This window comes from Chitinibacter tainanensis DSM 15459, from assembly GCF_000429785.1.
Taxonomy (GTDB): domain Bacteria; phylum Pseudomonadota; class Gammaproteobacteria; order Burkholderiales; family Chitinibacteraceae; genus Chitinibacter; species Chitinibacter tainanensis.
This window is the reverse complement of sequence record NZ_AUCN01000009.1, coordinates 169,309-284,651: the sequence shown is the minus strand read 5'-3', so window position 1 is coordinate 284,651 and position 115,343 is coordinate 169,309. Positions and strand designations below refer to the sequence as shown.

The following is a 115,343-nucleotide window of genomic DNA, read 5'->3' as shown; positions in this document are numbered from 1 at the left end:
CGTCGTAAAGAATAAACTCATCCACAGCTGCGATTAAATCGAAGTAGCCTTTCCAAGGAATATAGTTTGATTGAAGAATTGCAATCTTTTTGTGCAAGGAAATTTTTCCTCAATTTAAACGCTATGTGGATGAATATTGATATTACTTTTTAACAACTAGACAACCTGCTTCCAAACTGTACGTTTAACATAGTCCGTGTAACTGTGAATGATACGAACTACTTTATCTGACACATTGGGCATCGAGTAATCCGCAACTTGACGCAATAAACGCGCATCTGACCGCGACTGATCAGCTAAGATTTCTAATGCCTGCAGCACACGCTCAATATCCAACCCTGTCATCATCACGGAAGCCTCTTCCATTGCTTCAGGGCGCTCGTGGGCTTCGCGAATATTAACGGCAGGGAAATTTAAAATTGATGATTCTTCAGAAATTGTTCCGCTATCAGATAAAACTGCTCTAGCATCTCGCTGCAAACGAACATAATCTTTAAAACCAAGCGGCTTTAACAAATTCACCAACGGATGAAACTTGATTCCTTTCGCATCAATTCTTTTTTGCGTACGCGGATGAGTCGATACAATAACAGGTTCGCCGTATTTCTCTGCAACACCATTTAATGTTTCAGCTAACTTGGCTAAATTAATATCAGAGTCGATATTTTCTTCACGATGTGCGCTAACCACAAAATATTTTCTAACCGCTAAGTTCAAGCGATTTAACACATCGGAATCATCAATGCCATCTTGATAATGCATCAGTACTTCATACATTGGACTGCCAGTTTTAATAATACGATCTGCAGGTAAACCTTCACGCAAGAGATATTCGCGCGCTATGTCACTATAGGTTAAATTAATATCGGCAGTATGATCGACAATTTTCCGGTTTGTTTCTTCAGGTACTCGCTGATCAAAACAACGATTACCAGCTTCCATATGGAAAATTGGAATTTTGCGGCGTTTGGCTGGGATTGCCGCTAAACAGCTGTTTGTATCGCCTAAAACCAGTAGCGCATCTGGTTTGATTTCATCCAGCGCACCATCAACAGCAATGATAACCTGCCCAATTGTCTCGGCAGCATTTTTACCTGCTGCATTCAGGAAAAAATCTGGCTTACGAACACATAAATCATCAAAAAAAATTTGATTCAACTCATAATCATAATTTTGCCCCGTGTGAATTAAGGTGTGCTCACAATATTGATCCAGTTTAGCTAAAACACGCGACAAACGGATAATCTCTGGACGTGTGCCAACTACGGTCGCTACTTTTAATTTTTTCATCTTCTTTAATCTCTTTAGACCTCATGCGAAATAGTGTCTGGCCGCTGGCGGTCGAAAACTTCATTTGCCCAGAGCATCACAACCATTTCATCTTGCCCAATATTAGTAATATCATGTGCCCAGCCTGGAATTGTTTCTACAATTCTCGGCTCAGCACCTTTGGTAATAAGCTCAATTCGTTCACTTGTTAAGATATGGCGAAAGCAAAACTTAGCCTCCCCCTTAATCACCAAAAATTTTTCTGTTTTAGTATGGTGATAATGCCCACCACGTGTAATGCCAGGATGCGCTGTGAAGAAAGAAAATTGACCACAATCTGGGGTCTTAAGCATTTCGACAAACACACCTCGTGCATCACCATAACTGGGCACTTGATAGGAAAAATCATCCGTTGCCAAATAGCTGACGTAGGTTGAATACAAAGCACGCACTAAACCTGTACCAACAGCCTCAGTAATGAGGGTATCTCTACTTGACTTAAATTTAGCAATGATTTCAGCAACAAACCCTACAGTGGTATTGTAAACCGATGGTATATCTATCTGGCCCGCGGATGGTTGCAGAGTCAGCAACGAGATAAAACTATCACAAACATCATCAATATAGACTAGCTGCAATGGTGCATTTGCATCGTTAATCGTAATCGGTAAATCATGCGCTGTATTATGACAAAATGTTGCGACTGCAGAATTATAATTAGGTCGACACCATTTACCAAATACATTTGGGAGTCGATATATATATACTGGTGCACCAACTTTAACTTGGTACTCACGTAATATTGCTTCCGCGGCAGATTTGCTATTACCGTAAGGATTATCAATTCCAGCCTGAATTGATGAAGTATAGGCAATCGGAACAGACCGACCCAAGTCATTTAAAGCTGCAATAACTTCTCCAGTTAGTCCAACATTGCCACTGTGAAATTCACTTACATCTTTTGGCCTATTTACTCCCGCAAGGTGGAAAACGAAATCTGCAATTTTTAACCCTTCGTACAAATCAGCAGAAGTGGAGTCGCGATCAATACAAATAATATCTTGATAGCCAGCTTCTTTTAAGTGTATTCGCAAATTTTTGCCAATGAAACCATTGGCGCCAGTGATTAAAATCTTCATTTCTTAATCCTCGGCCTGCACATCTTCACCAGCATGAATCGCACGAATAAAATCTAATTTAAATAGTAATTTTTTCATACCTTCTACATCAAGACGACCTGTATTGTGGGAATTGTAATCTTCAACCTCAGAAATACGGGCATCGCCCTGCTCAACAAACTTGCCATAATTCAAGTCGCGCAAATCAGGGGGCACGCGGTAATAGCCACCGAGATCTTCTGCCGCTACCATCTCTTCACGGCTCAATAATGCTTCGTAAAGTTTTTCACCATGGCGGGTCCCGATCACATTCACTTGATGATCTGGTTTTCCTACAATATCTAGCAAAGCACGAGTTAATACTTCAACAGTCGCTGCGGGCGCTTTTTGTACAAAAATGTCACCATTTTTGCCATGCTCGAATGCGTATAGAACAAGTTCTACAGCATCATCCAAAGTCATCATAAACCGAGTCATTGAGGGATCTGTGATTGTGATGGGTTTACCCGCACGAATTTGATCAATAAACAACGGAATTACAGACCCACGCGAAGCCATCACATTGCCGTAGCGTGTACCACAAATCACCGTCTTACTATCATCCACATTACGTGATTTAGCCACCATGACTTTTTCCATCATGGCTTTTGAAATACCCATTGCATTAATTGGGTAAACGGCCTTGTCTGTACTTAGACAAACAACTCGCTTAACACCATTTACAATTGCAGCTTCCAATACATTTTCGGTACCCATGACATTTGTTTTTACTGCTTCCATGGGGTGAAACTCACAAGATGGAACTTGCTTTAATGCAGCAGCATGATAGATAAAATCTACTCCACGCGTTGCATTTAATACAGATTGATAATCCCGAACATCACCGATATAGAATTTCAACTTTGGATTATTATATTTTTTACGCATATCATCCTGCTTCTTCTCATCTCGAGAAAAAATTCGGATTTCTGCTATATCCGAATTCAAAAAGCGACGTAAAACAGCATTCCCAAATGAACCTGTACCACCAGTAATAAGTAATGTTTTTCGCTCAAACATTATTTTGCCCTTAATATTTTTTTCAAGTTAGAAGAGAACAGCCAGCATATAATCCAAAACCAAAAAGCACAATAAGTATCAGCGGTTTGAGCCAATTGATTATTGGCTGGCATATACATGAAAAGTATAAACAAAAAAACAAAGACAATAGCAGCACTATCATCTTTACTGAAAACTGCAGAACACCAAGATCTTGCTAATAAGTAAGCGAAAATCATCATTACAGCAGGAACAAAAGCATATCCAACATCATTGGCAATCCAAGGGAAAATAGTTGACCAAACAGCCTTATCATCCCACCCCTTGGCTATAGATTTGTATAAATAACTTCTTTTGTAAAACTCATCATCACCAGTTATCAACGAATAAGCATTTGACAATATTATGGAATGGCCAAAACCATACATCGAGTCCAAATCATCGTGTAGCGTTAGCGAAAGACCATAGTAGCCTTGGGCCACATATGCCGTAAACATTGCAGAGCCAAATTTTAAGTTGTCAGCGAGCAGTGACATCAGTGGGCCGTCATAGTTAGCGCATACAGCAGTTTCCATAATGCAAAATTCCGTAGTACCTCCCATTCTGGATAGCTTTCTATCTAAAAAAAGTGAAAATGCCAAACACAAAACTATGACACATAATGAAAACAACTTTAGCAGAGCTTGCCAATTGATACGCAAAATGCCTGATACTTTTTTTCTATATGTTACGATGAGAAGCGAAGCAAACGCCACAATCAGAAAATCCGCAACTTCTTTATCAGTACCTCTCATTAAAGAAAAAATTAATTGCGACGAACAAAAAAAATAAAACAGCACCCTCTCAAACTTCGTAAGCTTACACCAATTTAAAATTGCAAGCGAAACAACCGAAAGTATAAAAGGAGAAAATATCAGCCTAATTAAAGCAACGACCTTCCGCCCCAGAGATTCTTCCACCAAAGCTTCCAACATATTTTTATATACATCACCTTGATTCCCGACTGCCTCAAAAACCTGCCACGGATACTTATTTGTATAAAAATAAATTGATGGAAAAAAAAGAATCAGAGCTGCAAAAGCACCCACCCTAAAGTAAAAACGCCAATTCAACTCATTCTCGATACCGGCCTTCGAAAACACACCAATTAAATACCCTAAAAACACCATAAAAAACACTAGAAACAAGAATAAGAGAAGGTCAAATGAGTTCACAACCTCAAACGAGACAGCTCCCCAAAAAAACAAGGCCACTGTAAATAAGAAATAAATTAACACAAAAAAAATCGGAATGAAGCGCTCAAGAAAAAATCTCACCCCCTCCTCCCGGACATAATGTCTGCAAAAATTTTATTTGCAACAATACCGACCTTCATGTTCTCGCAAAAATAAAGATAACCATTCTCTGCCCAAGTTTGCCTTAGTTCCGCATTATTCATAGCTAATTTTAAATTTTGATAAAAATCATCGTCATTGCCTACAATAGAAGAAAGGCCAATTTTATTATTAAAAATAAAAGAACCATAATCAGTTGTACTTTCAACTGACGCAACAATAGGCAACTTCAATCGAAAATAGTCGATTGTTTTAGATGGAAATGTTGGCACATCAACACCTGTAGCGGTACATACGATCGCTACATCAAAACCAGAAACAAAACTTAAATACTCATCCCTTACAATACGATTAATTAAAATCACATTATTCAAGCCATCACTAATTGCATCTCTAACCAAATATTCAAGTTCACCGCTACCAATAAAGACTATATAAAAATCATCACCATTTCTATGGGCGATTTTCGCCACTGAAAGAATTTGCTCAATACCTCGGCCATGTGTAATTTGCCCTCCAAATACTGCTAATTTGGCATCCGGAAACAAACCTAATTGACGTCGAACTTCATCTCGCGACTTCAACTTAATGGGTTGATCACTTCCCCACACAGGAAGTAGATGCACCTTCTGTTCCGGTTTTAAATCATAATGAGACTTTAGATAGTCCACATTCATTAGTGTCATGCAGCCAATGTGGTTAAACAACCTCATTAATTTATTTTCAATAAACTTCGCGATTTTAAATATTAAACGAGACTTTATTAACCCAATCTGCTGATGATGAAATGGAAAGAAATCCCACTGAATCAAGTACATTTTTGATTTCGTCAACTTACTCATCACTAGCAATGGCAATGCCATCGTAACAGCCGGAGAATATCCAACCGTTAGATCGAATTTTTGTATTCTTTGTAAATTTCTTACCACTCGAACGGCTCTCATTGAGGAGACAATCCACTTTGAAGCTTTCTCTACGAACGAACCGAAACCTTGAATGGCAACAGGTGATAAAACTACAGCTTTTACACCTGAAGGGAATGTTTTTTCGTCATCTATAGCGCCGTAGGGCCTAGCCCAGTCAATGGTAACAACATGCACTTGGGCTTTTTGATTAGCAAACGCATCTGCCAGTTCATTTGAAAGCCATGGGTCATTTTCATTTAATGAGAATTTAGTGCATAACATCAAAATATTCATGCCACATCCTAGTTATTTTTTCGACTTTACAAAAAAACAAAACAAGGCAATCAAAAGCAGTCCGTACGTTACCACATTGGCATATACAGGCGAATGGTGATGAAACACTGAAGATAAAGAATATGAGAAAAATACAATTCCTAGTCCTTGAAATATTTCAGCACCAATGGGAAGAATTTTCTCTCCCTTTGCCAAAGCAATATAAACAAAACACGAAGTTGCCACCCTAAAAAAGTCACCCAACATCTGCGGAAAAAAATAATCACGCATTGGCAGAAAATCTGTAGAAAATAGTAAGATTATCAATTCATCCCGAATCAAATAGACTGACAAGAATGCAAGGAAGAAGAAACCCCAAAGTGGAAACAAAAACTTCTTCAACTCTTTAACAACACCCATGTAGTGAATATCAGCAGAAACTCTTGGCAGAAAATAGTTCGCGAGTAAAACGCCTAGAAACTGCATGTAAACATCTGATATTTTTAATATTCCTTGCCAATAACCTACTGTTGCCCAACCATATTCTGTGCCCATATTATCTCGCACTACCATCTGCGACAATGGTACTGCAACTACAGCAACTAACATCACAAACGAATATGAAAGTAGTTGGTTTATATCTTCCCACGACCCTTGCCATGCAATTTTATCGAAACCAGATGGCGCACGATATTTCCATACAAAAAAAGCAACAAGCCCAGATATTGCAGGCAAACACACTGCACCAGTAAGAGCGCCAACAAATTCAAACTTTAGCAGCAAAATCGAAAAAAGTAATAGCCCAGCTAAGGCTCCAACGATATTGGTAGCAACTAAAGAGTTTACGTCATGAAAACTACTAAACAAGGCCTGAGATAGATTATTAAAACCAACAAACCAATGAGAAACTGCTAGCAATAAAAAAGCCCAATACAAATCAGGTCGCTGAAGAATTTCTGTTGCCAGATACTTACTAGAGAAGATTAGAAAGAAAGAGACCACACCAGATACCGCCACACTTATTCTTACAGCCGCGCCTATTTTTCTTTTCCGAGTTTCAATATCTAAATTGGCTGACAATTCACGGATCAACCCATTCGTTACCCCCCCCCCCGAAAACATACTAACAATTGCAACAAATGCAAACATTTGACCAAGCAAGCCAAACTGCTCAGGCCCTAAATTCAAGGCGAGCAGCTTAATTATCACCAAGCCACTGGCCGCTTTAATTAATGTCGAGGCTCCAAAGTAGAGATAAACTTTAAAAGGATTCAATATAATTATCCACCAATAAATCACTATGGAATTTACAAAACCACAATTCAGACAAAAAATCCGAATAATGCATCAATAAAAACAGATCATAAAGACAAGTCTCTGCTTGAACGCACAATATCACTCTTCGACATAAAACGTATAGCAACTAACAGTAAAACTTCTCAGCCAATTCTAAACTAAGTCCAGTAGCGTCTTTCGCCGAAACAATAGGTGGCATACTTAATGGCCACTGAATATTTAAATCAACATCATTCCACAACAGGGTCCTCTCTCCTTCTGGATACCAGTAGTCCGTTGCTTTGTAATGCAAATCAGCGGTTGCTGATAGCACATAAAAGCCATGAGCAAATCCTTCAGGAATCCATAATTGCTCATGATTTTCTGAAGACAATATCCGGCCTGTCCAGCAGCCAAATGTTTTTGATTCTTGACGCAGATCAACTGCAACATCGAACACTTCACCCTTTGTTACTCGAACTAGCTTGCCTTGTGGCTTTCCAATTTGGTAATGCAAGCCTCGCAAAACCCGATGAACGGAGTGCGAATGATTGTCCTGTACAAAATTAATGGTTCGACCCAAATGATCCTCAAATCGTTGCTGATTAAAACTTTCCAAGAAATAGCCCCGACTATCATGAAAAACACCAGGGGTAATTACCTTAACATCTTCGATAGTCGTATTTATCACTTTCATATAGTGCTCCAATTATTCTTAATCCCATATTTTATATAGAGTGATATGTAACGAACTATTTGCTCTCAACGTCCAGCAATGCCAAAAGGTATTGGCCATACGCATTTTTACTTAGACTTTTTGCCTGTAGGCCTAATTGAACTTTATTGATCCAGCCCTTTCGAAATGCAATTTCTTCTGGGCAACTGATCTTTAATCCTTGACGAGCTTCTATGGTTTGAATAAATTGGCTGGCTTCCAACATTGATTCGTGTGTCCCAGTATCTAACCACGCATATCCACGGTGCATTATCTTTACACTCAGATTACCTTGCCGAAGATAGGTTTCATTAACATCTGTAATTTCTAACTCACCACGCTTTGACGGGATTATTCTCTTTGCAATATCCACTACTTCATTATCATAAAAATAAAGCCCTGTAACGGCATAATTCGATTTCGGTTTTAGTGGTTTTTCTTCAATTGAAACCACTGTCCCCTGAACATCAAACTCAACAACACCATAACGTTCTGGATCATTCACGTGATATGCAAATACACTTGCGCCACTTTCTTGGGAATTAGCAGCCTGTAGCAAGCTGACCAACTCATGTCCGTAAAAAATATTGTCACCCAATATCAGCGCAACATCATCTTGGCCAATAAACTCTTCACCGATGATAAATGCTTGCGCCAGTCCATCTGGGCTTGGTTGCACGGCGTATTGCAGCTTGATGCCCCATTGGCTGCCATCACCGAGCAATTGCTCAAAGCGTGGCGTGTCTTGTGGGGTGGAGATAATCAAAATCTCGCGAATACCTGCCAGCATTAAGGTGCTGAGCGGGTAGTAGATCATCGGTTTGTCGTAGATCGGGAGCAATTGTTTTGAGACTGCGATAGTGGCTGGGTACAGACGCGTACCTGAACCACCTGCGAGGATAATGCCTTTGCGATTAGCCATGTTTGTTAGATCCTAATTTCAGTATTCTTGTCTTTTGCCTTAGCCTGCTTGAGCAGCGTCATCACTTGCCCTACGCCTTGTTGCCAGCTCGGTAACGTCAAACCAAAGGTGGTTTGCAGTTTTTGCGTATTCAGGCGTGAGTTGGCCGGCCGTGGCGCGGGTACACGGTAGTCACCGGCTGGAATAGCTTTGATCTCTTGACTAGCGACTTTTAGGGTATAGCCCTGCTGAACAGCAAGATCATTGACTAGCGACGCATACCCATGCCAGCTAGTTTCACCGGCGGCAACTAAATGGTAAGTGCCATAGGCGAACTTGCTCTTATCACTGCTGCGCAGATACTGAGCGATGATTTGTGAGGTCACATCGGCGAGTAGGCTGGCCGCAGTGGGCGCGCCAAACTGATCGGCCACCACGCTGAGCGCATCGCGGGTTTGCATCAGCTTAAGCATGGTTTTCAGGAAGTTACCGCCGTGGGCACCAAACACCCAGCTGGTGCGGAAGATCAAATGGCGCGGATTAGCAGCCGCTACGGCCAGCTCCCCCGCCAGTTTGGTTTTTCCATACACCGATTGCGGATTGGGTGTGTCGGTCTCAACGTACCAACCGTCTTTATTGCCATCAAACACGTAATCGGTCGAATAGTGAATCAACAAAGCGCCCAGCTTGGCGGCTTCTTCGGCGCAGATTTGCGGCGCAGTGGCGTTCAATGCGGCAGCCAGATCGACTTCGGATTCAGCTTTATCCACTGCTGTATACGCGGCGGGATTGACGATGATGTCGGGGCGAATGCGTTGTACAAGCTCACGAATCGCAACGGGGTTGGATAGATCGCACTCTTCACGGTCAACCGCAATTACCTCGCCCAGTACGGCAAGGCTACGTTGCAATTCAAACCCGACTTGGCCATTTTTGCCGGTAACCAGTATCTTGGGTATTGCTTGAGCGGCCATGTTTAGGCTCCGTATTGGGTTGATACCCACTCACGGTATGCACCGCTGGTCACATTGCTTACCCACGCTTGATTAGCCAGATACCATTCCACCGTTTTTCGAATGCCCGATTCAAACGTCTCGGCTGGTTTCCAGCCCAGTTCGCGTTCAAGTTTGCGCGCATCAATCGCGTAGCGGCGGTCGTGTCCCGGGCGATCGGTCACGTATGTAATTTGCGCCGCGTAGCCTTGGCCATCGGCGCGGGGCTGCAATTCATCGAGTAAGCTGCAAATCGTCTTCACCACATCCAGATTGGCTTTTTCGTTCCAACCACCGACGTTATATGTTTCACCCACTTTACCGGCTTCGAGTACGCGACGAATCGCCGAGCAATGGTCTTTCACATACAACCAATCACGAATCTGCTGGCCATCACCATAAATCGGTAACGGTTTGCCATTCAGCGCGTTCAAAATCACTAGCGGAATCAATTTCTCTGGGAAATGGTAGGGGCCGTAGTTATTCGAGCAATTAGTGGTCAACACAGGCAGACCGTAGGTATGGTGCCATGCACGCACCAAATGATCGGAAGCCGCTTTCGATGCCGAATAGGGGCTATTTGGCTCGAAGGTATTGGTTTCAGAAAACGGTGGATCGTTGGCCTCTAGCGTACCGTACACTTCATCGGTCGACACATGCAGAAAGCGGAAAGCGCCCTTTTCATCTGCAGGCAGCTCATTCCAATAAGCGCGCACGGTTTCGAGCAGATTGAAAGTGCCCACCACATTGGTCTGAATAAAATCACCCGGGCCGTGAATTGAGCGATCGACATGCGACTCAGCCGCGAAGTTAATCACTGCGCGTGGTTCGTGTTCCATCAGCAAACGGCAAATCGCCTCGCGATCACCAATATCTGCGCGGACAAAAATATGCCGCACATCACCTTCTAGCAATTTGAGGGTATCTAGATTACCCGCATAGGTGAGCTTATCGACATTGATAACAGCCTCATCAGACCCAGCTAGCCAATCTAGGACAAAATTACCACCAATAAAACCTGCACCGCCGGACACTAAAATTGTCATTACAATTTTCCAAGCTAATTTTTATTACAAAGCGTAATTTAAAAGTTAACCAGGTCTTATTTTGCTCGCCATGCGGCAACGATTTTAGCTATCAACGCATTGTTGTTTTCATTCTTACGCGACGGATTAAAGGCTTCACTGATAAAAGACCATAGTATGGCGCCAAATGAGGCAGCAAAAGCCGACAGCAGTATGATCAACGCACGCTTTGGCCCTGATTTTTCATCAGGCACCTCAGCAACAGTCATTTTCAGTTCATCACGCTCTTGTTTTTTTATCAAATCAATTCGGTGATCAAGGCGTTCAATCAATGCATCCCAGTAAGCTTGTTGCTGCAAAGCATCTACGGATGCAATCCATAAGCCTGTATTAGTTGCAGACGATTGCTTTTTCATACCATCTACAACCAGGCGCTGCAGACTAGCCAATTGATCTTGCATACGAACCAGCTCATTTTGCATGAGGTCTGATACCCCCCCCTGCAGCGTAGACTCGGCCTGAATCGCAGCAAGGCTGGTGATGCCATAACGATCTGCAGGCGATAGTAGCTCAATAGTTCTTGCCATTTCTGGCTGGGTGATTAGCGTATCAAATTTGGCTTTATTCTTTGCGGCAATATCACGACGCAACTCTAGATCGTAACGGCCTTTCGAAATATCAAGTAAGCGCATCGTATACAGATTGCTCTGCAAAGCACCTCCCATACGATTAGCAAGCTTTGCAGCAAATTCAGGCGATTCATCACTCACATTCACATCTAAAAAACCATCCTTAGCGTTCAATGCAACCTTGACCTGTTTTGCCATTTCTTTGCGTGTAGCTTTGCGGCCTTTAGTGCCATAGTGTTCTGCAAGCTTGAATTCTTTTGATATCTCTTCCAACACCTGGTCGTTAGTTAGCACCCAGTTATATACTGCCGCATTTTTGGAAGGGGCAATCTTGAGTGTTGCCGTGTACTCATTCGGCAACGTAAAACTCACTGCAGCCGCAACTAATGCAGCAATAATCGGCAAACCTATGATCATTTTCTTGTGCTTAGCTAAGACCAACACTAGGTCCAACAGCGAAATTTCGTCATCTTGCACGTTTACAGTTGTAGTTTCAGCAGTCATGCCTTTGCTCAGTTAATTAATTGGGGAGACCAGTTTTACTAAATTCCGACAATGGGTACGACAAAGTAGAGCCTTTATGCATGAATTTTACCTCAAAGCATATGACTGTCGGCAAGCTGTAAGCAAAAAACCCGCCGTTTTGGCGGGTTTCCAACGCTGCTTGCAAGCACTGCGCTTGCCGAAGAAAATCAGATGCGCGGCAAATTGTAATCAAACACCTCACGCACCACTTGCTCAGCACCGGTCTTATTCACAAGCACTGCATGCATAATCGGCAATTCACCAACCACTGTAATCAGTCGTCCCGCTTCTTTCAGCTGGGCGAGTAGTTCGCCGGGAACTTGGGTAAATGATGCAGCAGCAATAATCGCATCAAACGATGCTTGCTGGCTAGTCAGGGATGACGACACTTCTACACTCACATTCTTAATATTGGCTGCCTTCAGCGCCGCGGTTAGCTTAGCGGCTTGGTCAGCACAAGCTTCGAGTACAAACACTTGCGCACAGAGGCCGGCTGCCAGCGCAGCGATGTAGGCGGTACCGGGGCCGACGATCAGCAGTTTATCGGTGGCTTTGAGTTGAATTTCCTGCAGCAGACGGGCTTCTACTTTCGGGGCCAGCATCAGTTGGCCATTGCCCAGCGGCAGCTCAACATCGACGAAGGCCAGTTCTTTTTTATCGGCGGGTACGAAGTCTTCCCGACGGGTATTGAGGACACGATCAAGCACGGCGGAGTCCAGAACGTTCCAAGGGCGAATTTGTTGTTCAACCAGAAAGTAGCGTGCTTTTTCCCAATCCATGTTTGTGTAACCTCAAAGCGGGGCCAGATTCGGCCCGTGTTAGTCGAATAGATCTTGCAATTATCCCACAAGTCTTTTAGTTTCACATTCATTGAATCGCTAGGGGTTCTGGACTGCGGTCACAATGTTGCAAGAACTTGCCATTGCCCGCCCTCCGGATGAGATACACCCTTGGAACCTGACCCGGCTAATACCGGCGTAGGGAAGCGAGTTCGCCATTCGTGCGCCCTCCTTGCTCCAAATCCCCAGCGTCTCATGCTTTTGATACAGCCGGCTTTTCGTCCGGCACAAAGACAGGAGATACCCCATGAACGCCAAGATCGATTTCGTTGCCACCGAAGCGGTGGTGGATTCGGCCGCTATTCAGCCGCTGCCCAACTCGCGCAAAGTGTATGTCACCGGCTCGCGCCCCGATATTCAAGTACCAATGCGTGAAATCAGCCAGGACGACACCCCCACCATGTTTGGCGGCGAGCAAAACCCGCCGATTTATGTGTATGACTGTTCTGGCCCCTATACCGACCCACAAGCTACCATCGATGTACGCAAAGGTCTGGCGCCGATTCGTGCGGCCTGGATCGCTGAGCGCGATGACACTGAACAACTGGATGGCCTGACCAGTGACTATGGCCGCATGCGTGAGGCCGATAGCAGCCTCGATCATTTGCGCTTTGAGCTGCAACGCAAACCCCGCCGCGCCAAAGCCGGCCAGAACGTCACCCAAATGCATTACGCCCGCCGCGGCATCGTTACCCCTGAGATGGAATACGTGGCAATTCGCGAAAATTTGCAGCGCGAAAAATACATCGAAAGCCTGCAAGCACTGGGTGCTAAGGGCGAAAAAATGGCCAAGATGATGTTGCGCCAGCACGCGGGCCAGAATTTCGGCGCCAATATCCCAGAAAAAATCACCCCCGAATTCGTGCGCGATGAAATCGCCGCCGGTCGCGCGATTATTCCGAACAATATTAATCACCCTGAATCCGAGCCGATGATTATTGGCCGCAATTTCCTGGTGAAAATCAACGGCAATATCGGTAATTCGGCCGTCACTTCATCGATTAACGAAGAAGTCGACAAAATGACCTGGGGGATTCGCTGGGGCGCCGATACCATCATGGATCTCTCCACCGGCAAAAACATCCACGAAACCCGCGAGTGGATTTTGCGTAATTCGCCCGTGCCGATTGGCACCGTGCCAATTTATCAGGCGCTGGAAAAAGTGAACGGCAAGGCCGAAGACCTGACCTGGGAATTATTCCGCGATACGCTGATCGAGCAAGCTGAGCAAGGCGTGGATTACTTCACTATTCATGCCGGCGTGCTGCTGCGCTATGTGCCGCTCACTGCCAATCGCATGACCGGTATTGTGTCACGCGGCGGCTCGATCATGGCCAAATGGTGTCTGGCGCATCACAAAGAAAACTTCTTGTACACGCATTTCGCGGAAATCTGCGAAATCATGAAGCAATACGATGTGGCCTTCTCGCTGGGCGACGGCCTGCGCCCTGGCTCGGTGTGGGATGCCAATGATGAAGCACAGCTGGGTGAGCTCAAAACCCTGGGTGAGCTGACACAAATCGCGTGGGAACACGATGTACAGGTCATGATCGAAGGCCCGGGCCACGTGCCGATGCAGTTGATCAAAGAAAACATGGATAAAGAGCTGGAATGGTGCCACGAAGCGCCGTTCTACACCCTTGGCCCGCTCACCACCGACATCGCACCTGGCTACGATCACATCACTTCCGCCATTGGCGCGGCGCAAATTGGCTGGTATGGCTGCGCGATGCTGTGTTATGTCACCCCGAAAGAACACTTGGGCTTGCCGAATAAAGATGATGTGAAAGAAGGCATCATTACCTACAAGCTGGCCGCCCACGCCGCCGACTTGGCCAAGGGTCATCCGGGCGCGCAGATTCGGGATAATGCACTCTCGAAAGCCCGCTTTGAATTTCGCTGGGAAGATCAATTCAATCTGGGGCTGGATCCGGATCGGGCGCGGAGCTTCCACGATGAAACGCTGCCGAAAGAAAGCGCCAAAGTCGCGCATTTCTGCTCAATGTGCGGCCCGCACTTCTGCTCGATGAAAATCACGCAAGACGTGCGTGAATTTGCCGAGCAGCAAGGCCTGCAAGCCAACGAAGAAGCCCTGCACAAAGGCATGGAAGCCAAAGCCATCGAATTTGTGAAAGGCGGCGCCAAACTGTACGACAAAGCCTAATGGGTATAGCCAGCAAGGCATTTATTAATAATGCTTAGCTGGCAATACATCACCTAGGTATTAAAAAGCGCAGCTTCGGCTGCGCTTTTTTCTTGCCCCGACCTCACGGCTGTTGCAGCGCGCAAAACGCCACGCACTCAGCTATAAAGAGCACAGCAGCCACCGACTGGCGGCCCATGCTTACAATCTCGCTATCCCCTTGTATATTCAAAATTGCTAATATACGCCACTCATTCACTGGGAGGCTCCCATGTTCGAGCACGATGACTGGCTGCAAGACGACGATGAGGCGAGCGCCAATGCGCCGCACGCCGCGCCGCCATGGAAAATCGCCATCATTGATGACGAACCCGATATCCACCTGATGACCCAGCTATCGCTGAAAAAGGCCAACTATCGGGAGCGCCCACTGCAATTGATTTCGGCCTTTAGCGCGCGCGAAGGCTTCGAGCTGCTGCACGCCCAACCCGATATCGCCATGATCTTGCTCGATGTCGTCATGGAAACCGAAGACGCCGGCCTGCGGCTGGTGGAGCGTATTCGACACGAGCTGGGCAATCAGCGCGTGCGGATTGTGCTGCGCACGGGCCAGCCCGGCCAGGCGCCCGAGCGGGCGGTGATTAGCCGCTATGATATTAATGATTACAAATGCAAAACCGAGCTCTCGGCCGATCGCCTGTATTCCAGCGTGATTTCCTCGCTGCGCAGCTATGAATTACTGAGCGAGCTGGAAGCTCAATCGGCGCAGCTTTCGTCGATTATTCAGCTTAGCGCCAATGCCGTCGCCTATTTTGGCCCGGATGGGCTGCTGGCCTACGCCAATCAGGGGCTCAGTGAATTGCTACTACAGCCGCTCGAGCAACTGCTAGGCCAACCCCTAGCCAGCACCAGCGCGGCGTTGCAGGCGCAAGAAGTCTGCCATGTGCATACCTTTCGCCCCTTGGCGCTTGAGCAATTGCCGGCGCTGCTGGCCGCCGAGCCCAGCGGTTTGAATCTATTATTGCGCCGCCCTAGCCTGCGCTACATCCACCTCAAAGGCCAGCATACTCCCGATGGCGGTTTGGTCTTGTATCTGCGCGACATCACCCGCGAAACCGAGCTGGAGCGGATGAAAAGTGAGTTTCTCAGCCATGCCGCACACGAATTGCGCACCCCCATTGTCAGCATCCGCGGTTTTACCGAGCTGATGCTGCATCGCCAGCTCTCTGCCGAGCAAAGCCGCGATATGCTGGAAACCATTCACCGACAAAGCCTGCGCTTAAGTGATCTGGTCAGTGATTTACTGGATCTGGCCAAGCTGGAAGCCGATGGCGCTACGAGCTTGCAACTGAGCCAATGCAGCTTACCGCAGTGTCTAGAAGGCGCCGTACAAAGCATCTTGTGCAGCGAGCGCGGCCGGCTTAGCCTGCAATTGGCCAGCGATTTAGCGCCACTTGAGGCCGATGCGGCAAAACTGCAGCAAGCCTTGCGGCAAATTTTAAGCAACGCCCTGCTCTATTCCGCGCCTGATAGCCCGATTGTGATTACCGCCGTCGCACAAGCGCGGCATGCGCAAGCTGGCTTGCAGCTGGAAATTCGCGATCAGGGCATCGGCATGAGCCCGGAGCAACTCAACCACGCCTTCGAGCGTTTTTATCGCGCCGATACCTCCGGCCACCTGCCCGGCACCGGCCTCGGTCTGGCGCTGGTCAAGGAAATCATTGGGCTGTTGGGTGGTGAAGTCTGGCTCACGAGCCAGCTGGGAATGGGCACCAGCGTGTTTGTGTGGCTGCCTACTGCCGCATCTCAACCCGTCAGCAGTACACCCAACAGTATACCCACCACGGTATAGCTAGCTAACCCAAATCTAATATAGCATTTAAGGCCATACCCATTAATGCAAGCCAAAGCGGGCTTTCGCCTGCAGCAGGGTGGGCCCGGCCATTACTTTGGCCACTGCTGTCGCCAGCCGCTGCTGCAAGGCCGAGTTCACTTTAGGGTTGGCCATCAGAACCACCGGTGTGGTGGTGAGCGGTAGCGGAGTGAGAGTGGCCAGCCCTGGCAAACCGCTGCGCCAGATCGCATACAAAATCACATCGCGACTGCCGCACAGCGCATCCAGCCGCCCGACATCGAGCATGCGCACGCCCTGATCAAAGTTATTCACTTCATTAAATTTGGGCTGGGTTTTCTGCAGCAACGGCTGACAGCCGCCGCGTAAACGGCCGACGTCTTTACCGGCCAGCTCGCTCAGACTCTGCCAACGCGCCCCGCGCGCGGGCCACAGCACCAGATCCAGCTGATAAATCGCCCCCAATGCACTGGCCTGCGCCGGATTCACCGCATCACGATTTACCAGCGCCAGATCAGTCTCACCATCATTGAGCATGCGCACCACCCGCGCAAAGGGCACGATCTGATAGCGCAAGGCAATGCCGGATTCTTTGGCCACGGCATTGAGCACATCCAGATAAATGCCCATCTGCCGCCCATCTGGTGCCAAAAAGGCATGTGGAATTACCTCGGGTAACACCACCGTGAGCGGCGCGGCCCGCACCGGCGCTGCGAACGCGACGTAGAACCACAACATGGCGCACAGCAGGGCAAAGCGCTTCATCGCACTCACATTTAAAGTTCACCTGCCTACACTCTAGCGATTCGCCTGCCCGCCGCCTAGCCAGAAAAAGAAAAAACCGCCATGCAACACATGGCGGGTGGGGTATTGCCTTGCAGGTCTTTGCTAACGGTACCTAGCAGCAGATACACCGCGATGTATCTGCTACCAAGTGCGGCTTAGAAACTACCGGCGGCTTTTTGCGGGAATTCCTGCTTGGTGGCAAAGGTTTTCCCATTCACAGTCAACACATAGTTGCTTGGCCCCGCAATCGGCAGATTGTAGGTCAGCCCGATGGTTTTGGTGGCGCCAATGGCCAGCGCTGGCAGGCTCACTTCCACGGTATGGAAATCACCTTTATAGCCACCGATATTGCTACCGGTGTGCTCGCTGGCCACCACGGTAACGCCGCTGCCTTGCATGGTATTCGGTGCTGACACCGGATACTGGAAGGTCAGCTTGCTACCGGCCGGAATCGCCTTGCCCGTGTTGTTGATCAATTGCAGCTTCGGCTCGATCGGATAGTTTTTCTCGCCCAGTGCGTAGTTCACCAGATCAATTTTCACATCCAAGACTTGCGCTGGCATGGCCGTTTTCGCGCGGGTATTGCCATACGGCGCCGCGGTGCGGAATTTATTCGCCAGCAAGGTCGAAAGCGTAGAACCGGGCACATACTGCCCTTTGCTGCCGTTCAGGTTGGTGCGATTGGCATCCCAATCGTAGTCGCCTGCCAGCTCCCAGTTCATGGCGCCGCCAATGCCGTTTTTGATAATCCAGTCGGCCTTGATCGCCATCGATTCTTCATCTTCGGTCGACAGGAAGACTTTCTTCTGCTCATTCCACAGCCATGGTGCCACCAGCGTTGGATCAAAGTAGCGATCGTATTTGCCCACGATGTCGGCAGCAGTGAAGCCCCAGTCTTTCAAGTAATCACCGGCAATGCCTTTTTCGAGGTTTTTCGCGTGCCACATCGGATTCGAGCCCGCGTCTTCCACGCTGCCTTTTTCATCGACATCAAACCAGATATTGTCGATGCCTTTGGCGCCGATACCGCATGGCGCTTCCACGCCCGGTGGGCAGGTATTGGTCGAAGCAGTGCCCCACAGACCATGATTGCCACCGGTCACATTCGACCAGCCGCGGGTGTAGTACGGCACGCCCACGTTGATCCGGCCGGCCGGTACAGCACCACGGTAGTAGTGATAGGCCCAGTCGGTATTCAGGTAGCCGATGTTTTGGTATTGCGGATCGGTATACACCTGCCAGAAGGCCAGCTCGCCATCTTTGCCATCGTCATACAGTGCGGCATTGGGGCCCACAAACTGATTCCAAGTACCGTGCAGGTCGTAACTCATGACGTTCACGAAATCGAGATACTTGATGGCCTGGAAGGCTTCCATCCCACGCAGCAGATAGCCCGAAGCCGGTACGGCGGCGGTGAGCTGATAGTATTTGCCATCGGCTACGGCGGCGGTATCCAGTTTCTCGCGCAGGGCGCGCATCAGCTCACGATACGCGGCTTGCAGGCCTTTTTGCCGTGGCGTAGCAAAGGACCAATCCAGCGGATTACCCGAGTTTTCCATGGTGGTTGGATATTCATAATCAATATCCACCCCGTCAAAACCATACTGACGGATAAAGGCCACAGCCGAATCGGCAAAGGCATTGATGCCCGCGGTATTCACCGTGCCATCGGCGTTGGTGGTCATGCTATAGAAGCCACCTGAGGCCACGCGTTTGCCATCGCCACCAAAGTAGCCGCCGGTTTCCGCCCAGCCACCAATCGACACCAACGTGCGCACGCCGGGGTGCTGTTTCTTGTATTTATTCAGCTGGTTGAAATGGCCTTGATAGCTATAGCTGGCATCCATGGCCGCTTCGGGGATATTCGGCCAGGTCATTTGGGTGGATTCATTCCCGGCAACATCGGCATTCACCGACACTTTATTGCTGCCATCCACATGGGCAAACGCATAGTTAATATGCGTCAGTTGATTCCACGGAATATTGTGCGCGAGGAAAGTGCCCTGTTTCGGGTCTTTACCGGTACGCCAGTTGGCAAAGTAACCAATATTGCGGCGCTGCAAACCGTTGGCCAGCTTTTCGCGGCCAGCGGTGTCATAAGCCAGACAATACGGCACATTGGCCACGCTGCTCACCAGACCATCTGGGCGACATTGCTCGTTATCGCCCACGGCTGGGGTAGTGGTTGGGGCTGGCGTCACGACGGGCGTGGCAGTTGGCGTGGCGCTCGGTGTAGCAGTGGGGGATGCACTTGGCTTGGGCGTAGAGCTTGGGGTCGATGTCGGGGTCGCGGTCGGCGTTGCCGTTGGTGTGAGGGTTGGCTTCGCCGTTGGGGTTGCCGTTGGTGTGCTAGTTGGAACTGGGCTGGCGGTTACTACTGGCGTCGGCTGCGCGCTGCAGCTACCGCCGGCTTTCCACAAGGTTGGCGTCGTCGCTGGCGTCCAGCCCGCCCCAACAAACGCGGTGTGCGCGCTAGTGGCGGTGTAAGTCACGCCGTTGTAGCTCACTACATCGCCCACTTTATAGCTGGCGCCTTCGGCCCACACGCTACAGCTGCCGCTCGGGGGTTGGCTTGGGGTGCTGGTGGGCGCCGCAGTGGGTGCGGTACTTGGGGCGGCGGTCGGTTTCGGAGTGGCGGTCACAACGGGTGTGCTAGTCGGCGCTACGGTGGGCGCTGGAGTGGCATTGCCTGACTCACATACGCCGAGGTCATTCCATACCCCCCAGGTGCCAGCCTTGCTCGGGTCCTCGTTTAAGGTCCACCATTTATTGCTGTAATTGTGGCCGTTCTGGCTCACGGTGGTGCCTGCCGTGCCATAGGTCACGGTGGCCGACCAAGCCGGTGCACAGCTAGCGGCAAAACTGCTGCCCGAGGCTAAAAAAAGGCCGAGCGCAATGCTGCTCAGCGCGAAACGCGTATGCATAATTTCTCTCTCCATCCTGTTTTGGGATTTTGTTGTGGTATTGGTATTAATTTGTAGCAATAGTAAATACCACTACAGCGCCGATACTAGGCTTTCCCCTTCGCTGCTTCAATAGCTGCCATTACAGTTGAAGATTAAATTTTATTAATAATCAGCACTCAAATCGGCATGCCGACTCAGCCCCTGATCCTCAGCCACACCAGCCCCGCGCGGGCAAAAAAAAGACCAGCACACAGCTGGTCTTTGGAGATGTGAAGCGCGAACTTCGTCGCATTTACGCAGCAGCGCGCCGCTCATACCAGCCACGACTGCGGTTCACCACCGCCACCACGGCCAGCATAATCGGCACTTCTACCAATACGCCCACCACAGTGGCTAAAGCCGCGCCGGAGTGAAAGCCAAACAGGCTAATTGCAGCGGCTACCGCCAGCTCGAAGAAGTTGGACGCCCCAATCAGGGCCGATGGGCCGGCCACGCAATGTGCTTCACCCAGCTGCCGATTCAGCCAATATGCCAGTGATGAGGTAAACACCACTTGAATCAAAATCGGCACGGCCAGCAAGGCGATCACCAGCGGTTGGGCCAGGATCTGTTGCCCCTGAAAAGCAAACAGCAATACCAGCGTTGCCAGCAGCGCCAATAGCGAAAAAGGCCCGATTTGCTGCAATACCAGTTCCAGCCGGCCAGTAGCCAGCAAATATCTGCGCGCCAGCTGGGCGATGGTGAGCGGCACAATGATATACAGCCCCACCGACACCAACAGCGTATCCCACGGCACACTAATCGCCGACACCCCCAGCAAAAAGGCCACGATGGGGGCAAACGCCACGATCATGATCGCGTCATTTAGCGCCACCTGGCTTAAGGTAAAGTGCGGTTCGCCCCGCACCAGCGCGCTCCAGACAAACACCATTGCCGTACACGGCGCCGCCGCCAGCAAAATCAGGCCAGCGATATAACTATCGAGCTGCTCAGCCGGTAGATACGGGGCAAACCAATGACGAATAAACAGCCAGCCCAACACCGCCATCGAGAAGGGCTTGACCAACCAGTTGATGGTCAGCGTTACGCCAATCCCGCGCCAATGCTGGCTCACCGTTTTCAGCGCGGCAAAGTCGATTTTCATCAGCATCGGGATGATCATCACCCAGATCAGCACCCCGACGGGTAGATTGACCCTGGCCACTTCCAGCTCGCCCAGGGCCTGAAACACACCCGGCACGAACTGCCCCAGCACAATCCCCACCACGATACACAGCGCAACCCATAAGGTCAGGTAGCGCTCAAAAAAGCCCAAGCGGGCTGGTGCCTCGCTCATTGCCCTGCTCCCCGCAATACCTCAGGCTCGCCAATTGCCCGCACATTAGCCAGATTCGCTAAGCTTTCATCGGACAGGCTCAGCAACAGCTCAATGCGGTGTTTGATCTGGGCAAAAATCTGCGCAAAGGAATGCCGTTTTTCTTCATCGGTATCGCCATGCGGGTCGTCATAGCCCCAGTGCGCGGTGATCGGATGGCCAGGCCAGATTGGGCATGGTTCGCTGGCGGCATTGCCACACACGGTAATGATGATGTCCATTTTGGGTGCGTCTTCACCTTCAAATACATCCCAGCTTTTGGAGTACATATAACTGGTGTCGTGGCCGATTTTTTGCAGCAATTCCAGTGCGAAAGGGTTGGGCTGCGTGCCGGGCTTGCTACCGGCGCTAAAGGCTTTAAAGCGGCCGTCATTCAGATGATTGAGCAGGCCCTCAGACATAATCGAACGCGCCGAATTGGCGGTACACAAAAACAGCACGTTATACACTTTGTGACTCATGATCTTCCCCTGTGGTGGTCTTAGTAAAAATACGCCCGGCTGGGCAATGTCTTGTAATGCAAGCCAGCCCCGTCGCGGCAGCCGACACTTGATGCGATATACCCTACGAGGTATATCGCGCTAAATTAGCAGCAACGTGATCCAGGCTTGCATACCCCTAGATCACTTAGTTTCACTCGTGGCTTTTCTGCCTTGGGCGCGCAACAGGCATTTTGCCCGCCCTCTGCGGCACCACGATTAAAGGTCGGAATCGCGCCCAGCGTGTGATAGCACTCCCAGGCAATCCCATTCGGGTCGGTCACCCAATGTTTATTGGATTCGGCATAGCAACAGGCTGTGCCCGGCTCGCTCACCATGCTCATATCCGCCGCGGCCAACTGAGCCTGCAGCGCATCCAGCTCGGGCTCGCTATCCACCTGAAAACCCAGATGATCGAGCCCTGGCGCCGCGCCGCGCGCCGAGATGGCGAAATTCACCCGTGGGTCTTCCAGCATCCACTTGGCGTAATCGGCATGCTGCACAGTAGGCGCGGCCTGAAACAGCTGCTGGTAAAAGGCAATGCTAGTGGCTAGGTCATCTACAGCGAGATGGACGTGAAAGCGTTTCATCGGCGTCTCCGGTTAACAACAGGCAGTGGGGCTGCAGCTAGTTCCGCCGCAGCAGTTTTCAGTCAGAAAACCCAGTAATTCATTCATGGCGGCAAAATGCGCCACATAAAACACATAGCGGCCTTCCTGGCGCGCGCTAATCAGCCCAGCATGGCTGAGCTCTTTAAGGTGAAAGGACAAAGTGGCCGGCGCCACGCTAAGCGCTTCACCAATCTTGCCCACCGGCAGGCCCTGCGGGCCAGCCACCACCAGGGCGCGAAAAATCGCCAAGCGCGATTCCTGCGCCAAGGCGGCTAAACGTTGCACAGCAAGTTTGTTTTCCATATTTCTATATATATCGAATAGTCGAATCAATCATAAGCCAAAGCCAGCAGCATGACAAGCGCAAAGTAATGCGCGGCCAAGGCCACAACAAGCTCACGCCACCACGTCAATAAACTTTTACTAACAATTCAATAAAAACATTCAATTTTTACTATGATCACTTTGGGCTTAAGCTACGCCCTGTCTTCAACGCAAACGACGTTAACCACTAAGGAGCAATACTCATGGCACTGATCAACAGCACCATCAAACCATTCAAAGCCACTGCTTATCACAACGGTAACTTCATCCCCGTGAGCGATGAAACCCTGAAAGGCAAATGGTCTGTGGTGTTCTTCTACCCAGCCGACTTTACTTTTGTTTGCCCAACCGAACTGGGCGATCTGGCTGATCTGTACGCTGAATTCCAAAAACTGGGCGTAGAAGTGTATTCAGTTTCAACCGATACTCACTTCACGCACAAAGCCTGGGCCGACGCCTCAGAAACCATCGGCAAGATCAAATACCCAATGATCGGCGACCCAACCGGCATCATCAGCCGCAACTTCGATGTGATGATCGAAGAAGAAGGCCTGGCGCTGCGTGGCACTTTCGTGATCAGCCCTGAAGGCGAGATCAAAGTGGCTGAAATCCACGATCTGGGCATTGGCCGCGATGCCAAAGAGCTACTGCGCAAAGTACAAGCCGCGCAATACGTAGCGAGCCACCCAGGTGAAGTGTGCCCAGCCAAATGGACCCCAGGTGAAGCCACTCTGAAACCATCACTGGATCTGGTCGGCAAGATCTAATCCCCGCGCCGTGCCACCGCCGGGTGGCACGGCCTTCAGCGACCAGCCTGCTGCAAATACCCCAATAGGTATACCCACATAAGCCTTATCAGACATAACACTGATAAGGATACCCAGCAGTTTGCTCAGTGAAACTCAAACCGGAGAACCGCCATGCTCGATGCCCAAATTCAAAGCCAGTTGCAGGCTTATCTGGAAAAACTGCAATACCCAATCGAATTAGTTGCCAGCCTCGATGACAGCGCTGCAGCGGCAGAAATTCGCCAGCTGCTGGACGAAATCGCCGCGCTCAACCCCAAAATCAGCGTACGCCACGATGGCAACGCCGCGCGCCGCCCGTCTTTTGCTATCGCCCGTCCGGGCGAGGCGCCGCGGGTGAGCTTTGCCGGCATTCCGCTCGGCCATGAATTCACTTCGCTGGTCTTGGCCCTGCTGCAAACTGGCGGCCACCCACCCCGCGTGGATGAGGCCACCATCGCGGCGATTCGCGGCCTAACTGGCCCGCTGGAATTCACCACTTTTGTTTCGCTGTCCTGCCACAACTGCCCGGATGTGGTGCAGGCGCTGAATTTGCTTGCGGTACTCAACCCCGCCATCCGCCACGAAATGGTGGACGGTGCGCTGTTTCAGGCTGAAGTCACCGAACGGCAAATCATGGCCGTCCCGACCGTGCTGCTCAATGGCCAGCCTTTCGGCCAAGGCCGCATGACGATTGAAGAAATCGTGGCCAAACTTGATACCGCCAGCGTGGCGCGGCAGGCCGAAGCCTTGCAGCAAAAACCCGTCTTTGATGTGCTAGTGGTGGGCGGTGGCCCAGCCGGCGCCGCGGCCGCAATTTACGCCGCCCGCAAAGGCATCCGCACCGGCATCGTGGCCGAGCGCTTTGGCGGCCAGGTGATGGATACCATGGGCATCGAGAACTTTATTTCGGTTAAAGAAACCGAAGGGCCGAAGCTGGCGATGGCGCTGGAAAACCATGTGAAGGAATATCCGGTTGATCTGATGAACCTGCAGCGCGCACGCAAACTCAGCGCAGGCGAGCTGATCGAGATCCAGCTGGAAAGTGGTGCGACGCTAAAAAGCCGCAGCGTCATTCTGGCCACCGGTGCGCGCTGGCGCGAGCTGAATGTACCCGGCGAGCAGCAATACCGCGGCCGAGGCGTGGCCTACTGCCCGCATTGCGATGGTCCGCTATTTAAGGGTAAACGCGTTGCCGTGGTCGGTGGTGGTAATTCGGGCGTAGAAGCTGCGATTGATCTGGCCGGTATTGTGGAGCACGTGACGCTACTGGAATTTGGCCGCGAGCTGCGCGCTGATGCGGTGCTGCAAAACAAACTACGCAGCCTGCCGAATGTAGAGATCATTACCGAAGCCCAAACGACCGAAGTAGTGGGCGACGGGCAAAAGGTCACCGGCTTGCAATACACCGACCGCGCCACAGGCTCCAGCCAAGTACTGAATCTGGCAGGGATTTTTGTGCAGATTGGTTTGCTGCCCAATACCGATTGGCTGCAAGGCACAGTGGCACTCAGCAAACACGGCGAAATCGAAGTAGATGCGCGCGGCCAGACTTCGCTACCCGGGGTGTTTGCTGCAGGCGACGTGACCACAGTGCCGTTTAAGCAGATCATTATCGCCATGGGCGAAGGGGCCAAAGCATCGCTCGGCGCCTTTGATCACCTGATTCGTAGCGGCCAATAAAACGTCGCCACCACCTACAACCCACTGCGTGCCCGCGGGCGCCAGTGGGTTTTTTGTTGTTGACTGAAACAGCGCTACATTTCAGTAAAGATAAGCTGCGCCGGCGCGAATGAGCGCGCTATACTTGCTTTTTTTTGTGCTTGCCTGCAGGAATATCATGTTTGTTCGTGTTGCTACGCTGAGTCTGACTGCTACCCTGTTCACCCTCTTGGTGGGTTGCCCTGCCAATGCCGAAAAAACTCCGCCCGCCAAAACGGCGAGCAAAGTCGCCAAAGCCCCGGCCGCCGCAGCCACTAAAGCCGTGCTGTGGAAAATCGAAAGCAAAAATGTTGGCCCATCCTGGGTACTGGCCACAGTAGCCACCCCTGCCGGCCACGAAGCCGAATTCAAGCCTGAAGTCGAACCGGCCCTGCTCAGCGCCAAATACATTGGTACCGAGTTTTATAGCGATATGAATTCATCGGTCGAGCTGGCGCAGCTGATTCTGACCAAGGAAGCGACGCTGGCCAAGATCCTGGGCGAAGAGCGCTTTAAGCAAGTGGTGCCGATGCTGGAAGCGCGCGGCTATCCACGCGCGGTGGCCGATAAACTGCAGCCATGGGCTGTGGTTATGCTGCTGATGACGCCGAAAGCCGGTAAAGAAATCCCGCCGATGGATGAATATCTGTACCAATACTCGGCTGAAATGCAAAAACCGTATTTCGCCATTGAAAGCGTAGGCGAGCAGCTCAAACCCTATCAAAGTCTGGCGGCCGATAAACAAATCGTGCTGATCGATACCTTGATCAAAAAAGCGCCGGAGCTAGATCAAGCCAATAGCCGGAATATGACGGCCTATATCGGCTATGAAGTCGAGCAAATCCAACCGCTGGCGCAACTGGAAGCAGCGTTGCCGAGCACCGAACAAGCCTGGTTTAAAGCCTGGCATCATGAAGTCAAAGCCAAACGCAGCCAGAGCATGCTCGAGCGCCTGAAACCGGCGCTGGCCAAAGGCGATATCTTCTTTACCATGCACGCAAGTCAGCTCACTGGTGAAGATGGCCTGCTGAAAACCCTGCAAAAAGCCGGCTATACCGTCTCGCCAGTGCCTGCCGTGGCGGCCAGCAAATGATCCGCCGCGTTCAACTGGGCAGCAGTGCACTGCAGGTATCCAGCCTGTGCCTGGGTACGATGACGTTTGGCGAGCAAAATACCGAAGCCGAGTCGCATAGCCAGCTAGATTATGCGCTGGCGAACGGGATTAATTTTATTGATACCGCCGAGATGTACCCGGTGCCGGCCAAGGCGGCGACGCAAGGGCTAACCGAACAATACGTGGGGAGCTGGCTTAAACGCCAAGCCCGCGCCGAGATTGTGCTGGCGACCAAAGTGGCCGGGCCTAATCGCGGCATGGAATGGCTACGTGGCGGGCCGCAATTTACCCGCGCGCAAATTATCGCCGCCTGCGATGACAGCCTGCGCCGGCTGCAAACTGACTATATCGATTTGTATCAGCTACACTGGCCAGCCCGGCATGTGCCCATGTTTGGCCAAAGCTATTACGAGCCAAGCCAGGAATACACCGACACGCCCAGCGTTTACGAGCAGCTCGCTGCACTTGATACCCTAGTATCGGCTGGAAAGGTGCGCTACATCGGCCTTTCCAATGAGACCCCCTGGGGGGTATCTGAGTTTCTACGCATTGCCCGCAGTGAAAATCTGCCCATCGCGCATAGCCTGCAGAATGTCTACAACCTGATTAATCGCACTTACGATTACGGCCTGTGCGAAACCTGCCATCGCGAGCAAGTGAGCCTGCTGGCCTACAGCCCGCTGGCGTTTGGGCTACTCAGCGGCAAATATGTGAGTGATCCACAGGCCACCGGCCGGATGACGCAATTTGCCAATTTTGGTGTGCGTTATCTCAAGCCAGCTGTCCCGGCTGCGGTGGCCGCCTATCGTGATTTGGCGCTCGCTCATGGCTTAACACCAAGTCAGTTAGCACTGGCCTGGCTGCATTCGCGCTGGTATGTCGCCAGCACCATCATCGGTGCCACCAGCATGGCGCAGCTGAGCGAGAATATTGGGGCAAGTGCGCTCACACTTAGTGAAGAGCTTATCGCCGCGATCGAGGTGATTCATCGGCAATCCCCTAGCCCAGCGCAGTAATAGCAGTAATCGGTCAGCATAGGGCTGACCGCCCTACTCTTTTGTTGCTAGCTGCAGCACTGCAGTAAATCCAGCCAGACAACCGCAATAAAAAACCCGCCTTTCGGCGGGTTTTTTATTGCAAGGCGAGTTGCTTATTTTTTCAGGCGTTTGAATGCCAGACCTTCTGCATCGAACAGCATGCATTGAGATTCTGGGAATTTAACGCGGATTGCATCGCCGTATTTCAGGCCGGTCATGTTCGCTGGCAACTTCATGCAGATGATTTCGTTGATACCTGGGATTTCGATGTAGGCCAGTACGATATCACCCAAGTGCTCGGTCAGATCAACGCGGGCTGGAATACCTTCCGCATCGCCTTCCGCGCACAGCTCGATGTGCTCTGGACGGATACCGATGGTCACTTTGTCGCCAACTTTGGCGCGGCCAGCGTCCACAGAAGCACGCACGGTAATGCCTTTAGGCAGACGAACAACCGCAGAGCCTTGCTCCAGACCCACCAGTTGTGATTCAAACAGATTCATTTTTGGTGAACCGAGGAACGAAGCCACGAACAGATTCGATGGGTTTTCGTACATTTCCAGCGGGCTACCAACCTGCTGCACGATACCGGCATTGAAGACCACGATACGGTCAGCCAGCGTCATCGCCTCAACCTGATCATGCGTTACATACAGCATGGTGGTTTTCAGTTCTTGGTGCAGCTTAGACAGCTCAACGCGCATGTTCAGACGCAGTGCAGCATCCAAGTTAGACAGTGGCTCGTCGAACAGGAAGACTTTCGGATTACGTACGATCGCACGGCCGATCGCCACACGCTGACGCTGACCACCTGACAGAGCCTTAGGCTTACGCTCCAGCAAGTGAGTCATTTGCAGAATTTCAGCGGCTTTTTTCACGCGCTGGTCGATTTCCGCTTTCGGAGTACCGGCCAGTTTCAGCGCAAACGCCATATTGTCATATACCGACATGTGTGGATACAGCGCGTATGACTGGAACACCATCGCGATACCGCGTTTTGAAGCGTGGATGTCATTTGACAGGGTGTCGCCGATGTACAGCTCGCCTGAGGTGATTTCTTCCAGACCGGCGATCATCCGCATCATGGTTGATTTACCGCAGCCAGATGGGCCTACGAATACCACGAATTCACCGTCTTTAATTTCCAGATCTACGCCTTTGATCACACAAACGTCTTTGGTGTAGTTCTTTTTGATGTTTTTAAGGGTCAAGCCAGCCATGATTAGTTTTCCTTAATTCTGAATTGGGTCGATTTCTGCGTGTCAAAACACGATCAAATTATTTAACTGCGCCGTCCATGCCGGAGATGAAGTAGCGCTGAGTGAAGGCAAAGAACACCAGTACTGGAATAACCGTCAGTACGATGGCTGCCATCAATGTGTTTTGTGAACCAGACAGTGGACCAGTCAGGTCATTAAATACCCCAACGGCCAATGGCTGCATTTCTTTGGCACGCAGTACAACCGATGGCCACAGGAAGTCATTCCAAGTGTTCACCAGTGTAAAGATACCCAGTGCCGCGATTGATGGTGCAGTTACTGGCAACATCACACGCCACAGAATTTGCATCTCGGTTGCGCCATCAACACGGGCCGCGTCGATCAGATCTTGCGGTACCGCTTCGAAGGCTTGTTTCATCAAGAAGATACCAAACGCACCGGCCACTGATGGCGCTACAGCTGAGAAGTAGCTATTCAGACCGATGAATTTACGCCAGGTGCCTTCATCACTGCCGGTCAGCACCAGTTGCAACCAGTTCGCGAAATCACCGAAGTTTTTAATGGTGATGTAGTTCGGCACGATACTGGCTTCAGCTGGCAGCATCATGGTGACGATGATGGCCACGAAGATGAAGTTACGGCCGAAGAATTTCATCCGCGCCAGTGGGTAAGCCGCCAACACCGAAATCACCACGGTACCGATCACCGCCATAGTGGTGATGATCACCGAGTTGATGAAGTACTGGGTGAATGGAATTTCAACGAATACACGATGAATCCACGAGAAAGTCACCCCAATGCTATATACGCCGTTTTCATCTGCCACATGAGGCACAAAGCCTTGTGGGAAACGGTAAGCCACTGAGCCATCTGTCGACAGACCGAAAGCGGCCGCCCATAACAGCGGGAAAGTGGTGAACAAACCGAATGCCAGCAAACTTGCGTATTGTGCAGACAATACCAACGCTCGATTCAATACCTTTTTATTCAACATGATTCTCTATCTCCTCGAGGTATTACTTGTCGCCAAAGAAGCGGAACTGAATGGCAGCCAAGACCATGCAGAAGAAGGTCACCACCAGACCAGCCGCGGCAGACACACCAAAGTCGTAATTGCGGAAGGCTTGGTCGTACACGTAGAAGAGTGCGGTGTAAGTTTCAGCTTTACCATCAGTCAGTACTACCACCTCTTGGAACACCTTCAGCGCACCAATGGTCGAGAGCATGGTACACAGCAGAATGGTGGGTTTAACCATCGGTACGGTGATACGCCAGAAACGATCCCACGCATTCGCCCCATCCAGAATGGCAGCCTCTTCCACTTCGGTTGGAATGGCTTGCAAACCAGCAAGATACAGCACCATGTAGTAACCGATACCTTTCCAGAAGGTAAAGATCATGATCGAGTACATGGCAATGCTAGGTTCTTGCAGCCACTGAATCTCAACCAGTTTGTCTTGAGGATACAGGTGGAAGAAATGCAGGATGGTGCTTAAGAATTCATTCAAGAGACCGTCGTATTTGAAAACGAATGTCCATACCACACCGGCGATAGAGATCGCAGTAATTACAGGAATGTAATAAACAGCGCGGAAAAAAGTCATGCCTGGCAACTTATTGTTAACCAGTTTCGCAATCAGCAAGGAAGCCAATTGAATAACTGGCACAACAATCAGGAACAACAAAGAGTTCTTGACAGCTTGGTGAAAGAGAGGCTCTTCCCAAATACGAACAAAGTTCGCAAAGTTATTCCACTCGGTCGCACCCCCGGCAATTTCATAATTATGAAACGCCAAGAAGGTGTTGAACCCAACCGGCCAGAATACAAAGATACCCATAAAGATCAAGGCTGGCGCCAAGAAGAAATAGGCTAAAAAGTTGGAGTTTTTCACGTTTCGACTCTTTGGTGTGTTGCAGACAAGGTTGATAATACCGAGCAGGCCATAAAAGCGACTTGATATTAACCAAACCCAAGCGAAATTACAGCCCTCGCATTATAACTTAGACAACCTGATTTTTCACAGTCCTATAGGTAGTTTTTCGTATTGTCTATTAGTCTCAACTAGGAAACCAACAAAGCCTTACATTCAAAAAAAGCTTGCACAGCAACAACTTGGCGCATGACTGAATATAAAGCCAACTCCAAACACCCTATACCCATATTATTAAAATGGGTATAACCATCAATATTAAGATTCAATAATATAAAACTGCAAAAACAAAACGGCGAATGCTCGCGCATTCGCCGTTTATTATCGATCTACGCTAAATTATTTAGCAGCAGACAGACGTTTGTTTGAATCAGCAACTGCTTGGTCCAGCGCGTCTTTCACAGAAATACGGCCTTGCAGAGCAGCTTCGATTTTCTCGTCCATGGCTTTAGACAGAGCGCCTTCATCCACGTTGCCTGGCAGATCTTTCAGGAACAGGTGACGAGTTTTGTCGATAACCAGACCACCCATTTTGAATGCTTTCTTGCCTGGGTCAGTCATGTCGTTCAGAGATGGGTCTTTAGCTGCTGCAGCATTAGCGTTCTTAGTAGAAGCGAATGTGTAAGAAGCTTTAGCGAATTGCTCTTGAGCCCACTCACCAGTGATGAAGTTACCAACCACACCTACTGATTTCAGGTCTTTCTGGCCTTTTGGCACTACGTACATAGTAGTCCAGCCGCCGAATGCCAGTTTGCCGTTGTCACCCAATGGGAAAGTGGTAACGTCAGCTGCTTTGTAAGCGGCTGGGTTAGCATCTTTAATTTTCTTAACAGCGTGACCGCCTTCAGCAAACATACCAACGCCACCGTTCGCGAACATAGCGATTTGTTCGTCGAAAGTCAGGTTAGTATCTTTAACGATGGTGCCTTCTTTGTAAGCATCAGCGAATTTCTGAACCAGAGCTACGTGAGCTGGGCTGTTGTAAACAGCTTTGCCGTTTTGGATAACTGGCAGACCTTCAAACATGAACCAGCCAGTGAAACCGTCTTGCAGTTTTGGCGCCCAGCCTGGTTTGCCAGTTGCAGCTTTGATTTTCTTAGCAGCGGCAAATACGTCGTCCAGAGTTTTGAATTCTGGTTTAACGCCAGCTTTAGCCAGGATGTCTTTGTTGTAAACCATTACGGCAGTCACTTGGTATGAAGGGAAGCCGTAGATTTTGCCGTCAGTAGTCGCGTTAGCCAGAGCAGCAGCGGTGTACTGTGATTTGTTGATGATGCTGTCAACTGGAGTCAACAGCTTAGGAGCCATTTCAACCATCCAGTTAGTTGGAACCAGAGCCAGACCTGGAACGTTACCTTCAGCAACCGCAGCTACGATTGCAGGCTTCATTGCGCCCCAGCCAAGGTCTTTCTGAACAACTTGGATGTCTTTGTTGGTAGAGTTGAATTTTTCAACCACTTGTTTGTGGTATGCATCGTAAGTTGGTGCCAGAGAGTGAGACCAGAACTCAACTTTAGTTGCAGCTTGAGCAGAAACGATTGATGCAGCAAACAGGGTAGCACCAACGATAACAGAACGCTTAAAGTTCATAACAACTCCTAACATGGACATGAGTACGTGCAACACTGGGGTCGCAACTGTTTAACAACTGCGAAACTACTTTAAAGCAGAATAAATTTCAGAGTCAACACGATTATTGAAAGGTTGAAACCTGTTTGATACAGGGCAAAACCTACAAAAAACCGTCATATCGAGTCAGCATGAATGAACCTTATTCTGCTTGGTTCTCACTGATCCGGACACCGTTTTTGATGCCTGCTCTAAAACTTCAGGAGCAAGATTACCCCAATTCATCTGGCCGGTGTACCAGCGTAATGACGCAAAAAACGCTTTCTTGGGTGCGGCAAACGACATTTCGGGGTGATCTTCTAGCGGCTAATCCATCGGCATAAGTAAATCGATGTAGGAAAAAACCCCTACAAAGATGCACGACTACATTCCAAAAAGACCAGTCACACAGTTTTCCCCAGTAAATCATCACTCTAAGCCGCAAGTAGCAGCACAACTTTGGTGCAACAACTGAAAAATTACACACCAAAAAGCAAGTGAATTACATCAAAAACGCCGACAGTCGAACTAGACCACCCGAAAAAATATGACAAGCACAAGCGCAAACCGGCTTCCTGAAGGTCGAAAATCACGTGTTTTTTTGTATCATCAATGCAACAAAGTGAAAAAAAACGCACAAGCAAGGCTTGTGCGTTTGGTTTTGGGCCGACAAACGTGACTAACGATACAGCTCGACTACAAAGTCATAGTAGTCACTACGGAACCAAGAGTGAGTCAACTCCACGGCCGAGCCATCTTCCAAATAGCCGACCCGAGTTAAATGCAGCATCGCAGCGCCCGGCTCTACCCCGGTTAACTTGGCCATTTCATCACTAGCATTGACGGCACCAATGTTTTGAATAGCACGCACCACGCTGATATTGGCTTCGCGCAGGAAGTCATACAGTGATTCGCCGATTTTTTCTGGCTCTGGCACATAATGGTACGGCAAGGCTGTGCGCTCGACTGCCATGACCACATCATTTGCCAGCCGCAAGCGCTCCAAATAGGCGATCCGACTATTGGGACTCAGATTCAAGCGCAATAGCTCTTCGGAACCGGCCAACATGATTTCGCGCTTCAGCCACTTCGATGAAGGCCGAAAACCGCGTTGCTTGAGCATTTCGGATAGATTGGTAAGTCGCGTTAAGGGCTGCTCGAGCTTGGGAGTAATATAAGTACCCGAGCCTTGTCGCCGTAAAATCAAGCCTTGCTCGAACAATAGGTCGAGCGCCTTACGGGCGGTAACCCTTGAAATACCCAGCACATCGCAAAAAGTCCGCTCGGAAGGAAGCGGATCATCCGCCTTCCAAAAGCCCGCATGAATGGCGGCCGCCAGTTTATGGCCGAATTGAAGATAGAGCGGTGTCGCGCTGTCGTTGTCCGGCTTGAGTACCAGCAGCTTATTCAGATTCTGCATCCTGCTTCCTTCACTGACCTACAAATTAGCGATATTCACGAGCGATCAAGATTAAAGCACCCGCACATGAATCTTTTTGTGGGCGCGAAGTGGTGGCCAAGAAGTCCGCCGGAATATACGGGCGCAATGCTTCTGAAAGACCACCGCCACAGATAGCAATGGGTAGCTCTGGGGCACTAGCGCGCAGTGCACTGGCGATATTGACAATCTCTTGCCCCGCATCCAGGAGGAAAGACTTGGCGACCTCATCACTTTGCCCAAATTCCACCACCACCGGTGAGAGCGACGCGCATTCGCCCTGCTTCATCTTGCCCATCCAGGCAAAAACCTGCTCACGCGTATCGCCAGTAATGCTCAGCAGCTTGCGGCCAAAATCAGTCAATGGACGACGACCATCCATAATGCGCTGCACATGATTAATGGCTTTCAGACCCAAATAAGCGCCCGAGCCTTCATCGGAAGTGGGAAAACCCCAACCACCGACTTCCAAGCGCTCGCCACTGGGCAGCCAGGCCTCACCAATCGAGCCGGTCCCAATTGCGATGATCGCGCCGTAGTCACCATTGTGAGCACCGAGCAAGGTTGAATAGCCATCGGTCTCCACAATGATGCGGCCAAAGCCAGGGTTTTTAGCGATGAATTCATCCGCCCAAGCTTTAACCGTAACGCCTGACAAACCAAAACCAACCGCACAGCGGGCAAAGTCAACCTCGCCCAGACCCAGCTTATGAAAACCATCTTTAATCGCTGCCGTAATATTGGCCCAGGCTTTATCAATCCCTTGCCCGAGTGCAGAAGCCCCCGCTTCCGCGCGCACAAGTTCAACGCCGTCCAGCTTAGCGATCGTGATCCGGGTTCCCGTACCGCCCCCATCTACCCCGATCAGATATTCGATTTGACTCATTCACATTCCCCTTGTGCGATTTGAATTGCCCCTGTCGCTACGCTCAAACTCGGTTACGCCACTTGCAGACCAGTTTGCTGTAGTTAATCAGGGGCTTCTGTGTTTATGCATGGAAATTAAGGCTCTACGCATCGCTCATCACATGCGTTAGCGCAGGCACATGCATACCAATTTAGAGATGTGCTGACTTGGTGTCAATTACTGCACCAAATAAAATGCCTCGCGATTGCGAGGCATTTTGCGCTGAGCCAAAAGGGCTTCAGATTTTTTTTACGTGCAGACCACATTCTTTTGAATCTGGATTTTCCCACCACCAGCGGCCTGCGCGCACATCTTCGCCCATGGCAATCGGCCGCGTACAGGGCGCACAGCCAATTGATGGTACGTGTTGATCATGTAGTTTATTGTAGGGAATATTCTGCGCGCGGATATAGGCCCAAACTTCTTTCTCGGTCCACTCGATCAGTGGGTTGAATTTCTCCAGCCCATTGCCGCTATCGTATTCCTGATAGCCCAGATCAGTGCGGGTGGGCGACTGCTGGCGACGCAAACCCGTTACCCACGCTGTCTGCCCTTTCAGCGCCCGTTGCAATGGCTCGATTTTACGAATATGGCAGCAGCTTTTGCGCAGCTCTACCGATTCATAAAACGCATTAATACCGTGCTGATTCACATATTGCTCAACCGCAGCCGTTGCAGGGAAATACACTTTAATCGGGTGGGTTGGATAGTGCTGCGCCACTTCCTGCATCAGCGTGTAGGTTTCAGCTGGCAAACGCCCAGTATCCAAACTAAAAATCTGGATCGGCAAATTAAGCTTGGCGATCAGATGCGTAATCACCATGTCTTCGGCGCCGAATGAGTTGGCAAAGACCGCCGGCGCGAAATCGCTGGCGATTTTTTGCAGCAAGGCGGAGGTTTCTTGCAGTTTCTGTTCAAAATCCATCTTTATTCTTCCCTATGCAAAGTGTGCAGCTTGGCTTAAAACACCAGCTTCCAGCCAATAAAGGCCAGCATAACGGCCAGACAGGGGCGCAGGATACCATCAGACACCCGCCCCGTGATGTGGCTCCCCAGATAAATGCCCGGCAACGAGCCCATCAGCAAAAAGCCCAGCAAGCTCCAATCCATATTCCCCATCCCGGCGTGCCCCAACCCTGCCACGAGTGTCAACGGCACCGCATGGGCGATTTCGGTACCAACCAGCCGTTTGGTCGGCAGCAAAGGATAAAGAATAAACAGCGCCACCGTGCCCAGTGCGCCGGCGCCAATTGAAGTCAGCGTCACAATCGCCCCCAGCAGTACCCCCACTAGCACAGTCAGGAGATTGAGCCGTGGGCCGCTGGCATGAAAAGCATCCCCGGCATGGCGTTGCGCAAAGGCCACCAACTGCTGTTTGAATACAATCGCCACCGCGGTAAAGAGCAAGGCGATCCCCAGGCCATGCTTAATCGCAGCGTTCACGGCTTTGGTATCCGCATGCAGCTGGTGCAGCACCAGCAAGGTCAGCGCAGCCGCCGGCACACTCCCTAAAGCTAGCCAGCCGGTGATTTTCCAGTCGATGTTTTTGTTTTTCTGATGCACATAAATACCGCCTGATTTAGTAATCGCGGCATACAGCAGATCAGTCCCCACCGCCGTGGCAGGGTTAATGCCGAAAAACAGCAAAATCGGGGTCATCAGCGAGCCGCCGCCTACGCCAGTCATGCCGACAATAAAGCCCACCACCAAGCCGGCGATCACAAAACCATACCAAGCGACTTCCATCTCGCAACCCTGTTGAATACTTATTTTTTGAAGAGCATCATCATAACCGCGACATTTAGATCGCCTTAGATTATTCTGTTAGTATGTTATAAGCGATTGTTCTTAGCGGAGAGATGGGATGAAATTGCAGCAGTTGCGCTACCTGGTCGAAGTGGCCAAACAGGGGCTTAATGTCTCGGAGGCCGCCGAGAAGTTGCATACGTCCCAGCCGGGGATCTCCAAGCAAATCCGTTTGCTGGAAGATGAACTGGGCGTACAAATCTTTATCCGTAATGGCAAGCGCGTGGTCGATATCACCCCGCCTGGCCGCGAAATTTTGCGCATTGCCGAGCGGATTTTGATGCAATCGCAAAATCTGAAACGCATCGGTGAAGAATTTGTGCAGGTGGAAAACGGCAGCCTTACCATTGCCACCACCCACACGCAGGCGCGCTATGCGCTGCCTAAAGTGATTCAGGCCTTTTTGCAGCGCTATCCGAAAGTACGGCTTTCGATTAAGCAGGGCAGCCCGACGCAAATTTCCGAGATGGTCGTCGATGGCAGTGCCGATCTAGCCATCGCCACCGAGGGGATCGACCATTATCCCGAGCTGGCGATGCTTGATTGCTATGACTGGAACCGCTGCATCATCGTGCCAAAAGGCCACCCACTTACCCAGCTAAACCGCCCGCTGAGCATGCATGACATCGCCGCCTGGCCGCTGATTACCTACGATTTTGCCTTCACTGGCCGCTCGAAAATCAATCGCGCCTTCGCGGCTCTGCAGCTGGAGCCCAATGTCGTCCTCACCGCGATTGACTCGGACATTATTAAAACTTATGTCGAGCTGGGCTTGGGGGTTGGGATTCTGGCCAGCCAGGCTTTCGAGCCGGAACGCGATCTAAATCTGGTAGCGATCGACGCCTCGCATTTGTTTGAAAAATCCACCACCCACATCGGGGTGCGCAAAGATGCCTATTTGCGCGGCTACGCCTTTGATTTCATCGCCCTCTTCGCGCCGCACCTCACGCGCGAAGTGGTGCAAGACGCGCTGCTGTGCGAAGTGGCCGAGGAATAAACTAAGGGTATATTGCTGCAGGCCTTATTTAAAAAGGCCTATGTACATATACCCTTAACAATCAAATACGACAACGTTCAAGCGAGCCAGAGCTCTGACATCCCGAATTGCTAGCCGCGTAGGATTAAGATCTTGGGAAAATTGATCATGCTAGCGCGGCGCATAATCAGCTTTTCTAAGCCGAGCGGATCAAGCCCGTGGCAGCCCTGACAGCCACGCGGCTTTGCCAGCCAAGGCCTGCTTAACGCAGGCCTTTTTGTTGCGCCCAGAAAATGCCGCTAACGGTTTTGGCATCGGTGATAGTGCTATCAAGCACACCGGCCACCAGCTCATCCATACTCACCGCCACACACTCAACAAACTCACCTTCGTCCAGTTGCGCTTCTCCGGCGGTCAGGCCTTTGGCGAGGAAAAGGCGAATTTCTTCGTCGGTGTAGCTGATGATTGGATGCAAGACGCCTAGAAATTCCCACTCGCTGGCGGTGTAGCCCGTTTCTTCCAGCAATTCGCGCTGGGCACACAGTAGCGCATCTTCGCCCGCTTCAAGCTTGCCGGCCGGAAATTCCAGAAACACCCGATGCAGCGGGTAACGATACTGGCGCTCCAACAGCAAGCGGCCATCGGGCAGTACCGGAATAATCATCACCGCGCCAGGGTGCAAGATGTATTCGCGCGTGGCGGTGCTGCCATCGGGCAAACCGACGGTATCGCGGTTGACGTGCAATAGATTGCCATCGAATACCCGTTGGGTTTCGAGCGTGGCTTCCAGTAGCTTGGGGTCTTGCAGGTCTTCAATTAAAGGCATTAGCGAGTTAGTCCACAGAGATCATCAAATGCTACGCGGCGGGGTCAATAAGCCAACGGCAACCGCGAAGGGTTGCCGTTGAGTTTACCGCGAAATACCTGCTTAAAGTTTGACCGGGGTCGTATGCCAGATTTGCGCAGCGTATTCGCTGATGGTGCGATCGGACGAGAAACGCCCCATTCCGGCCACATTCAGAATGGCTTTTTTCGCCCATTCATCCGGTTTGGCATACAGCGCATCCACTTTTTCCTGGGTGGCAATATACGACTCATAATCGGCCAGCAGCTGATAATGATCGCCCCAGTTCACCAACACATCAAAAATCACGCGATAGCGCTCTGGCTCTTGCGGGCTAAAGAAACCATTGGCGAGCTGATTCAGGACTTCGCGCAACTCGGCGTTATGCTCGTAAATCGCGCGTGGCTGATAGCCATTTTTGCGCAGGGCATTCACTTGCTCGGTGGTATTGCCAAAAATAAAGATATTTTCTTCGCCCACCGCCGCCTGCATTTCCACATTGGCCCCATCCAGCGTGCCGATGGTCAGCGCGCCATTGAGGGCAAATTTCATATTGCCGGTACCCGAGGCTTCGGTGCCGGCGGTGGAAATCTGCTCGGACAGATCAGCGGCAGGGATAATCACTTCGGCTAGGCTCACCGAATAATTTGGAATAAACACCACTTTGAGCTTATCGCCCACTCGTGGGTCATTATTGATCTTGATGCCCACATCGTTAATCAGCTGAATCACCAGCTTGGCCATTTTGTAGGCCGAAGCAGCTTTACCGGCAAACACCACCACCCGTGGCTGGATCGGGGCGTCGGGGTTGGCCAGAATGCGGTTGTAGCGGGTAATCACATGCAGCACATTCAGCAATTGCCGTTTGTATTCGTGAATGCGCTTCACCTGCACATCAAAGAGCGCATCGGGGTTAATCACCCCGCCCAGGCGGCGCGCCACAAAGCGGGCCAGCCGCTCTTTATTAGCATGCTTGGCCGCGCGAAAATCGGCCACAAACTGCGGAAAATCAGCATGGGCTTTCAGCTCGCTGAGCTCATCCAGCCGCACGCGCCAAGTGTGGCCAATTTCGCGGTCGATCAAGGTCGACAGCGACGGATTGGCCAGCGCCAGCCAGCGGCGTGGCGTCACACCATTGGTGACATTGGTAAACCGCGCCGGGTATACCTTGGCCAGATCGGCAAAAATCGATTCCACCATCAGATCGGAATGCAGGGCCGATACCCCGTTGATGGTATGGCTGGCCACTACCGCCAGATACGCCATACGCACCTTACGCTCGCCATGCTCCTCGATCAATGACACGCGACGCAGCAAATCAAAATCGCCGGGGAAGCGGGTGCTGACGTCTTTGAGGAATTTATCGTTGATATCAAAAATGATCTTCAGATGGCGTGGCAGCAGATGGCCGAGCATATCCACCGGCCAGGTTTCCAGCGCCTCAGACATCAAAGTGTGATTGGTGTAGCTAAATACCTGGCTGGTAATCGCCCACGCTTCATCCCAGCTGTAATTGGCTTCATCCAGCAACACGCGCATTAATTCGGGGATGGCCAGTACGGGATGGGTGTCGTTCAGGTGAATCGCGACTTTCTCGCCCAGATTATCCAGCGTTTCGTGGTTCATCCGGTGGCGGTGAATAATGTCCTGAATACTGGCCGCGCAGAAGAAATATTCTTGGCGTAAGCGCAGCTCTTTCCCGCTGTAGGTAGAGTCATCGGGATACAGCACGCGCGAGACGTTTTCCGAGACGTTTTTCTCCGCCACAGCCGAGAAATAATCGCCCTCATTGAATTTCGACAGATTGATTTCGCGCGTCGAGCGTGCGGTCCACAGGCGCAAGGTATTGGTGGCCATGGTGTCATAGCCGGGAATAATGATGTCGTGCGCAACCGCCAGCACATCATTATGGGTATCAATCCAGCGCACTTTGCTGCCATCGCTTTCTAGCCGGCCACCAAAGCGCACCCGGTAGCAGACTTCGTCGCGCGGGAAATCGAGGATATTCACCGAGCCCAGCCAGGTATCGGGCACTTCCACCTGCCGGCCTTCGATAATCCGCTGCTTGAACATCCCGAACTGATAGCGAATACCGTAACCCATGCCAGGGATACCCAGCGTGGCCATTGAATCGAGAAAACACGCGGCCAGACGCCCCAAACCACCATTACCCAGGGCGGCATCAGGCTCCAGATGCACCAGATCGTCGTAATCCACGCCCATGTCATCCAGCGCACTGCGCACGGTATCTTCCATATCCAGCGCCAGCAAAGCATTAGAGAGCGCTCGCCCGATCAGAAATTCCATCGAGAGGTAATACACCCGCTTCACATCTTGCGAATATTGCGCGCGGGTGGTTTGCATCCAGCGCTCGACCATCTGGTCACGCACGGTAAGAAAGGTCGCATCCAGCCAGTCTTTGGGCTGGGCCACGATCGGATCTTTCCCGATGGTGTACATCAGTTTATTGGCAATGGCTTTCTTGATCGCGGCCACATCGTGGCGATCGGTAACATCGTATTGAAACGGCATACTCATGCGTGACACTCCGTGTTGCGGGTTTGGCGATGATTCGCCCGGTTCAGGCACTAACTTGCTGATACAACGCTTGATACTGAGCAGCGGCCGCTGACCAGCCAAAATTTTGCTGCATGGCGGTTTTGCGAACTTGCTTCCATTCTTTACTGCGCGCCCACAGGGCGAAGGCGCGCTTGATACCCCGGGTGAGTTCCTGGCTGGAGAACCCATCAAAGCTAAAGCCGGTGGCAATACCCTCGGCTAAATTCTCTAAGCTGCAATCGGCCACCGTATCGGCCAGGCCGCCCACCCGCCGCACCAGCGGCAAGGTGCCGTATTGCAGGCCATACAATTGCGTGAGGCCACACGGCTCGAATCGGCTTGGCACCATGATCACATCACCGCCGGCGATCAATTGATGCGAAAACGTTTCATCGTAGCCAATTTTTACGGCCACTTGCGCCGGATTCGCTTGTGCCGCTGCAACAAAGGCTTCTTCCAGCGAAGTATCGCCACTGCCCAGCACAGCGAGCTGGCCACCGCGCAAGGTGATTTCCGGCAGCGCCGCCAGCACCAGCTGCAGCCCTTTTTGCTCGGTCAGGCGACTCACCACCACAAACAGCGGGGCGTCATCCTGCACATTCAGCCCCAGCTGGGCTTGCAGGGCGGCTTTGCATTTGGCTTTGCCGGCGGGTTTATCAGCGCTGTAATTGGCCACCAGTGCGATATCGGTGGCGGGATGCCAAACGGCCGGATCCACGCCATTGAGCACCCCCGCCAATACCGCGGCTCGACTGCGCAACAAGCCATCCAGCCCGCAGCCTTGCTCGGCGGTGGTGATTTCTTGCGCGTAACTTGGCGACACCGTTGTTACGCGGTCGGCATACACAATGCCCGCCTTCATAAACGACAGCTGGCCATAGTATTCCAGCCCATCCACCGCAAAAAATTCGGCAGGTAATTGCAGGCGGGCAAACGTTTCGGCTGCAAATACGCCCTGATAGGCCAGATTATGAATCGTGTAGATGCACGGCACTGGCCGGCCCGCGGCGGCCAGATAGGCCGGCGTGAGGGCAGCATGCCAGTCATGGGCATGCACCAACTGCGGCTGCCAGAGCGGATCGACGCCTTGCGCCAACTGGGCTGCGGCCCAGCTTAGCAGCGCAAAGCGCTCGGCATTGTCGGCATAGGCCTCGCCATTGGCCGCTTGGTATGGATTACCAGGGCGATCGTAATAATGCGGCGCATCGAGTAAATACACCGCCAGCCCCGCTGCCGTTTCCCCAAAGAGTAGTCGGCACGGCGTGCCCAAGCCATCTAGCTGGGTCACTTCGCCTCGAATCTCCACCGCGGCGAGCAGCGCGGGGAAAGCCGGCAACAAAGTCCGGACTTCTTCCCCCACCTGCCCCAAAGCCGCCGGCAGTGCACCGGTGACATCAGCGAGGCCGCCAGTTTTCAGCAGCGGGAACATTTCGGCACACACTTGCAGAATTCGCATTCTCGATCCTTTGCAGAAGTTAGCTCGGGCCAAGGCCCATCCGCAGCATTATCTGCGCGCTAAATGAAACCGCTGTGGCATTTAGGCCGGCAGTTTGGCCAGCATGTCTTTGGTGATCAGGGTAACCCCGGTTTCGGTACGGTAGAAACGGCGCGCATCTTCCTCTACGTTCTCACCCACAATTGTGCCTTCCGGAATCTGGCAGCCGCGATCAATCACGCAGCGGCGCAACCGCGAACCGCGCCCCACTACCACTTCCGGCAAAATCACCGCCGAATCAATCGTGCAGAACGAATGCACCCGCACCTGCGAAAACAGCACCGAATTAATCACCAGTGAGCCGGACACAATACAACCGCCAGACACCAGCGAATTGAGCGTCATACCGTGGCTACCGTTGCGATCCTGCACAAACTTGGCCGGTGGTTGCTGCTCTTGCAATGTCCAGATCGGCCAGCTTTGATCGTAGACATCCAGCTCAGGGGTGACTGAGGCCAGATCAAGATTGGCAGCCCAGTAGGCATCCACCGTCCCCACATCACGCCAGTAGGGGTTGCCGCCGGATTCGGTTTGCACGCATGAAAGGCTAAACGGATGGGCAAAGGCTTTGCCTTCGCTCACGGCTTTCGGGATCAGGTCTTTACCAAAATCGTGGCTCGAGCCCTCAACCTGGATGTCTTCTTCCAGCAGGCGCTCGAGGTAGGCCGTGTTAAAAATATAAATCCCCATCGAGGCGAGCGAGACCGCCTCATTGCCGGGCATGGCCGGCGGGTTGGCCGGTTTTTCCACAAAATCGGTGATCTTGCGCGTTTCATCCACCGCCATGACCCCGAAGGCCGAAGCTTCTTCGCGCGGCACTTCGATACACGCCACACTCACCTCGGCCCCGAGCAACACGTGATCGACCAGCATGCGCGAGTAATCCATTTTGTAGATGTGATCCCCCGCTAGAATCACCACATAATCTGAGCGGTAATTGCGCAAGATATCCAGGTTTTGGTAAATCGCATCGGCCGTACCGCGATACCAATGCTCTTCATTCACCCGCTGCTGCGCCGGCAAAACATCAACAAACTCATTCATTTCATTGCGCAGGAAAGACCAGCCGCGCTGCAGGTGGCGCATCAGCGAATGCGATTTGTACTGGGTAATCACCCCAATGCGGCGAATGCCCGAGTTAATGCAGTTGGATAATGCAAAATCGATAATGCGGAATTTGCCACCAAAATACACCCCCGGTTTGGCGCGGTGATCGGTCAAGGCTTTTAAGCGTGAACCACGACCACCTGCCAGTACCAGCGCCACGGCGCGGCCTGGCAATTGCCGGGCTAGCGTGGCTTTATCGATTAATTGCACTTCCATTCTTGCCTCTCCTGTCGCGGCCCGCCGGCATTGGCGGGCCCACTGCGCTATGAATTGAAAGCCGGGTGTTTAGGTCACCACGGTAGGTTGTTCGCGGCCGGTACGCTGACGGATTTGTGCCACGGCATCAGCCAGCGCGATCAGCCCCGCCAGTGCGGTCTGGGTGGCGACGCCATGCTGGCTGGCATCAGCCTCGTATTTCTCCAGATACACACGCAACGTGGCGCCTTCAGTGCCGGTGCCCGAGAGGCGGAACACCACCCGGCTACCATCGGCCAGCAAAATGCGGATACCTTGTTTTTCGCTGCGCGAGCCATCCACCGGATCGTCGTAGGCAAAATCATCGGCGCTGGCAATGGCTTGCCCAGCGATGGTTTGGCCAGCCAGCTGCGCCAATTGGCCGCGCAAATGCGCCATCAGGCCATTGGCGGCTTCGGTATCCAGCGCTTCGTAATCATGGCGGGAATAAAAATGCCGGCCATAGGTTTGCCAGTGCTCGCTCACCAGCTCGGCCACCGATTTGCCAGTAACCGCCAAAAGATTGAGCCAGAACAGCACCGCCCACACGCCATCTTTCTCGCGCACATGACCCGAACCCGTGCCGTAACTTTCTTCACCGCACAGCGTTACTTTGCCGGCATCGAGCAGATTGCCAAAGAATTTCCAACCGGTTGGCGTTTCAAAGCACGGCAAGCCCAGGCGTTTGGCCACGGCATCAACAGCACACGAAGTGGGCATTGAGCGCGCCACCCCAGCGATCCCACCGGCATAGCCTTTCACCTGCGTGGCATTGGCGGCCATGACGGCCAGACTGTCGGATGGGGTCACAATAAATTGCCGGCCCACAATCATATTGCGGTCGGCATCGCCATCGCTGGCGGCGCCAAAATCGGGCGCATCCGCGGCGAACATTTGCTGCACCAGTGCTTCGGCATACACCGGATTCGGATCCGGATGCAGACCGCCAAAATCCTCCAGCGGGGTGCCATTCACCACGGTGCCGGCCGGCGCACCGAGCAGGCCTTCGAGAATGCGCGTGGCGTAAGGGCCAGAAGCAGCGCACATCGCATCAAAACGCATCCGGTGGCCGGCGGCAAACCAGTTGCGAATCGCGGCAAAATCAAACAGGCTTTCCATCAGCTCGGCATAATCGGCCACCGAATCAATCACCTGCACCTGCATCTCGCCGATGGTATAGCTCGCAATGTTTTCAATATCAACGTCTGTAGCTTGATACACCCGGTAGGTATCAATAGACGTGGTGCGCTGGTAAATGGCTTCGGTGATTTTCTCGGGGGCGGGGCCACCGTTGGTCACATTATATTTAATGCCGAAATCACCCTCGGGGCCGCCCGGATTATGCGAGGCCGACAGCACAATCCCGCCCACCGCACCATGCTTGCGAATCACGCAACTCACCGCCGGGGTCGACAGCAAACCGCCCTGCCCCACCAACACCCGCGCCACCCCATTGGCCGCCGCCATCCGCAAAATGGTCTGGATCGCCGCGCGATTGTGATAACGGCCATCGCCGCCCAGCACCAGCGTGCCGCCTTGCAGCTCGGGCACCACATCAAAAATCGCCTGCACAAAGTTTTCTAAATAATGCGGCTGCTGAAACACCGTTACCTTTTTGCGCAGGCCGGACGTCCCCGGGCGCTGGCCACTAAAGGCTTGTGTCGCGATGGTTTGAATTGTCATTGTGATTTGTTCCCTGATTGATTCATTTCTTAATTTCATTACTTAATCTTGCCGGGGTGGCCCGGTCTATAATCGGCCTGCCGGTAAATCCGCACGCTGCCCGCAGCCACTTCGATCGCCGCATCATCCGCAGCACAAGCCACGAGCTCCCAGCGCCCAGCCGGTAGCGTAAAAGCCTGCGGCTGGTTGGCGGCATTCAGTTGCAGCAGAAATTGGCCACTGAGCACGATTTGCAGTGCGCGGCCAGCCGGGTCATCCCAGTCGGCGGCAGCGAACTCACCCCCAGCCGGCAGCAGCCAGCTGACATCGGGCCAACCTTGATCTTGCACCACCCCTTGCCACCAGCGATTATCGCGCAAAGCGGCGCACTGCTGGCGCACTTGCAGCATTTTGCTGATCCAGTCGCACAAAGCGGCCTGCTCGGGCTGCTGCCAATTAAGCCAGGTCAGCTCATTATTCTGGCAATAGGCGTTGTTATTGCCTTGCTGCGTGTGCCACAGCTCATCACCGGCCAGCAGCATCGGCGTGCCCTGGCTGAGTAGCAGGCAAGCCAAAAGGGCTTTGGCCATCCGCAGCCGGCGGGCCTGCACTACAGAATCAGCGCTAGCGCCTTCGTGGCCAAAATTGCAGCTCAGATTGTGGTTATGCCCATCGCGATTGTCTTCACCATTAGCGGCATTGTGTTTGTGCGCATACGAGAGTAAATCGCGCAGATTAAAGCCATCGTGCGCGGTTAGAAAATTCACGCTGGCCTGTGGCGCACGGCCACTGTGGGCAAAATAATCGCTACTAGCGGCAAAGCGGCGGGCCAGGAGCGCCCGGCTGACGCCACCGTGCAGCCAGAACTGCCGCAGCACATCGCGGTATTGATCATTCCATTCGCTCCAGCCAGCCGGAAACTGCCCTAGCCGGTAGCCATTGGGGCCAATATCCCACGGCTCGGCAATCAGTTTGCAAGGCGCCAGAATCGGGTCTTGGCCAATCGCCGTCAGCAAGGGCGCCCAGGCGCTAAACTGCCCATCCACCCGACCCAGTATCGGCGCCAGATCAAAGCGAAAGCCATCCACGTGGCATTCACTTACCCAATAGCGCAGGCTATCGAGCACCAGCTGTACCACCCGGGGGTGGCTTAAATCCAGCACATTGCCGCAGCCACTCCAGTTGGTGTATTCCCCCTGGCCATGCAGGTGGTAATAGCTCTGATTATCCAGCCCGCGAAAAGCCAGCGTCGGCCCCAGTGCATCACCTTCGGCGGTGTGGTTGTAGACCACATCCAGAATCACTTCCAAGCCCGCCGCATGCAGGTCGCGCACCATTTGCCGGAATTCGCTCAGCGGCGTTGTGCCGGCGCGACCCGACCAATAACTGGGCTCAGGGGCAAAAAAGCCCAGCGTGTTGTAGGCCCAGTAGTTCACCAAGCCCAGCGCCTGCAAGCGGGGCTCATCCAGGTGTAATTGCACCGGCAACAGCTCAATCGCAGTGACGCCCAGCGCACGGTAATGCGCTAGCATCGCCGGATGCGCCACCGCCGCATAGCTGCCACGTAGCGCGGGCTCGATCTGTGGCTGCAATTGCGTCAGGCCGCGCACATGCGCTTCATACAATACGGTGTGCGCCCACGGCGTTCGCGGCGGCGTATCATCGCCCCAGGCAAAAGGCTCGTCACATACCACGGCCTTGATTGCTGTTAGGGTATTGTCTTGTAGATCAGCTTGATTATGATCTGCAGCCAGATACCCAAACGAGGTATCTAGCTGATCACCCTGCCCCACCACCGCGCGCGCATAGGGGTCGAGCAAAACCTTGGCCGGATTAAACCGCGCGCCCTGTGCGGGCTGATACGGCCCATCGGCGCGAAAACCATACACCAGCCCCGCCATCGCCCCCGGCAACAAGCCATGCCACACGCCATTGGTGCACCCGGGTAAAGGCCAACTGGCAATTTGCTGCTGGCCATCGGCGCTAAACAGGCACAGCGCAATGCGCTCGGCATGCTGGCTAAACACCGCAAAATTCACCCCGGCCGCCGTGATGGAGGCGCCCAGCGGATACGCCGCCCCGGTAGCAAGTTGCGCTGGCCAGCTGTCACGCATCAGTGCGCACTCCAGCGTAGATACACGGTGGCCAGCGGCGGAATCGTCATCCGCAGCGAATCAGCCCGACCATGTGCCGGGTGCGGCTCGCTGGCGATGGCCAGATTGCCCTGATTGCTGCCGCCATAATATTGCGAATCGGTATTCAAGATTTCGTGATAAACGCCCGCGCGCGGCACACCCAAGCGGTAATGATGGCGGGTAACCGGGGTGAAATTACTCACAATTAGCAGAAAATCGCCGTTTTCCGCTTTGCGCAGAAAGCTAAATACCGAATGCTCGGCATCTTCATGGCTGATCCACTCAAAGCCACGATGATCAAAATCGATTTCATACAAAGCCGGATGGGCGCGATAGGTATGGTTCAGATCGCGCACCAATTGCTGCACGCCGCGGTGCCAGCCATTGGCCGGATCATCCAGCAAATGCCAATCCAGGCTCTGGTCATGATCCCATTCGCGGCCCTGGGCAAATTCGCAGCCCATAAACAGCAGCTTTTTACCCGGGTGCGCCCACATAAAGGCATAGTAAGCGCGCAGATTGGCAAATTGCTGCCAGCAATCGCCCGGCATTTTGGCGAGCATCGAGCCTTTGCCGTGCACCACTTCATCATGCGAAATCGGCAGCACGAAATTCTCGCTAAACGCATACACCAGCCCGAAAGTCATATGGTGATGATGGTATTTGCGATGCACCGGGTCTTGCCGCATATAGGCCAGCGTGTCATTCATCCAGCCCATATTCCATTTGTAATGAAAGCCCAGCCCGCCCATCGCCGGTGGGCGCGAAACAGCCGGAAAGGCAGTGGATTCTTCGGCCAAGGTCATGGCCGCCGGGCGCTCAACGCCCACCACTTCGTTCATGCGCCGCATAAAATCGATGGCTTCGAGGTTTTCGCGACCGCCAAATTGGTTGGGAATCCATTCACCCTCTTTGCGCGAATAATCGCGATACAGCATCGAGGCCACTGCATCCACCCTAAGGCCATCAATACCGAAGCGCTCCAACCAGTACAGCGCGTTGCCGATCAGGTAATTGCGTACTTCATTGCGGCCAAAGTTGTAGATCAGCGTGTTCCAATCCTGATGAAAGCCCTCGCGCGGGTCGCTGTGCTCGTATAGATGCGAGCCATCAAATTGCGCCAGGCCGTGCGTATCGGTGGGAAAATGCCCCGGCACCCAATCCAGGATCACCCCCAGCCCTTTGGCGTGGGCGGCTTCGATCAGAGCGCGAAACTCCTCCGGGGTACCAAAGCGGGAAGTAGGTGCATAAAGCCCTAGCGGCTGATACCCCCAAGAGCCATCAAAAGGATGCTCATTGATTGGCAGTAATTCCAGATGGGTAAAACCCATCTCGGCCACGTAATCCACAAGCTCGACCGCCAACTCGCGGTAGCTCAGCCAGCGATTACCCTCTTGCGGGCGGCGGCGCCACGAGCCCAAGTGCACTTCATAAATCGAGATCGGCGCATTCAGCGCATTCGCGGCTTGCCGCGTGGCACTGTGCTCAATCCAGGCCGGCAGCCGCGCTACGCGCGAGGCGGTAGCGGGGCGCATTTCGGCGGCAAAGCCATAGGGGTCGGCCTTGAGCTGCAGCTGGCCATGTTGATCGATGATTTCATATTTATACGCTTGGCCTTCCTCCACCTGCGGCAGAAACAGCTCCCACACGCCGCATTCGCGCCGCAGCCGCATCACATGGCGACGGCCATCCCAGCCATTAAAGTCCCCCACCACTGACACCCGGCGCGCATTGGGCGCCCATACGGCAAAGCTAAAACCTGCCACGCCCTCGCGTTCGGCCCAATGTGTACCCAAACGCTCAAACGGGCGGCGCTGGCTACCTTCGGCCAGAAACCATACATCCTGCTCGCCCAGCACCGGGCCGAAGCGATACGGGTCTTCCAGCCGCAGAGTCTGCTCGCCCCATTGCACATCCAGCTGGTAGGCAAAGGTATTTTTACGCCGCGGGATCAGGCCGGCAAAAAACCCGCGCGCATCGAGCTGCGCTAGCTGCACAAGGCTGCGGCCAGTTTTGGCCTCGACCACCGCACACGCGGTGGCATCCGGCAGCCAGGCCCGTACCCACACGCCCTCAGCATCGGTATGCATGCCCAACAGCGCAAACGGATCGGCATGCAAGCCCTGGCACAGGGCATCGATATCGGCAGGGGAAACAGACATGCAAACAACCTCTCAGGCGGGGCAAAGCGGGCTGGCTGCAGCGCGGCAAAGCCGCGGGCACTGCGCCAGCATGTTGGAAAAGCACGACGTACTGACAGAAAAATGCCACATTCACGCAGCACAATGCTAGCTTTCCCGTACGCAGCAGGCGGAAATTGCAACAGCCAGACTCAAGCTTGACCGTCATTTTACCGCCATAAAATTTACGCATAAATTACAAATTACCGCAAAGAGGCAGAAAATGTCTTTGACCCGCGCCGCAGGTATTCTGGTCCACCTCACCTCCCTGCCCTCTCCTTACGGGATTGGCGATTTAGGGCCGGGCGCCTACCGGCTGGTGGATTTTCTGGCCAGTGCCGGCCAGCGCGTGTGGCAGGTGCTACCGCTTGGGCCCACCAGCTATGGCGATTCACCTTATCAGTCGTTTTCCACCTTTGCGGGCAACCCCTTGCTGATTAGCCCCGAGCTATTAATCGCCGATGGCTTACTCAGCGCCGAACAGATTCCGCCGCATGAATTCGACCCGCGCCGGGTGGATTATGGCCGCCTGCTGCCATGGAAAACAGCCGTGCTGCGTGCAGCGTGGCAAGGCCTGCGAGCACTGGCACCAACCCATCCTTTAGCACTCGAGCTGAGCGAGTTTTGCGCGCGCGAAGCGGCCTGGCTGGATGACTACACGCTATTTATTGCCTGCAAGCAACACTTTATTGCGGCACGACAGAATGAATACGAAAGCACTGAATACCAGGCCTACTATCAGCGACTGGCCGATAAACAGACCGTCAATCAGATCAAAGATTGCTATTACGGCGCGGTGTGGAATTCCTGGCCAGCAGCGCTGGCGCAGCGCGAAGCCAAGGCGCTGAAACAGTATCGGCAAACATTGGCCGCCGAGATTGCTTTCGCGCAATTCTGCCAATTTATCTTTGCCCGGCAGTGGCAGGCGCTTAAAAGCTACGCCAACCAGCAGCAGATTCAGCTGTTGGGTGATTTGCCGATTTTTGTCTCGCAAGACAGCGCCGATGTCTGGGCCAATCGCAGCTTATTTCAGCTCGATGCCGCCGGCGATCCGCTAGCAGTCGCCGGGGTGCCGCCCGATTATTTCAGCGCCACAGGTCAGCTGTGGGGCAACCCACTGTATGCCTGGCCCGCACACAAAAAAACCAAATATCGCTGGTGGGTAGCCCGGGTGGCCGCCGCACTGGCGCGTACTGATCTGGTACGAATCGATCATTTCCGCGCCTTTGCCGCGCATTGGTCGGTGCCATTTGGCGAGCCCACGGCCGAACATGGCCAATGGTGCGCCAGCCCCGGGGCAGAGCTATTTGCCGCCATCCGCGCCGAGCTTGGCGATAAGCTGGGCATCGTCGCCGAAGACCTTGGGGTCATCACCCCCGATGTCACCGCCCTGCGCGAAAGCTTGGGCCTGCCGGGCATGAAAGTGCTGCAATTTGCTTTTGATGGCAGCGCCAGTAGCGATCATCTGCCGCACAACTACCCCGACGCCCACACCGTGGTTTACACCGGCACCCACGACAACGACACCACGCTGGGCTGGTACGCCAGCAGCCCCGAAATCAGCCGCGACCACTTGCGCCGCTATCTGAATGTCTCGGGCGAAGCGCCGCACTGGGATCTAATCCGCCTCGCATGGAGCACCCCCGCCACCCTGTCGATTGCCCCGATTCAAGATCTCTTCGGTGCACCGGGCAGCGAGCGAATGAATACTCCGGGCGTAGCCAGCGGCAACTGGCAATATCGCTTTCTTGCCGACGAGCTCACACCCGAATTGGCGGCACGGCTACGTTATTTGGGCGAGCTATTTGGCCGCGCCCCAAGCTAAGCCGAAAATACAAATACCCCAAAGGGTATTGCCTGTCAGGCTCTATTCAATAAGGCCCAGCAGGCAATACCCAGCAGCAGCTTACAGCTCTTGCGCAAAAGCCATCCCTCAGCCCTCCCCTTCGCCGGAAAAACCGAGTAAAATGCTCAGTCTTTCTGAGATTCTCTGGCGACTGCCATGTTCGACCGCTTGCGTGAAAATATCCGCGTGGTTTTCGACCGCGATCCTGCTGCCCGCTCTACGCTGGAGGTCATTACCTGTTACCCGGGTTTTCATGCGCTGACGCTGCATCTGCTGGCGCACGGGTTGTGGCGGCGCAACTGGAAATTGCTGGCCCGCATGGTGTCACATGGCGCGCGCTTTCTTACCGGCATCGAGATCCACCCCGGCGCGACCATTGGCCGGCGGGTGTTTATTGATCACGGCATGGGCATTGTGATTGGTGAAACCGCCGAAATCGGTGACGATTGCACGCTTTATCATGGCGTAACGCTGGGCGGCACGTCGTGGAACCAAGGCAAGCGCCACCCCACGCTGGGCAAGGGCGTAATTATTGGGGCTGGTGCTAAAATCTTGGGCCCAATTACCTTGGCCGATGGCGCCAAAGTCGGCTCAAATGCCGTGGTGGTCAAAAACGTACCGGCCGGCGCGACCGCCGTCGGGATTCCGGCCCGTATTCTCGACCCGCAAACTGATCAGCAGCGCGAGCAAAAAGCCGAGCAGCTCGGCTTTTCTGCCTACGGCGTGGGCGCGGACATGAACGACCCGATGGTGAAAGCCATTCACGGCCTGCTTGATCACTCGGTCACGACGGACCAGCGCCTGGAAATGATCTTGCGCCGGCTCGAACAGCTGGGCGTTGATTGCGCCGAAGAGCGCGCAACCGCCGATAAATTCGATCCAAGCTACCTCAATCGCATCGTCGATTAAGCACACAATACCCCACTAAAATAGTCAACTTTTTAGTTGACCAAAATAGTGGGGTATTGGTATCATAGCCCTGCATTCTGATCATCAAGGATACGCCATGCGACTGACCACCAAAGGCCGTTTTGCCGTTACCGCCATGCTGGATTTGGCTTTGCGCCAGGCCAATGGGCCGGTGACCTTGGCCGGCATTAGCGAACGTCAGCATATTTCGCTGTCGTATCTGGAACAGCTATTTGGCAAATTGCGTCGCCGCGAGCTGGTGGAAAGCGTGCGCGGCCCGGGCGGTGGTTATTGCCTCGCACGCTCGGCCTGTACGATCACCATCGCCGAAATCATTCAGGCGGTGGACGAGCCCATCGATGCCACCCAATGTGGCGGCCGCGAAAATTGTCGCGATGAATCGCGCTGCATGACCCACGATTTGTGGACCGATCTGAATGCCACCATTCACGGCTTTTTGTCTGATGTCACCTTGGGTAGCCTGATTGAAAAACAGCAGGAAAAAGCCCGCCGCTGCACCAGCGACAACCCCAGCGTGATGAAAGACCAGCGCCATCTGCTTGGCGCCCATTAAACCGAGCTTATCTGAATTTGAATTTTCGTCCTGCACGAACCAACGCAGCGGAGCACACAGCATGACCCAGCAAAAACCGATCTATCTTGATTACTCTGCCACCACCCCGGTTGATCCGCGCGTGGCCGCCAAGATGATTCCGTACCTGACTGAAATGTTTGGCAACCCAGCCAGCCGCTCGCATCCGTTCGGCTGGGAATCGGAAGCCGCAGTCGAAGACGCGCGCGAGCAAGTGGCGCAGCTGGTCAATTGCGACGCGAAAGAAATCGTGTGGACTTCCGGCGCGACCGAATCGATCAATCTGGCGATCAAAGGTGCGGCGCATTTTTACCAAACCCGCGGCAAACACATCATCACCGTGAAAACCGAGCACAAAGCCACGCTCGATACCGTGCGCGAGCTGGAACGTGAAGGCTTTGAAGCCACCTATATGGATGTGCAAGAAAACGGCCTGCTGGATCTGGAAGCCCTCAAAGCCGCCATCCGCCCAGACACCATCGTGATTTCGGTGATGTTTGTAAACAATGAAATCGGCGTGATTCAAGACATCGCCGCCATTGGCGAAATCTGCCGCGAGCGCGGGATTATTTTCCACGTCGATAGCGCGCAAGCCACCGGCAAAGTCGCGATTGATCTGGCCACCCTGAAAGTAGACCTGATGAGTTTCTCGGCGCACAAAACCTACGGCCCGAAAGGCGTGGGCGCACTGTATGTACGCCGCAAACCGCGCGTCCGTCTGGAAGCGCAAATGCACGGTGGCGGCCATGAGCGTGGTTTCCGCTCTGGTACTTTGGCCACGCACCAAATCGTGGGCATGGGTGAAGCTTTCCGCATCGCCCGCGAAGATATGGCCAGCGAAAACGCCCGTATCGGCGCGCTGCGCGATCGCCTGTGGAACGGCTTGAAAGAAATCGAAGAAGTTCACCTCAATGGCGATATGCAACAACGCGTGCCGCACAATCTGAACGTGAGCTTCAACTATGTTGAAGGCGAATCGCTGATTATGGCGCTGAAAGACCTGGCGGTATCGTCAGGCTCGGCCTGTACCTCTGCGTCGCTGGAGCCCTCTTACGTCTTGCGCGCCCTGGGCCGCTCGGATGAATTGGCGCATAGCTCAATCCGCTTCACCATCGGCCGCTTTACCACCGAAGCCGAAGTGGATTTCGCCATCAATCTGATCAAAGGCAAGATCGACAAGCTGCGGGCCTTGTCACCGCTGTGGGAAATGTACAAAGACGGCGTTGACCTCTCAACCATCGAGTGGGCTGCGCACTAAGTTGGGCCAGCGGGCGGCGCCACACCAGGCCCGCCCCACCCCAAGTGCTAGATGAAAAACTGAGCGAATCTGGAGAAACACAAAATGGCATACAGCGATAAGGTACTGGATCACTACGAAAATCCACGCAATGTGGGTTCGTTTGAAAAAGGCGATGACAGCGTGGGCACCGGCATGGTTGGCGCACCGGCCTGTGGTGACGTGATGAAACTGCAGATCAAAGTAGGCGCTGATGGCGTGATTGAAGACGCCAAATTCAAAACCTACGGCTGTGGCTCGGCGATTGCCTCGTCGTCACTGGTCACGGAATGGGTGAAAGGCAAGACGCTGGATGAAGCGCTGTCGATCAAAAACACCCAAATCGCCGAAGAACTGGCGCTGCCACCGGTGAAAATTCACTGCTCAATCCTGGCCGAAGATGCCATCAAAGCAGCGGTGGATGACTACAAGAAAAAGCACGGTTAATCGTTTCACGCATACACAGGGTATCGGCCCGCAGGCCAATTGATTCATAACCTGCCAGCCTATACCCCAAAGGGTAAGATCATGGCTTTAACATTGAGCGAGCGCGCGGCCAACCACGTGGCCAATTTCCTGCAAAAACGCGGCAAAGGGCTGGGTATTCGGCTGGCAGTGAAAACCTCAGGCTGTTCCGGCATGGCCTACAAGCTGGAATTTGTTGATGTGGAAAGCGATACTGATCTGCAATTTGAAAGCTATGGCGTAAAAATCTATACCGACGCCAAATCGCTGGCCTATCTGGATGGCACCGAGCTCGATTACACCAAAGAAGGCTTGAACGAAGGCTTTAAATTCAACAACCCGAACGTGAAAAACGAATGCGGGTGTGGCGAGAGCTTCAACGTTTAAGCCCAACACGCCAGCTTCGCCGCTGGCGTTTTACTGTTCCCTACCCGGTTTGCCATGATCGACTTCAGCCAAAGCCATTTCAGCCTGTTTGCCCTGCCCGAGCAATTTGCCCTTGATGGCAAAGCGCTGGATAGCCAGTATCGCGCCCGAGTGGCCGAATATCACCCCGATAAATTCGCCACCGCCGCCGATGCCGAGCGCCGCCTGTCTTTGCAAGCGGCCACGCATATCAATGAAGCCTACCAAACCCTGAAAGCGCCGCTCAGCCGCGCCCGCTATCTGCTGCTGCGCCATGGCGTCGATACGCAGGAAGAAACCAACACGGCCATGCCGATGGATTTTCTGATGGCGCAAATGGAATGGCGGGAAGGCATTGCCGAGGCCAAGGCCAGCCAGAATGTCGATGCGCTCGAAAGCCTCGCCCGTGAAATGCGCGCCGAAATTACCGCGCTGGAAGACACGCTGGCGCTGCAACTGGATCAGCTGCAGGATTTTGCCGCCGCCGCGCTCAGCGTGCGAAAATTACGTTTTATGGAAAAGCTGGATCAGGAAATCGGCGACGCCATCGAAGCCGTACTGTACTAAGCCAACCACCAAGGGTATATCCCTGAAGCCTTTATCTATGAATAGCTTCAGGCATATACCCTGATTATTTAGTTTGAATTACTAGGAAGCAGGCCAATGGCTTTGTTGCAAATCGCCGAACCCGGCATGAGCGCCGCCCCTCACCAGCATCGTCTGGCGGTCGGCATTGATCTGGGCACCACCAATTCACTCGTGGCCACCGTTAAAAGCGGCAGTGCGGTCTGCCTGCCCGATCAGGACGGCCGCACCTTGCTGCCTTCGGTGGTGCATTACGGCGTGGATGGCGATTTGCTGGTGGGCCACAGCGCCCAAGCGCGCCAAAACGAAGACCCGGCCAATACGCTGGTGTCGGTGAAGCGCTTTATGGGCCGCGGCATCAATGACATTGCCGATTTGGCCACGCCGTACCGCTTTGTTGACGAGCCGGGCATGCTCAAATTGGTGACCCGCGCCGGGGTGAAAAGCCCGGTTGAGGTCTCCAGCGAAATTTTGCGCGCCCTGAAACACCGCGCCGAAGACAGCCTCGGCGGCGAGCTGGTGGGCGCGGTGATCACCGTGCCGGCCTATTTTGATGATGCGCAGCGCCAAGCCACCAAAGATGCGGCCAAACTGGCTGGCTTGAATGTACTGCGCCTGTTGAACGAGCCAACCGCGGCAGCGATTGCCTATGGGCTGGATAATGCCGCCGAAGGCATTTATGTGATTTACGATCTGGGCGGCGGCACCTTTGATGTGTCGATTCTGGAGCTGACGCGCGGCGTGTTTGAAGTACGCGCAACCTCTGGTGATTCACAACTGGGCGGTGATGATTTTGACCACCGCATTTATTGCTGGATTCTGGAACAAGCCGATCTACATGGCCCAAATGCGCAAGATCAGCGGCTGTTGCTCACCCGTGCGCGCGAAGCCAAAGAAGCGCTGACCGATCACGCGCAAACGCAGATTACCGCCGTGCTCTCGGATGGCGCAATTATTGATCTAACCCTCAGCGCCGAGCAGTTTCACAGCATGACCGCGCATCAGGTGAACAAAACCCTGTTGCCGGTGAAAAAAGCCCTGCGCGATGCCAAATTGCGCATCGAAGACATCAAGGGCGTGGTATTGGTGGGCGGCGCGACGCGTATGCCGCATGTGCGCAAAGCGGTGCGCGAATTGTTCGGCCAAGAGCCGCTGACTAACCTCGACCCAGATAAAGTCGTGGCGATTGGCGCGGCGATTCAGGCCAATGTGCTGGCTGGCAATAAGGGCGACGATGAATGGCTGCTGCTGGATGTGATTCCACTCTCGCTCGGCCTGGAAACCATGGGCGGCCTGGTGGAGAAAGTCATCCCACGCAATAGCACCATCCCAACCGCGCGCGCGCAGGAATTTACGACGTTTAAAGATGGCCAAACCGCGATGGCGATTCATGTATTGCAAGGCGAGCGCGAGCTGGTAAGCGATTGCCGCAGCTTGGCTCGCTTTGAGCTGCGCGGCATTCCACCAATGGTGGCGGGCGCAGCGCGCATTCGCGTCACTTTCCAAGTGGACGCCGATGGCCTGCTATCCGTGTCAGCACGCGAGCAATCCACCGGCATTGAAGCCAGCATTGCCGTGAAACCATCTTATGGCCTCTCCGACGATGAAATCAGCCGCATGCTGACCGAATCGATGACGCACGCCAAAGACGACATCCAAGCGCGCAAACTGGCTGAAGCCCGCGTGGAAGCCGATAGCATTATTCAAGCAGTTGAGATTGCGCTGGCGAGCGATTGCGCGCTGCTCAATGCCAGCGAAACGGCCGAAATTAGCGCAGCCATTGCCGCCCTGCGCAGCGCCATCGCCGGCGAAAGCGCCGAGGCAATTACCGCCGCCACCGAACAACTGAACCAAACCACTGGTGAATTTGCCAGCCGCCGGATGGATGCCGCCATCAAGCGCGGGCTGGCCGGCCAGCGAATTTCCGATATTTGATTGCCTCGCGCAAGGAAACCACCATGACCCAGATCGTGATTTTGCCCCACGCCGTACTCTGCCCTGAAGGCGCGGTACTGGACGTTGAACCCGGCACCACCATTTGCGATGCGCTCTTGGCCAACGACATTGAAATCGAACACGCCTGCGAGAAATCCTGCGCCTGTACCACCTGCCATGTGCTGGTGCGCGAAGGCTTTGATAGCCTGAACGAAGCTGACGAGCTGGAAGAAGATCAGCTCGATAAAGCCTGGGGGCTGGAATCATGCTCGCGGCTCTCGTGCCAGGCCGTCGTGGCCGACACCGAGCTGGTGGTGGAGCTGCCGAAGTACACCATCAATCACGCCCGCGAACATCACTAAGCCGAATCGATGTATCGCCCGCCAAGCTATTATATACAAAGCATAGCAGGCATTACCCCCAAGGAGTATCAGCATGAAATGGACCGACAGCCGTGACATCGCCATCGAACTGGTCGAAAAATACCCCGATATCGACCCGAAAACCGTGCGCTTCACCGATCTGATGCAATGGGTACTGGAGCTGGAAGGCTTTGATGATGATCCCAAGCATTGCGGTGAAAAAATCCTCGAAGCGATCCAGCTGATGTGGATGGACGAGGCCGAATAAGCGCCAACCAGCGAGCACGATACCAAGCTCTATACGGGTATTTATGGGCAGACAAGCCCAGCGACAGTCCCTACACTCAAGCGCGTAAACTAGGGTTTGGCGCCGCATCTTTGTCACAGCGTGAGGCTAAACTCACGCTGTTTTTATTCGTATGCGCTAATATACTTTATCCGCCTGGCATGTAACTCCAAATGGCTTCCGTACCTCTTTCATCCCTGCAATTAATCCGCCAGGCGCGTAGCGACCTCGCCCCCCTGCTGGCCGACCCGCTCGCGGCCGAGAATTTTGGCGCTGGCGTGGCCGGCATTGTGCAGCTGATTCAGCGCGCCTGCCAGCAATCAGCCGAAGTTTCGCTCGCTACCATGCTGCTGGAGCTCGATACCCCCTACCCAATTCGTCATGCGGTGGACGTGGCCATTGTGGCGGAGCTGTCGCTAAATAATCTTGGGCAAGATGCCATGGCGCGCAGCTCGGTGTTGGCCGCGGCACTAACCATGAATCTGGGGATGCACGCGCTCGAATCGATGCTGGCCGAGCAAACCGGGCCACTCACGCCCGAGCAGCGCGCCCAAATGCAGGCCCACCCACAAATCGGCCGCGATCAGCTGCGGATGCTGGGCGTCTCGGATTTACAGTGGCTCACCTGCGTGGAGCAACATCACGAAGCGCCCGATGGCACCGGCTATCCACGCAAGCTCAAAGGCAGTGAAATCACCTTTGAAGCCCGCCTGCTGGGGCTGGCTGATCGCTATTGCGCGATGCTGGCCAATCGCAGCTATCGCCGCCGCCAGCTGGCCGATTCGGCGATGTTCACCACCCTCAATAGCGGCGCGGGCAGCTTGGATCAAAAACTGGCGCAACTGTTTTTATCGACTCTGGGCCTGTATCCACCGGGCAGTATCGTGCATTTAATCAATGGCGAAACCGGCGTGGTAGTTCGGCGCGGCAAACTCGATAGCACCCCGCTGGTGTTGGCGCTGTTTGATACACATGATCAGCTCCTGCCCACTCCGGTGCTGCGCAATACCGCCGATTTTGACTTTACCGTGGTGAACGTACTCGATAGCCGGATTATCGCCGGACAAATGCCGCTTGATAGCATTTGGGGCGTGGCAGGCAAAGCCTGAAATTAATCAGCCCCCTCAAAACACAAAAGCGGCCACTAGCCGCTTTTGTTTTGCCCGACTTTGGGTCGCTGGCGATTATTTCGCCATCGGCTGGCTGGCCATCCGCTCTTTGCGGCGCTGTTCGCGCTCGGAACGCATTTTTTCATGCGCGGCTTTGCGTTCGGCTTCAGACAGAACGCCATCTTTATTGGTGTCCATTTTATCGAAGCGCTCTTCCATTTTTTTCAGAAAGTCGGCCTTGGTGATATCGCCTTTGAAATGGTCATGTTTGCCGGCTGGTGGCTCGGCCATAGCCAGCGGAGATAAAACCAGACCACTCGCGAGGGCGGCGATAGCTACGATTTGACGCATTGGATTCTCCTTAAGCAGCGCACCATGCGCTTGTGTGATATAACGCTGCACGCCTCTGATCCGTTGACAAGGAAGACCACAATGAATTTTGCCGAACAACTGGCCCAATTGCCGACCGTAGACCACCTCGCCGCGCTGGAATTACTGCATGGCGAAGAAGTGGTGGCGCGGATTGAAAACAAACCCGGTCAGGCCGGCAGCCTGCGGGTGTATCACGCGCTGTTTCAAGAGTTTGGCGCCATCAGCGATATCGCTGCGCAAAAAGCGCTGCGTATTTATGCCGAGCACACCACCGATGCCGAAGCCAATCCGGGTAAGCACCCGAATATTGATCGACTGTTCCCGCTCGCGGCCGGGGCTACACCGCTGGCCGTACGCCTGATCGCGGCTTAAGAACTACCCAATGCGCAATAAAAAAGACCGCCATGGCGGTCTTTTTTATTGCTGCCCACGCTGGTCGGCGACAGCTTATTCCACACTGCTCGGCGCGGCCTTTTTCGGCAGGAATAAGGCGGCGATTTGTGGGCCGCGTTTAGGCAGCTTGGGCAAATCGCTTGGGAAGGCCGGAATATCCTGCGCATCGCGGCTCGCCCGCGATGGCATGCGCTCACCGCCTCGGTCTGCACCGGCAGAGCGTTCTGGACGCTCGCTGCGCTCACCGCGTTCGCCCCGTTCACGGCGCTCGCTACGGTTACCACGTTCCGCCCGCTCATCAATCAGCTGCACCGTGCCCGGCGAAAAGCCTGGTACCGGCACCAATTGCAGCTCTTTTTTCAGCAGGGCCTTAATACCGGCAAACGATTTTTCTTCTTCCGGCGCAACCAATGAAATCGCCACCCCGGTCGCCCCAGCCCGGCCGGTACGGCCGATGCGATGCACGTAATCTTCCGGATTGGTCGGCAATTCAAAATTCACCACAAACGGCAGGTCGGTCACATCCAGCCCACGCGCGGCCACATCGGTGGCCACCAAGACCTGCAATTCACCAGCTTTAAATTTATTCAGCGCTTCGGTACGGGCTTTTTGATCGCGATCGCCGTGAATGGCCTCGCAGACAAAGCCCGTGCGGCGCAACTCGCGGGAAACCTGCTCAGCGCCAATTTTGGTGCGGCAGAAGACAATCACCTGACTCATCTGATGAATACGGATCAGATGTGCCAGCAGCGCGCGTTTGCGGCCGGTTTCGACCGGATGCAATTCTTGCTTCACGGATTCGTTGGCCGAATTCTGGCGCGCGACTTCAATCTTCACCGGATTGCGCATGAAATCGTTGGACAATTTAACGATCTCAGGGGCGAAAGTCGCCGAGAACAGCAGCGTTTGTTTGCGGCTGGTACATAGCTTGAAGATTTCGCGGATATCGGGAATAAAGCCCATATCCAGCATGCGATCGGCTTCATCCAGCACAATGATCTCCACTTGCGAGAGATTGATGTTTTTTTGCTGGATATGATCGAGCAGCCGGCCCGGTGTCGCCACCAAGATTTCGACCCCGGCACGCAAGGCAGGTATCTGCGCTTTAATATCGACCCCACCATACACCACATGGCTACGCAAGCCGGTGTGTTTGCTGTACAGCGCCACATTGTCGTAAACCTGATCGGCCAGCTCACGCGTCGGTGTCAGCATCAGTACCCGCATGGGGTGGCGGGCGGGCGATACGCTGGTATTGGCATGGCGCATCATGCGGGTCAGAATCGGCAGCGTGAAGGCGGCGGTTTTACCGGTACCGGTTTGCGCGGCACCCAGCACATCCTGCCCGGTGATCACCACCGGGATCGCCTGCTGCTGAATCGGGGTTGGGTTTTCGTAGCCCTGCTCGGCAACTGCCTTCAGTACTTCAGGCGCAAGGCCAAGCGTTGCAAATGTCATACCCACACTACTCCGACTAATCAAACAATAAAGGCGGAACTTTACACGATGATGGCCCCCCTGAACACCGTTTACTGCTGTTAGATCAACGAAATAAGCCGATTTTCTACCCTACACGGCTGCCGTGCCGGCCTCTTGCCAGCCCCAGCCACCGGCGAGCTTGGCTTGCCGTAGCGCAATTAAATCGGCCCCCGCTGCCCACAGCAGCAGAAAACCTCGTACACTCACGGCATTCAGTTTGAAGGAGCCCAACCATGTATGACACTGCCCGCGAATATCTGACTACCATCCGCGATCTGCATCGGTTTGCGGTCAGCCGGTTTAATGCCGCCGAGCTGTTTTATGGCCACGGCACCAGCGAAGCCTGGGATGAAGCGGCCTATCTGATCCTCGCCACCTTAAAACTGCCGATCGATCGGCTGGAGCCCGTGTTTGATGCCCGGCTGCTGCCCGAAGAAGTCGAACTGGTGCTCAATGTACTGCAAGAGCGCGTCGTTACTCGCAAACCAGCGGCCTATCTGACCAAAGAAGCCTATCTGGGCGACTTTAAATTTTATGTGGATGAGCGGGTGATTGTGCCGCGCTCGTTTATTGCCGAAATCTTGCTCAATGGCGGGCTGGAGCCATGGATTGAATACCCAGAGCTCGTGCACAACGCGCTGGATCTGTGTACTGGCTCCGGTTGTCTGGCCATTCTGATGGCGCATGCCTTCCCGGATGCAGCCATCGATGCGGTAGATCTGTCGGCCGATGCGCTGGATGTGGCGGAAATCAATGTGCTGGATTATGGCCTGGGTGATCGCGTTGATCTGCTGGATTCAGATCTCTTTGATGCGGTGCAGGACATGAGCTATGACCTGATCATCTCCAACCCGCCATATGTGGATGCGCATAGCGTGGAAGAGCTGCCACCGGAATACCTGCACGAGCCGGAAATGGCCTTGGGCAGTGGTGAAGATGGGCTGGATATCACCCGCCGTATTCTGGCCGAAGCCAGCGCCCGCCTGAATCCGCAAGGCGTACTGGTGGTAGAAATTGGCCACAATCGCGAAGTGCTGGAAGAGCAATTCCCAACTCTGCCGTTTGTCTGGCTACCCACCGAATCGGGCGATGGCTTTGTCTTCCTACTTACTCGCGAAATGCTGGTTGAAGCAGGCCTTTAAGCCCAAATCGCGCAGTGACCAGCCAGCCTACGGGCTGGCTTTTTTGTGCGCCACGCCATTGACCTGTCATATTCTTTCTGAAACTGCATTTATTTTTAACATATCATGCAAGCTTTGATTGCGATGCACCAAAGCTGGGCATATACTTGGCGGTACTTATATTGCGTCGAGCTGACCCATGCTGGAATTTCTGGTTATCACCTTAATCGTGCTTGCCTGTTTGCCCTTTATTCCGTGGTCGCGCTTTGGTAAAAGGAAATCCTTGCTGGATCAAAGCCTCAGTGCCTATACCACCCAGTCTGGCCCGATTGATGGCAACGATTAATTAATACCCTCCCTCCGTATTACCTTCAAAGCTATACATCAAGATCTCTACAGCCCAATACCCTTTAAAACAATAAGTTCAGCTGTAGCTTGGGCAGGAAGCGGCGTAAAATACCGCCGCTTATGAGCCTCACTTCCCCTCACCACCTTTTGCAGCACGTCTTTGGCTACCGCGCCTTTCGCGGTATGCAGGAAGACATCGTCCAGACCCTGTGCCGGGGCGAGGATGCGCTGGTCCTCATGCCCACTGGCGGCGGCAAATCGCTGTGCTATCAAATCCCCGCGCTCGCCCGGGCTGGCTGCGCGGTGGTGATTTCACCGCTGATCGCCTTAATGCAGGATCAGGTGCAAGCGCTGCAAGAGCTGGGGGTAGCCGCGGCTTATCTCAATTCAACACTGGATGCCGCCGGCAGCCGTGAAGTAGAGCGCCAGTTTCTGGCCGGCGAGCTCAAGCTGCTGTACGTGGCGCCCGAGCGCCTGCTCACACCGCGCTTTTTAGCCCTGCTGCGTGAAGCGCAGCTGGCGCTGTTTGCGATTGATGAGGCCCATTGCGTCTCACAATGGGGGCATGATTTCCGCCCCGAATACCTCGGGCTGTCGCTACTGGCAGATGAATTTCCGCACATTCCGCGCATAGCCCTCACCGCGACCGCCGATCACAGCACCCGGCTGGAAATGCAGCAGCGGCTGCGGCTGGAAAACGCGCGCGAGTTTGTCGATAGCTTTGATCGGCCCAATCTGCGCTACACCATGGTCGAGAAAAAAACCTCGCGCGATCAGCTGCTCACCTTTCTGCGCCGCGAGCATGAAGGTGATTCGGGGATTGTGTACTGCCTTTCACGCAAACGGGTGGAAGACACCGCAGCGTGGCTGCGCAGCAAGGAAATTCGCGCCCTGCCCTATCATGCCGGGCTTGATGCCAGCACCCGCGCCAAACATCAGCAGATTTTCCTGCGTGAAGAAGGCGTGGTGATGGTCGCCACCATTGCGTTTGGCATGGGCATCAATAAGCCGGATGTGCGCTTTGTCGCGCATCTGGATTTACCCAAATCAATCGAAAACTACTATCAGGAAACCGGCCGCGCGGGCCGTGATGGCTTGCCGGCCAATGCGTGGCTCGCCTATGGGCTGAATGATGTCATGCTGCTGGCCGAGATGATTATGCAAGGCGGCAGCAGCGAAGAGCAAAAGCAAGTCGAGCGACGCAAACTCGATGCCATGCTAGGGCTGGTGGAAACCACCGAATGCCGTCGGCAAGTGCTGCTGGCCTATTTTGGCGAGCAAACAGCCCCCTGCGGCAATTGCGATAATTGCCTGAATCCGCCCCAGCTGGTGGAAATGACCGAAGCCGCACGCAAGGCGCTCTCTTGCGTCTATCGCACCGGTAATAAATTTGGCGTGGGGCATTTGGTGGATGTTTTGCGCGGCAAACACAGCAGCAAAGTTGCCGAATACCTGCACGACCGGACCAGCACCTTTGGCATTGGCAAAGACATCGACGAAGCAAGCTGGCGCGCCGTGTTTCGGCAGCTACTGGCCAAAGGCGCACTGCAGCTTTGCCCAGCCGGCCACGGTGGACTCGAGCTCACTGACAGCGCCCGCCCCTATCTCAAAGGCGAAATCCCGCTGTATTTGCGCGCGCGCAGCGAGAAATTTAGCTACCGCGACAAAGACAGCGAATTTGCCAGCTCCGCCGATCAGGCCTTGTGGCAAGCGCTACGCAAATTGCGCAAACAGCTGGCGGACGAACAAAACGCACCGGCGTACCATATTTTTGGCGACGCCACGCTCAAGGAAATGGTGCGCTTGCGCCCGCAGGATCACTACGAGCTCTCGCGCATCAGCGGCGTGGGTGACCGCAAACTGGATAAATACGGCGATGCGTTTTTACGCGCCTTGCGCGAGCACTAGGCCCGCGCGGCGCATTTGATATTGGCTAACGATTGAGCGGTTTAAGCCGTAATGGCCGCGCGTTGCTGCGCCTGATAGCGCTGAATAGCGTGCAGTAAAGCCGGCTCATCCGCCACCCCGGTTTGCGCCACCTGGCTCACCAGATAGAAGATCGCAAAATACGCCAGACGCAACCGTACCGCACGATCCAAGCCGGCTTTTTGCAGATAATTGCTCAAGAGCTTCATATCTGGCCGCACCAGATCCAGCTGCACCAAATCCAGCTCGCAATGGCTAAAGCGGACCAAGCCCGGATCGATCACCCCGCACAGGCGGTGGGTTTCGGCGTCCACCAAGAAATTGGCCGCATGCGCATCGCCATGAATCACGCTGCTGAGGGCGTGGTTCGATAAGGGCAGGCTGGCAAAATCGCCAATCAGCGCCAGCAAATGCTCGCGCAGCGGCTGGCTTAGGCATTCGCTGGCCGCGGCGCTGTGCAACCAGGTCTGCCGCAAACCCAAATCAACCTGATAAGCGCTGGCAAAATCGGCATGCCAGTGGCCGGTTTCATCCTGAAAACCGCGCTCGCAGCTAATCGCGTGCAAGCGGCGCAGCCAATCGACAAATTCATCCGCAAAACGGTCGATTTCCACTGGCGATTCCAGCTCATGGCTGGCCGGCATGCCGGCAATCTGGGTCAGAATCAGCGCTTCGCCGCGCTCGCCGGGCTGATGCAAGGCAATCACCTCGGGCAGTGGCTGATCAACCAGATAGCGGCGCAGTGTAGTCAGCGCCTCGGCTTCGCGGGCAGCCTGACCGGGTTGGCGATAGCATTTCAGCACCGCGCGTAAACGGCCCACCTGCACCAGATACACATCGGCCTGAAAACCGGTAATTTTTTCCACCCGGCTGGCCACGCCACCCAGATAGCGCTGGCACAGGCTTTCCACCTGGCCTGGTTCGACGATGAACATGGCAACCCCCGCGACAATCATTCAGGGTGAGAATGCGCCCAGCCTGTGACAGGCGTTTTGCGCTGGCACAAACTTTTTGCACAAAACCCCCACCGCTAAAGCCGCGAGGCTGGCGAAACAGCCCGCTTATTCGCGCAGCATGAGTACCGGCGAAGTGCGCGCCAGTGCCCATAGCCGCCGCCAAACCGTGAGGCCACTCAAGGCCATACCAGCCACAATCGAGGCCAGTGGCAGCCAAACATTGAATACCCATGGCAGTTTCAGCACCGCCGTGGCCACATACCAAGCGCCCAGCGCAGCTAAAGTACCCGCCAGCAAACCAGCCAACGCCCCCAGCAGCAGGCTTTCTAGCCACCAGATCCGGGCAATACGGGCAGTGCTGGCGCCCAGCGCGCGCATCAGCGCCGCCTCGCGCCGCCGCTCGCTATCGTTGGTTTCCAGCGCGGCCAGCAATACCGTCAGCCCCGCCAGCACACACATCACAAACACCAGCCGCAATGCGCTCGACGCTAGCGTAATTACTGTTTCAACCTGCGCCAGTACCTGCCCGACATCAATGATGGTGAGATTGGGCATACCGCGCACCAATTGTGGCACCAGTGTGCGCTGCGCGGGCGGCAAATAGAAACTACTAATCCGGCTACTAGGCAGATCGCGTAACAGCTGCTCGGAGCCCACTACAAAGAAATTGGCACGGAACGAGCCCCAATTTACCGCGCGCAGATTAATCACCGGCGCAGTCACCGCAGTGCCGGCAATATCAAAGGTGAGCTGATCGCCAATTTTAATGCCCAGCAGCACCGCCAGCTCCTGCTCGACCGACCAGCCCGGCACAGCGGCATTCAGTGGTGGACCTTGCACCCGCTGATTATCGGCGCGCTCGTCTTCGCCCCAGGAGAGATTAAACTCGCGCTCGGACAAGCGCTGCGCGCGGGGCTCGCTATACTGCTGCGGCTGTACCGGCTGCTGATTGTGCAAAGTCCAGCGCCCGCGGATCATCGGCTGCACTTTGGGCGCGGGCAAACCCGCCGCAGCAAATTGGGCATTAAAGGTGGCGATCTGCTCAGGCTGCAGATTAATCACAAAATGATTGGGCGCTTCGGGTGGCACTTGTGCGCGCCAGGCCTGCAATAAATCGCTCTGCACCACGGTGAGTAGCCACAAGCCGCACAGCCCCAACGTTAGGGCTGCGAGCTGGGCCAGCAGTAAGCCGGGTTGGCGCAGCATCTGCCGCAGCGCCAAACGCGCACTGCCTTGCCAGCGCCAGCGCTGCAGGGCTTGGAGCAGCAACCAGCCCAAGGCGGCCAAGAGCAGCAGTGCGCCCAACATACCCCCACCCACTATCACCGCCAGCTTTATATCCTTAGCGATCTGCAGCAAGATACCCATCATTGCGAGTAGCGTCAGCGCGTATTGCCAGAACCAATGCACATCGACGGTCAATTCACGGCGCAACACACGCAGCGGTGGCGTACGGGCTAGGCTCAGCAATACCGGCCCCGCTGCGCCCAGCAGCAACACCAAGCCCAGCGCACTGGCCCAAAGCCAGGGCCACAGGCTGGCAGGCGGCAAAGGCGCGGGCAACTGCGCCGCAATCAGCCACAGCAAGCCCGCTTGCGCCAGCCAGGCCAGTGCGCCGCCGGCCAGTGCCGCCACGCCCGCCAGCAACAGCATTTGCGCCAACATCAGCGCGCGCACGCGCCGCTGGCTGGCACCCAGCGTACGCAGCAAGGCCACGGTATCAAAATGCCGCAGCGCAAATCGCCGAGCGGCCAGCACAATCGCCACCGCCGCCAATACACCGGCTAGCAAAGATGCTAGCCGCAAAAAGCGTTCGGCGCGCTCGATGGCTTCTTTGAGCTCCGGCCGGCTTTCGCGGGCATTTTCAATCGCCTCGCCGCGCCCCAGCTGCGGCTGCGCCGCCGCCAACCAGGCATTCACCGCCGCCGGCTCCCCAGCCAGCAGCAAGCGATATTTCACCCGGCTGCCAAAGCCCAGCAAACCACTGGCCGGCAAATCGGCAGCATTGATCATCAGCCGCGCCTGCAGGCTGGAAAAATCAAAGGCCGCATCCGGCTCGCGCGTGATGATGTCACGCACAGTGAGCTGCAATTGCCCGACTTTGAGCTGCTGCCCCACCTGGATTTGCAATACATCGCGCAAGCGCGCATCAATCAGCGCTTCGCCCGGCTGCGGGGCTTGCGTAGCTCCACTTTGCAGGCTCAGTTGCCCCCGTAAAGGGTAAGCCGCCCCCACGGCTTTCACCGAGGCCAGACTCGCCTCTTGGCCAAAGCTCACCATCGAGGGGAAGATCGCCATCTCGGCACTGGCCAGCCGCTGCTGGGCGGCCAGGCTGGCAAACTTGGGCGGGATCGGATGATCGCTACTGAGCACGGCATCGGCCGCTTGCAGCTCGCTGGCTTGCCCGAGTAATTGCCGCTCCACCCGTTCGGTGAGCATGCCCACCGCGGTTAAGGCGGCAATGGCAATGATCAGCGCCAGCAGCAAGGTTTTGTATTCGCCAGCGGCAAGGCTGCGGCGAAATAGCCGCGCGGTGAGCCGCAGCTGACTCAATATGCCGGCGCTCATGCCGCCTGCTCCAATGCCGCGGTTTGCGCCGGCACCTGCCAGTCGATCATCTGCCCGGCTTGCAGGCGCAATTGATGGCTGCAGCGCTGCGCCAGCGTGTCGTCATGCGTCACCAGCACCAGCGTGGTGCCCATTTCGCGATTCAGGGCAAACAGCAAATCAGCCACCACCGCCCCGGTGGCCGAATCCAGACTGCCGGTCGGCTCATCGGCAAACAAAATCTGTGGCCCGGGCGCAAACGCCCGCGCCAGTGCCACCCGCTGTTGCTCGCCGCCGGACAGCTGCCGCGGTAAGTGATGCAAGCGATGCCCCAGCTCCACTCGCTCTAGCCACTGCAAGGCCTGCGCCTCGGCCCCGCGCACGCCGGCCAGCTCCAGCGGCAGCATCACGTTTTCCAGCGCGGTGAGCTCGGGCAATAATTGAAATGACTGAAACACAAAACCAGCGCAGCGCCCGCGCACCGCGGCGCGGCCATCTTCATCCAGTGTTTGCAGCGCAGCCCCAGCGAGGATGACTTCGCCAACGCTGGGCGTATCCAGCCCGGCCAGCAAGGCCAGTAAGCTCGATTTACCGGAGCCCGAGCGCCCCACCACCGCTAAACTGGCCCCGGTGGGGACACTAAAGCTGATCTCGTGCAAAATAGTGAGCTTCTCGCCTTCACTGCTGACGGTTTTACCGAGCTGGCGGGCCTGCAAAATATCTGGAGTTGCACTCATGCTGATTCAGTTCCTATCGGTGTTGCGTCGTTGGGGCCTGCTGGCCTGCACCTTGGCGCTGCTGGCGCCTGGCGCTATGGCCAAAAGCACCGAGGTGATTCTGGTGTTTGGCGACAGCCTTTCGGCCGGTTATGGCATTGCCCAGCAGCAGGCATGGCCTGCCTTGCTGGAGCAAAAACTACAACAACAAGGCCGGCCCATGCGGGTGGTGAATGCCAGTGTCTCTGGTGAAACGACTGCTGGCGGGCTCACAAGGTTCCCGGCGGCTTTAAAACAGCATCGCCCGCGCTGGGTGATTCTGGCGCTGGGCGCCAATGATGGCCTGCGCGGTCTGCCAGTGAGCGCCATGCAAAACAATCTAAGCCAGATGATTCAGGCCGCGCGCCAAGCCGGGGCCAAAGTGCACCTGGTGGGCATGCAAATGCCGCCCAATTACGGCGCCGACTATACCCGCCAGTTTGCCGCGGTGTTTCCGGCGCTGGCCAAGCAATATCAGCTGAGCCTGAGCCCGTTTTTACTGGCGCCTGTGATCCAAACCCCTAGCTATTTTCAGGCCGATCAACTCCACCCCACGGCGGCGGCCCAGCCTTTGCTGCTCAATTACGTGCTGCAAAACTTCAAACCCTAAGCGGCGCTATTTAGCCATGGGTATTGATCTGCAAGCATTATCAAGCAAAGCTTGTAGCTCAATACCCCTAAGATCCTACCGATAAAAAACGCCATCTGGCTCAGGGCAAGATGGCGTTGTGTGTTGGGGCGGGCTGTCGCTTACTGCGGCAGCGGTGCCAGTGGCTGCACCAACTTCACCACCCGCTCAACGCCGGACACCGAAGCGGCGATTTGCGCGGCACGATCGGCCAGCTGTGGGCTACTCATGCCCAGCAAATACACCACTTTGCGGTCGGTAATCACCTGAATATGCACGGCCTGCGCATCACCGCCATTCGTCAACATGGCAGTTTTAACGCGAGTACTGAGTTGGCTGTCATTCAGTCGATCAGCCATGCTCGATGGCGGGGCTTGCACCACATCATTAAACACCCGCGTAGTTTGGCTAAAGCTGCGGGCCAGTTGTTCGACGCGCGCTTTGGCGGCCGCATCAGGCACTTCACCGGTCAGCAAGACCTGACCGTTGAAGGTGTTCACATTCACATGCGCCCGCTCTTTGAATTCATCAATGATTTTGGCGCTGATATTGGCGCCGAGCGAGGTATCTTCGGTAATGGTTTTGGTTGGGCGCGGATCAGAACCGATCCAGGCCCCCATGGCCACGCCACCAACCACCACCAATGGCACGCACGCACTCAGGCCCAAACTCGCGGCCAGAATGCTGATACTGAGCGCCCGTTTCAGTTGCACCGCCATTAATCGCCTCCCAGCAAGGTAAAGTCGACCGCATCGCACAAAGCGTGAATCGCGGTAATGTGCACTTCCTGAATCCGCGCGGTGCGCTGATGAGGTACACACAAATGCACATCATCACCCACCAGCAGGTCGGCAATTTGCCCACCGTCGCGGCCGGTAAAGGCAATCACGCTCATGCCCCGATCATGCGCAGCATGAATCGCCGAGATGACATTGGCTGAATTACCGGAGGTAGAAATCGCCACCAGAATATCGCCAGCGCGACCCAAAGCATGCACTTGCTTAGAAAAGACCATATCAAAGTCGTAGTCATTGGCAATTGCGGTGAGCGCTGAAGAATCAGTCGTCAGGGCAATCGCCGGCAAACCCGGGCGCTCGCGTTCGAAGCGGCCGACCATTTCAGCCGCAAAATGCTGGGCATCCGCCGCCGAGCCACCATTGCCACAAGCCAGGATCTTGCCATCGGCAATCAGCGCCTGCACCACTTTCTCGGCCGCCAGCGCAATGGCGGGGCTGAGGACCTCCAACGCGGCCTGTTTGGCGGCGATGCTTTCTTCGAAATGCTGCTGAACGCGTTGAATCAGATCCATAGGGTTTCCTTTCGTGTATCTGCCCGCTCGCCGGCGGGCGCGGTGTGGTTTAACCACTTATACAGTTTTTAATCCAGTGCAAGGCCTCGCCTTCGATACAGATCGCATCAAAACGGCAGGGCGGCACTTGCGGTAATTGTTGCAAATACTGCTGGGCACTGGCCCACCAGCGGGCTTGCTTGGCCGGGGTAATACTGGCGGCAGCCCCACCAAAACGGGTAGAGCGCCGCATGCGCACTTCGATAAATACCAGCATTGGCCCATCAAAGGCAATCAGGTCGATCTCGCCCTGCCGGCATTGCCAATTGCGGGCCACGATGCGCAGACCTTGGGCCTGCAGAAATTCAGCCGCCTGTGTTTCAAAGGCCTGGCCTTTATTGTTCATTCACCACCGCGGGGGCCGCCGCTTCTGGCGCGACTTCGGCAGTGCCACTGGCGCTGGCGGGTTTACGCCCCATCACGCGCACCACTGATTCGCGGTTTACCACATTATCAGGGCTTAAAGTCAGCACGCCGGTCAGGCCTTCCAGCCGTTCAAAACGCTGCCCTGTACTTAAGATGGCGGCGATTCGCCAAGCATCAACCCCCAAGGCGAACAATCGTTCCAAATCATTAGCGCTTGAGCGGGTGCGATTATACAGTGCATAGCCCTCGCTATCGGGCGCCGCGAGCCAAGGCATATCCAGATATTTCACGCCAGCCAGATCAACCAGCGTAGTGGCGGGTAAACGGCCCGGGTTGATTTGATTGCTGGCATACACGGCGCGCTCATTGCCCACAAAGGGCCGCACTACGCGGGCCGATTTGGCATCCATAGCCAAAAACACCGCATCTGGCAGCGCGTCATTGAGCTGCTGACGAATTTCGGGGGCATCACGGCGCGGATTAGCCACCCGGATCACCAGCGGCTCGCTACCATGAATTTCCCGCCAGGCATTACTAAAACCTTGCGCCAGGCGTTGGCCGATACTGTCATTGGTTTGCAAAATCACCGGCTGGCGGCCACCCTCTTGCCGCACCAGCATGGCCATTGCGGCCGCATCGCTCTCCACCCCCAGGCCAAAGCTGTAGAGCTGGCTTTGCGGCAACGTGGTCGGATCAAACCCATTCAGGGCCACGGTGGGGACTTTCAGCTCGCTGCTGTCGGCCAGATAATTAATCGCCGACTTGGTCAGCGGGCCAATCACCGCGATGGCGCCGCCATCTACCGCGCGCTGGTATTGGGCTTTGATGTCTTCTTCTTTATCGGTGGTATCAATCACGCGTACCAAGGGCACTTCGGCGCCACCATGCACGCGCTCGGCGGCCAACACACCGGCCCGAATGCTATCAACCGCCGGCTTAAAGGCCTTGGCCTGCCCCGGCAACAGCAAGGCGATATAACCGTTGACCGGTCGGCTGGCACTCTCACTCTCGGTTGCCGCAGTGGCCGAGCCGGCCAGCGCCCCGTATAGTAGAGCCCCGGCAGCCAGTGTTCGGCCTGCTGTAGCCCAAAATGCGTGGCGCCATTGCAATCGGCCGCCAAGGAGAGTTGTGAAGTGCATAAGCCTGAGTATCCTGTCAGCAAGTCTGCATTATATGTGGTCGCTACCCCGATCGGTAATCTTGGTGATATTACCGAGCGTGCGTTGGCGGTTTTGCGTCAGGCCGATGTGATCGCCGCCGAAGATACCCGCGTAACCGGCCAGCTGCTTAAGCAATTTGGCATCAATACCCCCCTGATGTCGGTACGCGAGCATAACGAACGAGCGATGGCTGAACGGATTATCGAGCGCCTTGCCGCCGGCGACACCATTGCCCAGGTTTCCGATGCCGGCACCCCGGCGGTTTCCGACCCCGGCGCGGTCCTCGCGGCCGCGGTGCATGCGGCCGGCTTTAGCGTGATTCCGATTCCTGGCGCCTCTGCTCTTACGACCGCCCTATCGGCCAGTGGTTTCACCGCGCCACACAGTCTGTTTTATGGTTTTTTGCCGCCGAAAAGCAAGCAGCGCCGTGATGCGCTCGCGCCTTTGGTTGGCCACCCCTATCTCACCGTGTTTTATGAGGCACCGCATCGCATTGCCGAATGTGTAGCCGACCTCGCCGCGATGTTTGGCCCCGAGCGTGAAGCCGTGTTGGCACGGGAGCTGACCAAAACCTTTGAAACCATCCGCCGCATGCCACTGGGCGAGCTGGCCACCTGGATTGCCAGCGACAGCAATCAGCAACGCGGCGAAGCCGTCATCGTGGTCGATGCCGCGCCGCCCGCGCCCGCCGTCGAAGGCGAAGCCTTTGATTACCTGCTGCAGCCCCTGCTGGCCGAATTACCACTGAAGCAGGCGGTAGCACTGGCACAAAGCATCAGCGGTGCACCGCGCAATACGCTGTACGAACGCGCTTTGCTGCTTAAAAAAGCCGCCGAATAAACGCACGGCAAAAATATTTGGCACAAACCCTTGCCAAGCGCGGTTTAAGTAGCTAATATCCCGCTTCTACGTTGCACCTGCCCAGGTGGCGAAATGGTAGACGCAGGGGACTCAAAATCCCCCGCCGCAAGGTGTGTCGGTTCGAGTCCGACCCTGGGCACCAAAACAATTAGGCCTCACGCTACTGCGTCAGGCCTTTTTTGTTGGCTATTGCTCGCATACCGATACAGGTATTGCCGCACAAGCATTAAATTACTTAAATCCGGCAAAGATACCCCCCTAAGCCCCACTCATTTTGTTCTAGCCAGCTGCCGGCCACTGCTGCATACGTGCTACGCCACATCCGTCAGGCCTGTCATCTGCCCCATGCCACGCTGATTACTCGGCTCTTCGGCGCAACAAAAAAGCCAGCCGCAACACTGCAGACTGGCTTTCGCGCACTGCGACTTCATCACGCCTCTTACTCGATTGGCGCATCTTTGAGCCAGGTGACTTTCGGCATACCCGATTGCAATACCGCTTGCCGCAACGCTTCGATCGCCGCCATACGCGGGAAATTGCGCCGCCAAGCCATGACCACCCGGCGGGTAGGCGCGGGCTCGGCAAATGGGCGAATACTCAGCAATGCATCATCGGCGGCACTTACCGACGTCACCGGCAACACGGTTACCCCGATCCCGCCAGCCACCATGTGGCGAATGGTCGTGAGCGAAGAGCCCTGCAAAGTGCGCTGCAGGCCACCGGTGCCGCCCATGCTTTCGCGATTCAGATCCGGACAGGTTTGCAGCACTTGATCGCGGAAGCAATTCCCCGGCGAGAGTAAGAGCACGTTTTCTTCGGCCAACTGTTCGGACGAAATCTCCGGCATAGCCTCCCAAGCATGCCCCCTAGGGGTAGCCACCACAAAGCCTTCTTCATACAAGGCTTGCGTAGCAATACCCCCCTCATGGAAAGGTTCGGCTACAATCGCCACATCAATTTCACCCTGCTTAAGCATCTCGGCCAGCCGGGCGGTGTAGTTTTCTTCCAGCAGCAATTGCATTTGCGGTGCCAGCTGCCGCAGCTCAGGGATCAGGTGGGGCAATAAATACGGACTGATGGTGTAAATTACCCCCAGGCGCAAACTGCCGGCCAAGGGGTCTTTACCCTGCTCGGCCAGCTGCTTCACCACAGTTACTTCTTCCAGCACCCGCTGCGCCTGCTCAACGATGCGGCCACCAATGGCGGTGAGCGAAACATCGCCCGATGAGCGCTCAAATAGCGTCACCCCGAGCTCATCTTCGAGTTTTTTTACCGCCACCGACAAAGTCGGCTGCGACACAAAACAGCTATTGGCGGCGCGGCCAAAGTGGCGCTCGCGCGCCACGGCCACGATATAGCGCAATTCGGTAAGCGTCATCGCCACTGATTCCGTCGAATTTCATTCAGTTGATGCCGGCACAAAGACCAGCTCCACACCACGATAGCAACCCCGGCCACCGCCACCCAAGCCGGCATGGTGATGCCAAACAAGGTGAAATCGATATTGCCGCAATCGCCCACCGGCCGGATCACACTCGCGAGCCAACCTGGCAAGGCATTCAGATCAATAGGAAACGGCAAGCTCGATGGGCACAGCGCGCTTGGGTCACGCGGAGTGTATTGATACCAGGTATGGCGAATACCTACCGCGGCCGTCACCCCAGCCGCCAATGTCAGCAAGCCGGTTTGGGCATAGACCCCAGCGCGGGTTCTGGGCGGAAAAATCGCCGCCACCAGCGCCAGCAGGCCCGTCACAATAATGCCGATGCGCTCATATACGCAGTACAGGCAAGGCATCAGCCATTGATAAAATTGATGGTAGAGCGCAAAGCCGATCATGCCGGCGCAAGCCAGAAAAACCAAGACAAAACCAAATCGCCAGCGGAACAAATTCATGCTGTTCTCCGCCCAGTCAGAATAGAAAACGGCTATTCTAGCGCCGAATCCGTTTCCTTGGCAGCCAGAAAATCGCGCAATTGGGCTTCTTTAGCCAGCGCATCCTGATAGCCCAGCCCAATCAGCCGCCGCGCATACGCGCCACTAAATAATAAATAGCTGGCCACCACCGAGCCCTGCCGGCGAAACGCCCCCAAACCGCCGAGAAAAAAGCGCATCCCCAGCGAAAATTCGCGCTTGAAAGGCAAGGTGAGTTTTTCCAGCGGCTGCGAGGGCGCGATGGTTAACACCTCCACCGGGCGTAAATTCAGCCCGCTGCTGGCCCGCACCTCAGCAGGGATCAGCGAAATCGTGCGGTTGATGCGGGTAATGCGCTCCAGATCAACCTCGAGCGAATCCAGAAAAATACTATTCATCAGCTGCCCGCTCACCTGCGCCAGCGTCGGGTAATCACTCACCTGCTGCCGCGCCGGCGCGTCATCGCCATGCGGCGCCACCCCGATTACCAGCAAGCGCTTGGCACCCAGATGAATAGCGGGGCTGAGCGGCGCCAATTGGCGCACCGAGCCATCGCCAAAAAACTCGCGATGAATACGCTCAGCTGGAAACACCAGGGGTATTGCGCTGGACGCCATTAAATGCGAGACATTCAGCTGGGTACGTACCCCAATCCGTGAAGCGCGCTGCCAGCCCTCCAACTCAGGGTGCCCTTGAAAAAACGCCACCGATTGCCCGCTGCTGTAGCCCAAGGTCGAGATCGCCACCGCGCGCAGCGCGCCTTGCTCGATATTGCGCTGAATCTGGCTGAAATCCACCCGCTGCTCCAGAAAATCACGCAGCGGCGCATTATCGAGAAAAGCCCGCGGGTTGTAGCGCCCCAACCCGCCCAGCATCAGCGAGCCCATCCAGTGGGCACCAGTGGCCAGCAAGGCACCGAGCGAGCCACGGTAAATCAGCTCGGGATAGAGGTTTTGCCACATCCGTGCCAGCGAAAAAACCCCATGGCGAAACTGCTGGGCACTCACTGCCAGACCCGCGGCATTGATCGCCCCGGCCGAGGTGCCGCAAATAATCGGAAAAGGATTGGCCGCATGCTGGGGCAAGAGCTTGGCAATCGCCAACAGCACGCCCACCTGATAGGCCGCCCGCGCCCCGCCCCCCGAGAGGATAAGCGCCGTATCGGGCGCTGCTTGCCATTCGCGATTCATGCTCGCCTCCTCGCCTAGCTGACGGCTGGGCTGTCAGTTTTACCCTAGCTGCTGGGCTGGCGAACAGCAATCATGCGCCGCAACAAGTCAAGCTGACAGCACGAAGAACTGCAATATTACAAGGCCATAGTCGAAAATGAGACATTTCGGTATAATGCTTTTTTGGCGAAAAGGATCTAGCTCATGCGCATTGTGCAAAAAGCCCTCACGTTCGACGACGTTCTGCTCGTCCCTGCCCACTCCAATATTCTGCCTCGCGACGTTTCGCTCGCCACCCAGTTCACTCGCGGTATCCGCCTGAATCTGCCGCTGGTTTCCGCTGCGATGGACACCGTGACCGAAGCACGCTTGGCCATTGCCATGGCCCAAGAAGGCGGCATTGGTATTATCCATAAGAACATGACGCCGGAACGCCAGGCGCAAGAAGTAGCCAAAGTGAAACGCTACGAATCTGGCATTGTGAAAGATCCGGTCACCATCGCACCAACCATGCTGGTGCGCGATGTAATTGCGCTGACTCGCCAGCACAAAATTTCTGGCCTGCCCGTGGTTGAAAACGGTCAGGTGGTCGGGATTGTCACGAACCGCGATCTGCGTTTCGAAACTCGCCTCGACGTTCCTGTGTCATCCATCATGACACCGAAAGACAAACTGGTTACCGTGAAAGAAGGCACCAGCATTGAAGACGCACGCACCCTGATGCACGATCACCGCCTCGAGCGCGTGCTGGTGGTCGACGACGCCTTCAAACTCAAAGGCCTGATCACCGTTAAAGACATCGTTAAAACCAGCGAACACCCACTGGCCGCCAAAGACGAGCAAGGCCGTCTGCGCGTAGGCGCGGCTGTAGGCGTCGGCGCAGGCACTGACGAGCGCGTGAAATTGCTAGTGGAAGCTGGCGTTGACGTGATTGTGGTGGACACCGCCCACGGCCACAGCCAAGGCGTACTGGATCGCGTGAAGTGGGTGAAAACCAACTTCCCACAAGTACAAGTCATCGGCGGCAATATCGCCACTGGCGCAGCGGCGCTGGCGCTGGTTGAAGCCGGCGCGGATGCGGTGAAAGTCGGCATCGGCCCTGGCTCAATCTGCACAACGCGTATTGTTGCTGGCGTAGGCGTACCACAAATTTCTGCTGTAGCGAATGTCGCTGAAGCACTGGCTGGCACGGGCGTGCCGCTGATCGCCGATGGCGGTATCCGCTTCTCGGGCGACATCGCCAAAGCCATCGCCGCTGGCGCGCACATGGTGATGTTGGGTGGTCTGTTTGGTGGTACCGAAGAAGCCCCAGGTGAAGTTGAGCTGTACCAAGGTCGCTCGTACAAGAGCTACCGCGGCATGGGCTCGCTGGGTGCGATGTCGGGCGCAAATGGTTCATCAGACCGTTACTTCCAGGACAAAACCGCCGACGCGGACAAACTGGTACCGGAAGGCATTGAAGGTCGCGTACCGTACAAAGGCCCGCTGACTGCCGTGATCCACCAACTGGTGGGCGGCCTGCGCTCATCAATGGGTTACCTCGGTTGCGCCACAATTGATGATGTGCATGCCAAAGCTGAATTCGTACAGATCACCGCTGCCGGTATCCGCGAATCACACGTGCACGACGTGCAAATCACCAAAGAAGCGCCGAACTACCATCAAGACTAAACGCTTGATCGCTTCGCCAAAAAGCCGCCCTACGGGGCGGTTTTTTTTCGGCCAGCGCTTTGGGCTAGCGTCTGCGTAAGCAGAACTGGCTACGAAAAGCACATGGGTATAGCCTCATAATCCTAATTAATTATGGCTTGTAGCCATATACCCTACCCATCAATTAATAAACTCACCCCATATTTTCAATCCCCTCGATTCGCCACTCCCCGCCTCGATCAAGCCCGGTTGCAGCAAGCCTACTGCGGCGCCCCAAGGTCGCACCTGTCGCCACCGACACCACAATTTGCCGACTACGCTTGACGGCATGAGCACTAGCTCGGCAAGATGCGCGCTCTTGGTGGTCGGGCTTGGCCCGACCAATGTGCAACGTCGCGTGCAGCTCAATAGCGCACCATCTACAGAGGAGTATTTGCCGTGACCCAGTTGGTGATGAACACCCACTAAACCAGCACCCGAATCCCCCGGAATTCGGCGTGACTGGCACGCCGGGTTCCTGCCGCAGCGCTCACGCTGCGCCGCCCCGGTTTTCGATCAAAGCCCCCATCCGCCCAGCGTTGATGCTCAACGCCACTTGGCCAAGGATGGGGCGGCAACTGATCTTCCGGGGTTTTTTACGTCTACAGGATTTATGTATGCCAGTCGTACAACAACTCAATAAAGGGCGGGTGCCGGTCAAGATCTGGACCGACGACATCGCGCCCGCAGCGCTCAATCAACTTTTGAATACCGCGCAACTACCAATCGTGCATGGCCATATCGCGGCGATGCCGGATGTGCATCTGGGCATTGGCGCCACCGTGGGCTCGGTGATTCCAACCCGCGAAGCGATTATCCCGGCCGCAGTGGGCGTGGATATTGGCTGCGGCATGAATGCGGTGCGCACTTCGCTCACCGCCAGCGATTTGCCCGATAATCTGGCGCGCATTCGCTCGGCCATCGAGGCCGAAGTGCCGGTTGGCTTTCATCAGCATGAATGGAGCAAAGTGCGCGGTGGCGCCATGCAGCGCGTGGCACGGCCGCTGAATGACCGGCTGGATGCGCTGGTGGGCCAGCACCCGGGCTTGCTAAAAATGCAGCGGCAATTTGCGCAAACCTGGATCTGCCAGATCGGCACCTTGGGCGGGGGTAATCATTTTATCGAGCTGTGCCTGGATGAAGCCGACCGCGTATGGCTGATGCTGCACTCGGGCAGTCGCGGCACCGGTAATGTGATCGGGCGCTATTTCATCGCGGCGGCACAAAAAGACATGCAGCGCCATCAGCAACATTTGCCAGATAAAGATCTGGCCTATTTTGCGGCGGGCTCAACGCTGTTTGATGATTATGTGGCCGCGGTGGAATGGGCGCAGGATTATGCGCTGGTCAACCGGCGCGAAATGATGCGCCGTGTTGTGGAGGCGATTCGCCCGCATTTGCCTGCTTTTACGCTGACTGATGAAGCGATCAATTGCCACCATAATTACGTGGCGCGCGAACGCCATCAGGAGACGGATTTGTTCATTACCCGCAAAGGCGCCATCGCGGCGCATGCCGGGCAATTGGGCATTATTCCGGGCAGCATGGGCGCCAAAAGCTATATCGTGCGTGGCTTGGGCAATGCCGAATCGTTTTGCTCTTGCAGTCACGGTGCGGGGCGCACCCTTAGCCGCACCGAGGCTAAACAGCGCTACAACCGCTTTGACCTCGCGGCACAAACGGCCGGTGTTGAATGCCGTAAAGATGGCGGCGTGGTGGATGAAATTCCGGCCGCGTACAAAGACATCGACACGGTGATGGCGCATCAGCGCGATCTGGTGGAAGTGGTGCACACGCTCAAGCAAGTGGTGTGCATCAAGGGTTAAAGGAGAACGTAATGCAATTCAAACCCCGTAATCCCTTCGCCCTCGCTGCCCGCCAGCGCCAAGCCGGAGCGCACGAGCAAAGCGAACGTGCCCGCCGTCGCAGCGAGCGCCAAGCGCTGCAACAACAACTGCAGCAAGACTGGGTCAGCGGCGCCGATGACGCCAGCGATCTGGATGCCGACTCCGCCCTCGCCGGCGGCCGGCAAAGCACTCGTGCCCGCTTGCGGCAACGTTGAGCAAGCCTCATCGACGCAAAGCTTGGCCTCCAGCAGGCCCCGCTTTAATTGAATAGCAATGGGTATAGCCTGACAAGGCTTTCACCATATAGCTTAGCAGGCTATACCCTAGCTAAATCTACGGCGGGTTTTCTTTAACTGAACTGCCGCCGCGCCAGCAGCTCTTGCAGCGCGGCGGGCAAATACTGGCGCAGGCGCGCCGTAATGCGCGCCTCATACCGCTGCCAAACAATGCCCAGATACACCACCGCAGCCCCCAGCACCGTCAGCGCCAGCGGAAACAGCAGGCTATCGCGAAACACCGAATACGCCAGATGCCCCACATAGGCCGCCACCCCCAGCCCGCCAAACACGGCAAACACGCGCCGGCTCAGCACCGCCCCGATCAGCAGCAAACCGAGATTCAGCAGGCAATACGCCAAACGCTTAAGTTCGCTATCCGAATCCATACTGGTCAGCGCCACCCAGAAGGCCAGCAAGCCAAACAGATACAGCCAGAAGGCAAAATCCTCGCGCGAGCGCGTGCGCAGCTCAATCCAGAACGCCAGCCCCAGCATCAATAGGCCCACATACACCGACACCCATTTGCGCAGCTGCCATTGCAGATCGCTATCGTGAAATAAGATCGGCGTGAGATCCATACTCAGATACCACAGCGTGACGGCCACCGGCAGCATCAAAAATGGCAAGCGATAGCGCCAGAGCATAATCGCCCCGACCACCAGCGTGGCCAGCTCCATCCATAGCCAGCGCCAATCAATCCGCACATGGTAATCACGGTATTCCTCGCTCATCTCCCAATAGCCCAAGCCCGCCTGCAGGCCATAAATCGCCAGCGGAGTCAGCACCACCACAAAGGCTGCCGCAATCCCGGCCGGAATCCGCAGCCCCGGCCGGCGCAGGCAATATTCGGTCAGCCCCAACCCCAGTAGCGCATAGGCCAGCGCGATCAGCAACAGACCCCAGCCACCCCACAGATCCCAGCCCAAAGTCATAAATAGGCTCATCGCCCCAATCGCCAACAGCCCGCCGAGGTAATACAAAATATGCGTCGCGCGAAAACTGGGCGTTTGTGCCGATTGCGTCGCCAGAAAATCCCACAATGGCCCCACTTGCGCCGGCGCTAATAACCCAGCCGCGGCGGCATCATCTAATTGTTGGCGCTGAATTTGCATCACCTGCTCCTACTTAAACGTCCACACCAGCCCATCCTTATACCCACCCATAGTATTCATCACTAGGCATTAACTAATAATGAACTGGGGGCGATACCCCTTGTATGTTTGCAGAGCCTGTTTCAGCACGGGTTACCGTGAGCATAACTAGCACTCGCACATAGCGCCCAGCATTTACCCAGCAACCTGCGTTCAGGCATAGTAACGACAAAGCTGACGCCCAGCCAACTCAAAACTCGCATTCAGCGGAATACTACCGAGCTCAATGCGCTATGCTAATAGCCCATCACTCAACCCGCCGCGCGGACTATTTCGGAGCCCCACTATGCGCCACATGCTGATCACCACCCTGCTCACTCTTGCCGGCACCAGCGCCGTAGCGGCCGTGCCCAGCCATTGCCAAGCCGATGAAGTCGCGATTGTGGATGCCTGGATGGGCCCCACCAAAGCCACCGATGCCGGCTGGAAAAACACCCAAACCGGCAAAGTGGTGTCGCTGTGCGTTGATCGCGCCAAAGAGCCGTTTGGCCGGGTGAGCTACCGCTATGGTCTGCCGGGCAAGGTGGAAATGAATGTCGATGCCACGCCGCAAGCGCCCTTCACCATCGCCAACCTCAGCACCGGCCCGCATACCGGGCTGGATGTCGTGAGCTTTAGCCGCGGTGAATTTAGCTATTACCTCGGCATCAACGCCGGTCAGGCCAGCGGGGTTGAGCTAACGGTATTTAAAGGCGCCAAGAAAATCGTGGCGCATTTTTCCGGCAATCAAGATGGCGAAGATTTTCAGCTAGGCGCCGCCGAAATTGACCTCAGCGGCCAGCAAGCCCGCTCACCGGTGCTGAAAATGGGCAAACTCAAGCATTCGCTGTTTTAAGGGCTAGACCAGCGGGCCACGGTCTACACCCGCGCCGTGGCCGCGCAGTCAATCTGTCGTGCCGGCATTGCCGCAGCTTCACATTCAGTGGACTCACCCCATGAAAACCGTCATCTGCTTGAGCTTGCTCTTGGCCCCACCCTGTTTCGCGATCGATCTCAACAAACTATTTAGCGAGCCGGGCAAACTTGAGCAAGCGATCGGCCTGATGAAGCAACAAGCACAGCTTGATCGTAGCTGCCCTGTACTCCGCGATCAGCGCGCTCGCACACAGCGATGGCTGTCGGATCTGCAGTTGCAGAATGGCCTGATGCAAATCGTGCCAACGCAAGCCAGCACCCTCGATGCCAATGCGGAGGCTGTGCGTAAGCTAAAAATCCAGCTCATGCAGCAAATCTCCAGCCTGAAATTGATTGTGCAGCAAAGCCAAGCCTGCTTGGTGCAGTCCATCGATTGGGTAAGCTTTTGTCGCGACGCCCATCCATCGCTGGCCGGCCAATGCTCAGGGCAAATACCGTTTGCCCTCTGGCTGGAGCAAGACTGGCTATGCGCCGAAGCAAGCCCGCAGTGCCTGGATAAACTCGCCACCGTGCAAACCATCCAACACGCCAGTCGCGAATTAGGCCAATGGGCCCTCGACAGCGCGCAAGCCAATAACCCCATAGTTGATCGCGCCAGCTGGCAGCAACTGCTGGGCTGGAGCGCGGTGAATTTGCAGTGAATCACTGCGCGGCCACAACGTTTGCTCACCGCCACGGCATAGTGAGCAGGCGACAAATCCGTGCCATCATCATGGGTATGCCCTGCTAACTATTTTATGTATTAAGCCACATAGCAATACGCCTACCCCGTATTAATTCAGAAGCTGAAACACCCTTCGAGCCCGGCGCGCGATACAAGCTCAATGCTGCTGGCCCTTGCGCGCCTGCTGATGCTGCACTCGGATAGCAATCACCGCCGCGTTGGCTCGCATAGATGCTAGATCACCACTGGCTCGCGCTGCAAATCGCGCAACTCAACCGCTTCAAGCACATGATTATGGCCATCCGCAAAGCTAGCTTGGCCTGCCTATTCTCGATAAAGAAACCAAAAGATAAATTTATCTACCATGCAGTAGCATTTTTTAACTAATGGGTATAGTATGCATCTGCACGGACAAATTCGGCATTGTAGTGAGGTGTGATGAGGCACTTTTCCAGTGCGCGTCAGCCCCTGTGGCGCCGGGTTTGTGCCAGCGCAGTGAAATGAAGATTCTTAACCCCATCACAACGCACGTGTGCGGGTTAATTTTTAGACGGTAAATTTGACTAAAAATGAAGAGGTTTTTCATGAAACGCTATATTCTCACCACCCTTTTGGCCGCTGTTGTTTCCGTATCCGCCCATGCGAAAGACATCGTGGATACCGCAGTTTCGGCGGGTAATTTTTCGACACTAGCCACCGCCCTCAAGGCGGCTGATCTGGTCGACACCCTTAAAGGCAAAGGCCCATTCACGGTCTTTGCCCCCACCGACGCGGCCTTTGCCAAAATCCCCAAAGCCGATCTGGAAGCGCTGCTAAAAGACAAAGCCAAGCTCACCGCCGTACTGACCTACCATGTGGTGCCGGGTAAAGTGATGGCGGCGGATGTGAAAGCCGGCAAAGTCAAAACCGTACAAGGCTCACCCATCACCATCACCACCAATGACGGGGTGAAAGTGAACAACGCCAAAGTCACCGCCACCGACATCGTGGCCGACAATGGGGTGATTCATGTGATTGATACGGTGATCCTGCCAAAATAATTGGCCATGTACTCATGCGGCATTGCGCCGCTTGAAAACAAAACGGCAGCTTGGATGGGCTGCCGTTTTAATTTTTGCTACATCTGAGCGTACTGGGTACTGCCCCTAAATTGCCGTAAATCGTGTCGGTAGATTTATTCAGATAGGCAAGGCCTGCTGCGCAGGCGGTTTGTTTATTGGCGGTTTCGCCCGCCGGACGAGCAAGGGGCAGTCTTGCCTTGCCCCTTGCAACCCTAACGCGCCCGATCACCGCGAAACCCCGTCCGTCCGGCGCTTGGCAAGGCGATGCGGAAACTCGCGTTGCGCTAGCGTCGCAACGCTCAAACAGCCGCATCTTAAAACCTTGCCAAGTGCCTCCCGAACGGCGCGGCTCCACGGGCGATCCGTGCTAACCACGGCATGGGTATATTCATCAAACCAAAGAACAGTAATGCCTTCAGCACAATACTGCCGCTAGTATTTACCGCGCTCGTGAAGTTGGGGCTTGGTTTCCCGTGTAGCGAAAACCGCAGCAAGGAGAGAGACAAACAGCATCATCGTTTGGCTCACGACGCAGCAAGGGCAGCGCGGAGCGCTTTTCGCCCGGGTCGCCTTTGGGGTGAAGGGGTATTTGGCGAAGCAAATACCCCTTCCCGTTAGCGCGGCGGAACGCGCATCGAAACTTCGCGCCAGCGGCGCATAAAACCAGCTGACTCTAAAGACTCACGATTGCATGGCCTGCTAACGCAGGCGATAAACCGGCGGTTTCGCCCGCCGAACGAGCAAGGGACAGTCTTGCCTTGCCCCTTGCAACCCTAACGCGCCCGATCACCGCGAAACCCCGTCCGTCCAGCGCTTGGCAAGGCGCCGCAAAACTCGCTGCGCGCTAGCGTCGCGCAGCTCAAACAGGTTGCGGCTTAAAACCTTGCCAACCGCCTCCCGAACGGCGCGGCTCCACGGGCGAACTGAACTAACCACGGCAGTGGGTATATTCATCAAACCAAAGCCCAGCAATGCCTTCAGCACAATACTGCCGGCAGCATTTACCACACAGGTGAAGTTGGGGCTTGGTTTCCCGTGTAGCGAAAACCACGGCAAGGAGGGAGACGAACAGATTTATCGTTTGGCTCACGACGCAGCAAGGGCAGCGCAGAGCGCTTTTCGCCCGGGTCGCCTTCTCTTGCTTACTTCTCTTGGAGAAGCAAGAGAAGTAAGTGCCGCGGCGCACAGCCGTCAACCCAAGCCAAAAGATTATGTAACACGCAATTAAAAGGATTAAGGCGCTCGAACATACATTGCAACATCGCGCCAACGTCCTATAAAACCGCACAAAAATGTAAGGCGGGTTAGCCACACGCCAATTAGATTATGGTAAGCTTACCTTATATTACATTTGCATTGTAAAATTGGTCAGCATAGACCAGAACTCACCCTGCATGACTATATAACTGTTCGCAGGCTTCGATAAACCACCTAGCAATGAAGTGAAAATATGACACGCAGAACAACCCATTCAAAGACTAGTAGCAACGACGATGGAAAAGGAAATACTAAATCATCAGCAGAAACAACAACCACTTTCGAAAGTAATGCATTTGATAAAACCCTTGGGCACGTAGCTGACAAATTGTTTTCCTACGTAGAGCAGGCCGTTGAAAGTTGTGTAAAGAAAGCTAAAACACCAAATAGGACAATATTACCAATTGGAATTTCCGAAGTAGGAAAAACAACCTTTTGTTACCGATTAAAAATGGCATCAGGAGATAGGCAGCAAAAAATACACAACCGAACAACAGAAACAAGAATACATACCATTTCAAAAAGAATAAACAGCATAGATAAAGAAGAAAACGTAGAATTACGTGTCATTGAAGTACCAGGAGAAAATGCGGCATCTTGGGCAGAAGCTTTTTTCAAGTACAGCCCAAGAGTTTTAGTAATTTTAGTTGACCACCGCAAACCAGAAATCCACCTCAAAGAATTGGGAAACTTCATTAGCGAACTACAGAAAGAAACCAGCTTCATCGAGAAAACCATTAGAACCACAACTTTTAGCGAAAACAACCTCCAAAAAATTCACCTCGTATTTAATCATATTGACAAGCTTGACGAAGAAACAATCAAAAAATACAAGAGGCAATATGAAAATTTTGAGAGCGCTCTAAATGCAACATTAATGACGAAGCCATTGGCAGAGTATTCTGAACTATGTTTAAACACGTCAACTTTAGAACCAAATAACGCAAAAACCCTAGAGGAAAAAACCATTAAATCACTTGAATACATCTTGGAAAGCGTCAAATAAAATGGAAGAAATCTGGATCACCCCGACCGAGAATGGATACACGCTATCACCCACAGAATCCCCATTTAAAAAACAAATCCTTAACAACCTAAAAACTGGAGCTTTTTCCCCAAAAGAAAACCCAGAGCTACTTCCTTTCTACAAACACTTCTTGATAGGAAGATTTATAAAAACACATGCATGCTACATATCTGGATTTTCATCTCATAATTTCACAGGAAAAATACATCGCGGCAGTCATTCGATATGGTGCGTAATTAGAATAGAAAAAATAAACACAACCCCCAGAAAAGAAGAGATAATCCAGAAGTCATTGGACACATTAGAAATATTCAGAGACAAAAATAAATACCCACACATTTTCGATAAACACATCAAACAATATTTGCTAAGCCAAATCAATTCAGAGGAAATAGATAAAGTAAACATCCTAACCGAAAATTCAATTAAAAACTCAAAATAAAAAGACCGCCCAAGGCGGTCTTTTTATCATCTCAAACTACACAACAGCAATTACTCAATCACTGGCGGATTACGCAATTTGATATGCAATTCGCGCAATTGCTTCTCGTCCACCGCATTCGGTGCATTGGTCAACAGACACTGCGCACGTTGCGTTTTCGGGAAAGCGATCACGTCGCGGATAGATTCGGCGCCGGTCATCAGGGTGATCAGACGATCCAGACCGAAGGCCAGACCGCCGTGTGGCGGCGCGCCAAATTTCAGGTTGTCGAGCAGGAAGCCAAATTTGTTTTGGGCTTCTTCTTCGCCAATGCCGAGGGCATCAAACACGGTGGATTGCACATCGGCGCGGTGGATACGCACCGAGCCGCCGCCCAGCTCCCAGCCATTGAGCACCATATCGTAGGCGCGCGCTTTGCAGGCGCCCGGATTGGTTTTCAGCAATTCCAGATGCTCGGCTTTTGGCGAGGTGAATGGGTGGTGGCAGGCATTCCAGCGTTTGCCATCTTCGTCGTATTCAAACATTGGGAAATCCACCACCCACAGCGGTTTCCATTCACGTTTGAAGTAGCCGCCCTCTTCGCCGCGCTCGTGACCGATTTTGATCCGCAGTGCGCCGATGGCTTCATCCACGATTTTACGTTTGTCGGCGCCAAAGAAGATGATGTCGCCATTTTGTGCGCCAGTGCGCTCGATGATGGCTTTCAAGGCGTCATTCGACAGGAATTTCACGATCGGGGCTTTCAGGCCTGAATCTTCGGCGTTGCTGATGTTCGATACATCTTCCACCTTGATGTAGGCCAGACCTTTGGCGCCGTAGATGCCAACGAATTTGGTGTAGTCGTCGATGTCTTTACGGCTCAGGGTGGCGCCACCGGGTACGCGCAGGCCCACTACGCGGCCGCCATCCATGTCGGCTGCGCCGCGGAAGACTTTGAATTCTTCCGTTTTCATCACGTCGGTGAGCTCGGTGAATTTCAAGTCTACGCGCAGATCGGGTTTGTCCGAGCCGTAGTAGAACATCGCATCGTCGTATTGCATGCGCGGGAATTCGCCCAGATCTACGCCGATGGCTTCTTTGAAGACGTGGCGGGCCATTTCTTCGGTGATATTCATGATTTCTTCTTCGTTCAGGAACGAAGTTTCAATATCGATCTGGGTGAATTCTGGCTGGCGATCAGCGCGCAGGTCTTCATCACGGAAGCATTTGGTGATTTGGTAGTAGCGATCGAAACCAGCGACCATCAAGAGCTGTTTGAACAGCTGTGGCGATTGCGGCAGCGCGAAGAATTGACCGTCGTGTACACGGCTTGGCACGAGGTAATCGCGCGCGCCTTCTGGCGTAGAGCGCGTCAGCATCGGGGTTTCGATGTCGATAAAGCCGCGGGTGTCGAGGAAGTTACGCACCAATAGCGCCACTTTGTAGCGCAGTTTCAGATTGCGCTGCATGGTGGGGCGACGCAGATCGATCACGCGGTTTTGCAGGCGCACGTTTTCAGAGAGATTGTCGTCGTCGATCTGGAACGGTGGCGTTTCGGCCTTGTTCAAGATGATGATGTCTTTGGCCAAGACTTCGATCTGGCCCGAGATCATTTTGGCGTTGGTGGTGCCTTCTGGGCGCGCACGAACAATACCTTTGATTTCCAATACATATTCAGAACGCGCGCTATCGGCGGTGGCAAAGGCTTCCGGGGTATCCGGATCGATCACCACTTGCACGATGCCTTCGCGGTCGCGCAAATCGATAAAGATTACGCCACCGTGGTCACGACGACGATGAGCCCAACCTTGCAAAGTCACAGTCTGGCCGAGGTATTGCTCGTTGATCAGACCACAGTAATTCGTACGCATTGAATTTCCCTAAATCATCGAAAATGGTTGCCCGCCCGCTCGCTTAGACCGTGGCCGGCGAGTGAGTGGTGTCGGGTGCGGGCACCGGCTTGGTCGCCGGCATCACCACGCCCATGGAGATCACATACTTGAGCGCTTCATCCACGCTCATATCCAGCTCTTTGACATCGCTTTTACGCGCCATGAACAAAAAGCCGGAGGTGGGGTTGGGGGTGGTTGGCACAAACACCGAGATCAACTCGCCATCGAGTTTGTCGCCAATTTCACCGCCCGGGGTGCCGGTATGAAAACCGACCGCCCAGGTGCCCTGATGCGGAAACTGCACCAGCACCGCTTTGCGAAAAGCCTGGCCCGAATCCGAAAACACGGTGTCGGACACTTGCTTTACGCTGTTGTAAATCGAGCGCACGATCGGGATGCGCTTGAGCAGGCTTTCACCCAATTGCAGCAGACGGCGGCCCAAAACATTGGTCGCCACCATGCCGGTAAACAGCAATACCAAAAAGGTGAGGATGACCCCAAAGCCAGGTATATGCCGCGCGCCATTGAGTTCCGGGATACTGCCGGACATACCCCGCAACAGCCAGTAATCTGGCCGCAGCTCGTTCGGCAAAATGGCGCCGATCTGGTCGAGCGTGCCGATCAGGGTATTAAGCACCCAGATGGTGATGGCGAGCGGAATCCAGATCAGCAGGCCGGTAATCAGGTAGCGCTTGAGAAAGCTAGTCACACAGATCCCTTGTGGGGCTTAGTGGCAACCGCCGGGTGGGCAGCTGGGCGCACAGGCTCCGCTATTTTTAAAATCGGTCTGATACCAGCCATTGCCTTTCAATTGAAAGCCGGCGGCGGTCAGTTGTTTTTCGTATTTCTCGGCCTGGCACGCGGGGCACTGAGTGAGCGGCGCGTCGGCCATTTTCTGCATATGTTCGTCAGCATGGCCACATTCGGCACAGCGATAAGCATAAATAGGCATGATTACTCCTTTCCAGAACTGGGCATTATAACGCAGATCGCGCAAGCGTTGATATTGGCCCGCCGTTGGGAAAATCCAAGGGTGCGCATGGCGCGATGCGGCGGATTGCCGGCGCGCATTGGCGCAATACCTGCACAGGTATCGACCCACAAGCCTTACCGTTAATAGCCCACGAGCCAATACCCCTACTAGCCGCGAAACATAAAATACACGGCCCCCACCATGCACAGCGCCGCCCACACATAATTCCACTGGAATGGCTGCTTCATATAAAAGATGGCAAAGGGGATAAATACCGACAAAGTAATGACTTCTTGCAAGATTTTCAGCTGCGCCAAGCTATACACTTGATACCCGATCCGATTGGCGGGCACTTGTAGCAGGTATTCAAACAGCGCAATGCCCCAGCTCATCAAGGCCATCAGCAACCAGGGCTTGGTGGTGCCGTTTTTCAAATGGGCATACCAGGCAAAGGTCATAAAAACGTTCGAGCAGAGCAGTAACAAGACACTGCTTAGGGCTGGTGGTAGGTTCATAAGGCAAAACCAGAGTTTCTTTGTTAAAATCGCCGCCAGTTTACCGAGACCCTTAACCCCGGAATACCCATGTCTGCATTACGCACCTTGTTTGTGGCCCTGCCCTTGCTGTTTAGTTTGTCCGCCCATGCCGCCGACAGCGACGATATCCAGCAACTGATCCGCAGCAAACAATTTGCCCAGGCACTGGAGCGTGCGGATAAGAGTCTGGCTAAAACCCCGAAAGATGCGCAAGTGCGTTTCTTGCGCGCGCTGGCGCTCAGCGAGCTTGGCCGCAGCGATGAGGCGATTAAGGCCTTCACCCAGATTTCGGAAGAATTCCCGCAGCTGCCCGAGCCCTACAATAATCTGGCCGTGCTGTATGCCAACAAGGGCCAATTTGATAAAGCGCGCACCGCGCTGCAAATGGCGATCCAGACCAACCCAAGCTATGCCATCGCGCATGAAAACATGGGTGATCTGTATGCGCGACTGGCTTCGCAGGCCTACGACAAAGCCCTGCAACTGGAAAGTAACAACGCGCAAATCCAGACCAAACTGAAACTGGTGGATTCGCTCTTTAGCCAACCCGGCCGCGCCGTAGGCAGCAAGCCCACCACCGCCGCCACGCTGGCGCCGACCAACAAGCCATTACCTGTCACCATCGCCACCATCAAGCCGGCAATTACTGCTGCGCCAGCGGTGCTGATCACCCCGCGCCCAACACTGGCGCCGACGGTAGTGCCAACGGCGGTAGTGACCGCCAAACCGACGCCAACGGCAAAACCGACCGCCACGCCAAAAGCCACGGCCGCTCCAACCGCAACGCCGAAAGCCGAGAAATCGGATAGCGCCGCCAAACAGCAAGTACTGGCCAGCGTTGAAGGCTGGGCCAATGCCTGGAGCCGCCAGAATGTGAAAGGCTATCTCAATAGCTATTCGAAAAACTTCAAAGCACCGGGCGGACGTAGCAACTGGGAAAAAGACCGCGAAGCGAAAATTAGCTCGCCGAAATCAATTAGTGTCGATTTGCGCGATGTGCGAGTCGAGATGATTGACGAGAAAACCGCCAAAGTGCGGCTGCGGCAGGATTACAAATCCGATCGTTTGTCGACCAGCACGGGTAAAACGCTGATTCTGGAAAAAGTCGGTTCACGCTGGTTGATCAGCGATGAACGGATTGGCGGCTAAGCGACTGGTTGAAGCTGCATGATGCATATTTCCCGCCGCGCTAAGCGCTGGCTGTGTTTGCTGGCGCTAGTTATTCTGGCGCCAGCCGCCCGCCATTTTCTGCCCGACGATGCCAATCGCCCGTACACCCTGCGCCCGGATCAAGTCGGCACCGCCGCCACGGGCAACCACGAAGAGCGCATCTTGGCCGCGATTGATGCGATCCGCGCCGGCAAAATGGCCGATGCGCGCGCTACCGTTGATGCCATTCTGGCCGAGCAACCCAATTACCGCCTCGCGCATCTACTCAGTGCCGATCTTTACGCCATGCGCGCCATGCCGCTCAGCACCATCGGCGGCGGCGCGGAGCAAGCGCGGCAAAATCAGCAATTGGCCGAGCGGCTGGCCGATTTGCGCAAAGAAGCGCAGGTGCGGATCAACTATCGCAATATGCCCACCCCACCCGAAATGGTGCCGGCCAATATTCTGCAATTTGCCCCCGAGCAAAAATACGCGGTGCTGGTGGACGCCGACACCTCGCGGCTGTATGTGTTTGCCAACCAGAATGGCACGCCCAAAATGGTGATCGACCATTATGTAACAGTGGGCAAACTGGGGATTGGCAAGCAGGTGGAAGGCGATCAACGTACGCCGATCGGCGTGTATTTTGTGAATAAACACCTGCCCCGCCCTTTGCTGGACAAAACCTACGGCGAGCGGGCTGATCTGTATGGCGTTGGCGCGTGGCCGATTTCCTACCCGAATGAGCTGGATAAAAGCGACAAAAAAACCGGCTACGGCATCTGGTTGCATGGTAGCCCCGCCGCCACTTATGCCCGCCCACCGCAAGCCTCGAATGGCTGCGTGGTGCTCACCAACGAAGAAATGCTGAATGTGGCGCAGTATTTGCAAGTGGGTGCCACCCCGGTGATCGTTACCCCGAAAGTGGAATGGCTGGAGCTCAAACAATGGCAGCAGCGCCAACAAGCCGCCCGGCAATTGATTGAGCAATGGCGCACCGCCTGGGAATCGCTAGATAACCAGCGCTATCTGAATTTTTACGGCAGCCGCTTTTTAAGCCCAGAAGGCCAAAACCTGACCAGCTGGCGCCTGCAAAAAATGGCGGTTAATGCTGGCAAACAGTGGACCAAAGTGAAAATCAGCGATCTATCCATGTTCGCCGTAACCGGCCCTGAGCCACAGCTGGTAACGACATTTGAGCAGGATTACACCAGCAACAATCTGGATAATCAGATGCGCAAGCGCTTGTACTGGCAGGTGGAAAACGGCCAGTGGAAAATCCGCTGGGAAGGCGCGCCGATCAATGAAGTGAGGGTATACGACCCGAAACCAATGACAGAATAGCCTAGCGGGTAATACACCTAGCCGGATCTACTATTAAAGCCAATAAAAAACCCGCCACCGGCGGGTTTTTTATTGCGGCGCTGACCGCCAATTACAGCGTCAAGCCACCGGTCACTTCGATGGCTGCGCCGTTGATGTAGCTGGCATCATCCGAAGCGAGGAAGGCATACACGCTAGCGATTTCTTCTGGCTGGGCCAGGCGTTTCATCGGTACGCGCTCTTCCATGCCTTGCAATACTTTCTCGGGCATGGCTTTAACCATGGGCGTAGCCACAAAGCCTGGGCACACGGCGTTGGCACGGATGCCTTTTTTGCCCAATTCTTTGGCCCAAGTTTTCACAAAGCCAATCACACCGAATTTGGTCGCCGCATAATTGGTCTGGCCAAAGTTACCGTACACGCCCACGACCGATGAGGCATTCAGAATGACGCCACTGTTTTGCTCGATCATGGTGTCGACCACGGCCTTGGTACAGTTGTAAACACCTTTCAGATTGATGTCGATGACGCGATCAAACTGATCATCACTCATTTTGTAGAGCTGGGCATCCATGGTGATCCCGGCATTGTTCACCAGCACATCAATGCGCCCCCACTGTGCTTTCACAGCGGTCACCATTGCAGCAATGCTCTCGGGGTTGGTCACATCCACCACAAAGCCCACGGCCGCAGCGCCGGTAGCTTGCAGATCAGCCACCACGCGGTCGATACCGGCCTGGTTTACATCACACACCACCACTTTCGCGCCTTCAGCCGCAAACCGCACCGCGGTGGCTTCGCCAATCCCGCTGGCCGAACCGGTGATGATGGCGACTTTGTCTTTGAGCTTCATGATTTTCTCCTGGAGGATGGATGCCCCGCCCAGTGGCGAGGGGGTTCATCTAGCAGAATAAGCACAGTGCTGCATTGCAGCAAGTTAAAAGATCACGACAAAGCTTGATTAATAACAAAAAAGCCAGCTTTTATTCAGCTGGCTTTCAGTTTTGAGAAATGAAATGTTTAGCGTTCGGCCGATTTCTTTTCAATGCCTTTGATCAGCGAGCGGCAATCCACCACTTGCAGATCGTTATCCCGGGCAAAGGTCATGATGAAGCTATAGACGCGCGGATCGATTTTTTCGAGCTGGCGATCCACCGCCACACAGCGCACATTGTTGTGCATCATCGGCCGCACATACGGCGCATACGATAGCTTTTGGTCCACGCCAAAAGTCGACAAAATGCCGGACAGGCGCTCGGCCCAGTCGCTAGGACGGAATTCCCGCCCATTGCTGGTAATGCCCTGAATGATGATTTCGTACGGATTACAGATCATAGGGATGCCAAACTGAGGTGTTAATCTGGCCGACGGGGCCAGCTGGCGCAATTATAGCATCGCTCGCCGACTTGCCGGCAGAAATGTAAGCGCAGCGAACTTAGTACAAGTACCGATTGCCGAGCGGCCAGAATTGTTTAGCGCTTGCCAGAAATGGGTAAAACGCTGAATAATGTTGGTTTTTTCAGCCATTTTGAACGGCCATGCTAGGGCTGTTCGGGAACACCGTCCAGATGCGCCATTACTTGAAGTTCACCGATTTCAGTCTCGAAGAATACCAATACCTGTTTAGCCGCGCGGCCAAGCTCAAAGCCCGTCTGCGCGCCGGCGAGCTGTATCAGCCGCTGCCAGGCAAAGTGCTGGGCATGATTTTTGAAAAATCATCCACCCGCACCCGCGTATCTTTTGAAGCCGGGATGTTTCAAATGGGCGGCCATGCGATGTTCCTGCAATCCAAAGATACGCAGCTGGGCCGTGGAGAGCCAATCGAAGACGTAGCCAAAGTTATCAGCCGCATGGTTGATATCGTGATGGTGCGTACCTATGAGCAATCGATCATCGATCGCTTTGCCGAAAATTCGCTGGTGCCGGTGATTAATGGCCTGACCAATGAATACCATCCCTGCCAGATCATGGCCGATATCTTTACCTATATCGAGCGTTTTGGCTCGATTGAAGGCAAAACCGTGTGCTGGATCGGCGATTCGAACAACGTTTCGCGCACCTGGTTGCAAGCGGCCAAGCTGTTTAATTTCAAGCTGAACCTCGCTTGTCCAGTAGGTTACGACATGACTGTGCTGGATGATGAGGAATACAGCAAAGAGAATTTTGAAGTCTTCCGCGATCCGTTCTCCGCCGCCCGCGATGCCGATATTGTGACCACCGACGTGTGCACCTCAATGGGCTTCGAGCGCGAAACGCTGCAGCGCAAAAAAGACTTCATTAATTACAAAGTATCCGAAAAAGTGATGCTGCAAGCCAAGGCCAATGCCGTATTCATGCATTGCCTGCCTGCGCACCGTGGTGAAGAAGTCGACCCAGAAGTGATCGACGGCCCACAATCGGTTGTTTGGGATGAAGCCGAAAACCGCATGCATGTACAAAAGGCGGTGATTGAATTCCTGCTCCTGGGCCGGATTGACGATTAATTAGCATGTTTGGCATTACCGATCTCTGGGCGTATTTACTGGGCACCGTGCTGATTATTCTGGCGCCGGGCCCCAACTCGCTGTTTGCGCTGACCACCGCCGCCACCCGTGGCCGGGCGGCTGGTTTTGCCGCCGCCGGCGGGATTGTGGTGGGTGACTTTATCCTGATGTTGGCTGCCGCCCTCGGAGTCGCGTCCTTGATGCAGACGCATCCGGTCGCGTTTGATGCTGTGCGCTATCTGGGCGCAGCGTATCTGATGTATATGGGTGGCAAGATTTTATGGTCGCAGTTGCGCCCGCAATCAGCCACACCGAGCGTGGCCAGTGACACCGCACCCGTCGCCTACCGGCCACAGCAGGCCTTTAAAACGGCACTGGGGATTTCGCTGGTGAACGTCAAAGCCATTTTGTTTTTCATGGCTTTCTTTCCGCAATTTGTCGACCCGCACTATCCGCAGGTCTGGCACACCTTTACGGCGCTGGGCCTGATTGTCCAGCTGGTCAGCATTAGCTATCTGACTATCCTGATTTTGGCTGGCACCACGCTGGCGGCCCGGCTGGGCGGCATTCGCTGGCTGAAATCACTCTTAAACAAACTGATTGGTACGCTATTCGTGAGCTTTGGTTTGCGACTGGCGTTAGACTAGGTTATGGGCCATTTGGCTCGTTTGTGCATATTCATCGAGGTTCTTCATGTCTGATGTGAAAAAAGTAGTTCTCGCGTACTCCGGCGGTCTGGATACGTCAGTGATCCTGAAGTGGCTGCAAGACAACTATGCGTGTGAGGTCGTGACCTTCACAGCAGATTTGGGCCAAGGTGAAGAGCTGGAACCCGCACGCCAAAAAGCGCTGAAATTCGGTATCAAGCCAGAAAACATCTACATCGATGATCTGCGCGAAGAGTTCGTGCGCGACTTCGTATTCCCAATGTTCCGCGCCAACACCGTGTACGAAGGTGAATACCTGCTCGGCACTTCCATCGCCCGCCCACTGATCGCCAAACGCCTGATCGATATCGCCCGCGAAACCGGCGCCGAGGCCATCAGCCATGGCGCGACCGGCAAAGGTAATGATCAGGTGCGCTTCGAGCTCGGCGCTTATGCGCTGATGCCGGAAGTGAAAGTGATTGCCCCATGGCGTGAATGGGATCTCCTGAGCCGCGAAAAACTGCTGGCTTATGCCGAAGCCAATGATATTCCGGTGGAAATGAAACACCGCAACGGTGGCGCGCCTTACTCGATGGACGCCAACCTGCTGCACATCTCGTATGAAGGCCGCCATCTGGAAAACCCAGAAGCGGAAGCCGAAGACGCAATGTGGCGCTGGACTGTCAGCCCAGAAGCTGCACCCGATGCTGCGGAATATCTGGATGTTGAATTCGAACAAGGCGACATCGTAGCGCTCAACGGCGTACGCCTGTCACCTGCACAAGTGCTGACCAAGCTGAACGAGCTGGGCGGTAAGCATGGCATTGGTCGCCTGGATCTGGTTGAAAACCGCTATGTGGGCATGAAATCACGCGGTTGCTACGAAACCCCCGGCGGCACCATCATTCTGAAAGCCCACCGTGCCATCGAATCGATCACGCTGGATCGTGAAGTCGCCCACCTGAAAGATGACCTGATGCCACGCTATGCCAGCCTGATTTACAACGGCTACTGGTGGTCGCCTGAGCGCAAAGTGCTGCAAACCCTGATCGATGAAACCCAGAAAACCGTGAACGGCTGGGTACGCCTGAAGCTGTATAAAGGCAATGTCATCGTCGTGGCGCGTGATTCCAAAACCGATTCACTGTTTGACAAAACCATCGCGACTTTTGATGATGATGGCGGCGCGTACAACCAGAACGATGCGGGCGGCTTTATCAAGCTCAACGCCCTGCGCATGCGCATTGCCGGCCGTCTGAACCGGAAATAATCATCACCCCAGGTGCCGCCGCGGCGGCACCACTGACGGATCAATCAACCGATCCATTTGCAGGTATTAAGGCATGCTGGAAGCACTCATCAATATGGACGAAGAGACGTTTACCACGCTCTCGACCACGATTCTGTGTACCGGCCTGATGGCCTACATGGGTTTTATCATTTACAACCTGGCCAAGGAATCCAAAGCCGGCAAATATGGCACTATGGTGCTGTTTTTTGCGCTCGGTTTGGGCATGGTCGGGTTTATTGCCAAAACCATTCTCACTGAAGTTTTACAGAAATAAGGGTAAGCAATGAGCCAGTTTGACAATGTATCGGTCCTGAAACAGGGCAATGTGTATTTTGATGGCAAATGCGTCAGCCACACCGTGGTATTTGCCGATGGCAGCAAAAAAACCGTGGGCGTGATTTTGCCATCGACACTGGTGTTTAACACTGGCGCACCTGAGATCATGGAAGTGGTTGCCGGGGTATGCCGCGTAAAGCTTGCCGGTGAAAGCACTGCAACCGAATACGGCGCAGGGGTATCATTTAACGTACCTGGCAATTCCAGCTTTGAAATCGAAACCGTAGAAACCCTGCACTACGTTTGCCATTTCGGCTAAACCTGCGCAGCGTTCATTTCCTGAGGCAGCGAGCTGATTCGCTGCCTTTTTCCTTTTTTTGTGGAGAGCGTGCATGCCTTCGTTTGACATTACTTCCGAAACCGATATGGTGGCGCTGAAAAATGCCATTGATATTGCAGAGCGCACCATTGTGAACCGCTACGACTTTAAAGGCACCAGCGCCAAAGTCGAGCTCAATGAAAAAGACAAACTGATCACCATCCACGGCGATTCGGAATTCCAGCTCGACCAGATCAAAGACATTCTGTTTCCGGCGCTGGAAAAGAAAGAACCCGATAGCAGTAAGCGGCTGGAACAGGAAGACGTGCAGAAAGTCTCGGGCAATAAAGTGAAGCAGATACTGAAGATCAAAGATGGCATCGATCGTGAGCTGGCCAGCAAGATCATCAAGCACATCAAAGACTCCAAACTGAAAGTGCAAACCGCCATTCAGGGCGACGAAGTACGCGTCAGCGGCGCCAAACGGGATGTGTTGCAGGAAACGATCGCCGTGGTGCGCAAGTCAGTCGATTTTCCGCTGCAATTCCAGAATTTCCGCGACTGATTCGTCAGCGGGAATGGGCTGAACAGCTACACTACGGGTGTTACGGGAACGACATCAGCACATGGTTTGGACTGCTTGGCGGGCAACTCGCCGCATGACCCTATTGATTACGCTGGCCATTCTGGTTGGGCTAGGCATGATTATGCTGCTGGCCTACCAGATCAGCGCCAGCTATCAGAATCAATTTCTGGCCGCGCGACAGCATAATCTGCACGCCCAAAAAATGGTCGGCCTGCAGCTGGCGCAATGGCAGCAACAGCTACAGCTAGGGCTCAATCCGCTCGTTTCGTCTCTACAAGCCGGCACGCCGATTGATGTCGTAGCGCAGCAACTGGCCGGCCAGCTGCGTCAACTGCCGTTCGCCAGCAATCTGGCGCTACTGGACGAACGCGGCAATGTGCTGGCGGTGGCAGATGGTCAGAGCCCCGCCGAAATGGGCCTCGACTATGGCCCCGGGCTAGCCAGCAGCAAGCCGGAACTACGCTGGCTGCCCGCCAGCCCTAGCGCATTGATTGCGGTCCAGGCCGTGCAAAATAGTGCGCAACAAACCTTGGCCACGCTGGCAGTACGCATTGAGGCCAGCACGGTGGCGCAATTATTGGCCAACACCAGTTATGGCCCCGAGCAGGAATTGTATTTGCTTGATGCGCGCCTGCGCCCGCTGGCCCATGCCCCCGCAGAGGCCCAACTGCCCAACCTGGCTAGCGGCCTGATTGCCCGTATTCAACGTGCAGAAGCCCAAACCCTACAAATCCAGCTACCGAATGAGCCCGGCATCAGCTTATTGAGCGCGAACCAGCTCGGCAAACTGCCCTATGTGCTGCTGCTGCGGATCGACAGCCGCCATTTCCTGCAGCAATGGAAAAGTACGGTATTTTTCTATTTGCTGGGCAGTACCCTGATGTTGTTATTGTCCTTGCTAACGGCCTATTTCTTTTGGCGTTCGCAGCGACTAGGCCGGCATTTACGGCAAAAAGAACACAAGCTCTCAGCCAGTGAGGCCCGCTTTCGGCAAATGATCGAAACCACGCCCGTGGGTTTGGTCTTGGCGCGCTTGCCGGACTTTTATATCACCTATATCAATCAACATGCGGCACGGGTTTTTGGCCTGCCGCAGGCCGCAGCCTTATCCAAACGGGCTTTTGAGCTCTATTACGACCGCATCGACTTTATCCATCACTCCGATAGCGCCATGAATGGTCGTGCGCTGAATAATGTAGAATGCCTCTTGCGGCATAAAGAAGGCACCCCATTCTGGGCTAGTGTCTCAATTTCGGTGACCGAGGCGCACGATGGCAGCACCTTGCTGATGGGTTTAAGCGATATAACCCAGCGCAAACGGCTTGAAGAAGAGCTAAAAAAACGCGCCACCACCGATAGCTTAAGCGGCCTCGCCAACCGCGCCTACTTTATGGAAAGTGCAAGCCAAGAACTACTGCGCTGCAAACGCATGCAGCAACCTGCGGCGCTGCTGATGCTAGACATCGATTTCTTTAAGAAAATCAATGACCATTACGGCCATCAGGTGGGTGATTTGGCCATTCAAGCCATGGCCAGCATCTGTCGTAGCCAGTTGCGCGAACTCGATTTACTCGGCCGCATTGGTGGAGAAGAATTCATCGCCTTCCTGCCCGCGACCGATCTGGATACGGCAAGGCAACTGGCCGAACAATTACGCTGCGCCATTGCCGCACAAGTGATTGCATTAGAAGATGGCCGTGAGGTGCGTTTTACCAGCAGCCTGGGGCTGACCTTGATGCGCGCCAATGATCTTAACCTGGATGCCATCATGAAGCGCGCCGATGATGCGCTGTACCAGTCCAAACATCAGGGTCGTAATCGTACCAGCGAGGTGCTGTAACCACCTCGCCTGCGCTTGATGTGCATCAATAATTCCTTCGGCATTCCGGCCTACAGTAAAAGCATAAACACCGGAGATGCATCATGGAAAACACACCACTCAGCACCCTCTTTTCATCGGATATTGGCCTGCTTAGCGTCTTTACCATTGGCTTTATTTTGGTGATGGCGATTTATATTTACTTGTATGTGCGTCGAAAAATCAAAGAAGATACCGCCGCGCATCAAGACCAATAATTGCGCCCACTATCAATCAAGAACGGATGCAATAAAAAAACGGTGCTCATTGCACCGTTTTTTTATTGCTGTGGCCCCTTACTTTAAGTACACCACGAAGCGCTCTTTACTTTCACCCAAGCGCGCTACTTCGCCCAGCTCACTCCACGGCAGGGGTATTGGCGTAGAAGCCAAGCGCACCGCCACAATGCAAGCATTACCCGGCTGGGTAATCACGGGTTTGGTCGAGAAATAGCTTAGCGCCCCCACCACCGGGGAATGCAAATTACTGGCATCAATGCAGGGTGGCTGCACACGGGCTGTGAGCAATTCAATCCGTTGCACCACCGGCCGATAAGATTTACCACTATCTATCCAGCCCTGGAATAAACCAACAAGCACCGAGAACACCAAAATCACGCCGCAAGTCCAGTTAGTAATCGCTTTACGGCCCAGCGCCCGAGGGCGTAAGAGCACCTTGCCCCACAATAGGCTCGCCACCAGTGCCAACACAAAGCCAACCCATTCAATCTGCATCGCAGCCGAGGTATAGCGGGCGAGCCAGACCGCCACCGGGCCTTGACCACCACTGAGCAAAATCCCCCAGATGACCCAAATGGCCACAGCTGCCAAGCCTAAGGTTAAAATGGCAAAAGAATTGAGCGCCGAGGCCGCGCCACGGCGTAAGTCATCCACACCCGCAGCTGCGAGCAAACTCAAGGGCAGCAACAGTGGCAACACTGTAAACTCGGCGGGATGGCCTGCTAGGGCAATATACAAGGTGATACCCAGCGCCAACCAGCACAATAGCGGCCACGGGCCCTGCTGTAATTCCCGTCGATGCAGCCACAGCGACCATGCCGCGAGCGGCAGTACCGGAAAGGCAAACCAAACTAGGATCGAGAGCAAAAACCCCGGCTGGTGCAGCCAGACCACCTGCCCGGCACCACCATACGGCCCCCAGGCATAATTGCGCCACCAGTGCTGGAACAACTCACTGCTGTGCTCATGTAGCGCATAGCCCCACAAAGCCGCCAGCGGCAAGGAAACAATCAGCGCCGTGACCAGGGTGACCGCAAAGCCAGCCTGCCGCCAAGCCGGCCAGACCAATAAACCAAGTGCCACCAACAGCAGCAATAAGGCATCCGCCCAGGTGGCCCCCAACAAGAGCGTGAGCAAACTCACTCCCAACACCAACCCAGCACTAACGGGGCGACGCTGCGCCAGTAGTAATGCGTAAATCCCCCAGGCAAAGGCCGTGAGCGGCAAGACCGCTGGCGAAATATGATGTCCCCAGGTCAGCAAGCCCAGACTGCCAAGCAGCAGCACCACAGTTAAACGTCCAAAGCGATGACCAAACGCTTCCCGCCCCGCTAGCCCTGCCCCCCAGCAGGCCAAAGCCATCCATAAGCCGGTGCTAAACCGAGCGGCATCATGCAAAGCAACTCCAAACCAGCTTAGTGCATTGGCCACAATCGCAGCACACCAGAAATACAAGGGTGCGCTATCAAAATATGGTTGATCCGCCAGCAGCGGAACCACCCAAGGATTATGGCGCAAGAGGCCGGCAATGACTGCCGCGTGCTCATTCTCTTGTGGTTTCCACGGATCATGGCCAAACAGCCCTGGCAGTAGCCAAAACAGGCACAGCAGGATCAGTAGCCAGGGTTTGTCTTGTTCTTTCTGCGGCACCAGCGGCCGCGACTCGGGAGGCGTATAAGTCAGCATGGCAGAATAGAAAGGTGTTTACTTGATTGTGACATGCAGAAAACAAAAAAGGCAGCGTAGCACGCTGCCTTTTTTGCGGAACTCGATAAATTAGCGAGAGAAACGCGCGAATTTAGAGTTGAATTTCTCGATACGACCAGCAGTATCAACGATTTTCTGTTTACCAGTGTAGAACGGGTGAGATTCAGAAGATACGTCCAGACGATATACTGGATATTCTTTGCCGTCGGTCCAAGTCATAGTCTCGGCGCTTTTCACGTGCATAGTGCTGCGGGTCAGGAATTTGAAGTCCGCGCTTGCGTCGTAGAAGATGACTTCTTTGTATTCTGGATGAATTTCTGGTTTCATGGTTTTTCCTAGGGTAACGGGCGCCGGGGTTTTGCCGGCGCTACAAAACGGGCATTATCGTCGAATTGGCGTTGTGCTGCAAGCCTATCGGCGCATTGAGTCGAAGAAATCCAGATTGCTCTTCGTGGCTTTGAGCTTATCCATCAAGAATTCCATCGCTTCCAGATCATCCATTGGGTAGAGCAGCTTGCGCAGAACCCAGATTTTCTGCAGTTTATCTTGCTCGATCAGCAGCTCTTCGCGGCGAGTGCCGGATTTATTGATGTTAATGGCCGGGAAAATCCGCTTCTCAGCCATGCGGCGATCCAGCTGGATTTCATTATTACCCGTACCTTTGAATTCCTCGTAGATGACATCATCCATCCGGCTGCCGGTATCCACCAGCGCGGTGGCGATAATGGTCAAACTACCACCCTCTTCGATATTGCGCGCGGCGCCGAAGAAACGTTTAGGCCGCTGCAGGGCGTTGGCATCCACACCACCGGTCAAAACTTTGCCTGAAGCAGGAATGACAGTGTTGTAGGCACGCGCCAGACGGGTAATCGAATCCAGCAGGATCACCACATCTTTTTTGTGCTCAACCAGACGTTTAGCCTTTTCGATCACCATCTCGGCTACTTGCACGTGGCGTGTAGCTGGCTCGTCAAACGTAGAGCTCACCACCTCACCGCGGACCGAACGTTGCATCTCGGTCACTTCCTCTGGGCGCTCATCAATCAGCAAAACGATCAGCGTCACTTCAGGGTGATTAGCCGTAATCGCATGCGCGATATGTTGCAACATCACGGTTTTACCCGATTTAGGCGGGGCTACCAGCAACGCGCGCTGCCCTTTACCAATTGGCGACATCAGGTCAATCACCCGACCGGTGATGTTTTCTTCCGCTTTGATATCACGCTCAAGATTGAGCCGCTCAGTTGGGAACAGCGGGGTCAGGTTTTCAAACAGGATTTTATGCTTGGCCGCTTCTGGGGCCTCGCCGTTGACTTTATCAACCTTTACCAGCGCAAAATAACGCTCGCCCTCTTTAGGGATACGAATTTCACCTTCGATGGTGTCACCGGTATGCAGATTAAAGCGGCGAATTTGGCTTGGGCTGATGTAAATATCATCTGGCCCCGCTAAATATGAGGTATCTGGGCTACGCAAGAAACCAAAGCCATCAGGCAGAACTTCCAGCGTCCCTTCGCCGAAAATGCTCTCCCCTTTTTTGGCCCGGTTTTTCAGCAACGCAAAGATCACGTCTTGTTTGCGCATGCGGCTAGCGCCATCGATCTCTGATTGAATCGCCATATCAACGAGTTCAGAGACGTGCAGATGTTTTAGGTCGGACAAATGCATAGTATTTTTTGATTGGTACAGTAGAAAAAGGGGGGAAGGACGAAGGATGCAGCAGAGAAGTGCTGCAGTGGCGATTAATCACCACTGCAGTCAATTTAGAAGCAGACTAATTCAAAATCCAGCGCAATGTCAAATATTGCTATCGAGGAAGGCTGTCAGTTGCGATTTAGAGAGTGCGCCAACTTTAGTCGATTTAACTTCGCCATCCACAAACAGCATCAGAGTTGGGATACCGCGAATACCAAATTTCGGTGGCGTCGCTTGGTTTTCATCGATGTTGAGTTTGGCCACTTTCACACGGCCAGCATACTCTTCGGCAACTTCGTCCAGAATTGGGGCGATCATTTTGCAAGGACCACACCATTCTGCCCAGTAATCTACCAACACCGGGCCACTGGCTTGCAGAACTTCTGCGTCAAAACTCGCATCAGTGACATAGGTGATTTTATCGCTCATTGTATTCTCCAGAAGGTGGGGTCGATAGACCGAATGCTAAACAAAAAACCGGGCTAGCAAAAGCCTTTCTATAGAGCTTAGGGCATCGCAGGCGATTTCAAGCTAGTACGCCAAATTTCTGCGCAGCGGTTGCGATTAAAACGCTGCCTCTACCGCCTGCTCCAAGCGGTCGACTGCAATCACCTGCAAACCCTCAATCGGCTGTCGTGGCCGATTGGCCTTCGGAATAATCGCCAGATTGAACCCCAGTTTCGCGGCCTCACGTAAACGCTCTTGCCCGCGCTGCACAGGGCGCACCTCACCTGCGAGCCCGACTTCACCAAACACCACTAGTTTTGGTGGCAATGGGCGATTTTTAAGTGAGGACACAATCGCGATCAGCATCGCCAAATCAGCCGCTGGCTCGCTAATTCGAACACCACCCACTGCATTAATAAAGACATCCTGATCAAAGGCGGCAATCCCGGCGTGGCGGTGCAAGACGGCCAGCAAAAGCGCTAGCCGGTTTTGCTCCACCCCGACCGCCAGGCGTTTCACCTGGGCGGCATGGGCATCATCGACGAGCGCCTGCACTTCGACCAGCATCTGCCGCGAGCCTTCCTGCGTAACCATTACGCAACTACCCGCCACCGGCACTTCATGCTGGCTTAAAAACAATGCCGACGGGTTTGCGACCTCGCGCAAGCCCTTATCGGTCATGGCAAACACCCCTAATTCATTCACCGCACCAAAGCGATTTTTGATCGCCCGAATTAGGCGAAAACTAGAGTGGGTATCGCCTTCAAAGTACAGTACCGCATCGACAATATGCTCCAGTACGCGTGGACCGGCTAGCGCGCCTTCTTTCGTCACATGCCCAACGAGCAAAATTGAAGTACCGTGCCGCTTTGCAAAGCGGGTTAACTGCGCCGAACATTCGCGCACTTGCGCCACGCTGCCCGGCGCACTGGTCAGCGCCTCGGTATAGATCGTCTGAATCGAATCAATGACCGCCACTTTGGGCGCTTCCCGCTCCAAAGCCAGCAGGATTTTCTCAAGGCTAATTTCCGGATAGAGGCGCACCCCTGCTGCCGGCACCTCAAGGCGCCGGGCCCGCAAAGCAATTTGCTGGGCCGATTCTTCACCGCTGACATACAGCACAGCGTGCTCTTGAGCTAAGCGGGATAAGGCCTGCAGCAATAAGGTTGATTTACCGATACCGGGATCACCGCCAATCAACACCACGCCACCGGGCACCAAACCGCCGCCCAAGACACGATCCAATTCACTGAGTTGGGTTGGCGTGCGAGGCAGCTCTTCGGCCTCCACCGCAGATAAATCCTTAATCTGCCCATCCGCGGCTAGGCTTTGAAACCGCCCTTGGGTTGTCGCTGGGGCGCTGACCTGCTCTTCGAGCGAATTCCATTCCCCACATTGCGGGCACTGGCCTTGCCATTTGGGCGAAAGCCCTCCGCAGCTGCGGCATACATACTGGGTTTTACCTTTACTCATTACATCCTCGAAAAACAACGGCCCGCATCGCGGGCCGTGAGCTGACGGTGAATGTGGCCATTATATGTATTTAAACAGGCTCAACTCCTGCACTTGGGCAAAAGATTTACGCGCGGCATCCAGCACCATCTGGTTTTGTGCAAACTCACTGATCGCCGCGGCGTAATCCAAATCCTGCAGGCCCGACAAGGTTTTAGCATGCTGCAGTTTCAGATCTTCGGTCGTATCGTTGACCGACTCGGTTTCTTTCATCCGCGCGCCTAAATAAGAGCGCACAGTTAGCACATTACCCAGCGCATTGGATAAATCAGATAAAGCCGTATTGAGTTGATTTTGAAACGCCGCCCCACCAGTTGACCCTGAGCCAGGGTTATTGAGTGCACTCGAAAGCGCCCCCAAGGTCGCAAATAAATCAACATTGCTACTTGGCTTAACGGTAAATTGGTCGCCCGCTGCCGGCGCACCTTTCACACTCAACTTCACCCCAAAATCCCAAGCAGCAGCCGTTTCACCGGTTTGCTTGGCAAAAATAATATCGCCGCCTTCGGTATAAGTACGCGGGAATGCCGTACCTGCCGCCCGCGGGATCGTCGCCCCATCAATCAAAGAGGTATTGGTGGTGCTATTGATCAGATCATAAGTCGTAACGGTTTTATTGGGGTCTAGCGGATCAGGCAAGACCTGAAAAGCCACCTTAAAATCCCGGGGCGCCGGCGCATTCGCCCACGCGGTGCTATTCAAAACCTCGCCGGGGCTCACAATCCCGGTGCCCGTATTGGTTGCAGTATAGGCGGTCACAAAAGTACCGTTACCGTTTTTGATCCGCTGAAACGCATCAGCACCGGATTCAGAAATCGGAATCTGCCGCCCATCTGAGATCTGCACCAAGCGCTGGCCATCATCGCCGTTGTACACCACTTGCCCAAAGGTCGTTTCGGTAAAGGGGCGCACATCGCCTTTGTAGCCAGAAAACAGATAATTCCCCTGCCCGTCGGTGGTATTCACCAGCCCCAGCAGCTCCTGATAACGCCCTTGCAGCTCGGCATCTTTCATTTTCTTTTCTGCAGGGCCCAGCGCCGGATTACCGGCACTTACGGCAAGTTCTTGCACGTTCTGAATCAGATTCATTACTTGATCCAGCGTGCTATCCGACAGGCGCATAAACGAATCCGCGGCCGTACTGTTGGTGCTGTACTGCTCCTGAATCGATTTGGCCTGCGTAATATCCAAAATGCGCGCCGAAGCAATCGGATCATCGGCTGGCGTTAAAATCTTGCGCCCAGTCGAGAGCTGATTTTGCAGCTTGGCCTGATCGGCAATATGGCGCTGTAGATTGACGCTGCCGATATTAAAGAGGGTGGTGGTTGCGATCCGCATGATCAAACTCCTTAACGACCAATATTCAGGATTTCCTGAAAGGCCGTTTGCGCAATCTGGATAACTTTACTGGCAGCCTGATAGGCCTGCTGATAACGCAACAGGTTGGCCGCCTCTTCATCCAAGCTCACGGCCGACACCGAATCACGGCTATCTTCCGCATTACTTAATAATTTATCTTGAGCCTTGCTCATGATGGTGGCTTCATTGGTCTGGGTACCAATTTTGCTCACCATCCGGCCATAAGATTCCTGATACGTGGCGGTACCGCCTTCCAGAATCCGGGTGGTCTGCAGCTTGCCCAGCGCCAGGCCATTGCGATTATCGGCCGAGCCGCCAATATTCGACGTCACATTAATCACATCACCGGTCGCTGGCGTGCCATCTAGCTTCATCGTCCAGCCGTTCACATTCAGACTCATCCCCGGCGTATAAGTTTGCGCCGCCGAGGTAACCCCAGTCACGGTATCGGTATAGGTAAAACTAGTCGGCGAAGTGAAGTTGATATTCACCGGATTGCGAATCGCCGGGTTAAGTGCCGCATCGGTGCTGCTCACGCTCGGCGTATTCACCACATGATCTACCACTTTCAGGCTGCCGGTATTGGCTTTCGCCACGGTCGCCAGCATGGGCGCCGCCACGGCCACCTGTTTAGGGTCAGTAATGCGCACAGACAAAGAGCTAATCACCCCTTCTAGCGGTTTGAGCACAAAGCGGTCGTTTGGGTTCATCGTGCCCGAAGCGATTTGAAAGCTCATCCCATCCTGCTGAATACCCTGCGCCATTTGAGCGGCAGTGTACGATGTGCGTGTGCCATCGCTCATCCGGTACAGCGAATAATTGCTGCCATCAAAGCTCAGCTCATAATTACTGGCCGTGAGCTGACTAATATCGCTGATATAGCCTGTCAGTTGCGCCGTACCGGTGTTTTTGCTGTTGCTATTAATCGTGCCAATCGCCGGTGGGAAAGCAAAGCTGCCTTGGGCCGGTAAGCTTAAGCTGGCCGACGCGGCGGATAGCGTTAATCCTGTAACCGGATCGGTACTACCCAAATTCACCACCCCGCTGGTAGCGCCATCCGACAAACGTTTGATGACATAACCAGTGCCGCTGGCCGTAATCGAAAAATCACTGCTTTCATTAGTACCATTGGGTGAAGTCGCCCGGATATTGGTGCCGCCAACGCTAAATTCCACGAAATTACTGCGTGGAATATCAAACAAATTGCGCCCCAAATTGCCGTTCAAATCTTGCCCGGCTTTGTGTTGCTGGTTAAATGATTCCACCATGCCCAGCGCTGTGCGCTCCAGGCTATTTTGCGCCAAGTCCAGCGCCTGATTACGGTAATCCAGCAAGGCGCCTAGTTGCCCACCCGCCAGCTGTGATTCCGGCATAAAGATGGTTTGATTATCCTGCATATAACCAACGGTAATGCGGCTTGGGTCGGCCGGGTTGCTATCGGCCACCAGCTTGCTCACACTGCCGCCCACCACCAGCCCTTGGCCATTACCCACAAACACGTTGATGCTGCCATCATCCATGGTCATGGTATTGGCTTTCACCAGTTTATTTAGATCTTTAACCAGTAAATCCCGCTGATCCAAGAGATCATTAGGCGGCTGGCCTGACGATTGGGCCACCACGATTTTGTTATTAAGCTCGGCGATTTGCTGGGTATAGCTATTAATCGAATTCACTGCATTGCTGATTTCGCCATTCAGCGCATTGCGCTGTTCTTGCAAACGCTGGTTGAACACCTGAAAGCGGTTAACTAGGGTTTGCGCGCTGGTCAGCATGGCTTGCCGCGCAGGCGGGCTGGCCGGATTGGTGGTGACGTTTTGCACCGAGCTGAAAAAGTCTTGCAGCGCCGGCGACACCCCGGCATTGGGGTCGGCCACAATATTGTTAATTTCGGTCAGATGCGCGAGCCGGGTTTGCTGATAGCTCGATTGAGTCTGCGCCACTTCCACTGCTTTGGTCAGAAAGCGATCATACATCCGGGCGATGGTATCCACCTGTACGCCCAGGCCATTAAAACCGCTGCCCGATAGCAGCGGATACGGCGCACTCTGGCGCAATACCTGACGGGAAAACCCGTCGGTATTCACATTCGAAATATTATGGCCGGTGGTGGTAATCCCCAGATTGGCGGCATTAAGCCCCGACACGCCAATATTGAAAACAGATGATGCCATGATCTAACCCCTTGCAGTCTCTATCGGTGGCTGGCGGCTTAACTTGAGCGCGCCATACCCAGATGAGCGGCGACCCGGTCTGCAACGCGGGTCAGTTTTTGTACATACTGCGGATCGGTGGCATAGCCACCATTGGCGAGGGCCTGAGCAAAGCCCAAGGCGCTATTGCCCTGCGCCAAGGCATCGCCGTAGCGACGCTTCAATAACCCGGCGTAATCAGCCAGCGCATCGCCATAAGAGTCGTAAGCGCGGAATTTCTCGATGCGCTTTTGCGCAATCCCATCCACGTATTCGGTGGTCAATACATCCACCGTTTTGCCCTGCCAGCCCGCACCGGCTTTTATCCCGAACAGATTATGCGAATCGCCGCCGTCGGCAGTTTTAATATTTTTGCGCCCCCAGCCGGTTTCCAGCGCCGCATGCGCGAGCAATAGATGAGGCGAAAGGCCCAGCGCCTGCGCCGTGGTTTTGGCCGCCTCGCCCAGCTTGTCCAGAAAGGTTGATGCCGCGCCGCCGGCTTGGGCATCAACCTTGCCACTCACAGCGGGCGTAGCGGCAAGGGGCGCGACCTCGGCGGCAGGTTTTGCCGCCCGTGCACTAATCCCCCCGGCCAGCTGCACCGCAGGCTTGCGCAACTGTGGCAAGAGCTGCCCCGCCAGCGGCGAAGTGGCCACCTCTTTCAACAGCGCCGGGTTGCGCTGGATTTCCAGCTGTTTAACGATGGTATTGGCAAAGCCGATACCGCCATTTTGCGCCCAGGTTGTGGCCCATTGCTGATCGCGCATCGCGCGGAAGGTATCGCCGGCAACGCCTTGTTCCAGCTCATTTTGCGGCACTGATTTGCGCATGGCGGTGAGCATTTGCTGCAGCAATAAAGCTTCAAATTGCTGCGCTACGGCCTTGGTCGCAGCCGGGCTTTGCGCAGCCGCACCTGCGCGCAAACGATCCAGACTACGTGGATCGGCACTCATACCGGCTGAATCAAAAGGGGCGACGGCGCGCATGGCAAACTCCTGCAAACAGGCCCATTACCAAGCAAAGAGCGTGCCGAAAATAAAAAGCGCGCCACAAGAGGCGCGCCAAACAATCAAGCTAGAGGGGTATAGGTCTAAAAACTAATTTAATCAGAGGCTACAACGCTATACCCTCAAGACAACCAATCACAACTTAGATCACTTCCAGCTCGGCATTCAGTGCCCCGGCAATTTTCATTGCCTGCAAAATCGCCAGTAAATCTTGCGGCGTGGCGCCGACCGCATTCAGCGCGCGCACCACCTGATTCAGATTCGTGGCCTTGGGCAAGCGCACCACCGGGCCTTTGCCTACTTCGATATCAATCTCAGCATTCTGGACCTTCACCGGCTTGGCATTGGTCAGCGGATTGGGCTGCTCCACTTTGTTATCGGCCAGAATCGTCACCGTCAAATTGCCGTGGGCAATCGCACACGGATCGACCGTGACGGCCTGATTCATCACCACCGAGCCGGTGCGGGCATTGATAATCACCTTGGGCGACGCTTCGGCCGGGGTGACATTCAGATTTTCCAACCGAGCCAGAAAGGCCACGCGCTGGTTTGGATCTTGCGGTGCGCGCACCTGAATCACTCGTCCATCCAGCGCCGCCGCCACCGGCCCCACCTGGCCATTGATGGCGTTGACCACGCGATTGGCGGTAGAAAAATCGCTTTTCAGCAATTCGAGCTGGATAAATTCACCATTACCCAGCAAAGTCGGTACCGCGCGCTCCACCGTGGCCCCGGCCGGAATCCGCCCGGTAGCCAGTTGATTCACTTGCGTACTAGAGCCACCGGCCGCCGCACCAGCGCCGGCCACCACCAGATTACCCTGTGCCATGGCATAAATTTGCCCATCGGCCCCTTTCAGTGGCGCCATCAGCAAAGTGCCGCCGCGCAGGCTTTTGGCATTACCGATCGAAGACACCACAATATCCAAGGGCTGCCCCGGGCGCGCAAACGGTGGCAAGGTTGCCGTTACCGTTACCGTAGCCACGTTTTTGAGCTGCATATTGCCCCCGGTGGGCACCTGCACTCCCATATTGGTGAGCATATTCATGACCGATTGCACGGTGAAGGGGGTTTGCGTGGTCTGATCGCCGCTACCATCTAAACCCACCACCAGCCCATAGCCCACCAGCTGGTTATTGCGCACGCCTGAAAAACTAGCCAGATCTTTTAATTTATCGGCATACACTGGCAGGGTATACACACAAAGCGCAATTGCAATAATAACCTTACGCATATACCCCTCCATTAGAATGGCCACACCGACAGAAAGAAGCGCTGCATCCAGCCCACGGTATTGGCGTCATTAATTGCGCCCTGCCCCACTTGCTCGATGCGGGCATCCGCCACCCGAGTCGAGGACACCGTATTGCCAGCTTTCACGTCGTTGGGATTCACCACCCCGGTAAAGCGCAGCACATTGTTATAGCCATTCACCACAATCTGCTTATCGCCACCGACCGCCAGATTGCCATTGGGCAAGACATCGGTCACGGTCACTGCGATCGAGCCTTTGAAGGTATTGGTGCTATTGGTTTCACCTTTGCCGGCAAAGGTATTGGTACTGCTGAGGTCAGCCGTGGCATTAAACAGCTTGGTGATCGCTGAAGGCAGATACGGCACATCGGCGGAGCCCTCTAGCGTGAACGAGCCATTGCGGTTGGTGCTGCTATTGGCTTTGTTAGCGGCCGACAGGGTTTCTTCAATCGTCACCACCAAAATATCGCCGACCCGGCGCGCATTCGGCTCTTCGAATAGCAAGCGGGCCGTGCCGGGCTGGAAAATTGCACCATTATTCGCCGCCGTCACCACCGCTGGCTGCGCGCGGGCCGAGGTGGGCTGAGTAATCACACTTTGTGGCGCAACGCAGGCATTAAGCAATACAGCCAGCCCAAGTGCGCCCAGCATGCGCAAGAAACGGAAGCGAATCATCATTTACAGTTGAGCCAGTTTGGCCAGCATTTGGTCGGTGGTGGTCACAGAGCGCGAATTCATTTCAAATGCGCGCTGCGCCTGAATCATATTAATCAGCTCTTCCGTGGCATTCACGTTCGAGGTTTCGGTGTATCCCTGATTGATCGCGCCCAAGCCATTGGTGCCCGGCTGGCCCACGGTTGGCGCCCCACTGGCCACCGTTTCACGATACAGGTTACCCCCCATCGACTCTAAACCGGGCGGATTAATAAACGTTGCGGTCTGGATATTACCGATTTGCACTGGTGCTGCCGCATTATTATTCACAATGGCCGACACGGTACCGTCGGCGGCGACGGTCACCTTGGTAGTGCCTTGCGGCACCTGAATCGCGGGCGACAACTCGTAGCCACTGGAGGTTACGATAGTGCCCTGGCTATTCACCTGAAACGCGCCATCACGGGTATAACCAGTGGTGCCATCGGGCAAAGCGATCTGAAAGAAACCATCACCATTGATCGCCAGATCCAGCGCTCCCTCGGTACGCTGCAGATTGCCCACCGAGTGATTGCGCACCGTGGCCACCACCTGCGCACCGGTACCGACATACACGCCGGTCGGCAGGCTGGTTTGCTGGCTCGACGCCCCGCCGGCCTGGCGCAAGGTTTGGTACATCAGGTCTTCAAACACCGCGCGTTCGCGCTTATAACCATTGGTGTTCACGTTGGCCAGATTGTGCGACACGACATCAATATTGAATGTCATGGCATCCATGCCGGTTTTGGCGGTCCACAGCGAGCGCATCATGATGCGGGCTTCCTTCTTAAAGCTTTAACTATCGATTAGCCGTTCAGATTCAGCAGCGAGCTGGCTGAGCGGGCATTTTGATCAGCGGTTTGCAGCAATTTGATCTGCAAATCAAAGTGGCGCTGGGTAGAGATCATATTCACCAGCTGTTCCACCGCATTAACATTACTACCTTCAATCACCCCGGAAGCCACGGTCACGGCCGGATCGGCCTGGGCCACTTGCCCATCGCGGAGGCGAAAGAGGCCATCCATGCCTTTTTCGAGCTGGTTTTCCGGCGGATTCACCAGCTTCAGCCGGCCTACTTCCACCACCTGCCCGGGGTTGGTGATATCAATCGCACTCACCGTACCATCCAGCGCAAACACCACCCGGCTATTTTCCGGCACCGTAAGCGGGCCATTTTCGCCCTGCACAATTTCACCGGCGGTGTTTTTCAGCAAACCACTAGCATCCACCATCAAGCTGCCATTGCGGGTATAGGCTTCGCCGGTTGCGGTTTGCACGGTGAGCCAGCCTTTTTCCCGAATGGCGATATCCAGATCTCGGCCGGTTTGCTGGAAGCTGCCGGCAGTCATGTCTGCGCCGGGGGTTTGTTGCACCGTAAACGCGCGGGTTGAAAGGCCAGGGCCACCCAAGACCGGAATGGCCCGGGCGGCGGCCAGCTCGGCCCGGAAACCTGGCGTTGAGGTATTGGCCAGATTATTGGCGATGGTGGTCTGGCGCACTTCACTATTGCGGGCGCCAGTCATCGCCACGTAAATCAGTCTATCCATGAATTAAGACTTATCGCAGGTTCACAATGGTTTGCATAATGGTGTCTTGCGCTTTGACGGTCTGCGCATTGGCCTGATAGTTACGCTGGGCGGTAATCAGGTTTACCAGCTCGCTGGTTAGATCGACGTTAGAGTCTTCCAAGGCGGCGGCTTGCAGCAAACCGGTATTGCCACGCCCTGGGGCATTGGTCAGCGGCTGCCCAGAGTTAAACGACTCGGCCCAGCGGTTATCACCCAGTGGCTGCAAGCCCTGTGGATTGGTGAAGGTTGAGAGCACAATCTTGGCCACATTGCGGCTTTGGCCATTGGAATAGCGCCCTTGCACGACCCCTTCTTTACTCACCGAAATACCGGTCAAAATCCCGTCGGTATAGCCATCTTGCGTGAGGGTATTCACGTTATACGGGCTACCAAACTGGGTCGATTTATCAAAGTACATCTGGAAATTCAGCCCAGACGAGCCATTATTCAGCGCGGCGGCACTCACCGAGAAGGTGCTCCCGCCGGTAGGCAAGCCGGTAGGCTTACCATTGGTATCAAAAGTCAGCGTGGTTTTCAGGCCCGCCGCAGCGGCCGCTGTGGCCGATGCCGTTTGTGCGGCGGCCAGTACCGTTGCAGCAGTTGCGCCGGGCGCTGCCGCAGCGGTAGCTGCTGCGGTGGCCACTGCCGCCGCAGCTGCGGTACCTTCGGTGGCAGCTGCGGCCGCGATTGCGGTATTCACCGATGCGGCTGTCGCACCACCAATCGAGGCAGCGGTCGTGGCAGCAGCAATCGTGGCCGCTGATTGCACCCCGATTGAGGCATCAGAATTCACCACCTTGCCATCCAAGGTGTAGCGCACATCCCAGGTATTGGTCGCGCCACCCGCCGCCGGGTCTTGCT

108 protein-coding genes, 1 tRNA gene and 1 riboswitch (2 of these 110 only partly in view) are annotated in these 115,343 nt (G+C 54.4%); of the genes, 43 read left to right on the top strand and 66 right to left on the bottom strand.

What is annotated here, in order from left to right; translation table 11 throughout:
• From G482_RS0102500 to G482_RS17005, 13 genes are all read right to left on the bottom strand, one after another.
• On the bottom strand, window positions 1–97 hold the 5' end (the start) of the coding sequence (locus G482_RS0102500) for a WbqC family protein (protein WP_028448699.1). The gene continues 599 nt to the left of window position 1, outside the view; only the first 97 of its 696 coding nucleotides appear in the window; it begins with the start codon at window positions 95–97; its stop codon lies off the left edge, out of view.
• Between the two features lie 59 nt (window positions 98–156).
• A complete protein-coding gene (wecB, locus tag G482_RS0102495; protein ID WP_028448698.1) occupies window positions 157–1,290 on the bottom strand; it encodes a non-hydrolyzing UDP-N-acetylglucosamine 2-epimerase in 1,134 nt (377 codons plus the stop codon).
• Between the two features lie 14 nt (window positions 1,291–1,304).
• Window positions 1,305–2,408, bottom strand: coding sequence for a UDP-2-acetamido-2,6-beta-L-arabino-hexul-4-ose reductase (wbjC, locus tag G482_RS0102490; RefSeq protein ID WP_028448697.1), 1,104 nt, complete (start codon window positions 2,406–2,408; stop codon window positions 1,305–1,307).
• Window positions 2,409–2,411: 3 nt separating this feature from the next.
• Window positions 2,412–3,446, bottom strand: a complete 1,035-nt coding sequence (locus tag G482_RS0102485) for a polysaccharide biosynthesis protein (protein WP_028448696.1) — start codon at window positions 3,444–3,446, stop codon at window positions 2,412–2,414.
• Complete coding sequence (locus G482_RS0102480) at window positions 3,446–4,741, bottom strand: hypothetical protein (protein WP_028448695.1); 1,296 nt, start codon at window positions 4,739–4,741, stop codon at window positions 3,446–3,448. The genes G482_RS0102485 and G482_RS0102480 overlap by 1 nt, the downstream gene beginning before the upstream one ends.
• The gene (locus G482_RS0102475) at window positions 4,738–5,958 is read right to left on the bottom strand and encodes a glycosyltransferase family 4 protein (protein ID WP_028448694.1); all 1,221 of its coding nucleotides are present in this window, start codon (window positions 5,956–5,958) and stop codon (window positions 4,738–4,740) included. The genes G482_RS0102480 and G482_RS0102475 overlap by 4 nt, the downstream gene beginning before the upstream one ends.
• A 12-nt stretch (window positions 5,959–5,970) precedes the next feature.
• On the bottom strand, window positions 5,971–7,212 hold the full coding sequence (locus tag G482_RS0102470; protein WP_169721046.1) for an O-antigen translocase: 1,242 nt from the start codon (window positions 7,210–7,212) through the stop codon (window positions 5,971–5,973).
• A 148-nt stretch (window positions 7,213–7,360) separates the two neighbouring features.
• Window positions 7,361–7,909: a dTDP-4-dehydrorhamnose 3,5-epimerase gene (gene rfbC / locus G482_RS19980; RefSeq protein WP_084414428.1), complete on the bottom strand. Its 549-nt coding sequence runs from the start codon at window positions 7,907–7,909 to the stop codon at window positions 7,361–7,363.
• A 55-nt stretch (window positions 7,910–7,964) separates the two neighbouring features.
• Window positions 7,965–8,849 (bottom strand): glucose-1-phosphate thymidylyltransferase RfbA, encoded by an 885-nt coding sequence (rfbA, locus tag G482_RS0102455; protein WP_028448690.1) that lies wholly within the window; start codon window positions 8,847–8,849, stop codon window positions 7,965–7,967.
• Window positions 8,850–8,854: 5 nt separating this feature from the next.
• Window positions 8,855–9,802 (bottom strand): dTDP-4-dehydrorhamnose reductase, encoded by a 948-nt coding sequence (gene rfbD, locus G482_RS17010; protein ID WP_051258663.1) that lies wholly within the window; start codon window positions 9,800–9,802, stop codon window positions 8,855–8,857.
• A gap of 2 nt (window positions 9,803–9,804) precedes the next feature.
• Entirely contained in the window at window positions 9,805–10,866 is a 1,062-nt protein-coding gene (rfbB, locus tag G482_RS0102445) for a dTDP-glucose 4,6-dehydratase (RefSeq protein ID WP_028448689.1), read from the bottom strand.
• Window positions 10,867–10,922: 56 nt separating this feature from the next.
• A complete protein-coding gene (locus G482_RS0102440) occupies window positions 10,923–11,978 on the bottom strand; it encodes a Wzz/FepE/Etk N-terminal domain-containing protein (RefSeq protein ID WP_028448688.1) in 1,056 nt (351 codons plus the stop codon).
• 188 nt (window positions 11,979–12,166) lie between these two features.
• Window positions 12,167–12,778 (bottom strand): protein-L-isoaspartate O-methyltransferase family protein, encoded by a 612-nt coding sequence (locus tag G482_RS17005; RefSeq protein ID WP_034618645.1) that lies wholly within the window; start codon window positions 12,776–12,778, stop codon window positions 12,167–12,169.
• 91 nt (window positions 12,779–12,869) lie between these two features.
• Window positions 12,870–13,000, top strand: a riboswitch (TPP riboswitch).
• An 85-nt stretch (window positions 13,001–13,085) separates the two neighbouring features.
• Here G482_RS17005 and thiC point away from each other — a divergent pair.
• Entirely contained in the window at window positions 13,086–15,002 is a 1,917-nt protein-coding gene (gene thiC, locus G482_RS0102430; RefSeq protein ID WP_028448687.1) for a phosphomethylpyrimidine synthase ThiC, read from the top strand.
• Between the two features lie 250 nt (window positions 15,003–15,252).
• On the top strand, window positions 15,253–16,833 hold the full coding sequence (locus tag G482_RS19360) for an ATP-binding response regulator (RefSeq protein ID WP_051258662.1): 1,581 nt from the start codon (window positions 15,253–15,255) through the stop codon (window positions 16,831–16,833).
• A 42-nt stretch (window positions 16,834–16,875) separates the two neighbouring features.
• On the opposite strand, the gene G482_RS0102420 is transcribed toward G482_RS19360, so the two are convergent.
• The 6 genes from G482_RS0102420 to G482_RS0102395 all read right to left on the bottom strand — a co-directional run bounded on the left by G482_RS0102420 (window position 16,876) and on the right by G482_RS0102395 (window position 23,293).
• On the bottom strand, window positions 16,876–17,598 hold the full coding sequence (locus tag G482_RS0102420) for a substrate-binding periplasmic protein (protein WP_028448686.1): 723 nt from the start codon (window positions 17,596–17,598) through the stop codon (window positions 16,876–16,878).
• Window positions 17,599–17,774: 176 nt separating this feature from the next.
• A complete protein-coding gene (locus G482_RS16995) occupies window positions 17,775–20,543 on the bottom strand; it encodes a glycosyl hydrolase family 18 protein (protein WP_169721045.1) in 2,769 nt (922 codons plus the stop codon).
• 274 nt (window positions 20,544–20,817) lie between these two features.
• Window positions 20,818–21,861 carry an ACR3 family arsenite efflux transporter gene (arsB, locus tag G482_RS0102410; protein WP_028448685.1) on the bottom strand — a complete coding sequence of 348 codons (1,044 nt, stop codon included), beginning with the start codon at window positions 21,859–21,861 and terminating at the stop codon, window positions 20,818–20,820.
• A complete protein-coding gene (locus tag G482_RS0102405; protein WP_028448684.1) occupies window positions 21,858–22,361 on the bottom strand; it encodes an arsenate reductase ArsC in 504 nt (167 codons plus the stop codon). Before G482_RS0102405 ends, arsB begins: the two co-directional genes overlap by 4 nt.
• Window positions 22,362–22,486: 125 nt before the next feature.
• Window positions 22,487–22,969: an ArsI/CadI family heavy metal resistance metalloenzyme gene (locus G482_RS0102400; RefSeq protein ID WP_028448683.1), complete on the bottom strand. Its 483-nt coding sequence runs from the start codon at window positions 22,967–22,969 to the stop codon at window positions 22,487–22,489.
• Between the two features lie 12 nt (window positions 22,970–22,981).
• Window positions 22,982–23,293 (bottom strand): ArsR/SmtB family transcription factor, encoded by a 312-nt coding sequence (locus tag G482_RS0102395; protein WP_028448682.1) that lies wholly within the window; start codon window positions 23,291–23,293, stop codon window positions 22,982–22,984.
• A 224-nt stretch (window positions 23,294–23,517) separates the two neighbouring features.
• On the opposite strand from G482_RS0102395, the gene ahpC reads away from it, so the two are divergent.
• The 4 genes from ahpC to G482_RS0102370 all read left to right on the top strand — a co-directional run bounded on the left by ahpC (window position 23,518) and on the right by G482_RS0102370 (window position 27,930).
• Window positions 23,518–24,081 (top strand): alkyl hydroperoxide reductase subunit C, encoded by a 564-nt coding sequence (ahpC, locus tag G482_RS0102385; RefSeq protein ID WP_028448681.1) that lies wholly within the window; start codon window positions 23,518–23,520, stop codon window positions 24,079–24,081.
• 153 nt (window positions 24,082–24,234) lie between these two features.
• Complete coding sequence (gene ahpF / locus G482_RS0102380) at window positions 24,235–25,782, top strand: alkyl hydroperoxide reductase subunit F (protein ID WP_028448680.1); 1,548 nt, start codon at window positions 24,235–24,237, stop codon at window positions 25,780–25,782.
• Window positions 25,783–25,939: 157 nt separating this feature from the next.
• On the top strand, window positions 25,940–26,893 hold the full coding sequence (locus G482_RS0102375) for a TraB/GumN family protein (protein ID WP_028448679.1): 954 nt from the start codon (window positions 25,940–25,942) through the stop codon (window positions 26,891–26,893).
• Entirely contained in the window at window positions 26,890–27,930 is a 1,041-nt protein-coding gene (locus G482_RS0102370) for an aldo/keto reductase (protein WP_028448678.1), read from the top strand. Before G482_RS0102375 ends, G482_RS0102370 begins: the two co-directional genes overlap by 4 nt.
• Window positions 27,931–28,064: 134 nt before the next feature.
• Here G482_RS0102370 and G482_RS0102365 read toward each other — a convergent pair whose 3' ends face one another.
• The 8 genes from G482_RS0102365 to G482_RS0102330 all read right to left on the bottom strand — a co-directional run bounded on the left by G482_RS0102365 (window position 28,065) and on the right by G482_RS0102330 (window position 36,801).
• Window positions 28,065–29,171: an ABC transporter ATP-binding protein gene (locus G482_RS0102365; protein WP_028448677.1), complete on the bottom strand. Its 1,107-nt coding sequence runs from the start codon at window positions 29,169–29,171 to the stop codon at window positions 28,065–28,067.
• A gap of 58 nt (window positions 29,172–29,229) precedes the next feature.
• On the bottom strand, window positions 29,230–30,165 hold the full coding sequence (locus G482_RS0102360; RefSeq protein ID WP_034618642.1) for a carbohydrate ABC transporter permease: 936 nt from the start codon (window positions 30,163–30,165) through the stop codon (window positions 29,230–29,232).
• Between the two features lie 22 nt (window positions 30,166–30,187).
• Window positions 30,188–31,063: a carbohydrate ABC transporter permease gene (locus G482_RS0102355; RefSeq protein WP_028448675.1), complete on the bottom strand. Its 876-nt coding sequence runs from the start codon at window positions 31,061–31,063 to the stop codon at window positions 30,188–30,190.
• 378 nt (window positions 31,064–31,441) lie between these two features.
• Window positions 31,442–32,692: an ABC transporter substrate-binding protein gene (locus G482_RS0102350; protein ID WP_034618640.1), complete on the bottom strand. Its 1,251-nt coding sequence runs from the start codon at window positions 32,690–32,692 to the stop codon at window positions 31,442–31,444.
• A gap of 697 nt (window positions 32,693–33,389) precedes the next feature.
• Window positions 33,390–34,130, bottom strand: a complete 741-nt coding sequence (locus G482_RS0102345; RefSeq protein WP_197053876.1) for a GntR family transcriptional regulator — start codon at window positions 34,128–34,130, stop codon at window positions 33,390–33,392.
• A 25-nt stretch (window positions 34,131–34,155) separates the two neighbouring features.
• A complete protein-coding gene (locus tag G482_RS0102340) occupies window positions 34,156–35,034 on the bottom strand; it encodes a glucosamine kinase nucleotide-binding domain-containing protein (RefSeq protein ID WP_028448672.1) in 879 nt (292 codons plus the stop codon).
• 259 nt (window positions 35,035–35,293) lie between these two features.
• On the bottom strand, window positions 35,294–35,980 hold the full coding sequence (locus G482_RS0102335) for a phosphoadenylyl-sulfate reductase (RefSeq protein WP_028448671.1): 687 nt from the start codon (window positions 35,978–35,980) through the stop codon (window positions 35,294–35,296).
• Between the two features lie 35 nt (window positions 35,981–36,015).
• On the bottom strand, window positions 36,016–36,801 hold the full coding sequence (locus G482_RS0102330; protein ID WP_028448670.1) for a sulfite exporter TauE/SafE family protein: 786 nt from the start codon (window positions 36,799–36,801) through the stop codon (window positions 36,016–36,018).
• A 118-nt stretch (window positions 36,802–36,919) separates the two neighbouring features.
• Here G482_RS0102330 and cysB point away from each other — a divergent pair, with 118 nt between their 5' ends.
• Window positions 36,920–37,858 carry an HTH-type transcriptional regulator CysB gene (gene cysB, locus G482_RS0102325; RefSeq protein WP_028448669.1) on the top strand — a complete coding sequence of 313 codons (939 nt, stop codon included), beginning with the start codon at window positions 36,920–36,922 and terminating at the stop codon, window positions 37,856–37,858.
• A 241-nt stretch (window positions 37,859–38,099) separates the two neighbouring features.
• Here cysB and G482_RS0102320 read toward each other — a convergent pair whose 3' ends face one another.
• The 7 genes from G482_RS0102320 to glgB all read right to left on the bottom strand — a co-directional run bounded on the left by G482_RS0102320 (window position 38,100) and on the right by glgB (window position 50,035).
• Window positions 38,100–38,663 (bottom strand): NUDIX domain-containing protein, encoded by a 564-nt coding sequence (locus tag G482_RS0102320; RefSeq protein ID WP_051258661.1) that lies wholly within the window; start codon window positions 38,661–38,663, stop codon window positions 38,100–38,102.
• A 102-nt stretch (window positions 38,664–38,765) separates the two neighbouring features.
• Window positions 38,766–41,228, bottom strand: coding sequence for a glycogen/starch/alpha-glucan family phosphorylase (gene glgP / locus G482_RS0102315; protein ID WP_373277550.1), 2,463 nt, complete (start codon window positions 41,226–41,228; stop codon window positions 38,766–38,768).
• Between the two features lie 34 nt (window positions 41,229–41,262).
• On the bottom strand, window positions 41,263–42,696 hold the full coding sequence (glgA, locus tag G482_RS0102310; protein ID WP_028448666.1) for a glycogen synthase GlgA: 1,434 nt from the start codon (window positions 42,694–42,696) through the stop codon (window positions 41,263–41,265).
• A gap of 81 nt (window positions 42,697–42,777) precedes the next feature.
• Window positions 42,778–44,058: a glucose-1-phosphate adenylyltransferase gene (gene glgC, locus G482_RS0102305; protein ID WP_028448665.1), complete on the bottom strand. Its 1,281-nt coding sequence runs from the start codon at window positions 44,056–44,058 to the stop codon at window positions 42,778–42,780.
• A 69-nt stretch (window positions 44,059–44,127) separates the two neighbouring features.
• Window positions 44,128–45,759: an alpha-D-glucose phosphate-specific phosphoglucomutase gene (locus tag G482_RS0102300; protein WP_028448664.1), complete on the bottom strand. Its 1,632-nt coding sequence runs from the start codon at window positions 45,757–45,759 to the stop codon at window positions 44,128–44,130.
• A 38-nt stretch (window positions 45,760–45,797) separates the two neighbouring features.
• Window positions 45,798–47,852 (bottom strand): glycogen debranching protein GlgX, encoded by a 2,055-nt coding sequence (glgX, locus tag G482_RS16990; protein ID WP_051258660.1) that lies wholly within the window; start codon window positions 47,850–47,852, stop codon window positions 45,798–45,800.
• Entirely contained in the window at window positions 47,852–50,035 is a 2,184-nt protein-coding gene (gene glgB, locus G482_RS0102290) for a 1,4-alpha-glucan branching protein GlgB (protein WP_028448663.1), read from the bottom strand. Before glgB ends, glgX begins: the two co-directional genes overlap by 1 nt.
• A 241-nt stretch (window positions 50,036–50,276) precedes the next feature.
• Between glgB and malQ the strand changes: the two genes are divergently transcribed.
• The 11 genes from malQ to G482_RS16985 all read left to right on the top strand — a co-directional run bounded on the left by malQ (window position 50,277) and on the right by G482_RS16985 (window position 59,823).
• A complete protein-coding gene (malQ, locus tag G482_RS0102285; protein ID WP_028448662.1) occupies window positions 50,277–51,878 on the top strand; it encodes a 4-alpha-glucanotransferase in 1,602 nt (533 codons plus the stop codon).
• A 177-nt stretch (window positions 51,879–52,055) separates the two neighbouring features.
• Window positions 52,056–52,808 (top strand): serine O-acetyltransferase, encoded by a 753-nt coding sequence (cysE, locus tag G482_RS0102280; RefSeq protein WP_028448661.1) that lies wholly within the window; start codon window positions 52,056–52,058, stop codon window positions 52,806–52,808.
• Between the two features lie 97 nt (window positions 52,809–52,905).
• Complete coding sequence (gene iscR / locus G482_RS0102275; protein WP_028448660.1) at window positions 52,906–53,382, top strand: Fe-S cluster assembly transcriptional regulator IscR; 477 nt, start codon at window positions 52,906–52,908, stop codon at window positions 53,380–53,382.
• 61 nt (window positions 53,383–53,443) lie between these two features.
• Complete coding sequence (locus G482_RS0102270) at window positions 53,444–54,658, top strand: IscS subfamily cysteine desulfurase (protein ID WP_028448659.1); 1,215 nt, start codon at window positions 53,444–53,446, stop codon at window positions 54,656–54,658.
• 84 nt (window positions 54,659–54,742) lie between these two features.
• A complete protein-coding gene (gene iscU, locus G482_RS0102265) occupies window positions 54,743–55,123 on the top strand; it encodes a Fe-S cluster assembly scaffold IscU (protein WP_028448658.1) in 381 nt (126 codons plus the stop codon).
• An 81-nt stretch (window positions 55,124–55,204) separates the two neighbouring features.
• Window positions 55,205–55,528 (top strand): iron-sulfur cluster assembly protein IscA, encoded by a 324-nt coding sequence (gene iscA, locus G482_RS0102260; RefSeq protein WP_028448657.1) that lies wholly within the window; start codon window positions 55,205–55,207, stop codon window positions 55,526–55,528.
• Window positions 55,529–55,582: 54 nt separating this feature from the next.
• Entirely contained in the window at window positions 55,583–56,113 is a 531-nt protein-coding gene (gene hscB / locus G482_RS0102255; RefSeq protein ID WP_028448656.1) for a Fe-S protein assembly co-chaperone HscB, read from the top strand.
• Window positions 56,114–56,209: 96 nt separating this feature from the next.
• Window positions 56,210–58,066 carry a Fe-S protein assembly chaperone HscA gene (gene hscA, locus G482_RS0102250; RefSeq protein ID WP_028448655.1) on the top strand — a complete coding sequence of 619 codons (1,857 nt, stop codon included), beginning with the start codon at window positions 56,210–56,212 and terminating at the stop codon, window positions 58,064–58,066.
• Window positions 58,067–58,089: 23 nt separating this feature from the next.
• The gene (gene fdx / locus G482_RS0102245; protein ID WP_028448654.1) at window positions 58,090–58,428 is read left to right on the top strand and encodes an ISC system 2Fe-2S type ferredoxin; all 339 of its coding nucleotides are present in this window, start codon (window positions 58,090–58,092) and stop codon (window positions 58,426–58,428) included.
• A 73-nt stretch (window positions 58,429–58,501) separates the two neighbouring features.
• On the top strand, window positions 58,502–58,696 hold the full coding sequence (gene iscX, locus G482_RS0102240; RefSeq protein ID WP_028448653.1) for a Fe-S cluster assembly protein IscX: 195 nt from the start codon (window positions 58,502–58,504) through the stop codon (window positions 58,694–58,696).
• 191 nt (window positions 58,697–58,887) lie between these two features.
• The gene (locus G482_RS16985) at window positions 58,888–59,823 is read left to right on the top strand and encodes an HD-GYP domain-containing protein (protein WP_051258659.1); all 936 of its coding nucleotides are present in this window, start codon (window positions 58,888–58,890) and stop codon (window positions 59,821–59,823) included.
• Between the two features lie 75 nt (window positions 59,824–59,898).
• On the opposite strand, the gene G482_RS16980 is transcribed toward G482_RS16985, so the two are convergent.
• Window positions 59,899–60,174 carry a hypothetical protein gene (locus tag G482_RS16980; RefSeq protein ID WP_034618636.1) on the bottom strand — a complete coding sequence of 92 codons (276 nt, stop codon included), beginning with the start codon at window positions 60,172–60,174 and terminating at the stop codon, window positions 59,899–59,901.
• Between the two features lie 81 nt (window positions 60,175–60,255).
• Between G482_RS16980 and G482_RS0102225 the strand changes: the two genes are divergently transcribed.
• Window positions 60,256–60,567 (top strand): DUF2322 family protein, encoded by a 312-nt coding sequence (locus G482_RS0102225; RefSeq protein ID WP_028448651.1) that lies wholly within the window; start codon window positions 60,256–60,258, stop codon window positions 60,565–60,567.
• 75 nt (window positions 60,568–60,642) lie between these two features.
• Here G482_RS0102225 and G482_RS0102220 read toward each other — a convergent pair whose 3' ends face one another.
• Window positions 60,643–62,046 (bottom strand): DEAD/DEAH box helicase, encoded by a 1,404-nt coding sequence (locus G482_RS0102220; protein ID WP_051258658.1) that lies wholly within the window; start codon window positions 62,044–62,046, stop codon window positions 60,643–60,645.
• 254 nt (window positions 62,047–62,300) lie between these two features.
• Between G482_RS0102220 and prmB the strand changes: the two genes are divergently transcribed.
• The 3 genes from prmB to recQ all read left to right on the top strand — a co-directional run bounded on the left by prmB (window position 62,301) and on the right by recQ (window position 65,444).
• A complete protein-coding gene (gene prmB / locus G482_RS0102210) occupies window positions 62,301–63,209 on the top strand; it encodes a 50S ribosomal protein L3 N(5)-glutamine methyltransferase (RefSeq protein WP_028448649.1) in 909 nt (302 codons plus the stop codon).
• Window positions 63,210–63,387: 178 nt separating this feature from the next.
• Window positions 63,388–63,534: a hypothetical protein gene (locus G482_RS20245; RefSeq protein ID WP_156905333.1), complete on the top strand. Its 147-nt coding sequence runs from the start codon at window positions 63,388–63,390 to the stop codon at window positions 63,532–63,534.
• 122 nt (window positions 63,535–63,656) lie between these two features.
• A complete protein-coding gene (gene recQ / locus G482_RS0102200) occupies window positions 63,657–65,444 on the top strand; it encodes a DNA helicase RecQ (RefSeq protein WP_028448648.1) in 1,788 nt (595 codons plus the stop codon).
• Window positions 65,445–65,485: 41 nt separating this feature from the next.
• On the opposite strand, the gene G482_RS0102195 is transcribed toward recQ, so the two are convergent.
• The 3 genes from G482_RS0102195 to G482_RS0102185 form a co-directional block, all read right to left on the bottom strand.
• A complete protein-coding gene (locus G482_RS0102195; RefSeq protein WP_028448647.1) occupies window positions 65,486–66,397 on the bottom strand; it encodes a phosphotransferase in 912 nt (303 codons plus the stop codon).
• A gap of 126 nt (window positions 66,398–66,523) precedes the next feature.
• The gene (locus G482_RS0102190; protein WP_028448646.1) at window positions 66,524–68,986 is read right to left on the bottom strand and encodes an ABC transporter permease; all 2,463 of its coding nucleotides are present in this window, start codon (window positions 68,984–68,986) and stop codon (window positions 66,524–66,526) included.
• Window positions 68,983–69,702 (bottom strand): ABC transporter ATP-binding protein, encoded by a 720-nt coding sequence (locus G482_RS0102185; RefSeq protein ID WP_028448645.1) that lies wholly within the window; start codon window positions 69,700–69,702, stop codon window positions 68,983–68,985. Before G482_RS0102185 ends, G482_RS0102190 begins: the two co-directional genes overlap by 4 nt.
• Between G482_RS0102185 and G482_RS0102180 the strand changes: the two genes are divergently transcribed.
• Window positions 69,701–70,330 (top strand): arylesterase, encoded by a 630-nt coding sequence (locus G482_RS0102180; RefSeq protein ID WP_084414425.1) that lies wholly within the window; start codon window positions 69,701–69,703, stop codon window positions 70,328–70,330. The two genes, G482_RS0102185 and G482_RS0102180, sit on opposite strands and share 2 nt — an antisense overlap.
• A gap of 140 nt (window positions 70,331–70,470) precedes the next feature.
• Here the strand turns inward: G482_RS0102180 and G482_RS16975 are convergent, their stop codons facing one another.
• The 4 genes from G482_RS16975 to G482_RS0102160 are packed head-to-tail and all read right to left on the bottom strand — an operon-like array spanning window position 70,471 to window position 73,201.
• Entirely contained in the window at window positions 70,471–71,067 is a 597-nt protein-coding gene (locus tag G482_RS16975; RefSeq protein WP_051258657.1) for a BON domain-containing protein, read from the bottom strand.
• Window positions 71,067–71,657, bottom strand: a complete 591-nt coding sequence (locus G482_RS0102170) for a phosphoheptose isomerase (protein ID WP_028448643.1) — start codon at window positions 71,655–71,657, stop codon at window positions 71,067–71,069. Before G482_RS0102170 ends, G482_RS16975 begins: the two co-directional genes overlap by 1 nt.
• A 49-nt stretch (window positions 71,658–71,706) precedes the next feature.
• On the bottom strand, window positions 71,707–72,042 hold the full coding sequence (locus G482_RS0102165; protein ID WP_028448642.1) for a YraN family protein: 336 nt from the start codon (window positions 72,040–72,042) through the stop codon (window positions 71,707–71,709).
• The gene (locus tag G482_RS0102160) at window positions 72,032–73,201 is read right to left on the bottom strand and encodes a penicillin-binding protein activator (RefSeq protein WP_028448641.1); all 1,170 of its coding nucleotides are present in this window, start codon (window positions 73,199–73,201) and stop codon (window positions 72,032–72,034) included. The genes G482_RS0102165 and G482_RS0102160 overlap by 11 nt, the downstream gene beginning before the upstream one ends.
• Here G482_RS0102160 and rsmI point away from each other — a divergent pair.
• Both rsmI and G482_RS0102150 read left to right on the top strand, forming a co-directional pair.
• On the top strand, window positions 73,196–74,062 hold the full coding sequence (gene rsmI, locus G482_RS0102155) for a 16S rRNA (cytidine(1402)-2'-O)-methyltransferase (protein WP_028448640.1): 867 nt from the start codon (window positions 73,196–73,198) through the stop codon (window positions 74,060–74,062). The two genes, G482_RS0102160 and rsmI, sit on opposite strands and share 6 nt — an antisense overlap.
• Window positions 74,063–74,141: 79 nt before the next feature.
• A tRNA-Leu gene (locus tag G482_RS0102150) sits at window positions 74,142–74,225 on the top strand.
• A gap of 297 nt (window positions 74,226–74,522) precedes the next feature.
• Here G482_RS0102150 and G482_RS0102145 read toward each other — a convergent pair.
• The 3 genes from G482_RS0102145 to G482_RS0102135 are packed head-to-tail and all read right to left on the bottom strand — an operon-like array spanning window position 74,523 to window position 77,187.
• The gene (locus G482_RS0102145) at window positions 74,523–75,461 is read right to left on the bottom strand and encodes a hydrogen peroxide-inducible genes activator (RefSeq protein ID WP_028448639.1); all 939 of its coding nucleotides are present in this window, start codon (window positions 75,459–75,461) and stop codon (window positions 74,523–74,525) included.
• On the bottom strand, window positions 75,458–75,979 hold the full coding sequence (locus G482_RS0102140) for a disulfide bond formation protein B (RefSeq protein ID WP_028448638.1): 522 nt from the start codon (window positions 75,977–75,979) through the stop codon (window positions 75,458–75,460). Before G482_RS0102140 ends, G482_RS0102145 begins: the two co-directional genes overlap by 4 nt.
• Window positions 75,980–76,011: 32 nt before the next feature.
• Entirely contained in the window at window positions 76,012–77,187 is a 1,176-nt protein-coding gene (locus tag G482_RS0102135) for a patatin-like phospholipase family protein (RefSeq protein ID WP_028448637.1), read from the bottom strand.
• Window positions 77,188–77,370: 183 nt separating this feature from the next.
• Between G482_RS0102135 and guaB the strand changes: the two genes are divergently transcribed.
• The 3 genes from guaB to G482_RS16970 all read left to right on the top strand — a co-directional run bounded on the left by guaB (window position 77,371) and on the right by G482_RS16970 (window position 80,917).
• Window positions 77,371–78,837, top strand: coding sequence for an IMP dehydrogenase (guaB, locus tag G482_RS0102130; RefSeq protein ID WP_028448636.1), 1,467 nt, complete (start codon window positions 77,371–77,373; stop codon window positions 78,835–78,837).
• Window positions 78,838–79,472: 635 nt separating this feature from the next.
• Window positions 79,473–80,681 carry an RtcB family protein gene (locus G482_RS0102125; protein WP_028448635.1) on the top strand — a complete coding sequence of 403 codons (1,209 nt, stop codon included), beginning with the start codon at window positions 79,473–79,475 and terminating at the stop codon, window positions 80,679–80,681.
• A gap of 11 nt (window positions 80,682–80,692) precedes the next feature.
• Window positions 80,693–80,917, top strand: coding sequence for a hypothetical protein (locus G482_RS16970; RefSeq protein WP_034618626.1), 225 nt, complete (start codon window positions 80,693–80,695; stop codon window positions 80,915–80,917).
• 134 nt (window positions 80,918–81,051) lie between these two features.
• Here G482_RS16970 and G482_RS0102115 read toward each other — a convergent pair whose 3' ends face one another.
• The gene (locus G482_RS0102115; RefSeq protein ID WP_028448634.1) at window positions 81,052–82,092 is read right to left on the bottom strand and encodes a hypothetical protein; all 1,041 of its coding nucleotides are present in this window, start codon (window positions 82,090–82,092) and stop codon (window positions 81,052–81,054) included.
• Between the two features lie 325 nt (window positions 82,093–82,417).
• On the opposite strand from G482_RS0102115, the gene G482_RS0102110 reads away from it, so the two are divergent.
• The 5 genes from G482_RS0102110 (at window position 82,418) to G482_RS16965 (ending at window position 87,497) form a co-directional block, all read left to right on the top strand.
• A complete protein-coding gene (locus G482_RS0102110) occupies window positions 82,418–82,966 on the top strand; it encodes a hypothetical protein (protein ID WP_028448633.1) in 549 nt (182 codons plus the stop codon).
• 100 nt (window positions 82,967–83,066) lie between these two features.
• The gene (locus G482_RS0102105) at window positions 83,067–83,687 is read left to right on the top strand and encodes a hypothetical protein (RefSeq protein ID WP_028448632.1); all 621 of its coding nucleotides are present in this window, start codon (window positions 83,067–83,069) and stop codon (window positions 83,685–83,687) included.
• A gap of 607 nt (window positions 83,688–84,294) precedes the next feature.
• A complete protein-coding gene (locus G482_RS0102095; protein WP_028448631.1) occupies window positions 84,295–84,750 on the top strand; it encodes a fasciclin domain-containing protein in 456 nt (151 codons plus the stop codon).
• Window positions 84,751–86,221: 1,471 nt separating this feature from the next.
• Complete coding sequence (locus tag G482_RS0102085; protein WP_156905332.1) at window positions 86,222–87,034, top strand: hypothetical protein; 813 nt, start codon at window positions 86,222–86,224, stop codon at window positions 87,032–87,034.
• A gap of 1 nt (window position 87,035) precedes the next feature.
• Window positions 87,036–87,497, top strand: a complete 462-nt coding sequence (locus G482_RS16965; protein ID WP_034618624.1) for a hypothetical protein — start codon at window positions 87,036–87,038, stop codon at window positions 87,495–87,497.
• A 50-nt stretch (window positions 87,498–87,547) separates the two neighbouring features.
• Here G482_RS16965 and aspS read toward each other — a convergent pair whose 3' ends face one another.
• The 4 genes from aspS to G482_RS0102065 all read right to left on the bottom strand — a co-directional run bounded on the left by aspS (window position 87,548) and on the right by G482_RS0102065 (window position 90,856).
• Window positions 87,548–89,347 (bottom strand): aspartate--tRNA ligase, encoded by a 1,800-nt coding sequence (gene aspS / locus G482_RS0102080; protein WP_028448628.1) that lies wholly within the window; start codon window positions 89,345–89,347, stop codon window positions 87,548–87,550.
• A gap of 43 nt (window positions 89,348–89,390) precedes the next feature.
• Window positions 89,391–90,083, bottom strand: a complete 693-nt coding sequence (locus tag G482_RS0102075; RefSeq protein ID WP_028448627.1) for a DUF502 domain-containing protein — start codon at window positions 90,081–90,083, stop codon at window positions 89,391–89,393.
• 12 nt (window positions 90,084–90,095) lie between these two features.
• Window positions 90,096–90,320 (bottom strand): FmdB family zinc ribbon protein, encoded by a 225-nt coding sequence (locus tag G482_RS0102070; RefSeq protein WP_028448626.1) that lies wholly within the window; start codon window positions 90,318–90,320, stop codon window positions 90,096–90,098.
• A 188-nt stretch (window positions 90,321–90,508) separates the two neighbouring features.
• Window positions 90,509–90,856, bottom strand: a complete 348-nt coding sequence (locus tag G482_RS0102065; RefSeq protein WP_028448625.1) for a DMT family protein — start codon at window positions 90,854–90,856, stop codon at window positions 90,509–90,511.
• A 69-nt stretch (window positions 90,857–90,925) separates the two neighbouring features.
• Here G482_RS0102065 and G482_RS0102060 point away from each other — a divergent pair, with 69 nt between their 5' ends.
• Window positions 90,926–92,026, top strand: coding sequence for a tetratricopeptide repeat protein (locus G482_RS0102060; RefSeq protein WP_034618619.1), 1,101 nt, complete (start codon window positions 90,926–90,928; stop codon window positions 92,024–92,026).
• An 18-nt stretch (window positions 92,027–92,044) separates the two neighbouring features.
• A complete protein-coding gene (locus tag G482_RS16960) occupies window positions 92,045–93,370 on the top strand; it encodes a L,D-transpeptidase family protein (RefSeq protein WP_051258656.1) in 1,326 nt (441 codons plus the stop codon).
• A gap of 91 nt (window positions 93,371–93,461) precedes the next feature.
• On the opposite strand, the gene fabG is transcribed toward G482_RS16960, so the two are convergent.
• Both fabG and G482_RS0102045 read right to left on the bottom strand, forming a co-directional pair.
• Window positions 93,462–94,202 (bottom strand): 3-oxoacyl-[acyl-carrier-protein] reductase, encoded by a 741-nt coding sequence (fabG, locus tag G482_RS0102050; protein WP_028448623.1) that lies wholly within the window; start codon window positions 94,200–94,202, stop codon window positions 93,462–93,464.
• 167 nt (window positions 94,203–94,369) lie between these two features.
• Window positions 94,370–94,684 (bottom strand): DUF3579 domain-containing protein, encoded by a 315-nt coding sequence (locus G482_RS0102045; protein WP_028448622.1) that lies wholly within the window; start codon window positions 94,682–94,684, stop codon window positions 94,370–94,372.
• A 233-nt stretch (window positions 94,685–94,917) separates the two neighbouring features.
• On the opposite strand from G482_RS0102045, the gene argF reads away from it, so the two are divergent.
• From argF to G482_RS19965, 8 genes are all read left to right on the top strand, one after another.
• Complete coding sequence (gene argF, locus G482_RS0102040; protein WP_028448621.1) at window positions 94,918–95,832, top strand: ornithine carbamoyltransferase; 915 nt, start codon at window positions 94,918–94,920, stop codon at window positions 95,830–95,832.
• A gap of 5 nt (window positions 95,833–95,837) precedes the next feature.
• Complete coding sequence (gene leuE / locus G482_RS0102035) at window positions 95,838–96,479, top strand: leucine efflux protein LeuE (RefSeq protein ID WP_028448620.1); 642 nt, start codon at window positions 95,838–95,840, stop codon at window positions 96,477–96,479.
• A gap of 46 nt (window positions 96,480–96,525) precedes the next feature.
• Window positions 96,526–97,749, top strand: a complete 1,224-nt coding sequence (locus G482_RS0102030) for an argininosuccinate synthase (protein WP_028448619.1) — start codon at window positions 96,526–96,528, stop codon at window positions 97,747–97,749.
• A gap of 73 nt (window positions 97,750–97,822) precedes the next feature.
• Window positions 97,823–98,044, top strand: a complete 222-nt coding sequence (locus G482_RS0102025) for a DUF2788 domain-containing protein (RefSeq protein WP_231550522.1) — start codon at window positions 97,823–97,825, stop codon at window positions 98,042–98,044.
• Between the two features lie 9 nt (window positions 98,045–98,053).
• Window positions 98,054–98,365 (top strand): pyrimidine/purine nucleoside phosphorylase, encoded by a 312-nt coding sequence (ppnP, locus tag G482_RS0102020; protein ID WP_028448617.1) that lies wholly within the window; start codon window positions 98,054–98,056, stop codon window positions 98,363–98,365.
• 73 nt (window positions 98,366–98,438) lie between these two features.
• Window positions 98,439–98,930, top strand: coding sequence for a YajQ family cyclic di-GMP-binding protein (locus G482_RS0102015; protein WP_028448616.1), 492 nt, complete (start codon window positions 98,439–98,441; stop codon window positions 98,928–98,930).
• A 94-nt stretch (window positions 98,931–99,024) separates the two neighbouring features.
• Window positions 99,025–100,791, top strand: coding sequence for a GGDEF domain-containing protein (locus G482_RS0102010; protein WP_028448615.1), 1,767 nt, complete (start codon window positions 99,025–99,027; stop codon window positions 100,789–100,791).
• An 83-nt stretch (window positions 100,792–100,874) separates the two neighbouring features.
• A complete protein-coding gene (locus G482_RS19965) occupies window positions 100,875–101,027 on the top strand; it encodes a DUF3149 domain-containing protein (protein WP_081986607.1) in 153 nt (50 codons plus the stop codon).
• 78 nt (window positions 101,028–101,105) lie between these two features.
• On the opposite strand, the gene G482_RS16955 is transcribed toward G482_RS19965, so the two are convergent.
• The 13 genes from G482_RS16955 to G482_RS0101940 all read right to left on the bottom strand — a co-directional run.
• Window positions 101,106–102,734, bottom strand: a complete 1,629-nt coding sequence (locus G482_RS16955) for a glycosyltransferase family protein (RefSeq protein ID WP_051258655.1) — start codon at window positions 102,732–102,734, stop codon at window positions 101,106–101,108.
• Between the two features lie 90 nt (window positions 102,735–102,824).
• Window positions 102,825–103,082, bottom strand: coding sequence for a type B 50S ribosomal protein L31 (locus tag G482_RS0101995; RefSeq protein WP_028448614.1), 258 nt, complete (start codon window positions 103,080–103,082; stop codon window positions 102,825–102,827).
• Between the two features lie 84 nt (window positions 103,083–103,166).
• Window positions 103,167–104,423 (bottom strand): transcription termination factor Rho, encoded by a 1,257-nt coding sequence (gene rho, locus G482_RS0101990; RefSeq protein WP_028448613.1) that lies wholly within the window; start codon window positions 104,421–104,423, stop codon window positions 103,167–103,169.
• Between the two features lie 129 nt (window positions 104,424–104,552).
• Window positions 104,553–104,879 (bottom strand): thioredoxin TrxA, encoded by a 327-nt coding sequence (trxA, locus tag G482_RS0101985; RefSeq protein WP_028448612.1) that lies wholly within the window; start codon window positions 104,877–104,879, stop codon window positions 104,553–104,555.
• A 135-nt stretch (window positions 104,880–105,014) separates the two neighbouring features.
• The gene (gene radA, locus G482_RS0101980) at window positions 105,015–106,370 is read right to left on the bottom strand and encodes a DNA repair protein RadA (protein ID WP_028448611.1); all 1,356 of its coding nucleotides are present in this window, start codon (window positions 106,368–106,370) and stop codon (window positions 105,015–105,017) included.
• Window positions 106,371–106,430: 60 nt separating this feature from the next.
• On the bottom strand, window positions 106,431–107,747 hold the full coding sequence (gene flgL / locus G482_RS0101975; protein ID WP_028448610.1) for a flagellar hook-associated protein FlgL: 1,317 nt from the start codon (window positions 107,745–107,747) through the stop codon (window positions 106,431–106,433).
• A gap of 11 nt (window positions 107,748–107,758) precedes the next feature.
• A complete protein-coding gene (gene flgK, locus G482_RS0101970) occupies window positions 107,759–109,942 on the bottom strand; it encodes a flagellar hook-associated protein FlgK (protein WP_028448609.1) in 2,184 nt (727 codons plus the stop codon).
• Window positions 109,943–109,980: 38 nt separating this feature from the next.
• The gene (gene flgJ / locus G482_RS0101965; protein ID WP_028448608.1) at window positions 109,981–110,946 is read right to left on the bottom strand and encodes a flagellar assembly peptidoglycan hydrolase FlgJ; all 966 of its coding nucleotides are present in this window, start codon (window positions 110,944–110,946) and stop codon (window positions 109,981–109,983) included.
• 163 nt (window positions 110,947–111,109) lie between these two features.
• A complete protein-coding gene (locus G482_RS0101960) occupies window positions 111,110–112,201 on the bottom strand; it encodes a flagellar basal body P-ring protein FlgI (RefSeq protein WP_028448607.1) in 1,092 nt (363 codons plus the stop codon).
• Between the two features lie 11 nt (window positions 112,202–112,212).
• On the bottom strand, window positions 112,213–112,899 hold the full coding sequence (locus G482_RS0101955; protein WP_231550523.1) for a flagellar basal body L-ring protein FlgH: 687 nt from the start codon (window positions 112,897–112,899) through the stop codon (window positions 112,213–112,215).
• Window positions 112,900–113,685 (bottom strand): flagellar basal-body rod protein FlgG, encoded by a 786-nt coding sequence (gene flgG / locus G482_RS0101950; RefSeq protein ID WP_028448605.1) that lies wholly within the window; start codon window positions 113,683–113,685, stop codon window positions 112,900–112,902. It abuts the gene before it with no gap.
• Window positions 113,686–113,720: 35 nt separating this feature from the next.
• Window positions 113,721–114,461, bottom strand: a complete 741-nt coding sequence (gene flgF / locus G482_RS0101945; RefSeq protein ID WP_028448604.1) for a flagellar basal-body rod protein FlgF — start codon at window positions 114,459–114,461, stop codon at window positions 113,721–113,723.
• 10 nt (window positions 114,462–114,471) lie between these two features.
• Window positions 114,472–115,343 carry the 3' portion of a flagellar hook protein FlgE gene (locus tag G482_RS0101940; protein ID WP_028448603.1) on the bottom strand. It continues 643 nt past the right edge of the window, so the window shows 872 of its 1,515 coding nt (coding positions 644–1,515); its start codon lies beyond the right edge, outside the window; it ends in the stop codon at window positions 114,472–114,474.

Excerpts from the sequence above, each read along its gene's own strand:
- wecB (WP_028448698.1), bottom strand. The coding sequence starts at position 1,290 with ATGAAAAAATTAAAAGTAGCGACCGTAGTTGGCACACGTCCAGAGATT.
- wbjC (WP_028448697.1), bottom strand. The coding sequence starts at position 2,408 with ATGAAGATTTTAATCACTGGCGCCAATGGTTTCATTGGCAAAAATTTG.
- G482_RS0102485 (WP_028448696.1), bottom strand. The coding sequence starts at position 3,446 with ATGTTTGAGCGAAAAACATTACTTATTACTGGTGGTACAGGTTCATTT.
- G482_RS0102475 (WP_028448694.1), bottom strand. The coding sequence starts at position 5,958 with ATGAATATTTTGATGTTATGCACTAAATTCTCATTAAATGAAAATGAC.
- rfbC (WP_084414428.1), bottom strand. The coding sequence starts at position 7,909 with ATGAAAGTGATAAATACGACTATCGAAGATGTTAAGGTAATTACCCCT.
- rfbA (WP_028448690.1), bottom strand. The coding sequence starts at position 8,849 with ATGGCTAATCGCAAAGGCATTATCCTCGCAGGTGGTTCAGGTACGCGT.
- rfbD (WP_051258663.1), bottom strand. The coding sequence starts at position 9,802 with ATGGCCGCTCAAGCAATACCCAAGATACTGGTTACCGGCAAAAATGGC.
- rfbB (WP_028448689.1), bottom strand. The coding sequence starts at position 10,866 with ATGACAATTTTAGTGTCCGGCGGTGCAGGTTTTATTGGTGGTAATTTT.
- G482_RS0102440 (WP_028448688.1), bottom strand. The coding sequence starts at position 11,978 with ATGACTGCTGAAACTACAACTGTAAACGTGCAAGATGACGAAATTTCG.
- G482_RS17005 (WP_034618645.1), bottom strand. The coding sequence starts at position 12,778 with ATGGATTGGGAAAAAGCACGCTACTTTCTGGTTGAACAACAAATTCGC.
- thiC (WP_028448687.1), top strand. The coding sequence starts at position 13,086 with ATGAACGCCAAGATCGATTTCGTTGCCACCGAAGCGGTGGTGGATTCG.
- G482_RS19360 (WP_051258662.1), top strand. The coding sequence starts at position 15,253 with ATGTTCGAGCACGATGACTGGCTGCAAGACGACGATGAGGCGAGCGCC.
- G482_RS0102420 (WP_028448686.1), bottom strand. The coding sequence starts at position 17,598 with ATGAAGCGCTTTGCCCTGCTGTGCGCCATGTTGTGGTTCTACGTCGCG.
- G482_RS16995 (WP_169721045.1), bottom strand. The coding sequence starts at position 20,543 with ATGCATACGCGTTTCGCGCTGAGCAGCATTGCGCTCGGCCTTTTTTTA.
- arsB (WP_028448685.1), bottom strand. The coding sequence starts at position 21,861 with ATGAGCGAGGCACCAGCCCGCTTGGGCTTTTTTGAGCGCTACCTGACC.
- G482_RS0102405 (WP_028448684.1), bottom strand. The coding sequence starts at position 22,361 with ATGAGTCACAAAGTGTATAACGTGCTGTTTTTGTGTACCGCCAATTCG.
- G482_RS0102400 (WP_028448683.1), bottom strand. The coding sequence starts at position 22,969 with ATGAAACGCTTTCACGTCCATCTCGCTGTAGATGACCTAGCCACTAGC.
- G482_RS0102395 (WP_028448682.1), bottom strand. The coding sequence starts at position 23,293 with ATGGAAAACAAACTTGCTGTGCAACGTTTAGCCGCCTTGGCGCAGGAA.
- ahpC (WP_028448681.1), top strand. The coding sequence starts at position 23,518 with ATGGCACTGATCAACAGCACCATCAAACCATTCAAAGCCACTGCTTAT.
- ahpF (WP_028448680.1), top strand. The coding sequence starts at position 24,235 with ATGCTCGATGCCCAAATTCAAAGCCAGTTGCAGGCTTATCTGGAAAAA.
- G482_RS0102375 (WP_028448679.1), top strand. The coding sequence starts at position 25,940 with ATGTTTGTTCGTGTTGCTACGCTGAGTCTGACTGCTACCCTGTTCACC.
- G482_RS0102370 (WP_028448678.1), top strand. The coding sequence starts at position 26,890 with ATGATCCGCCGCGTTCAACTGGGCAGCAGTGCACTGCAGGTATCCAGC.
- G482_RS0102365 (WP_028448677.1), bottom strand. The coding sequence starts at position 29,171 with ATGGCTGGCTTGACCCTTAAAAACATCAAAAAGAACTACACCAAAGAC.
- G482_RS0102360 (WP_034618642.1), bottom strand. The coding sequence starts at position 30,165 with ATGTTGAATAAAAAGGTATTGAATCGAGCGTTGGTATTGTCTGCACAA.
- G482_RS0102350 (WP_034618640.1), bottom strand. The coding sequence starts at position 32,692 with ATGAACTTTAAGCGTTCTGTTATCGTTGGTGCTACCCTGTTTGCTGCA.
- G482_RS0102345 (WP_197053876.1), bottom strand. The coding sequence starts at position 34,130 with ATGCAGAATCTGAATAAGCTGCTGGTACTCAAGCCGGACAACGACAGC.
- G482_RS0102340 (WP_028448672.1), bottom strand. The coding sequence starts at position 35,034 with ATGAGTCAAATCGAATATCTGATCGGGGTAGATGGGGGCGGTACGGGA.
- G482_RS0102335 (WP_028448671.1), bottom strand. The coding sequence starts at position 35,980 with ATGGATTTTGAACAGAAACTGCAAGAAACCTCCGCCTTGCTGCAAAAA.
- G482_RS0102330 (WP_028448670.1), bottom strand. The coding sequence starts at position 36,801 with ATGGAAGTCGCTTGGTATGGTTTTGTGATCGCCGGCTTGGTGGTGGGC.
- cysB (WP_028448669.1), top strand. The coding sequence starts at position 36,920 with ATGAAATTGCAGCAGTTGCGCTACCTGGTCGAAGTGGCCAAACAGGGG.
- G482_RS0102320 (WP_051258661.1), bottom strand. The coding sequence starts at position 38,663 with ATGCCTTTAATTGAAGACCTGCAAGACCCCAAGCTACTGGAAGCCACG.
- glgA (WP_028448666.1), bottom strand. The coding sequence starts at position 42,696 with ATGCGAATTCTGCAAGTGTGTGCCGAAATGTTCCCGCTGCTGAAAACT.
- glgC (WP_028448665.1), bottom strand. The coding sequence starts at position 44,058 with ATGGAAGTGCAATTAATCGATAAAGCCACGCTAGCCCGGCAATTGCCA.
- G482_RS0102300 (WP_028448664.1), bottom strand. The coding sequence starts at position 45,759 with ATGACAATTCAAACCATCGCGACACAAGCCTTTAGTGGCCAGCGCCCG.
- glgX (WP_051258660.1), bottom strand. The coding sequence starts at position 47,852 with ATGCGTGACAGCTGGCCAGCGCAACTTGCTACCGGGGCGGCGTATCCG.
- glgB (WP_028448663.1), bottom strand. The coding sequence starts at position 50,035 with ATGTCTGTTTCCCCTGCCGATATCGATGCCCTGTGCCAGGGCTTGCAT.
- malQ (WP_028448662.1), top strand. The coding sequence starts at position 50,277 with ATGTCTTTGACCCGCGCCGCAGGTATTCTGGTCCACCTCACCTCCCTG.
- cysE (WP_028448661.1), top strand. The coding sequence starts at position 52,056 with ATGTTCGACCGCTTGCGTGAAAATATCCGCGTGGTTTTCGACCGCGAT.
- iscR (WP_028448660.1), top strand. The coding sequence starts at position 52,906 with ATGCGACTGACCACCAAAGGCCGTTTTGCCGTTACCGCCATGCTGGAT.
- G482_RS0102270 (WP_028448659.1), top strand. The coding sequence starts at position 53,444 with ATGACCCAGCAAAAACCGATCTATCTTGATTACTCTGCCACCACCCCG.
- iscU (WP_028448658.1), top strand. The coding sequence starts at position 54,743 with ATGGCATACAGCGATAAGGTACTGGATCACTACGAAAATCCACGCAAT.
- iscA (WP_028448657.1), top strand. The coding sequence starts at position 55,205 with ATGGCTTTAACATTGAGCGAGCGCGCGGCCAACCACGTGGCCAATTTC.
- hscB (WP_028448656.1), top strand. The coding sequence starts at position 55,583 with ATGATCGACTTCAGCCAAAGCCATTTCAGCCTGTTTGCCCTGCCCGAG.
- hscA (WP_028448655.1), top strand. The coding sequence starts at position 56,210 with ATGGCTTTGTTGCAAATCGCCGAACCCGGCATGAGCGCCGCCCCTCAC.
- fdx (WP_028448654.1), top strand. The coding sequence starts at position 58,090 with ATGACCCAGATCGTGATTTTGCCCCACGCCGTACTCTGCCCTGAAGGC.
- iscX (WP_028448653.1), top strand. The coding sequence starts at position 58,502 with ATGAAATGGACCGACAGCCGTGACATCGCCATCGAACTGGTCGAAAAA.
- G482_RS16985 (WP_051258659.1), top strand. The coding sequence starts at position 58,888 with ATGGCTTCCGTACCTCTTTCATCCCTGCAATTAATCCGCCAGGCGCGT.
- G482_RS16980 (WP_034618636.1), bottom strand. The coding sequence starts at position 60,174 with ATGCGTCAAATCGTAGCTATCGCCGCCCTCGCGAGTGGTCTGGTTTTA.
- G482_RS0102225 (WP_028448651.1), top strand. The coding sequence starts at position 60,256 with ATGAATTTTGCCGAACAACTGGCCCAATTGCCGACCGTAGACCACCTC.
- G482_RS0102220 (WP_051258658.1), bottom strand. The coding sequence starts at position 62,046 with ATGACATTTGCAACGCTTGGCCTTGCGCCTGAAGTACTGAAGGCAGTT.
- prmB (WP_028448649.1), top strand. The coding sequence starts at position 62,301 with ATGTATGACACTGCCCGCGAATATCTGACTACCATCCGCGATCTGCAT.
- G482_RS20245 (WP_156905333.1), top strand. The coding sequence starts at position 63,388 with ATGCTGGAATTTCTGGTTATCACCTTAATCGTGCTTGCCTGTTTGCCC.
- recQ (WP_028448648.1), top strand. The coding sequence starts at position 63,657 with ATGAGCCTCACTTCCCCTCACCACCTTTTGCAGCACGTCTTTGGCTAC.
- G482_RS0102195 (WP_028448647.1), bottom strand. The coding sequence starts at position 66,397 with ATGTTCATCGTCGAACCAGGCCAGGTGGAAAGCCTGTGCCAGCGCTAT.
- G482_RS0102190 (WP_028448646.1), bottom strand. The coding sequence starts at position 68,986 with ATGAGCGCCGGCATATTGAGTCAGCTGCGGCTCACCGCGCGGCTATTT.
- G482_RS0102180 (WP_084414425.1), top strand. The coding sequence starts at position 69,701 with ATGCTGATTCAGTTCCTATCGGTGTTGCGTCGTTGGGGCCTGCTGGCC.
- G482_RS0102185 (WP_028448645.1), bottom strand. The coding sequence starts at position 69,702 with ATGAGTGCAACTCCAGATATTTTGCAGGCCCGCCAGCTCGGTAAAACC.
- G482_RS16975 (WP_051258657.1), bottom strand. The coding sequence starts at position 71,067 with ATGGCGGTGCAACTGAAACGGGCGCTCAGTATCAGCATTCTGGCCGCG.
- G482_RS0102170 (WP_028448643.1), bottom strand. The coding sequence starts at position 71,657 with ATGGATCTGATTCAACGCGTTCAGCAGCATTTCGAAGAAAGCATCGCC.
- G482_RS0102165 (WP_028448642.1), bottom strand. The coding sequence starts at position 72,042 with ATGAACAATAAAGGCCAGGCCTTTGAAACACAGGCGGCTGAATTTCTG.
- G482_RS0102160 (WP_028448641.1), bottom strand. The coding sequence starts at position 73,201 with ATGCACTTCACAACTCTCCTTGGCGGCCGATTGCAATGGCGCCACGCA.
- G482_RS0102145 (WP_028448639.1), bottom strand. The coding sequence starts at position 75,461 with ATGACGCTTACCGAATTGCGCTATATCGTGGCCGTGGCGCGCGAGCGC.
- G482_RS0102140 (WP_028448638.1), bottom strand. The coding sequence starts at position 75,979 with ATGAATTTGTTCCGCTGGCGATTTGGTTTTGTCTTGGTTTTTCTGGCT.
- G482_RS0102135 (WP_028448637.1), bottom strand. The coding sequence starts at position 77,187 with ATGAATCGCGAATGGCAAGCAGCGCCCGATACGGCGCTTATCCTCTCG.
- guaB (WP_028448636.1), top strand. The coding sequence starts at position 77,371 with ATGCGCATTGTGCAAAAAGCCCTCACGTTCGACGACGTTCTGCTCGTC.
- G482_RS0102125 (WP_028448635.1), top strand. The coding sequence starts at position 79,473 with ATGCCAGTCGTACAACAACTCAATAAAGGGCGGGTGCCGGTCAAGATC.
- G482_RS16970 (WP_034618626.1), top strand. The coding sequence starts at position 80,693 with ATGCAATTCAAACCCCGTAATCCCTTCGCCCTCGCTGCCCGCCAGCGC.
- G482_RS0102115 (WP_028448634.1), bottom strand. The coding sequence starts at position 82,092 with ATGCAAATTCAGCGCCAACAATTAGATGATGCCGCCGCGGCTGGGTTA.
- G482_RS0102110 (WP_028448633.1), top strand. The coding sequence starts at position 82,418 with ATGCGCCACATGCTGATCACCACCCTGCTCACTCTTGCCGGCACCAGC.
- G482_RS0102105 (WP_028448632.1), top strand. The coding sequence starts at position 83,067 with ATGAAAACCGTCATCTGCTTGAGCTTGCTCTTGGCCCCACCCTGTTTC.
- G482_RS0102095 (WP_028448631.1), top strand. The coding sequence starts at position 84,295 with ATGAAACGCTATATTCTCACCACCCTTTTGGCCGCTGTTGTTTCCGTA.
- G482_RS0102085 (WP_156905332.1), top strand. The coding sequence starts at position 86,222 with ATGACACGCAGAACAACCCATTCAAAGACTAGTAGCAACGACGATGGA.
- G482_RS16965 (WP_034618624.1), top strand. The coding sequence starts at position 87,036 with ATGGAAGAAATCTGGATCACCCCGACCGAGAATGGATACACGCTATCA.
- aspS (WP_028448628.1), bottom strand. The coding sequence starts at position 89,347 with ATGCGTACGAATTACTGTGGTCTGATCAACGAGCAATACCTCGGCCAG.
- G482_RS0102070 (WP_028448626.1), bottom strand. The coding sequence starts at position 90,320 with ATGCCTATTTATGCTTATCGCTGTGCCGAATGTGGCCATGCTGACGAA.
- G482_RS0102065 (WP_028448625.1), bottom strand. The coding sequence starts at position 90,856 with ATGAACCTACCACCAGCCCTAAGCAGTGTCTTGTTACTGCTCTGCTCG.
- G482_RS0102060 (WP_034618619.1), top strand. The coding sequence starts at position 90,926 with ATGTCTGCATTACGCACCTTGTTTGTGGCCCTGCCCTTGCTGTTTAGT.
- G482_RS16960 (WP_051258656.1), top strand. The coding sequence starts at position 92,045 with ATGATGCATATTTCCCGCCGCGCTAAGCGCTGGCTGTGTTTGCTGGCG.
- fabG (WP_028448623.1), bottom strand. The coding sequence starts at position 94,202 with ATGAAGCTCAAAGACAAAGTCGCCATCATCACCGGTTCGGCCAGCGGG.
- G482_RS0102045 (WP_028448622.1), bottom strand. The coding sequence starts at position 94,684 with ATGATCTGTAATCCGTACGAAATCATCATTCAGGGCATTACCAGCAAT.
- argF (WP_028448621.1), top strand. The coding sequence starts at position 94,918 with ATGCGCCATTACTTGAAGTTCACCGATTTCAGTCTCGAAGAATACCAA.
- leuE (WP_028448620.1), top strand. The coding sequence starts at position 95,838 with ATGTTTGGCATTACCGATCTCTGGGCGTATTTACTGGGCACCGTGCTG.
- G482_RS0102030 (WP_028448619.1), top strand. The coding sequence starts at position 96,526 with ATGTCTGATGTGAAAAAAGTAGTTCTCGCGTACTCCGGCGGTCTGGAT.
- G482_RS0102025 (WP_231550522.1), top strand. The coding sequence starts at position 97,823 with ATGCTGGAAGCACTCATCAATATGGACGAAGAGACGTTTACCACGCTC.
- ppnP (WP_028448617.1), top strand. The coding sequence starts at position 98,054 with ATGAGCCAGTTTGACAATGTATCGGTCCTGAAACAGGGCAATGTGTAT.
- G482_RS0102015 (WP_028448616.1), top strand. The coding sequence starts at position 98,439 with ATGCCTTCGTTTGACATTACTTCCGAAACCGATATGGTGGCGCTGAAA.
- G482_RS0102010 (WP_028448615.1), top strand. The coding sequence starts at position 99,025 with ATGACCCTATTGATTACGCTGGCCATTCTGGTTGGGCTAGGCATGATT.
- G482_RS19965 (WP_081986607.1), top strand. The coding sequence starts at position 100,875 with ATGGAAAACACACCACTCAGCACCCTCTTTTCATCGGATATTGGCCTG.
- G482_RS16955 (WP_051258655.1), bottom strand. The coding sequence starts at position 102,734 with ATGCTGACTTATACGCCTCCCGAGTCGCGGCCGCTGGTGCCGCAGAAA.
- G482_RS0101995 (WP_028448614.1), bottom strand. The coding sequence starts at position 103,082 with ATGAAACCAGAAATTCATCCAGAATACAAAGAAGTCATCTTCTACGAC.
- rho (WP_028448613.1), bottom strand. The coding sequence starts at position 104,423 with ATGCATTTGTCCGACCTAAAACATCTGCACGTCTCTGAACTCGTTGAT.
- trxA (WP_028448612.1), bottom strand. The coding sequence starts at position 104,879 with ATGAGCGATAAAATCACCTATGTCACTGATGCGAGTTTTGACGCAGAA.
- radA (WP_028448611.1), bottom strand. The coding sequence starts at position 106,370 with ATGAGTAAAGGTAAAACCCAGTATGTATGCCGCAGCTGCGGAGGGCTT.
- flgL (WP_028448610.1), bottom strand. The coding sequence starts at position 107,747 with ATGCGGATCGCAACCACCACCCTCTTTAATATCGGCAGCGTCAATCTA.
- flgK (WP_028448609.1), bottom strand. The coding sequence starts at position 109,942 with ATGGCATCATCTGTTTTCAATATTGGCGTGTCGGGGCTTAATGCCGCC.
- flgJ (WP_028448608.1), bottom strand. The coding sequence starts at position 110,946 with ATGCGCGCCGTCGCCCCTTTTGATTCAGCCGGTATGAGTGCCGATCCA.
- G482_RS0101960 (WP_028448607.1), bottom strand. The coding sequence starts at position 112,201 with ATGCGTAAGGTTATTATTGCAATTGCGCTTTGTGTGTATACCCTGCCA.
- G482_RS0101955 (WP_231550523.1), bottom strand. The coding sequence starts at position 112,899 with ATGATGATTCGCTTCCGTTTCTTGCGCATGCTGGGCGCACTTGGGCTG.
- flgG (WP_028448605.1), bottom strand. The coding sequence starts at position 113,685 with ATGATGCGCTCGCTGTGGACCGCCAAAACCGGCATGGATGCCATGACA.
- flgF (WP_028448604.1), bottom strand. The coding sequence starts at position 114,461 with ATGGATAGACTGATTTACGTGGCGATGACTGGCGCCCGCAATAGTGAA.